Source organism: Pseudoalteromonas atlantica, assembly GCF_043641955.1.
In the GTDB taxonomy this organism is placed as follows: domain Bacteria; phylum Pseudomonadota; class Gammaproteobacteria; order Enterobacterales; family Alteromonadaceae; genus Pseudoalteromonas; species Pseudoalteromonas atlantica_A.
Genome location: NZ_JBHZRV010000010.1, coordinates 1 through 105,814, shown reverse-complemented (window position 1 = coordinate 105,814; position 105,814 = coordinate 1). Strand labels below are relative to the sequence as shown.

Here is a 105,814-nt window from a genome sequence, read left to right as displayed (position 1 = left end):
TCTATACATTTACAGAACGATGTAAGAAAGCTACAACCGACGAGAGTCGGTTTTTTTATGTCTAAAATTTGGTATTTCCATAAATAAGCCATACTAGCGGACAGGCAGTCGGAGGTTCACTCTTAGAAGATACGTCCTGCGCCCACCACTTTCTATACATTTACAGAACGATGTAAGAAAGCTACAACCGACGAGAGTCGGTTTTTTTATGTCTAAAATTTGGTATTTTCATAAATAAGCCATACTAGCGGACAGGCAGTCGGAGGTTCACTCTTACAAAATACGTCCTGCGCCCACCGCTTTCTATACAATCCAATATTTATAGAAAGTATCAGCCGACGAGAGTCGGTTTTTTATGTCTGAAATAAAGTGAATTGAAAAGAGTAGTATGCTACGAATCAGACTATCAGAGGTTCACTCTTACAAGATACGTCCTGCGCCCACCACTTTTTATATCATTTAGCTGTTATGGCTTATGTTTGGTGAAGTTAAAACAGCTGATAATGCTCTATGGCTCAATAGATTTGAGCCATATTAAGATTATCAATTAAAACAATAAACTCACATTAAGGCGTATGGTACGCGGTTCAATAGGGTGGAAATGGTTATCCTCAACTCCTTCGCTTGGCTCACCTGCTAACCGAGAGGCGTAGTAGTAATCAATGTCATGATCAGTGCTGTCAAACATGTTTAATAGCTCCAAGCCAACCTTCCAATGAGTTTGTTGATAGCTAACTAAACCGTTTACGACTGTAAGAGGTTCTGAGCGCTTACTGCCATCATCGTTAAGTGTACGTTTACCAATGTGACGAACGCGAATTGAACTCTGCCATTGCTCATCTAAATGCCAGTTAATACCTGCACTTGCTACCACTGGCACGGCGCCTTCAACACGATCGTTGTTACCACTAATATCTAATCTTGAATGTGTAAATGACGCCTCTGCATCAAGGCTAACAGCTTCGTCTAACCAATAATAAGCACTTACTTCAAGACCATAGCGGTTAGATGCATCACTGGCTTCTGTATTACCTGCATCGCCGACAAATAATAATTCGGAGTCTAATTGCAGCCACCACATAGCAGCCGAGATATTAAAACGTTTTTCATCAAAGTACCGAACACCCAGTTCGCCACCTTCACTTTGTACAAGAAGATCAACCTTATCGGTTGGTGCAAAGCTAACGGGATCTTGTGTAATAGTTGCGCCGCGAGCATCATTAGAGTGGAATGATTGGCCCCAATTTGCATAACCAGCGAGGTTGTCAGTGAATACATAGCTGAGGCTTGCTTTAAAACTAACTAAGTCGTCATCGGCATCACCTGAGTTTAAGCTGTTATCGCCACTTACTTGGGCATCAAGGTAATCGTAACGAGCACCTAAAGTAGCTTCTAAGCGTTCAGTTAAGCTCAATACGCTTTGCCAATAGGCTGAGTAGCTTGTTTCACTTATATCATCTTCTCTCACTGTCGATAGTAGCTCTCTTGCCTGAGTATTGTATAAACCTACTTTATCAATATTGTCATTGCGAAGGTCTACGCCCACAGTGTGAGCAACAGGTATTTGGCTAATCTTTTGGGCAAATTGGTAACTAATTGCAGCGCCTGAAATGGTACGGCTATCACGTTGTCTAAACTGATCACCGTTGATTGGGTCATTTAAAAAGTACGAGAAGTTTGAATATAAGCTCAGGTCGTAATCAATCACATAAGCGTTAGCTGAGAGGTTTTGCCCTTGCCAGTTGGCCGATAAGCTATAGCGACTAGAGCTGCCGCCGAGAGTTTTATCGAGTGAACCAAGCTGTGAAATAATGCCTTGATCAACAGCACGCTGCGGAATTTGATCTGCTGAGTTCCATTGATTATCGTAAGCCATGGCCGTGATTGATAAGTCGCCATTTGCCAGGCTACCAGCATAACGCAGAAGTGCATTTTTCTTATTTACATCTTCATCTATATCTTGCCAAGGGCCGTCATAACCTTGCCATTCTACCGCACCTATCAACTTTCCTTGCCCAGCGTTGGTGTGGCCCAGTGCCACGCCCCTGAGGTAATTGTCTTCACCAAGGGTAAAATCAAGTTGCTGGTGTTTAGGGTTATCGGCTAAATTAAAATACGCACTACCAGCTGCAGAAAAATCGCCTTGGGATGCATCGTAACTGCCTTTTTTATAGCTTACTGTTGCAATTGTTTCTGGAATAATAAAGTTTAAATCAGTGTAACCTTGGCCATGCCCGTGACTGCGCATGTTAATCGGCATGCCATCAATATTAGTAGCAAAGTCAGTACCGTGATCAAGGTTAAAACCGCGAATAAAATATTGATTCGCCTTACCAGAGCCGCTGTGCTGGGTAACAGCCATGCCGGGAATAAGTTCCAGCATTTCAGTGCTGCGCAGCATAGGGCGGTCTTCAATTTCACCTTGACCAATAATGCCACTTGATGCGCTTATTGACTCACCAATTAAGCCTGTACGATGACCATAAACAGTTATTTTTTCAATATTTGCCAACGCTTGCTCGTGACAAAAAATGCAGCTAGTTAATAAAAGCAGTTTTTTCATTTTATCAGTCCTTATGTAATTATAATCAAGTAACGATTGGCCAAGCCATTTGGATGCAATAAAATTTAATAAACTCAAGTTTGAATTAACTTTTTGTACCTGTGGGTAGAAAACTTAAACCCTAAGCAGCTCTTTAAACTGGGCTGTGTTATTTTAAACACCTTGTTTAAAAGGAACTTGCTGTATGTTTCAAGTTAAATTTTTTATCGTACTTTTTACTCTAAATGTCGTGATTACGCTTACCGCTCAGGCTAATGATGGCAAAAATGCTATTTCAGTAGGTGCGCAGCAGTTTGCTTTGTACTTACCGCAATTAAAAGATAAACGTGTTGGGTTGGTGGTTAATCAAACTTCTGTGGTGGGGCGCACACATTTAGTAGATAGTTTATTAGCTAAAAATGTAAGCATAACTAAAATTTTTGCACCTGAGCATGGCTTTCGCGGTGATTATGACGCCGGAGCGCATGTTAAAAATACCGTTGACAGTAAAACAGGTATCCCATTAATTTCTATTTACGGTAAAAACAAAAAGCCAAGCGCAGCCCAATTGAGCGGCCTAGATGTAATTATTTTTGATATTCAAGATGTTGGTGTACGGTTTTATACGTATATCAGCTCTATGCATTACATGATGGAGGCAGCAGCTGAGCATGGCATAGAGTTTATTGTGCTTGACCGCCCTAACCCAAATATCAGCCATATTGATGGGCCAATTTTAAAACCACAGTTTAAATCCTTTGTGGGTATGCACCCAATTCCTATCTTACACGGTATGACGGTCGGTGAGCTTGCTAAAATGATAAAAGGCGAGAAGTGGATCAGTAATGCTGCTGATCTAAAATTAAGTATCGTTCCCGTCGCTAATTATACGCGCACCAGCCGATATAGTTTACCAATTAAACCGAGTCCTAATTTACCAAACGATCAGGCTATTAGGTTGTATCCTTCGTTGTGTTTTTTTGAAGCGACGCCCATTTCAATTGGCCGCGGTACCGATTTCCCGTTTCAAGTCATTGGCTTTTCGCCGCTACCATTAGGTGAATTTAATTTTACGCCTCGTGCAATTAAAGGAGCAGCAATGCACCCTAAATTTAAAGGCGTTGAGGTATCTGGATTAGATTTACGCCAAAGTGATATTAAGGGGCTAGAGTTAGGGCTTTTTATCTCGGCTTATAAGCAATTAAAAGCTAAAAATATAACTTTTTTTGAACGAGAAAGTTTTATGGATAAGCTTGCAGGCACAGATAAATTACGTTTGGCTATTGCAGCAGGGCACTCAGAGGAGCGCATTAAGCAAAGTTGGCAGCCAGAACTTAGCCGTTTTAAGTTACAGCGTGCGCCGTATTTATTATATCGATAGGCCAGTTAACTGGCCTTAATACAAGTGCTTAGGTTGTTGAGTGCTTAGCGAACTGACTGGGTGAGTGACATAAATAACATATCAATCACAAAATCTTGTGCTGTGCGGGTCAAAATAGACTGAAGCCGATCCGATTTTTCTTCTGCAGCAGTATACAAGTTTACGTTCGCTGCATTTGCAACGGGGTTACTGCCATACTTAGTTAATGATATTACATTGCAGTTGTTTTGTTTTGCATGCTTGATGACATTCACAATGTCTGGCGTGCAGCCAGATTCAGTAATCGCAATAACTAAATCTTTGCTATCAAATGTTTTTACATAAGGAAGTTGCACTGCATAATCTAATTCTGCGATCGCAGGCATGCCAAGTTGTTGCAGTTTATGTGAAAACCCTTTTGCAATGAGTGCTGAACCATCTTCACCGCAAATTAAAATACGTTTAGACCCTTTAATTAACGCAACCGCGTGTTCAAATGCCGCTATTTCATTAAGGTTTTTAGTTTCGCTGAGTACAGCATGTTGGTTGCTAATTAGTTTTTCACTTAATTGTTCAATGGTATCACTACGCGTGATTTTGCCCTGAGGTTTAGGCTCAGACGATTCGCCATTTAACGCATCAATAACAGCTAACTTAAACGCTGGGAAACCTTTGTAACCAAGCTTTTGAGAAAACTTTACAACGCTTGATTGGCTAACACCTACCGTTTTAGCTAGCTCTATTGAGGAAAGGTTCCTAATGGTATTCGCTGAAGTTAATGTGAAGTCTGCTAGTTTTGCTTCACTGCTCGAAAGAGACTGACGTAACGCTTTGATTTTAACAAAAGTGGACATACTACTCACTTATTAAGGTATTTGTCGTATTTATAGCATTAAATAGAATGATTTTGTACTTGTTTTGGGTTCAAATGTTGCCACCTGTAAATTGAAAACACAACCCGATAAATAGATTATTCCTGTTTTATCTTAGTAATAAGCAGCATCTGTTCTCAGTTATTAGCATTTTACCTGATAAATGTTATTTGAATTAATAATCTTCAATAGTTTATTGAATAAAGTATTTTATTTTTACTCATGTTTAATCAGCTGTACTTATGATTAACTCCTTTTATAGCGTTCTTGATTGTTGTGTTAAACGCTGAATTAGCTCTCGGTTATAAAAATAGAAAACCACCTAAATTGGCGTTATGCTTAACGGGCTGTGTATATATAAAGTCGCCACATAAATTGGGTGGTAATTCGTTGTTTTTATAATGAGAAAGCTATGACGTTTGTCTCTTGGTTTAAGAAAATCAGTTTATTTATCATCGTACTTTTTTTGATGAGCTGCGCTTCTTCACTCTATGAGTATTCACAATCTGAAAATTACAGCCATCGCGTTAAGTTTTTGGTAATGCATTACACAGGAACAGATTTCAACTCATCATTGACTCGGTTAACGCAAAAGGGCGAGGAAAGTGCACATTACTTATTACCCGCTCTTAATGATCCAAGTTACCCCAACGACAAACTAAAAATAATTCAGTTAGTTGATGAGCAACATAGAGCCTTGCATGCTGGCCCGAGTTTTTGGCAAGGGCGAAATGAACTCAACGATCATGCCATTGGTATTGAGATTGTGAACACGCCAACATGTCATGCCCCAGAGTTAAATACAGCCCTTCAGCAGCATAACAGTGCCTCCAAGCTATGTATTTATCCTGATTATGATGCAGAACAAATTGCCCTATTAATTGAACTTAGTAAGGCAATTTTAGAACGCAACCCTGATATAGGGCCTACACAGGTTGTTGGCCATGCTGATATTGCGCCGAGCCGAGAAAATGACCCAGGCCCTCGCTTTCCATGGTATCAACTATACCAAGCAGGTATTGGCGCTTGGTATGACAACGAGACTGTTGAAAAATATTGGCAGCACTTTAGCGTAGTTAAGCCTTCAATTGTATTGATGCAAAAAGCGTTACGGGATTATGGCTATAATGTGCAGCCAAGTAACCAATTAACCCCTCAAACGCTCGATACCTTAAACGCGTTTCAAATGCATTTTTTACCTTGGCATGTCAGTGGCGATGCAGATGCGCGCACTGCATCAGTGTTGTTTGCTTTGCTTGAGAAGTACTTTCCTGAAAAAGTAGCGCAGTTAATGCAGCAATATCACCAAGCGCAAAAGCGCAGCACTAAGCCAATTAAGCCTCTAGTGAATGCGCAGGTTATTGCCAGAGTTCCCGCTGTAAACCCAAGCAGTCGAGCATTAGTGAATGACCGAGGGACATTTAGAGCGTATCGCGGGCACGGTGAATTAATCATTGAAAATGATGACGCAATCAGCGCTGATATTTATATCAACGGTGAAAAAATCAATATTGCGGACCCGCTTACTCATCAGCAGCTTTACCAATACAGTTTAGCTAAACGCACGCGCAATGGAGTGAATACCTTTAAAGTTGAAAACGTAATGCCAGAGGGCGCGGGTTTAACGTTGCGTTTTCCTTATCCAACTTTGAGTAATAGGCATAGCACACACATTAACTTTGATGCTGTTGATGAACTAATAAATGACGAGATAAACAATGGCTTTCCTGGTGCTGTACTAGCAGTGATGCAACATGGTCAAATAATTAAGTTGAGCCAGTATGGTGATGCTAAAAAGTACCACAGTGATGGCACTTTATTAGCTAAGCCACAAAAAATGCAAGCCGATACGCTATTTGATATTGCCTCTAACTCAAAAATGTTTGCCACTAATTTTGCACTTATGCGACTGGCAAGTGAAGGCAAGTTAGATGTTGAAAAACCGCTTACTAATTACTTACCTGAATTTAGAGGAAATGGGCGAGAGCAGCGGACCGTTAAAGACTTGTTGATTCATCGAGCTGGCTTTCCTGCTGTGGTCGATTTTCATCGTAAAGATAATAAGTTAGGTGAGCAGTTTTTTTCACAAAATAGCGTGCGCACTAAAAATTTATTGCTAACGGGTGTGCCGTTTATAGCTGGTCGCAACGTGGCTCATATTTACTCAGATATTGATTACATGTTATTAGGTATACTGGTTGAGCGTTTATCGGGGCAATCATTAGATAGCTACGTTGAAAGTCATATTTATCGACCCTTGGGTTTAACGCATACCGTATTTAATCCGATGCAAAAAGGGTTTGTTAAACAGCAAATTGCTGCCACTGAACTACAAGGCAATACCCGTGGTGGCCGTATTGAGTTTGATAATATACGCACGGATGTTCTTCAAGGCCAAGTACATGATGAAAAAGCTTACTACTCCTTTGATGGTGTAGCAGGGCACGCAGGTTTGTTTAGCACAGCGAATGATTTGAGCGTGCTTGCACAGGTGTTACTAAATGGTGGCGGTTACGCTAATGAGCAGCTATTTACCGCCCAAGTGCTTGAGCAGTTTATTGCCCCTCAGCCGACCAACCAAACCTATGGGTTAGGATGGCGCCGGGCAGGTCATCAAGCGCGTAAATGGCACTTTGGTCCTTATGCAAGCCCGCAAGCTTATGGGCACACAGGGTGGACTGGTACGGTTACGGTGATAGACCCGACTTATGATTTAGCCATTATTTTACTCACCAATGCTCGTCATACGCCTGTTGAAGGCGGTGATATACACTATGAATTTGCCGGGAAAAAGTTTGAAACCGGTAAATATGGTTCCGTGATCTCACTTATCTATGAAGCGATATTAAATCATTAGTCGAATTAAGTTGAGTTTATTACACAACCGATTAAGCTACTTGAGTCTGTTACCCTTTCAAGATTGAAGTTTGTTCAATTATGAGGCGTTTAAACTCGGCGAGAGGTTGATAGCCTGATGGGCTAAGTAAAAATTGAGCGACAAAGAGCTAATCGCCCTTAGGCTGAATAACCCTTTGGGCAGCGCATGTTTGGCATTGATGCTGCGTTATCGTCTATTTATGTGGCACAACCACACTACATAAACTCTGTCTTGTTTAAAAACCAAACATGTAACTGAAAATTTAACCTCAGAGATAAACAGGTCCTAGGTTTGTTCTACCCTTCATCATATAATTGAAGGCACATAACTATAAGAGTGGGCACGACTCACTAATTATTAAGGTTAACGTTTTATGCATTGGTATTCTATTTTACCGCCGCTGATCGCGATTGCTATCGTGTTTTGGCGAAAAGAAGTGATTATGGCATTGCTTGTTGCGGTGGCATCTTCAGAGTTCTTACTCGCTTTGCAAGGCGATGGGAATAGCGTATTTACGACATTTTTAAATACCATTGAGCGTATTATTTCAGTGGCAAGCTCGCCGGGTAACACCCGTATACTCATATTCAGTATTTTAATCGGGGCGTTACTTGCCTATATTCGCGAATCAGGTGGTGTTGCTGCCACAGTAAACATGTTGATGAATAAAGGCATCGCTAAAAACAAACGCCAAGTGGGCTTTTTAACCATGTTTACCGGTGTGGCGGTGTTTATCGAATCAAACTTAAGCGTACTTACCTCGGGTATTGTGTCACGTGGGTTGTTTGATAAATTTAAAATGAGCCGCGCGCGTTTGGCTTATATAATTGATAGTACTAGTGCGCCTGTATGTATTTTGATATTGCTTAATGGTTGGGGCGCATTTGTGCTTGGCTTATTAGGCAACTACGAACTGGGTGAGTCAGCCGTATCTGTGCTGTGGGGCAGTGTTGGGTTTAACTTTTATGCCATCATTACCTTGGTTATCGTATTTTATACCATTGCGTTTGACAAAGTTCACGGCCCAATGAAACAGGCTGAGGAAAAGCTAGAATTACAAAAAAACGAGCTTAAAGAAGACGTTAAAGGCTCTAAAGCGCGCTTTATGTTGGTGCCTTTGTTAACGCTGATTGTTAGCATGGTAGGCTTTATGTTGTATACGGGTAATGGAGTACTGGCAGAAGGCAGCGGCTCTAAATCGGTATTGTATGCCACGGTACTGGCTATTGTTGTAGCTTATTGCTTAATGATTAGCTCACGCCAATTTACCCACCACCAATTAGTCGATACCGGCTTTAAAGGCATGGGTGAACTGCTACCATTGGTGAGTATTGTTTTGCTGTCGTTAACACTAGGTGCAAGCCTAAAAGAGCTTGGTACAGGTGTTTTTGTGGCATCACTGGTTGGTGATTACTTGCCGATCTACTTAATTGTACCTGTGCTGTTTTTAACGGGAGCTGTGATGTCGTTTACCACAGGCACATCATGGGGCACGTTTGCGATTTTGATTCCTATCGGTGTACCGCTTATTCAAGCGCTTGGTTTACCGCCATCGCTAGTGGTGGGCGCTATTTTAGGTGGCGGCATTTTTGGTGATCATTGCTCGCCGATATCAGACACCAGTGCAGTATCAGCGCTGGCATCAGGGTGCGATTTACTGACGCACGTTAAAACACAAATGCCATACGCTTTGTTTGCAGGTGGCTTGACCTTTGTTGCTTACTTGGTGACGAGCATTATTATGCTGTAATGAGAGCGCTGTATTAACCGATAAAAGCCTGCATTGATGCAGGCTTTTTTGTAGTGTTCGACCAGCTAAGTGGTTAAATAGCCGTTTATTGATGGCTTGCTCCTTGTTAATAAATCAATAATTTTTTATCGCAAACAGTGAGCCTTAATCGGATTGTGAGTGTATAACCGTATTAAATCTAACTAGCTCAAGGAAATAAGAATGAAAAAAACAAAACTAATGTTGCCTCTGGCTTTACTTGTAAGCGCAGCAATGCCATTAAGTGCACTTGCTGATGGTCATGGCAAACACCATGTCGATAATAAACACCGCAGTGACGCAAACCAGCAGCGTGATGAATTTCGCAAACCATATCAAACACTCGCATTTTTTGGTGTTAAATCATCAGACAAAGTCATTGAAATCATGCCTGGTGGTGGGTGGTACACGGAAATTTTAGCGCCAATGCTAAAAGAAAAAGGCGAGTTAGTCGCTGCGCATTACCCTATGAGTACACCTTCAGAATACCGCAAGCGTTCACGCGTGAAGTTTGAAGAAAAGCTCGCTGATAATAAAGGCGTGTATGGCAACGTGACGATGGCAGATTTTGACCCTAAAGCAGCGGTTGATGCCAAAGCGATGAATGCAGACGTTGTGTTAACGTTCAGAGGGCTACACGGCCTGCAAAACGGTAATGATTTAGCGGCTTCATTTAGCCAGTTCAATCAAATGCTTAAAAAAGGCGGTACCTTGGGCGTGGTGCAACATCAGGCGCCAGAAGGGGTTGACGCTGTTGCAACGGCTAAAAAAGGGTATTTACCTAAATCACACGTGGTTGCTGTTGCAAAAGCGGCTGGTTTTGATTTAGACGCCGAAGCGTACTTTCACAATAATAGCTTAGACCGCATTATTGTAGATGGCGTTGAGCGTGGCGTATGGGCACTACCACCGTCATTAAATGTTGAATCAGACACAGATAAAGAAAAGTTTAAAAAAGTGGGTGAATCCAACCGCATGACGCTGCTATTTAAAAAGCGTTAATACATAAAGTAATTAAGAAAGCCGGGGCTTAAAACTAAGCCCCGGCTTTTTTGTTTATATCAGCAAAGTGATACGGGTGGTTAAATTAGCCTTTTGGCACAATTTTGAATATACCCATGCCATCAATGCCTAGGTATAAATCACCATTCGGGTGGGTTGAAATACTTCTTACTCGGCCAGCCCCTTCAAATAGTTTACTGTGGCCTGTTATTTTACTGCCATCGAGTTCAAGCAGCACTAAGTGAGCAAACTTCATCGAGCCAATAACGATGCTGCCTTGCCATTGTGGGTATTTATCACTGCTAACAAATTGCATACCCGATGGCGCAATAGACGGCACCCAAATCCAATCAGGCTGTTGCATGCCTTCGCGTGATGTTTCATCGGTAATGGTGCTGCCGTTGTAATTAATGCCGTAGGTTATTTCAGGCCAGCCATAGTTTGCACCCGGTTTAATAATATTCACTTCATCGCCCCCACGCGGGCCATGCTCATGAGTCCATATAGCACCTGTTTCTGGGTGCATCGCCATGCCTTGTGGGTTACGGTGGCCGTATGAATAAATACTTTGGCGTGCATCTTTTTTATTATAAAACGGGTTTGATGTTGGAATAGAACCATCTGCATTGATACGGTGAATTTTACCCGCGTCATGGGCTAGGTTTTGCGGGTGTACATCGCGGTTACCGCGATCGCCGATTGAAAAATAAAGATACCCGTCTTTATCAAACTCGATACGCGAACCATAATGATAGGTTGTTTTGGTGTTTGGGCCGCCATCGAACAATAATTGCTGATCTATGAGCGCCATGTCTTTTAATCGAGCACGCATAATCGAGGTGTTATAGCCTTCCTCATCGCCTTCATAGCCTGAGTAAGATAAGTAAATCCAGCCATTGTCTTTAAAATTTGGGTCAAGCTCTATATCCAGTAAACCACCTTGTCGCTCAGCATGTACTTTTGGCACACCACTAATAGGCTGTTCTACCAGTTTACCGTTGCGGATCAATCTTAGCTCACCGGCACGGTCTGTCACTAACAGGTCTTGTTCGTTAAGCCACACCATACCCCATGGAATTTGAACTCCCTTGGCAACTAATTCAAGTTCATACTTATCTGCGCTTTTAGCAACAGGAATCGGTTGCTCAGGCTGCGCGCTGACAAACATAGAACCCAGCCCCAGCAGGCTCAAAACCACACTAGTGCACAAAGACTTTTTCATATTAACTCCATCAATTAAATCGGCTGATACTACAATAGCGTGATACGCATCAAATTGTCACTAGGATTCAACAAAGTGCGATTAGCTGTATAAAAAATGAGATAGGTGGAGGTCTTGGTTACTCCTTATGCTGTGTCTTGTACTAGGGGTGTAATGACGTTAGAAATAGAATATATTAACTGTTTTTACAAGCGTATAGGGACTTACCGTGTCAGCTCAGGACAACTGTCAAAATAATGTACTAGAAAAAATAACAAAACAAAATGCATTGGCAGCCGCACTCGGCGCTGTCTTTTGGTGTATACCAATTTTAGTGTTATGGATGTTTGTTTATGAGTTAAAACCAGCAGCAGCGACTGTTATGTTATGGCTCAGTGGCGCGTTAATAGGTTTGGCTGTTCGGTTTCATGGCCGTGGCTATGAACGATTATTCTCTGTAATCGGTTTTGTGTCTCACGCGTGTATTGTTTTAATTGCCTGGGTTGTGCAAATAGTGATTGGTGGCAATGTGCTGTCAGTTATTTTGATTGGCGTTTATGTACTCGGCGCTTGGAGCGCGGCCTACCTTTCACGTATCAACATCTCAATGCATGACTACAAAGCATTTGATGCGTTTTTTGCGTGCCCCGATTACCTACAACAAAAAAAGTTAAAAAACAGGTGGTTTGTTGTTCTACCTTTGGTGCTGGTACTGACTTTTGTTGTTGGCTACCTTGTTGCCATTGCGATGCTGATTTTTCAAGAAGTTCAGTACATAGAACATGAAAATAACCAGCAAGCACAGCATGCAGCCGAATTTCGTGATAAACACATTGATACCAGTGATCAAGCGCTTGCTGCAATAAATGAGCATAAAGCACTTACTTATGCTTTTGCTTACTATTCAGGTAGGCAGTTTGATGTTCACGGGCGCTACTTAGGTAAATACCCGCAAGATAGTTACCAAGCACAGTTAATACTGCGTTATTTAGCAGAGCAAAAAAGTAACCCTCGCGCTCAATTTATACTAGGCAAAATACTCGATAGTAAAAAAGGCGCCGCACTGATCAAGCAAGCAGAAGAGGGCGGCGATAGCTTTGCAAGACTTTACAGCATTTACGAATTTGGCTGCTATTTCGATGCTAAAAAAGGTAGGCAGTTACTCAGCAGCTTTGCCAAAAATATTGAAGAGCAATCAATAAAAATTGATATCTATGGCATGCTCAGTGATGACTTTAACGACCACTGCCAAGTGTTAGACGACACCGAATTTGATTATCGTTATATAAAAGATTATCAGCTAAAGTAATAGGTTGCCCTTTAGGGCGAAAAGTGAATTTCACCACAGGGCACAGAGGTTAAACAGTGTTTGCAGGGCAAGGCTTTAGTAATAACGTTTTAACATCAATTTTAAGTGAGCCAACGTAGGCGCTAAGCTTGCTGGCGCGGGTGTTTTGTAGGTTGGGCTTTAGCCCAAAAATTGCAACACCTTGGCTGGTGGCTTTTGCCGTTAACTCTTGTCGGGATAAATCCGCGACCTACATTAGAAACCTTATTCAAGGTTTTGTCGCGCTGGCGACGGCAGCCAAAGAGGGGCTGCCGTTGACCCCTCTCTGGACTCTCCCAGCGCCACCCGAGCATCATGCTAATCCTTCAAAATATAATTGATGTGAACGTAAACGGCGAAAATATGACAACTTTCACATCCATGTACGCTCCCCAGTTCGATCACCCATGGTCGCTCGTTCAAAGCTGCGCTTTTCATCCATGGCGAAGTCACGGCTTAACGCGCATTCATGCGCGATATTACTCATCAATTACTTATTTTCAGGGCGTGATGACGGAGGAGGGTGTTCAATGTGAGATTGTACTTTCTCTTGGCAAGTTACAAGATCTAATAATCACATGGAAAGCCCCTAGATTTTTTTAAATACAATTGTGGTTGGCCAAAAAATAAATAGTATTTCTAATAAAGTTTTTTGTGGTAATAAAAAAACATACTAAACTAACTTAAAATAAAAAATGTTTTCGGTAAAGGTTTGAACATAATAAAGCTCAAAACTGTTTAAAAAGGAAAAGAAAATGAAAATAATAAGTATTGTTTTATTATTTACTTGTTTGGCAGTAAATGCATCATCAAAGCTATATGTCAAAGAAAGTTTTAGTATGGATAATTATGTAGAAGTTAGAGGTGATGTATTAATATTAAGTGCAGTACAAAAGACTTATTATGATGAAGTTAGTCCACCTAAAACGAAGGTGTATATGGTTGATGTCTTTCCTGTTTACTGGGAAAGTAAGAAAAGAGGAAAATATATTGCTTGCAAAGATGTATATGAGTTAACAGATTGCAAAGCAATAGATATAACTTTCAACAATCCATACAATCTAACACTAAATAAGAAGTCTAATTATAAGCTTACAGAGGATAGAGCTGCCCTAGACTTTAAGGAATATAATTTAAAGCAGTATCGATCAGCAGATGACCCAAAAGATATCTTGAAAAAATATGAACTTATAAGAAGTAAGTTAATTAAATAAATTACGTTCCATAGTACCAAAATTACATCAAACAAATGGCAGTAACACAGAACCTGTCCCTGGCTCGGAATAAACCTGAAGATACTTGTGATCTTCTTACAAAGACTTGGAAAATTTTATTCAGACTTTTCTCTGTGTAGCGTGAAGCGCCTCTGTGCCCTCTGTGGTAAAATCACCCCCTACAAACCTTAACCCCACCCCCTGCATGTTTAAGCGCTATGATCTGCCCTTGGCTGTTGTGTGCCATGGCGAGCATGTCACCCGTGGTGATGCCGCTTTCAATGGCGTGTTTGGTATTTAGGTCATTCAATAATGAGTTTTTTATTTGAATGAGTACTTCGTTGTGGCAGCTGGCGATAAACCAGTCGTCATCTACGTTGACCAACTTTCCGTATTCTATGTAGCGCTGTTGGTGCAGGCGCAGGTCGGCGGCGAGCTTGTCGTCGAGCCTTTGTTTTTGTGTTGTTATTTCACTTAAATAGCTGCCAGTGCTGTCGACTTGGTGAACTTCTATAAAATGATAGTTACTTTGCTGCACGGTATAGGTGTTAAGTGCCGCTTGCTGCTCGGTGGTTTTATCTATTGTGGTAAAAACGGTGAAACCGAGCACGACCAGCGCGCAGGCAAGGCCGGTCATTTGTAGCGGGAGTAAAAAACGGGTGGGCTTTTTGGTTACTGCATTATCTGAGCGTTGCGTTAATGTGGCGCGTTGCTCTGCGCTGAGCGTATGGCGTTTTTTGCGCTCGCTAAAGTGCTTATCAAGTTGTTGTTCAAATTGCTCGTTATGCTTGGTCATTGTCAGCTCCTAGTATGATTTTTAAGTTTTGTTTTGCATAACGTAGCCGTGTTTTTACGGTTTCATGATTGCTTTGCGTAATATGTTGTATGTCGTCAAGCGAAAAGCCTTCTTGTTGTAGGCTGAGGGCTTCGCGTTGGACAAAGCTTAATTGCATTAAAGCCGCATTAAACTTGTCGTAATCAAAAGATTGCTCTGTGCTTTTTGCTGCAATCACGGTGCTGTCTTCAAGCTCTACAAAGCGCTGTTGCTTGCGGTATTCATCAATTAATGCATTGCGGGCTAAACGAAATAGCCACGCTTTTGGGTTTGCCTGAGGTTGATAGTGATGGCGTTTTTCCATCACTTTTAACCACGTTTGCTGGCTTATATCAAAGGCGAGTTGCTCATTACTTTGCGTCACTAAATAATGATATAAGTCGTTACCAAACAGGGTGACGAGCTTGGTTAAGTGGCGGGTGTCGCCACTTTTTGCGTAGTCAGCTAAGTGATCGCTACTTGGCTGACTAATAAACCATGATTTTAAACTTGTAAGCATAGGCACCATCAATTTGTATTCGCGCTACTGGGTTTGGTCTAATTTAAAATCAAGCTGCACGCTTTGGCCTGTTTGCACCTGTGCTATGCCATCAATCACTTTAGGGCGATATTTCCACCGTTTGATTGCTCTTAATGCTTCTTGGTTGAAGATGCGTTTTGGCTCTGCATCAATCACCTGCGCATCAATTACTTCCCCTGTTGGAGATACATTAAAGCTTAATTGTACCCAACCTTCAATGCCTTCACGTGCCGCAATGGTGGGGTACTTAGGGTTTATACGCACAATGGGCGTGGCATCGCCCGTTGGGCGCGTTAGGTTTGTATTAAAGTCATTGCCTATTTTGTCAATGCTAATGTCAGGCGTAATCGCGGTGGTGACGATGTTCGTATCTGTGCTTGGCGGTGTACGCGGTGGCACTTTGGGTGGCGTTTGCATTTTTGGCGGCGGTGGCAATGTTTGCTTTTGTTGCACTTTAGTGTCTTCTGGTACTTTGAATATTTCAACAACGACAGTGTCGCCGTTAAAGTTTGTTGCCCGTTGCTCACCGGTTATTAAGTACTGCATAAAGGCAAAGGCGGCAAAGGTCATGGCTGCACCACCTACAATTGCGGTAGTGGTCTTTAAGGCGTTATTTGTTTGGGGGAAATCTACTGTTTGCATAAGCAAATCCTCGGTCATTAATGATGTATTTATCACTAAAACGTGCGGTAAATTAAAAAGGGGTGAAATATATTTTAAAATGTTTCGTTTTTGTGTGCGGGCTTTGGTTACAATGGCATCTAGTAGTTTTGTTTTTAAATTTATTGGGCAGTTATGAAACTAATTCAAATTGATAAAGCGCGTTATCGTAAGCATTTAAACCGCGTTATTATCGGCTGTGGCGTGGCGTTAGCTGCGGGCAGTTTAGCTATTTCGCAAACCTTAATTTTACTGTTTCCGGATGAGAGCGGCAGTCACTTTCATTGGAACTTGTTGGGTGTGGTGGTAACCAGTTTAGCCATTGCCTATTTACTCAATAAATACCGCACCCATGACTACATGACCGAAGTGGTATATGTGTGGGAGCTGAAACAAGCGCTTAATAAAATAACCCGTAAAATGCCAAAGCTTAAAGCCGCAGGGCGTGAAGGAAATGCGGATGCATTGCTGGCTATTCACTATAGTTATGCGGGGTCACGTTTATTGTGGCAGCTCGATGACAACACCCTTACGATGGATGAACTAGCCATTAAACAAGCAGAACTTGATAGCGTGGCTGAAAAATTTAACTTAACGTTAAACGCGGATGATTATGATGATGCTATTTTGAAGGCATTTTAATAATGTGAATAGGTAAACCATTACACAATAAAAAGCTCGGCAATTGCCGAGCTTTTTGTATTTACCCTTGGGTAATTAACTTTGTAGTTCACCCGTTGATGATTCAATGTGAGCTCTTACAAACCACTGAAACTGTTCTAGTTCAGCAAGCTGTGCAATGATCATATCTTCAGATACAGGGTCTAGTTCAGCAAGTTTATCAACTGCTTTACGGTGATCAGCGTTAACCCCGTTATATACTTTATCTAGGGCGACTAGGTGATCTTTCACCAGCCCTTTACCAATTGAATAATCTTCCCAAGAGCGGCGGTCAACAATTGATTTAGGAGTACCTACTGGTACGCCGCCTAATGTTGCGATTCGCTCAGCAATGGTGTCGGTCATTTCGCGAATAGTTTCAACTTGTGGGTCCAGCATTTCGTGAACACCAATAAAGTTGGGACCAACCACATTCCAATGAATGTGCTTTAAAGTAAGTTGTAAATCAATTAGCGCTACCATGCGATTGTCGAGTTGAGATATTGCTTGCTCTGCAGATTCGCTTGTCATACCGGGTGCTGTAAATTCTGCTACTTTTGAAGTGTTACTCATCACTACTCCTCGTTTTAGATAATTATCAAACCTGATTTACGGCTTGTATTTTGTGTTGTATAAAAAGGAGCAAGCACTATGCCGAATTGTTTTTATTGTTTAAGTGCCTGTTATTTAGGTTTTTTTGGTTTCTTTTTAGAGGGGCGAATAAAATCGTGCCCGACATCATATGAAAATTATGCACGACGAGTGTAAATTATTCAGTGTTTAAATTGGGGACTTGAATCTTTATATGAATTGTTTTTAGAAGTTGGTGAGGTCATGTATTGTCACTTAATACATAACTCTAAAAAGTATTAACTATACTTCTACTTTGTTTCGTCCGCTTTCTTTTGCAACGTATAAGCGGTCGTCTGCTTTTTGAATTAATAGCTCTAGGGAGTCATCGCTAAGTGAACTTGCTGACACACCAAAGCTGGCACTGATGGTGATGTGTTTATCTTTGACTGATAGCGGGGTTTCATTAATTTTCATACGAATTTTTTCGGCTAAAGTCACAGCGCCATTAGCATTTGTTTCAGGCAGCAAAATTACGAACTCTTCACCGCCAAACCTTGCTAACACGTCCGAGCTTCTAATATTTTCTTTTGTGATACGCGCAACATGCTGAATAGCAACATCGCCCGCAGCATGACCATAGTTATCGTTAACAGCTTTGAACTTATCAATATCAATCATGATGATACTGGATGGTTTTTTATTGCGTTTACTACTATGCAGTAGTTTTTCACCAATCATAAAAAAGGCACGTCTATTATAAATACCCGAAAGGTAATCATGGGTTGCTTCCCACTGCAATCTGCGCGCAAATGAGCTAATTTTTGAAACCATGGGCCTAAACACAAACACGGCTTCGATTAATATAGTAAAAATGGTGATTACCAGCACCACCTGTTGAGCTGAACGCAGGTTATCTACTTCATCTAGGCTTTCTTTTTCGTAAAGGCTAACTACATCATTAAGTGCAGTTAATAACGGCTCTTTTGCCATCTGTTTGAATTCTAAATTTTCAGAACTAAAAACGTCTATATTGCGAGGTGGCGACGCAAGGGGATCTGATATTAGGCTTACAAAGCGTGCAAGTTGAGTATCTACATTGTTATCTTTGTTGAAGTAGAGGTTGAGCATGTCGTTTGAAAGCGGTGAGGGCTGATTATTTGATAATGCTTTATAGTGCTCAGATAGTAATGCTTGATGATTTGAGATCATTTTATCTATGGCTTGCTGCGCTGTGCGTTTAGCATCGCTGGAGCCTGTTTCTAAATAGTCGAGTGTGAACAAGGTTGCACGCTGAGTTAGCATACGCTGTTGACCACTGACATTAATAATTTTGCCAGTTTGTAGTTGTTGCTCAATTACTGAGTTTAATAACATGTGAGCAGCAATAGCGAGTAGAGCAATAATAGACAAAGAGATAACGTAAATTCTAGTCATCATTCTTCGAGGATTATGAATAGTGTCGCTCGTTTGTTCGTTGTTCAATGTGGCTATGCCTTAAAACGTACTAAGTAAAATAAGCATGATGGTTGTGCTCAGCCATAATGTTGTTTTTCCGATCACTTTAAATATAGCGCAAGTATTTAAATTTGCACAATAAAGTAATCTGTTAGCCGCTAAGGCATCCCCAGCTTACATTAAACAATTATGATAATAGCGCAGCGGCTAAACGAACAAAATCAGACGATGTAAGAATGCCGACCAAGTTGTTATCTTTATCAACCACCGGCATGCAACCATGGCGATTTTCAACAAAAAAATTAGCCACTTCATGCAAAGGTTGCTCAGGTTCAATGCTGGTAAAATCTGTTGCCATGATGTCGAGCACCTTAGTTTGTTTTTCTTTTCTTTCAAGGGCTGTAGAGCTGTAGTTCGCCATAATTCCCATTACTTGAGCAATTAAAATCTTTTGTGTCAGCATGCCTACTAGCGCACCATTTTCATTGATTACAGGGATGTGGCGGATGTTTTTTTCTTTCATTAAATTGTGCGCGTCATGCAAAGTGTTATCCGCTTTAATAGCAAGTGGGGCTGGGGTCATTAAATCAGCGACAAGGTGAATCATTGTTAAGTCCTTCCTAAAATTAATATTAAGTAAGTCTAGCTTGAATATGGTTAATTACACCTTTGTGAGATCAATGTTTGGTCAAAAAAGCGAGGTTTTTATCACTGCCACGAACCCAGCCAATATCAGTGTAAACATTTATATTGAAATGAATTCTTTTAAAAGGCGGTCTATAAAGTTGGGTTTAATTATGACTAATAAAGGTTACTTGAGATGACAAAAACGATACGCAGTAGCAAGCCTGCAATTAGTGTTTTTCGTGTATGTGCGTTGGCAGCATCAATGGGGGTTTTTGCAACGGCTACATTATATTTTGCTGGTGCTTTTAATGGCGATAAAGTCACTGCAAAAGCATTTGTTGATTTACAGCAGGGCAGTACAGTACATGCCGGGTTTCGTAGGGCGCACGCTAAGGGGTTATGTGTTTCGGGCAACTTTGAATCAACGGGGTTGTTGTCAGCGTATTCAACCGCAAGAGTATTCAAACAAGGTAGCACTCCTTTTATAGGACGTTTTTCTATTGCAGGTAATAACCCAACTGCACCCGATTTAAAAGCACCTGTTCGCAGTTTAGCGTTTGTGGTCAATACAGCCACCGAAGATGAATGGCGGGTTGCAATGAATACTCCACCCGTAATGGCGGTAGCGACGCCTGATGCGTTTTACAAACAGCTGCAAGCACTTTCGCCCGACCCTGCTACAGGAAAGCGTGATCCGAAAAAAATTAGTGCCTTTTTTAAAGCTCACCCTGAGAGTAAAGCATTTAATCAGTGGAAAGCGGGTTATACGCCAGCTAACAGCTTTGCTACTGAACGGTACAACAGCATTAATGCATTTTATTTGCATAATGCACAAGGGGAAAAGCAAGCAGTGCGTTGGCAGGCTGTGCCCAGTATTAATGATCAAGAGGTCGCTGTACTTGATAAGCAATCTCCTGATGCCTTACAACAGCAACTTATTTCTCAGATAGAAAAGCAACCTGTTAGGTTTGATTTAATGTTTACGCTGGCTGATAGCAGTGATGATGAAAATAATCCAACTATTCCATGGCCGTCATCGCGCGAAGTGATTAACGCGGGCTCTTTAGTTATTACAGATTGGCGTTTTCAAAATGAAGGGGCGTGCGGCGCACAAAACTTTGATCCACTCGTTTTACCTAACGGGATGAGTGCAACCGCAGATCCTATTTTACGGGCTAGAGGCGCAGCATACGCACAATCATACCGTCGAAGAGCCACAGAGACATTACTTAACAAGAATAAAACTGGTCAAGAAGGAGCGGGTGATGCAAGCAACTAAACACTATTCAGCAACAAGCAGACTATTACACTGGACGATGGCAATACTGCTGATATCAATGCTTTTTCTGGGTTTATCAATGGTGCAAAGTTTAGCCGTGTGGCAAGTTGAAGCGGTCGCTTTACATAAATCGTTTGGTGTTGTCGCGCTTATATTGGTGGTTATCAGGCTTATCAATACCTGGCGCAGTGTGTCGCCCGCGCTTCCTAGTGATCTTAGCCCATTACAGCGTATTGCGGCCTCAGCAACGCATGTAGGGCTTTATATTGCAATGTTATTAATGCCGCTATCGGGTTGGTTGATGCAAAATGCGGATGGCCGGGTTGTGAATGTATTTGGATTATTTAGCTTACCAAATTTGATTGCAGTTGATATTCGTTATTTTGCGTTTTTTCGTGAAGTGCATGCGTTGGTAGCATGGGTATTTTTAATGCTGATATTTATGCATATAAGCGCCGCGCTTTATCATGGATTAATAAAAAACGATGGTGTTTTTTCATCTATGTTTAAAGGTAAGTAACGCGTTACAGCAAAAGAATCTAAACGTAAGGTGAGCTCGATTTTTGCGAAGCTCACTTCACACTTTATTCTGGTATAAGATTGCCTCAATATTGAGTACATCTCGAATCTGAAAACTCATCAGTTCCTCGCTAAGTATGACAATTATATGAAATTAATTGTTGAAGCTACTTTTATTACTTTTTTAATTTATGATGTTGCTAAGTTTTATCATTAATAATAAATCGAGCAAATATGATTAACAGAAGGCAGTTTTTATTTAGTGCAGGAACACTCGCGTTTGTTGGCCTATCGCGTAGTGCGTTTAGTAAAGTACCATTAAGCGATTTAGGGAGTAACTTACCTGCGTACGGGCCTTTAATTGCAGATAATAACAAGTTATTAGATTTACCTGCAGGCTTTAGTTACAAGGTTATTTCGCAGCTTGGTGATAAAATGTCTGATGGCTTTACGGTACCAGATAAAGCCGATGGTATGGGGTGTATTGCGCTTGATGACGAACGCGTTGCGCTAGTTCGCAATCATGAACTTAAGCCAACCGATTTAGTAAAAGCTGAATCAAGCCTACAAACTCATAAAACCCCGCTAGCGTATGATGTTGATACTCAGGGCGTTGCGCTACCTGGTGGCACCAGTCATATTGTTTATAACCTTAAAACGGGCACTAAAGAACAAGAATATTTGTCGCTCGTTGGTACTATTCGCAATTGCTCTGGCGGTATTACTCCTTGGGGAACATGGCTTACTTGTGAAGAAACAACGGCAACTAAAGCCGATGGCTTGGGGCAAGATCATGGATATATTTTTGAAATTCCGGCTAATGCGCAAGGTTTAGTAAAACCTGAACCGTTAACAGCCATGGGTCGCTTTAACCATGAAGCTGCAGCAGTAGACCCTAAAACAGGCATCGTTTATTTAACAGAAGATAAAGGCGATAGTGTGTTTTACCGCTTTATTCCCAATGAAGTCGGTAAACTTGCTAAAGGCGGCAAGCTGCAAGCTATGGTGATTAAAGCTAAGCCGCAATTTGATACTCGTAATTGGCGTACACCGGATATGCCACTTCATAAAGAATTTGCCGTAGAGTGGGTTGATTTAGATGATCCTAAAAGCCCGAAAGATGATTTACGAATACGTGGTTATCAACAAGGTGCAGCATTGTTTGCCCGAGGAGAGGGTATTCACTGGGGTGATAATGAGCTGTATTTTTGTTGCACCAATGGTGGTAAAAAGCAACTAGGGCAAGTGATAAAATACGTGCCATCTGCTTTTGAAGGCACAGATAAAGAAACGCAAAATCCAGGGAGTGTGTCGTTATTTGTTGAAAGTACAGATGGCTCACTGTTTAATTTTGGCGATAACCTAACTGTTGCGCCAAATGGCCATTTAATTGTATGTGAAGATCAATACACTGATATTGTTGATAACCACTTACGCGGCGTTACCCCTAAAGGCGAAGTGTATAACTTTGCAAAGCTACAAACCCAAACAGAGCTGGCTGGCGCGTGCTTTTCACCCGATGGCAGCACTTTATTTGTAAATGTTTATAAACCGACCAAAACACTTGCTATCACCGGCCCTTGGCATAGTTTTAAGCGCTAATAATGAGATAAAGTGAAGGTACTCACCTTCACTTTATTACATAAATATATACACCGCAGGAAGGGCGATACCGCTGAGTATCCACAGGGATTTTATACCCCAAGGGCTGTGTTTCCCTTTAATCATAAAAAGACCACTTAACGCTAAAAAAATTAGTAAAGCAGCAAAGGCATCTGAAAATATAACCCAAGATGCTTTTGTCTCGTTCAGATGCAAGCGGTTAAATGCCTGAAATACATGGCGAGGGGTTATTTTTTCATACACTATTTGCTGATCTTTTAAGTTTAATAGTAGGTTATTGCCATTTTTAAAGAACAGCTTAAATTGACTTGGTGATGCCCAATATGAGGCCTTAACTTTTTCATCTATTTTGCTTATTGCAAGTAATTGATTAGTGAGCTTAGTATCGTCATCAAGTGACCATTTTTCGGCAGATGCAGATATTACAGCTTGCTCAACACGGTAATTCGGGTTCCAGTCATCTTTGTGATTAACCGCTATACCCGATACTGAAAAAATAATTACTAAACCAATGCAAAAATACCCGATATCACGATGCAAACTACGGTTTAATTTATACCAGTTAATCTTTCTTGTGGTTTTACTCAAAAATCTCTACACCTGAAGGCACAAGTTGATAAATTGCCATTGGTTCTGTCACTGTGTTTTCGTCAAATTCATTCCCAGCTTGTTGGGCTCTGTGTGCTAGCAAGGCTTTAGTGCGGGTTAAGTTGAGTTGGATTTTATTTAGCTTTCCTGTTGCCATTGCTTTACTGCCTTTGGCAGTCATAGGGAATACCATATCACCGTCATTAACCTTGATTTTCAAATTTTGAAAACGCTTGTCAGAGGCAATTGTCATCCAGCACCCTCGTTTAGCACATACTCCGACAACAGTCCCTTCAATGGTTATTTGTTGATCTAAAAAGGTATCAGGCGCGGCCATTATAGTCGAAATTTTTAATAGGCTTGCACTATCAACAGGTTTGCCAAATTGTTCAGCTTTGGCAGTTGATAGCCCTATTGTTGCAATGATTAAAATTAAGAGTTTGCAAAAATTCATCCTCGATCCTTTATGTTCAGTGAAATTTAGTCAAATCATTTGAAAGATACGGATTAATAATCCTTTTTCAATATAATCATAAGTAATTAGGTATTGCAATTTCAAAGGGCAAACCCTAGAGTCTTCATGTACCCGTATGGGGTTTTAATGAGATTTGTAGAGGGAAGTTATGCGCCATTATCCATTGTATAAAATCGACGACGTGTGTTTACGCCGGCTAGGTGGTGGGATTCTTAAAACGTATAACCTCACAAGTATACTCAATCTAGATACTGAAAAAGCAATCGATAAAGAGTGTCAGGATTTACTCGCATTAAATGACGATTGCACAAGTGATGATTTTAGTGAATTACGCCAGCGGCGAAATATCAGTGATGATGTGCCTGACGACGACTTATTTGCTCAAGTAATTGAAGATAATAATGGTAACTTATTCGTAGCCAGTGTTTGTCGTAATGATGATGACGAAACCATGTTTGAAATCTTTAGCGAACATTCATTCACTGAATCAGCTTTAAAAAAACTTGTCGCTTACATTCGTAAGGTGTTTTGTTGGTGCAAACCTGAGCACATTTGTGTTTGGCCTGCGCCTGCGTCACTACAAGCACATCAATTACTGTCATTACCAGGTGCTCGCGCCGTTGACTCTTTATTAGGCTGTCAAACGCCATTACTTGATGTGAGTGCTGCTTTAAAAGCGGATATCTCTATGCAGCCTTTTGAGTTTGACACATATTGGCCTTGGTATGAGAAGGAGTACAACCAGTTTCTAACTGAAAACCCAGCAATGGCAAATATAGTGCCGATCAGTGATAAAGAAGAATTGAATGAGTCTATTGAATCTGGCTTATGCTGCATGGCATTTTATAAAGGTCAGCCTTTAGGGATGGTTATGGGCGAGGTAAGTGAAGAGTTGGGTTTTAATGGTTTATTGGTGAGTGATATTTTTATTGCTAAACAATTTAGAGGCCAAGGTTTAGCCTCACCGATGCAGCGATTATATTATCAAGAGCATGTTCAGGATTTTGAGCTTTTCTTTGGTTATATTGATGCGAGTAATATGCCCTCATATAAGAATGGACTCAAACAAGGGCGCAAGTTACTGCGCCAAGAGCTTTACCTCCCGGCGCAATTGTTTTTATAAGCCGTTATTCATATCCACGTGATTTTTTAGTTTTAATAATCGCAATGTAGCCATGCCAGCTGGCGTAACTAAGCAGTGGCATGAGCACAATAAATCCCGTGCCGCCAGTTACAAAACCTAAAGCAACAAACACAAATATACAGACCGCCCACACAATCATTGCTGCAAAGTTATGTTTTACCGCGTTCATTGATGACATAACAGCGGTCATAATATCAACGCGTCGTTCCATCATAATTTGTGGCGTAAAGGCTGAAATAGCAAATACAGTTACCAGTAGGATGCCACCTATAATGCTACCCAGTGTCAAAAATGCAGACAACTCTTCAAAAGTGGGATTGGCATGACTTGGGTATAGCGCATGAACTAACGCGGCTAGGCGCATCCAAATAATCATAATAACCATTAAAAGGATGGCAAATCCCCATTCACCAACCGGGTTTCTGAACATCGATTTTAACGAATGCATTAATGTGGGCTTATGCCCTTTTTCAAGTTCCCACGCCACATCGTACAAACCCACAGCAAACGCAGGGCCAATTAATGCAAATGCAACAGTGGCAGGTAAAATAACGAGATGAGTACCTGCATACAGTGCGCTGTAAATAATTGCTAGTGGAATAATTGTAAAAATTAATCCGTAGATAAGACTAAGCAAGGGAGCGCGAATCATATCTTTTACCGCTAGCGCAAGCCAGTGAAAGGCTGCAAATGTATCGACTTTATTGCACTCTAAACAACGTGCAAACTCTGCGTTTTTATCAATTGTATTCGTTGACGGCATAAATGAGTCTCCTATTGGGGCTACTCTTTAGGTTTAGAACACTCGGGTATTATTTACAAATTTTTAAGGATATTTTTATGTATAGCCTTTTTGTTAATTAAAACGTTGGCGGCTTTCGAGCAATGAATTTAGCTCGACTGTGTAACATCATTTTGCTGCTCTTTTATAAGTAAAAGCAACTCTGCGGTTGCCGTGGCATCGGCAAGGGCGCGGTGATGATTGGTCAGCGCTAACTCAAAATGCTTAGATAAATTACCTAAAGAGTATGATTTAAGACCTGGAAATGCTTTACGTGACTCTACGACCGTACACAGCTTTGGCATTTTAAAATAATGACCTGCCATTTCGCATTCTTTGCGGATAAAGCCGTAATCAAAGTTAACATTATGAGCGACAAAAATACTGCCTTGTAATTTATGCAGCAATGTATCGGCTATTTCACAAAAGCGGGGGGCTGTGGCTACCATGGTATCGGTAATTCCGGTTAGCGATACAATAAATTTTGGTATGCGCATTTGTGGGTTAACCAGTGTTGACCAAGTCTCGATAACCTTGCCATGTTGTACTTTAACCATGCCGATTTCAGTGATTCGATTGCCACCTTTTAAGCTGCCAGTCGTTTCAATATCGACCACGCTGTAAATGCGATTAGGATCATTGACCCAATTAACTGCTGCAATGTGTACATCGAACCCTGATTTCTTTAGGTTGTCGATGGTAGTTAGCTGGTTACGTCTGAGTTTATCACCGGGTGCTTTTACCTCTTCAAAATAAATAGAACCGTCTTTTAAAATCATTAAATCTGGGTAGCCATCTTTAAGTTCTAAAAAACGTTGGGCCATGTTTTTTAAGTGGCTTTTAAGTGCTGTAATAGAGCTATTTAAAATAAGTACTTCTAATGGTTTTAACAGCTCACTGTGCCAACGAAATAAGCCATTTGGTTGATCAAAATAGCGTGCTGCGTTTTTGCACACATGCTTTAGTAAATCATCAGTTTTTTGCCACTGCGCGAGTAGTGCATCAACCTGCTGCTGTTGTGTTTGGTAAAAGCTGTTAGTACGTAATACGTGTGGAAATAAATCAAATTCATTACATGGTGGGTGAGGAGTCTCAACGTAAAGTTCGTGCCAAAATACTAGGCCAAATAGGCTTTGCCAAAGCGTGTTCTCGGTGTTAAATGCTTGCAGGCCTTGGTTTTCGTAATACTGTGCCACTCCTTGCTCTACATCGCCGCGATATATTTCATCTATTTCAATTACACACTGCGTATCCGCGAGCATAGCGCTTAAGCGAGAGCGGGTTTGTTTATTAAATTTACGCATTAAGAAATCATCGGCAAAATAGAGTAGATCATCGGTCAGTGGATCTTCAATAATGGCTTCAAGCTGGGCTTTAACCCAGTCTTTATTGCCTTGGCGATATTGCTCGCGTATTTGTATTTCTTCGGCTTCAGGGCTGTCTTTACAGGCATTTAAAACATTAAAACTCAGCGCAGAATCTATTTTTTTTAGTTGCTGATAGAGCCTCAGTAACAGTTTGTTTTTAAGGCTTACTGCCAGTTTACCTTGTGCTTGTTGGGCAATAACCTTGTGAGCTAAACTTTGGTATTGCTCGTCAGTTGTTATATTTTTAAATACCAAGCGAGAGCGGTTTAACGCATAGTTCGACTTTGCCTCATCTAAAGTATCAAAGCGCGCCAAACTCTGTGCGTGGCTTTGTCTTGTTGCTCTAACGCCTAAATCACGCAGTACAAAACTATTTTGATGATTGATATCACTACCACTTAAGCGGCCAATGTACAGAAACTCAAAGTATTCATAAACTTCAGCGCGATCATTAATAATATATTGGCTATATAAAGGAGTCAGATGCTCAAGCTTACTCGCAAAAAGTTCGCAAGCTTGGCTTACTAATATCGCTTTGCTAGCACTTTTTTTTATGCTCACTATCGCCGTAAACGTTGCTAATAGCTCAAGCAACGCCGGTTTTGTTAAATGAGCGAGTAAATGCTGGTAGTCGTTATGGTTTGGGTGTGCAATCAGGCCTGCGTTTTTTAACTCTGCAATTGCCTGTGTTGGGCTGGGTATTTCATCATAATTCAGTGTATTGATGGCAACAAAGCGAGGCTTGCGTGAGTAAATACGCGCAAGCATGCATTGAGCTAGCTCACTTAGGTTGTTAATTTTATTTATAAAATTTAAATGTTTTTGCTCTAGTAAGTGGCTACATTGGGAGCTTATAAATGTTATTAACTCATTAAAATGGGCCAGATAATATTTTGCTGGTAGCTCTTTTTTCATCTGTTCTACTTACTTTTGCTGTATATATGAACAGTGTAATATAATCTATTCGGCTAGGCCATAATTGTTGGACTTATCTTTATAAAAGTAGTTAACCTGAGCTCTGGATAATAAATATATCTCCAGCGGCTACTTTCAACGCTAACTGCGTTGAATTTACTTGCAATAGGCCAGCTATTGACGCGTAAATTCGTCTTGTTATCGCTAAAAGTCTCCGGCTGGAGACTAAGGAAAAAATTTGTTATTTAATATCAATATATTAGTACATCTCTTAACCAGAGTTCAGGTTAGTTACTAATCTAGATTAATTGCCGATTATTTTATTGTCGCTTTAACTGCTTCAACAGTGTGGTCACCGCAGGAATACCTATACCTCTGTGGTGTTCTTTAAAATATATGTTTTAAGGTATGTAGCGTTGAATAATTGCTTGGTATTTACCAGTATCTTTTAAGTGCTTTAAGCCTTGATTAAAATCGTCACGTAATATTTTATCTTTAAAACTCACCTGGTAATGCGTTTCAACAGGAAAAATATCATGCAATTCGATTTGTTCAGTTGTGTCATATGTTGAGGCTAGTTTTTTTCTAAACCATTGGAATACGTATTTATCAACAATTAATATCTGAGCTCGGCCTAGCCAGAAAAAAGCATTTTGTCGCTCTTGATCTCCAAACTCAGAATATTTTTCAAGATGGGACTTGCTAGTGTTAGGGCCAAAAAATTTTTCATATTCAGGGCCTAAATTTAAATAGGCACTTTGCCATGCAACAGTTGTATACTTTGTCAGGTCTTCAGTGTTGTTAATAACAATGCCATCTTTTTTCTTCGATAACGCGATATTTTTGTAAGTAATGAAGCTATCAGAATAATAGGTTCCATCGTCACTTTCTTGAACTGATACAGCTGCATCAAACCCCATTGTAGTTACAGCTTTTTTTAAACGCTTATTAACAACATGAATTTCATTCTTAAAACTGTATCCTTGATAACGTAAGGACTCTCGAACAATATCAATTTCTATTCCTCGCCAAATACCAAGTTCATGATAAATATAAGGGGGGCGGCTTTGCCCAAAAGCAATATCTAATTCTTTACTTGTAGCAGGATGTGACAGGAAACTAAAAAAAGTACAGATTAAAACTCCATTAAAACTAAGTAAGTTAAGTCTCATTTTATCACTACCTGAATTTACATTTATGACTAATCTGATCTGAAGCATAGTATGCAATAACTAAGTAGGAAAGTTATGAATGCTAGCGAAATATAGATATGCCATCTAAGAATTCGATAATTTAAATGTTGTTCACTTTCTTCCTAAGTAGTGGTGACAGGACAATAATGAAACGAAATTTTTTAGATAGTTTGATAGCCGTTTTTTTTATGAAAAACCAATAGAGATTGTCACCATTTTGTCTATGCTTTGCCGATAAGAAAAATGAGAGGGATCTAAGGGTGATTAACAAGCGTATTAAATCTATAAATTATTAAAAAAGCACTTATTAGGTGAACTAAATTATGATTAAAACCTTTACTTCTATTTTACTCATTTTGTTTTTAGCTGGATGTTCAAGTCAATATCCTAATCAAAACCCCATGGGAAAGCAGTTCCCAAGTGTTAGTGGGGGAAGTTTATCTAAACAAGACGTTGTAATTCCAGATGATTTCAATGATGAACATTCGTTGTTGTTAATTGGCTACAAACAAGATAGCCAATTTGACATTGACCGTTGGCTTATTGGCTTAGATATGACCGGTGTAATGGTCCCAACATATGAGTTGCCAACAATTCAAGGAATGGCACCGCGCATGTTTAGTACATTGATTGATAATGGCATGCGTAAAGGCATACCCAAAGAGCTGTGGGCAGGTGTTATTACCATTTATGAAGACGGTGATAAAGTACAAGCATTTACAGGTAATGAAAATCCAAACAATTGCCGTGTTGTACTGATAAATAATGAGGGCAAAATTGTTTACTTTTATGATCGCGGGTTTTCGGTGGCTGCACTAAATGAATTAAAAGCTGTACTGAAAAAAAGTAAAAGTATGGCTGAGTAAGCGATACGATCACATTGTGAGTGCTCTTGTTCAACTAGAGCCTCATAGCTAGACTTAGTTTCTGCATTAATCCTTAATAAAGCCTCATTTTTGTATATAACTCTTCTGTACAACTTGTCCCAAAATCCACGAAAATATCAACATTTCATAGAAAAACGACACTTTTAATAATTTTTTTCATCTATTTTTCAGATCCGTTTTAGCCGCATTATTACAGGTACTTAGTGGCACTTTAGCCTGTTTGATTTAGGTTGTTCACAGATTGTCAACCTTGAATTATCAGTTCTATTACTCTAACCTTTATTTTTATTGAACGTTCAATTAATAAAAATTATGCCTAAAGTTGGAATGGAACCTGTCCGTCGTCAGCAGCTAATTGACGCCACTATTGAGTCGGTTGCTGAGCTTGGTTTGCAAGGTACCACCATTAACAGTATTAGCAAAAAAGCTGGTTTATCATCAGGCATTATCAGCCACTATTTTGGTGGTAAACAAGGTCTGATAGAAGCAACAGTACGCTATTTACTGTCTAACCTAAAACGCGAGTTAATTGATCGAGTTACCGCCACTACAACGCCTGAGCAAAGGTTGATGTTCATAGTTGAGGCAAACTTTGCGCGCTTACAATTGCAAAGCGATACCACTAAAACGTGGTTAAGTTTTTGGGCGCAATCAATGCATGATGCGCAGTTACACCGCTTGCAAAATGTTAATAGCCGCCGTCTTTTTAGCAATTTAATGAGCTCATTTAAGTTATTAATGAGCAAAGCCGACGCCAAGCTTGCAGCTGAACTATGTGCAGCGATGATCGACGGGCTCTGGCTTAGAGCGGTTTTGAGTAAGTCAGATGAAGATCAATTTGAACATTGCGAGCGCTTAGCCAAAGGCTATGTAAATTCACTTATCAAACAGTACGGAGCTTAATGTGACAACGCCTGTTTATCAAAATTTTATCAACGGTCATTTTTTAAAAAATCAAAGTGGTGAGAAATTCGCAGTTAAGAATCCTGCCACCGATGAAGTTATTTATCATGTAGAAGTCGCCGATGCGTTTGTTCAAAATGCAGCTATTGAAAGTGCTAAACAAGGGTTTGCAACGTGGTCAGCAATGGCACCTATCGAGCGTAGCCGTATTTTGTTAAAAGCCGTTGAATTACTACGCGCACGAAACGATGAATTAGCAAAAATTGAAGTGCTTGATACGGGCAAACCTTGGCAAGAAGCTGAGTGTGTTGATGTACAAACCGGCGCAGATGTTATCGAATACTTTGCAGGCCTAGCCCCTGCGCAAGTGGGCCAACAACAAATGGTTGGTGAAGACTTTTACTACACGCGCAAAGAACCATTAGGTATTTGTGCAGGTATTGGCGCTTGGAACTACCCGTTACAAATAGCGTGTTGGAAGTCAGGCCCTGCGCTTGCAGCAGGTAACGCACTTATTTTTAAACCTTCAGAAGAAACACCCCTTGGCGCAATTAAATTAGCACAAATATTTATTGAAGCTGGCGTACCTGCTGGTGTGTTTAATGTTGTGCAAGGCGCGGCTGAAGTTGGCCAGTGGTTAACACAAAGCACTGATATCGAGAAAGTATCGTTCACTGGTGAAGTAGGCACAGGTAAGAAAGTTGTAGCCAGTGCCGCAGGTTCGCTTAAAGATGTGACCATGGAGCTGGGTGGAAAATCGCCACTATTAGTATTTGATGATGCTGATATTTCCCAAGCGGTAAGCGCGGCGATGTTAGGTAACTTTTATACCCAAGGTGAAATTTGCACCAACTGTACCCGTATTTACGTGCATAAAAATGTTTATAAGCAGTTTATAGATGAGCTTAAAACGCGCACTGAGCAAAACATTATTGCCGGCGATCCGATGAACTCTGAGGTTAACTTAGGTGCGCTTATTTCAAAAAATCATCATGACTTAGTAATGGGCTACATCGACAAAGGCATTAGTGAAGGCGCAACGCTGCTTACTGGTGGTAAAGCACTAAAACCTGACTCTGCACCAAATGGTTACTTTGTCGCGCCTACGGTATTTACTGATTGCACCGACGACATGACTATCGTTAAAGAAGAGATTTTTGGTCCAGTGATGAGCGTGTTGGTATTTGATGATGAAGATGACGCAATTCGCCGTGCTAACGATACCCATTTAGGCTTAGCGGCAGGTGTATTTACTAAAGATATTAAACGCGCACACCGTGTTATTCATCAGTTACAAGCCGGTATTTGTTGGATCAACAGCTATGGTAATTCACCAGCCGAAATGCCAGTTGGCGGTTACAAGCAGTCGGGTATTGGTCGTGAAAACGGTATTGAAACACTTGATCACTATACTCAAACTAAATCAATTTATGTTGGTATGACTGATATAGAGAGCCCATTCTAATGACTGCACAAACATATGATTACATCATAGTTGGTGCAGGCTCAGCAGGGTGTGTACTGGCGAATCGATTATCAGAAGATAGCAGCAAACGCGTATTGCTATTAGAAACTGGCGGCAGTGATAAAAGCATTTTTATTAAAATGCCAACAGCGCTGTCTATTCCGATGAACACTGATAAATACGCATGGCAGTTTCATACCCAAGCAGAACCTTATTTAGATAACCGCGAAATGCATTGCCCACGAGGGAAAGTATTAGGTGGTTCGTCGTCAATTAATGGCATGGTGTATGTGCGAGGTCACGCTAAAGATTTTGACGAGTGGCAGCAACATGGTGCCGAGAATTGGGATTACCAATCATGCTTACCGTATTTTCAAAAAGCCGAAACCTTTTATTTAGGTAAAAATGAGTACCGTGGCGATAACGGCCCGCTGGGCGTTAATAATGGTAATGAAATGGCCAACCCACTGTATAAAGCCTTTATTAATGCCGGTCAACAGGCCGGTTATGCCGCTACTGATGATTACAATGCAGGGCAGCAGGAAGGGTTTGGGCCAATGCACATGACTGTTAAAGACGGTGTGCGCAGCTCGGCTAGTCGTGAATATTTAGACCCCGTAAAGTCACGCAGTAATTTAACGGTTGTAACTGGCGCTTTAGCTGAAAAGGTATTGCTTGAAGGCAAAAAAGCCACGGGCGTTGAGTACAGTATCAATGGTCAAACTAAGCAAGTATTTGCCGCTAAAGAAGTGGTATTGAGTGCCGGGCCTATTGGTTCACCGCATTTACTGCAGCTTTCAGGCATTGGTGATAGCGAAACACTTGCTGCCGCAGGCGTTGAAGTTAAACACCATTTACCGGGTGTCGGTCAAAACCTGCAAGATCACTTGGAATTTTATTTTCAATACAAGTGTAAGCAACCCATTACCTTAAACGGCAAGCTTGGCCTCATTTCTAAAGGACTTATTGGTGCACGTTGGTTATTAAATCGCAGTGGTCTTGGTGCTACAAACCACTTTGAATCATGTGCGTTTATTCGCTCAAAACCGGGTGTTGAATGGCCAGATCTACAATATCACTTTTTACCTGCGGCAATTCGCTATGACGGTAAAAGTGCCTTTGCTGGTCATGGCTTCCAAGTGCATGTTGGTCATAACAAGCCTAAAAGCCGCGGGGCGGTCACGATTCAATCGGCAGATCCTAAAGTTGCGCCAAAAATTCAGTTTAACTACTTACAGCATCAAGACGATATTGAAGGGTTTAGAGCGTGCGTACGTTTAACCCGTGAAATTATTGAGCAAAGCGCGTTTGATGACTACCGCGATGATGAAATTCAGCCGGGCAAAGATATTCAAACCGACGAGCAAATAGATGCGTTTGTACGCCAAGCGGTTGAGAGTGCTTACCATCCGTCATGTTCATGCAAGATGGGGGAAGATGAGCTGGCTGTGGTGAACTCAAATACCCAAGTGCATGGTATTGAAGGCTTAAGAGTAGTGGATTCGTCAATCTTTCCAACGATACCAAATGGTAATTTAAATGCGCCAACCATTATGGTGGCAGAAAAAGCGGCTGACTTAATTTTAGGTAAGCCACCACTTAGTAAATCGCATGCAGCGGTTGCCATCGATTCACAATGGCAAACAAAGCAGCGTAGCTCGGAGATCTAATAAAGTCACCTGAGACACATGTTGTGTCTTGGGGCTTGCAGTGGCGCGCACCATAAGTTGTTTGTGGTGCGTTAATGCGAGATAAAACACACGGAGAAAAAATGACATATTATCATTTATTTTGGGGGGCAAATTATGACCTTATGGCTTAGTGCTGGCATTATTTTTACCCTACTGGCAATTATCGCAATATTAGTAAAATGGGGAAATGTAAAGTGTGTAGGCGTCACACCTGTTAGAACATTTACCTTCATCGCAATCTTATTTACATCAGGCTTAGACGTTGGCTTGATTATGTTTCCACTGACTGAGTTTGCAGGTTATGCAGACATAAAAGCAAGCCCAGAGTATGCGTTTGCCAATCCACTAGCTATTGAGTTTGGTTATTGGGGCTTTCTTATCTGGGGATTTTACTTCCTTACGTGCTTTTATTTCTGTGTAATAGAACCCAAAGTGAAATTTTTCGAAATTCCATGGGTTAAATTAATCAATAATGTAGTAATTATTGGTACTTGTGCATTTACTGCTTTCTTATTGCTCTCAAACCTACCTTGGTATTTACCCGCGCTAGGTGATGGTGAGTCAATTATTCCTTCGTTTTATTTAATCGTATTTGCTGCTATATGCTTTGCTGTTTATTCAAGCACTGATATTAAATATGTACGCTTTTTAAGTATCTCAACAACATGGCTGTTTATCGCGTTAATTGGCTTTATGTGGTTTGGTGCGTTTATGGGTGAAAACGGGCAGGTTTCTGATTTCACTAATAATCTAGCGCTTATTGGCAACTATTTTGGCAATATTAATGAGTTTATTTTACCGCTTAATGACTATCATGAGTTTTACTTATTTTGGTGGTTTGCGTGGAGCATTATGATTGGTCAGTTCACATCGCGTTTTGTGGGTGGATTAAAGACCTATCAAGTACTTGGTGCAATGCTTATTTTCCCTTCAATTCCAATTGCGATCTGGTTTAGTGTGCTTTATCACTACCATGAAGCAGGCATACCAACGCAAGGTATTAAAAATATTGCGATGGTGTTTGTCGGGGTAGTATTTGTGATCAACTCGCTAGATTCACTCATTCGTTTGTATACCGACAACTTAAACATGACCGTTAAGCGATTGGGTAAGTTTAATTATATTGCACTAAATATTGTTGCTCTATCATTGTTAACCCTGCTATTTAAACTAAACTTTTTACAAATACAGTGGGTCGGGGCGCTAGTAATAGGCTTGTTTTTTGGTTGCGCTGCATTTATTGCATACAGCAAGTTTAAGACGGTGAGCAATATCGATAGCTCTCCAAAAGATAACAAAATTGACTATACAAAAATTGAATCAGTAAGCTAAGGAATAAACATGACAACACAAAAAACATTACTTGCAGTTGCACTACCATTCGCTCTTTTTTCAGCATCTGCACTAGCTGATTGGTCAACAACTATTACAGGCGTATCAGATTATACGTTTAATGGTGTAAGCCAAACGCAAAACGATCCTGCAATTCAAGGTAGCCTTGATTACTCATTTGGTGACTCAGGTATGTACGCAGGTACGTGGGCATCAAACGTTGATTTTGGTGATGATACCAACATTGAATGGGATGCTTATTTTGGTCGTTACGCACAGTTAAATGATGCGCTAAGCGTTGATTATGGTTTGGCTTACTACAGCTACCATGGACAAAGCAATTCAAGCGATGGTAACTACTTTGAAGCTTACACTAAGTTTGGTTATGCCAGCGATTTAGGCCAAACAGAACTTAACTTTTGGTACAGCTGGGACTACTTTGGTACTGGTGCTGGGCATGTGATTTCTATGGTTGCTCACACTATTGAACTTGCACCTAATCATGCACTGCGCGCTAGTTTTGATATTTCAAACTCGCTTGATGGCGATAAGTTTGCGTGGGATACAGATGGTAAATCTTATAACCATTATCGTTTAGCGTACCAAACAAGTTTTGCTGGCTTTGATATTGAAATAGCGGGTGAAAATACTAGCCTAGATATCGATACTGCTGATGAGCGTATTGTGCTTGCAATAGGTCGCACCTTCTCACTATAAACGTTTTAAATTATTTTGTTTAAGCACCAAAACGGCCATATTATATGGCCGTTTTTTTATCTTTCAGAGCGCTAATAACAGATTACATATACCTCACAGTAAAGCGGTTTAACCCAGCCATTGACACTGTATATAGGCTTATTAAAACAAGTACAAATAAGCTATCTCCATGGTCGAATATATAGTTCGCTAATCCCATATTAAAACCAAACGCCAAGCAAAGAAATACACTCAATACGTTTATATTTTTGCATACATTACTGATTGCAAAGCTAAACAAGACGCCACTAGCGCAGGCTAAAGCATAGCCTAAAGTGTTGAAAATCAATAACTCTTCATAAGGTATAACTAGCGCCAATACAGTGACAAAAAACAAGCTTGCGATCATAATGGCTAATTTAAATACGCTGTGGCTAAGCGCTACTTTTGCGTTGTGACTGGAGTTATAAATAGGTAGGGTAAATAATAGCTCCCACGAATTTTGCTTTTGAATTTTACTCCATAAACTTAATGTTACTATAGTGAATAAAAGCAAGGTTAATATGAATACGGCGTGCTCTATAATATTAACAAATAAGTTTGCAGTGACAGCGACTGCGCAAAAAAGAGCGATGAGTATCAAATACTGCGATAAACTTGCGCCAACAAAGTAGCTGAGCGGGAAGAGTTGTTTGTTTATTGTGTTACCGTAATTCGATAAAAAGCCACTAGGTATGGGTGACCAACCAGATTGAAGGCCTTGACGATAGTTAGCCAAAGAGCTTGAGTGCCAACGGTATGCATTGGTAAACGTTTTATGTGCCAAAACAATACCGATAAAACCAAGAGTGCTAACGGGTGCTAGCCAAAGCGGTAGCTGGTCGATTAATACACAGATAAGTATGCTAATTAGAAAGAAGATATAACAACTAGCTGTAAATAAATGGCTATTAGAGCGATTTAAAAACCAAATAATAATACCAAGTAGATTCGCTACACAAAGTGTTGTTAGCAGGGCTGCGTTACCTGCAATGGTGATACTCAATAAAGCGATTATGTTATTAAAGACAAGAAAAGCTTTTCCTTGAAACATTACATGTTTGCAATAATCAGGCACTAATACCTGCCATTCAGTGGCTTGCATTTTTATACTTTGCCAAGCAACAGCGCTGTACATACAAATAGTGGAGAACATGATCATTAATTCGAGTAGTTCTTCATCCATCTTGATAGCTACTAAGCATAATAAAGTAGATATAAGAGCTGCTATAAAATAACTGGCGCAGCCAGCTTCTTTTAACCATAGGCTGGTCATACCTTGATACCAAGGTCGATTACTAGCAGGGCTCATCCATGCAGCTCCACAAATAGCTGCTCAAGGGAGAGTGCATTTACCGCGACACTTCCTGCAATATCTTGGCCCGTGTAGCCATATATTATGGCGCTGTTTGGTTGTTTGTTGAGCACTTTATAGGTACTTAAATCGACACCTGAGTCAGAAAAACTAACTTTTCTAACCGTATCACGAATTAAATCGAGTTCATCCATGATCAATAGTTCGCCATCTTTTATTAATGCAATATGGCTGGCAACGCGCTCGATATCAGACGTTATATGTGATGAAAATAAAATTCCTGACTCAGAGTCGAGTGCTAAATCAAATAAATCGCCCATAAACTCACGACGTGCGATGGGATCTAAACTTGCGACCGGTTCATCTAGTATCAGTAACTTTGGGCGGTAGGCCATTGCCATGATAAGTGCGAGTGTTTGGCGTTGGCCGATTGATAAATTGTTTATAGCGCTATTTGGATTTAACTCAAAACGAGCAAGCCACTTAGTTTCGAGTTCGTTATCCCAACTCGGATAAAAACTACGATGAAGGGCAAGCGCATCCGCAATTTTAAACCCTTCGTAACCAAACGTTTGCTGCGCAACATAGCCAATTTGTTCTTTGGTTTTGATATCTAGTTCAGTATTAAGCGAGCCAAATACGTGTATTTCGCCTTGCTCCGGCGTCAACAAGCCTAATGCGCTTCGAAGTAAAGTGGTTTTGCCAGCGCCGTTCTTACCGAGTAAACCGACCACCATACCCGGTTTTATATCGAGGTTTATGTTGTTTAATATTTGACGTTGATCATAGCTTTTACAGACATTTGTATAGCTTAAAAGTGGTTGAGTCATTGTTATTGTTTCCACCGTTTATTTATGAGTTCGGCTAGGTTTTTTTGCGGTACATCTAATTGCTTTGCTTGTTGTATAAGTTGGTCAACAGCTTTGAATAATAACGCTTCTTGTTGGTCACTTTGTACTGTTGTTTGCTGTGCTACACGAGTTGCTTGGCCTCGACGGCGCTCGAGCCAGCCTTGATCAACTAATTGGCCGATTGCTCTTGAGACTGTCATGGGATTGACAGCGAAGTGATCTGCTATTTTTCTCACTGAAGGTAACTCGTCCCCAGTCGCTAATTGGCCGCCCACAATTAACCGCACAATTTGCTCATGCAACTGCTTATATATTGGATCGCCGCTATTGGGGTTGACATTAATAAATTCTAGCATTACTCTTTCTCTACTGTATTAATACATTAATACACCGATACACTACATACTAAGTTATCACATTAGGTGTAAAATGCAAATAAGGGAAAGAGTGATGAAAAGTACATTCAAATATCGTAATAGGCTGATAAAATTAGCAATTTTACCTTTTTTAATCGTCAATTCAGCAGTTTTACAGGGACAAGAAAACGACAATAACCCTGTAGATTTAACACCATGTTATATGGAAGGCCTTTCAGATAGATTAATGTGTGGCAGTATTGCTCGGCCTTTATCTGATAACCCAGCAGATGGTGAAATTGATATTCACTTTGCAGTTATACCTGCGATAAAACCAAGTAACCCTGATGAAGCTGTTCTGGGTTTTGCTGGTGGGCCTGGTCAAGGAGCTGTTGATTTAGCGCGAATCTTTAATCGTAACTTACGCTTTGCCCGTGAAACACGTGACATTGTACTTGTCGATCAGCGCGGCACTGGCTATTCAAATCAGCTGCAATGTGACAGCGATGATTTAAAAACACAGTTTGCATTTAATGATGCCATAACTGATTTGCAATCCATGAGTAAGCAAGACACCGAGCAATGTAAAGCAAAGCTCAACGTTGATTTAAGCCACTTTACTACCTCTGCTGCGGCAAAAGACTTTGAAGCTGTGCGTGTTGCACTGGGTTATAAAGGCTTTCATTTATATGGGGTGTCGTACGGTACACGTATAGCGCAAGAGTACACCCGTCAATTTCCTGCTTCTGTTATTACAAGCACCTTAGACGGTGTGGTCCCAATGCAGCAAAGCTTTGCTGCTATCGGCGAGGCCATAGACGATTCATTGCTTGCCTTGTTCGAACGTTGCAAAAATGACGTTGCCTGCAATGAGCAGTTTCCTCGTTTGGAAATTCGCTTTAATGAGTTTCTGGCTAAACTTGAGCAACAACCTATTGCAGCGCAAGTTAGGCACCCACGCACTTATGAAATGATCCCTTTTACTATCACCAAGATGAAGTTTTACAGTGCGATTCGTTTAGCGCTTTATAGCCACACAACGCGTTCGATTTTGCCACTAGTGATTACTAAAGCGGCTCAAGGTGATTTTTCGCCATTGGCAGGTTTAATGGCAAACGCAGATTTAACCCAATCGCTCGCAATGGGCATGCATAACGCTATTGTATGCTCAGAAGATTGGCCCCAATTGACACCTCAACTTCGCAGTAAATACAGTAATACATACATGGGTAAAACCATGATTGAAGGGCTTGATATTGTCTGTCCAATTTTAGAGGTTAAGCCTGCAGATAAAGCGTTTTATAAGCCATTACAAAGTGATAAACCAACCTTATTGTTATCTGGGGCGCGTGATCCGGCAACGCCACCAAGCTGGGCAGAACTTGCAATGGTTGATATGGCCGATGCAACACACTTAGTTGCTCCAACAGCTACACACGGTATTGGCTCGCAAACATGTGCACCAAAGATTATCGCCCAGTTTATAGAGCAAAAATCGATGCAAGATATTGATACCGATTGCATCAATGAAGCAAATGATAAGCAATTTTTTATGAACATTAATGGGGTTGCAAACACGTATTCAACACCTGTAGCGAACAAGGAGTAAGTTATGATAAACGTATCTAATTTGAGCAAAAAGATTGGCGATGTTAACGCACTAAACGGATTAAGCTTTAGCGCTGAAAATGGCAAAATCACTGGCTTGCTAGGCCCTAATGGTGCTGGTAAAACAACCTGTTTACGCACCGTTTTTGGCTTATTAAAAGCAGACAGCGGATTTGCTGAAATTGACGGTATTGATGTTGCAAAGCAGCCTATGCAAGCAAAACAAAACTTGGGACTATTTCCTGACCCATGTGGCTTGTATGAGCGACTTACGCCGCGGGAATATATTAGTTTTTTTGCTCAGCTGAGTGGCCTAAGCGCTGCGCAAGCAAAGGAAGCCACTACGCAAGTAATTGATAAATTAAGTATGAGTGATATTGCCGATCGCCGTTGCCAAGGTTTTTCACAAGGCCAACGAATGAAAACGGCATTAGCACAAGCGGTTGTTCATAACCCAACAAACGTTATTTTGGATGAGCCAACGCGCGGCCTCGATGTAATGAGTACACGTATTTTAAGAGAGCTGTTATTGCTACTTAAAGCGCAAGGACATTGTGTTTTGTTCTCATCGCATGTGATGCAAGAAGTAGCGGCTTTATGTGACCACGTTGTCATTATGGCAAAAGGGCAGGTGATTGCTCAGGGGTCTATAGAGCAGCTGTGCGAGCAAGCAGGTAAAGATACATTAGAAGAAGCATTTATTGCGTTAATAGGTAGCGATGAGGGGATTGCAGCATGATCAATATAATAAAAGTACTGTTTAAAAAAGAAGTCACTGATGCAAGCCGAGACAAACGCTCAGTTATGGCGGGGCTTTATTATGCAATTGGTGCGCCGATTGGTATGTGTTTGCTGATGAGCATTTTACTACAGCAATTAGCTTCTCCTGATGCGCTTAAAATTACTATTGAAAACGCCAATAATGCACCGGGTTTAGTTGCTCATTTAGCAAGTAGTGATATTAAAGTAGCCGATGATAAAAATGACCCTCTGCTTAAACCGATTACGCTGTCTATTAGTGAAGATTATAAGCAAAACTTGAGTGAGGGTCGCCCAGCAACAGTGACGCTTATTGCTGATAAGTCAGATGATAAACTGGGTAAACATATAAACCGTATAGAAAAAGCGATGGCCGTTTATAGCTCAGAGATTGCCAGTTTACGTTTAGTATCTCGCGGTATTGACCCTAACTTAATGCGCGCGCTTGCCATTGAAGTTAATGATCAAGCAACTCCTGATTCTAAAGGTGGTATGATCTTAGGGCTAGTGACATTTTCTATTATTCTAACGTTATTTTATGCGGCAATGAGCCTAGCTATCGATACCAGTGCGGGAGAACGAGAGCGTAATTCCTTAAGTTTATTGCTGAGCCATCCGTTAAGTAGCTTGCACATTGTGCTTGCCAAAGTGGGCGCAATTACGGCGTTTTCAATGTTAGGCTTGGTTATTATTTTGGTTGTGTCTAAAGTTGTTTACCCTATGGTTGCATGGGAACAATTAGGATTTAGCATAACTATTACACCAGAGTTTATGTTGTTTTGTATCGCTATATGTTTCCCAATTGCGTTGATGTCATCAAGCTTACAAGTGTTTGTCTCTTTTATGGCTAAGTCATTTAAAGAAGCGCAATCTTACGTCACCATGGTGTTATTTATCCCAATGGCTTTAAGTATGGTTACAACTTATGATATTGCGACCGATGTTGTGCAATGGCTTCCTATAGCCGCGCAGCAATTTGCTCTGATGGAATTTATCAAAGGTAATCCAATCCCTGTTCCTCAGTTACTGTTGTCAACAGGGGTAACGGTTGTACTATTTGCTCTGTTTAGCTTTTTAAGTGCACGAATGCTTAAAAGTGAAAAGGTGGTATTTGGCTTATAAAAGTAGTGATTAAAAAAGCGGCCAGTTGGCCGCTTTTTTGTGATTTTGAAGATGTTTAATTACACCTCGGTCTGTTTAGAAGTAAGCAGTTACGCCAACCCAGAAGTTACGACCTTTGTCTTTTACATTGTAGTCATCAGTAAAGCTCACCTCGCTAACAACTCCACGACCTGTTAAGTATTCGTACTCACCATCACCGTTAAGATCTGTATAGGTTGTGCTGTACGAGGTAAAATCTTCATCAAGCAAGTTGTTAACGCGGGCATTGATTTGCACGTATTCATTTACGTAAAACTGAGCACCTAAATTAAATAGGTTATAGTTTTTGTAATAAAGCGCCTGATCATGAACATTGTCCCAACCACGGTAACGATCAGAGCGGTATACACCTTGAAGATATATCTCCATGAAGTCTGTGGCTTCCCAGTTTAGGGTGATATTAGCCATGTGTTCAGCGCTGTTTGTTAGCGGTTGGCCTTTTTGTGAGCCACTTTGTTGCTCGCTATCAGTGAAAGTGTAGTTACCATTTAATGAAATGGTCTCTGTGAGTGTATATTGGCCGGCAACTTCAATACCTTGTAAATCAACTTCGTCAATATTGATTTTTTGGCTGTAGCTTTGATAACCAAGTTGGTCGTATTGACCTAAGTTAACACAAGGGCGAACATCGTTGGTTTGCTCACAGCTGAAAATGGTATCGCCACGGGCAATTTTATCTTCAAACTTGGTGTTGTAGTAGGTGATGTTAAAGTTATGCTCGCCACCTAACGAGTTCCAATAGAGTGCAACTTCAGAGTTTACACTGGTTTCTGGCTCAAGTTCAGGGTTACCGGCAAATGGGCTAGTCCCTTGGCCACCAAAGCCTGTGATGCCATCGTACAAGTCAGTCGTTTTTGGTGTTTTGTAGCCTGTGCTGATCCCACCTTTTACTGTCCACGTGTCATTAACGTTATACACACCGTATAAGCGTGGCGACACTTGGCTACCAAACACGTCATGATCATCAAAACGAGCACCCGCTGTAAGCGTAAAGTTGTCTGTCATCATCCAGTTGTCTTCAGCAAAAATAGAGTACATGTTTTGTTCTTGTACTTTACCTGCTTCATTGCTTTCTAAACCAAACACGCCGTCTTTTAGCTCGCCATCAATTAATTGACCACCCACTACAAAGTTGTGATCGCCTAATGCGCCACTCATTGGAATATCAAAACGAAGATCGTAAGTATATTGGCTACTTTCTAATGGACGTTTTGGACGTGGTAAAAACGTTTCTTCAGCAAGGTCTTTGCGTGCTTGCTCATCCATATTTGCATACTCGCCAGTACCGTCATACATTTGTTGTAACTGTAGGCGCTCTGCAACACTTAAAGGGAGTGTACGGCCATTATTTTGCGTATCTACATAAGAAACAGACGCTTTAACTTTGGCCCATTCAAGTTCTCCATCATAGCTAAGTGACCACCATTGACGGTCAAACTTTTGATTTGCTGCATAACCTGCACGAGGGTTTACTTTTCCTCTTCTGCTTGCCCAAATAGATTCAATATTATCTTTGGTACCAAGTGGGTAGGTTATGCTACCGGATTCAAGATCATAGCTTGGGCTATTATCGTAAACTTGGCTTGAATTATCATAGTCGAAACTTAAATGATGATCTTCAAATGGTGAATAGTTAATAGTAAAACCATATTGCTCATTGGTGTTATCAACAGTACGGCCACCTCTGCCAAAGCCTAAAGAGCGAGCATGAACAACTCCATTTGGATCTGTCGCAGCTTCAAAGGTAGGTGATGACGCTTGTTGCTCATAAACACTACCGCGAAAACCAAGACTTAATACATTTTCAATAAGTGGACCAGAAACGCTAATGTCTGTTGTTATGTCATCGCCAAAGCTATCGTCTTGTTGCAATGAGCGGCTAAATGAGACTGCGCCACCCCAATTAGCAGTGTGTTTTTTTGTGATGATGTTAATAACCCCACCCAGTGCATCTGCACCATAAAGGGTTGATGCTGGGCCACGTATTACTTCAACTCGTTCAATGGCATCAACAGGTGGTATATGGTTAAAGGCATTACCACCGAAATTATTAGGGTAGATGTCGCCATGGTTATTTTGGCGTTTGCCATTAATCAGTAATAGTGTGTATTCACCCGTTAGACCACGCATGCTTACACTACCTTGGCCTGTTTTGTCTCGTGTAGTTCCTACATCAATGCCTTCTAAATATTGCACTGCATCTAATACTGAAGTGAAAGCATGAGACTTAATATCTTCATTGGTGATGATGGAGATACTGGCTGGTGCTTCAGTGACTTTTTGTTCAAAGCCGGTTGCTGTAACAACCATACGTTCCATGTTTTTTTCAGGGATTTTTTCATCGGCGTGAACACAAAAGTTAGCTGCCACAGCGAGTGCGATTAAGCTAGGTTTGACTAAGTATGACATTGATTTCATCTCTTTATTATTTTACAACAATTAGGTACAACGGCGGGTATGATACAGAAAGTATAAATCTAATCAATAACTATTTTCATTTGTGTTTATGGGTATGTGTTGAAATAGAACAGCTTTTTATTTTTGGACTTCAAAACTATTGAGGTAAAGGGCAGTTTGCAGGAGGTAGATTGTTGACGCGTAATTTAGAGTCAATGTTAAGCGACCGCAAAGGCCGCTCAGGTGGTTTTAAAGTGAGGAAATAGCATTAGTACCGTCAAATAGCTCAAAGACTGTATTTTTTTGATGTGGCTTATTCGCGATATAAGTTAATACATTTGCCACATTTTCACGACTAACTTTTGCATCATCCTGGCTGTCAGGTCGCACAGTCGATATATGCATTGAGGCATTTTCGTCAGTGAGTGTGCCTGGCCTAACCACAGTGTAATGTAGTTCACTTTGTAGCAAGTGTTGATCAGCCATATGCTTGGCCACCAAATACGGTTTCAGTTCGGTGTCGATGGCCTCTGGGTTATCCGCGCCAATAGAGCTTACCATCATAAAATGCTTTATATTTTGGCGCTCTGCATAATCGACAGCTTTCTTTGCTGCCCATAAGTCAATCAATATTGTTTTATCTGCGCCTGTATTACCGCCTGAGCCTGCGGCAAAGATTACCTGATCACATCCTTCAAAAGCGTGGCTAAAATCGGCTTCAAGATCTTGCTCTACGATGGTCAAAAGGGAGCTATCTAAGTCATTTAATTTACGCTTATCTCTAACAAGGGCTACAACTTGCTGTTGTTTTGACAATAATAATTTTGATGTCATTTTACCTATTTGCCCGCTGGCACCAATGATTAACGTTTTACTCATGCTTAATTCCTTCTGATAATGTTTCTAAGTACCAATAGACCTTGGGGGAAAAATTACTTTTTAAAGGTGAGTAGAGCAATTTAAATATCCCTAACACTAAATTTGCTTTTTTAGTGTTAAAAACTGAATTTTCTTACGTTTTTAATGGCGTGCAAATAATATACTTTCAGTACGCTAATTGATGAATCTATATGTATGTCTTCGAACGAGTACCACTTAAGTTATGAGTGCTTTTTAGAACACCCGCTTTACGAGCAGGTAAGTTTGCCTAATCGTTTTATTAATGAACTTAATCAAGCTCATAAACGCTTAGCTATATTGCATGTATTGACGCATTGGTCACCCTTTTTGTTTAACTGGGACAGGGCGAGTGTGGTGTTAGCGCAACATGAAGGTTACCTTAATTTAGTGTCTGCGTTTGGGAGCGAAGCAATAGCAAATGAAATCCCATTACCGATAGATTACACCTTGGTAGGACGTGTGTTTAAAACAAAAAGATTGATCATTTGCAAGCAACTTAGCTTAAGTAAAGAGCAAGACTGTCGTATGCTCGCACAGGCTGGTTTAGTTACCTGTATGGATGCCCCTATTATTTATCAAAAACAATGCGTTGGTACACTAAATGTGGCGCGTTTTAGTGGTGAATTTACTAAACAGGAGGCGATTAAGCTATTTTACATTGCTGACTTATTGGGTTCAGCGTTGCACTTGTGTAAAGACTAGCGTTGCTTGTTTTATGAGGACTTTTTGACTACTTTTTGTTAACAGTCGATATTATAAAATGGTGTACAACATGTCTGTTTCATTTATTCCTAAAGGGTTTCATGCAATAACGCCCTACTTAATTGTCGACGGTGCGACAAAGGCGATTGAATTTTATAAAAAAGCGTTTTCAGCAAAGCTTGTTATGCAAATGCCCTTGCCTGATGGAGGTGTTGCACATGCTGAAATAAAAATTGCAGACTCTCACTTGATGCTCTCAGACATGTGTCCAGAGGCACATTTTAAAAGCCCTAGTCAGCTAGGTGGAACGCCTGTGAGTTTGATGCTTTATGTTGATGACGTCGATACGGTTTTTAATAATGCGATTAAGTTAGGTGCAAAAGAGGTGCGCCCGGTACATGATCAGTTTTATGGTGACAGAGCGGGTACATTAGAAGATCCATTTGGTCATGTTTGGACTATTGGTACTCACCAAGAAGACTTGTCCAATGAAGAGGTTAATCAACGAATGGCTGATTTTATGAGTAAAGATCAGGATGCTTAATTGCAAACTGTAGCCTTTGATTCTTGCAGTGTGTTAATAAAGAAGCCACTTAGTGTAAGTGGCTTCCATTAGAGGTAATTTCTCTAACTTATTTTATTTCGATCCATGCCATGTTCCAGTATAAACCGACTCCTGGTTCATATTGATTCGACCCTTGTGACCATTGCACGCAGTAGCCGTTGTAAGGCCAAGGCTTACATTGATACACCTTGTTATTTTTAGGCTGCAAAACCACAGTGCCAGCTTTATAACTTGCTAAACTTTCAGGAAAAATAAACTCTACGTCTGCAATTGGTTCAACAACGGGTGGAGTTGGCTCTACAGGAAGTTCAGAGTTTACAATGTTTAAATGAAACACTTTTTCATCTGTAACTCCCTCATTAGTAATATAGCTAATTGCTAAATTATAATGGCCAGTTTGTGCACTTGGGTAGTTAAGTGAAAGTTGAGATTGACCTTTAACCACTTCGTAAGCTTTAGTAACAATACTGTTATACGATTTATTTAATGTAGCTTGGATTTGTGCATCCGCATCTAAATTAACAGTAAAGTCAAAATTGACAGCGTCGTCCTCTATCGAATAGTTGTGCGATACACCTGTAACAGAAAAATCAGGCTTGGGTAACGGCGCCATTTCAAACTCAAGCTCCACAGAGCTTATTCCTGCGTTGCTCTGAGCGAAAATTTCATTTCGGCCAACAGTGATTTCTACTTCATTGTTCTCGTTAAGTTGGCCTGCTTGGATCCAAGATTGAGATGCATTAATTTTCTCAGCGAGCGCGATGGTCCAGTTTTTATTTAACCCTTCGTTCTCATTGTTAATTGTTAACACAGTTTGAAGAGATGGAATTTCTTTAGAGTCACCAAATACACGAGTTTTTACTTTATCGCCCACTTTTAAATCGCGACCTGTGACGATATCACCCACATCTTGCCAAATTGCTTTTTGTGTATCGTTGTTATCAATCATGACATCAACCACATTATAAAAGCTCATAGGAGTATCGGCGACATCCCATACACCGAGTACAACATGGTAACCAGTTCGTTCAGGTACATTGCACAGGTGGGTTAAAGTTTTTGGCGGTTGTCGGTTATACCCTTGGTACTCACAAAATGGTACTGTTTCAAACTGGTCTCTTGTTAATGGGCTATTTGGATCCCATGATGTTTTGGTTATAAAATAGCGCCAGTCTCGTGATGAGTGCGCAGCTGTAAAGCGCCAGCTAAATTCGTTTGGACCAGTTTTTATATGGCGTTTAGTCCAGCGGTTGATGGATTGATCGTCCAAAGCACCAAATGCTCTTAAGCCCGCGCTGGCGATATGACCATCAATCGGGCCTGATTGTGGGAAGCGATCGCGCCCTTCTAAACTTTGTGGCTCATACACTACATTGCCACAGTGTGTATTTTCTCTTAGGCGACATAAGTAACCGCGAGCTTCTGGTTTTGAAATATAGCCATGGGCTGATGCTTGCTGTGACACAGGTAGTAAGAGTGCTAACCCAATAGGGGTTAGGGTAAGTAGTGTTTTAGTCATTATTTTCATTGTTTTCCAAGGTAATGTTATCGTGTATCATTGTTTGTACCAATAAATGGTAATTTAGATGTGGCAATGAAACAATCACCCTTTATTATCAAAAAGCATTACCTTTAAATTATTAATTAGTTATTTAGAGTTGATTTTGGTTGGCGATAAAAAGTGGATTTTAAGCTTATTTTTTTCTAGATTGGCTTCTCGGTGCGCCGAGTTGAATAGCTAAGTGGCATACACACACGGATAGAAAAGCACTTAACCCCAGCGCACCGCCATAGCTATTAAGTAGTGGTACAAGATAATGAAATAAAAAAGAAAAAAGTATACTTGCCGAACATAAAGTGTAAAAACCGAAGCGCTTGGGTGCGCTCATCCCAATGAAAGTACCGCCAAAGAATAGCATCGAATAGAGTTCAGCATTGAGGTCTAAAAATAAAAATAAGGTGTAAGCGACAATAGATAAAGTAGCAGATGCTCTAATGGCCCCAATACGGTCATACTTGGCTAAAAAAAATGTTAAAAAAGCCCCTAATAGCGATACTAAAATTGACAGTAAGCTCATATAACAATACCTCGAGCAATGACAAAAAGTGCAATACTGACAAAGGCTATACTGCCAAGCTTTCCACCAAAACCGGTAAATAATTTTGTGCTTGTTGCGTATAACACAGCGCCAATCAAAGAAATAACGGCTAACTCCCAATACCCAGTGATCAGGCCTTCAGAGCACATTCCGGCAAAACTACCGGCATAAATTGCAGAGTGGGGATGTTGCCCATATGACTTTGGTACAGGGATAAAGCTGCCGACCAAGCCAACTAAACATGAGGAAATTAGCGGTGGAATTGCAAATTGGGTGTGAAAAATGAAGCAAAGGCTACACCCTAAATAAAAAGCAACGTATTTTAAAATAAAGAATTTAGTCATTAGAATAGAGTAAATGACGCGCCGTAATTAATCTATAAAGAGTTCATAGGTAACTGCCATTTAGCCAATATTTCCTGATATTCACCGGTCTCTTTAACCGTTTGCAGGGCATGTCTAAGCTTAAGGCTGGTTTGTTTATCAAGTTTTTTATTGGCTGCAAAATACAGTGTTGCGGGGTAGTCGTTTAAATGTACTTGTTTTTTAACTTGGCTTACATCGAACCCAGCAAGTTTTAATTCGTTTTTTAAAGTAAGCGTATTTGTTAATACAAAATCTAAACGTTGTTTAAATAGCATCTGCCATAACTGGGTATAGTGGCTAACAAGCACTAAGTTTTCGTTATCTGAAAAGCCAGCATCACGAAGGTATTGCTCGCTAGAATAACCATTAATTGTGCCTACTCTATACTCTTTGGCTTGCTCTAAATTGCCGACTTTTCCTTTAAAAGTGTTTAAGCTTATTAAATAAGCGTCTGCAAAGTATACCGCACCAATCCAATCAAATAGTTCTGAGCGCTTTGGGTTTTTTAACAATGACATCATAATAATGTCAGAATGTGTTTCGAATCGGTGATATGCCCGTGCCATTGGCATAATTTCGAATGTTCCATCAAGCTTTGCTTTATCCAACACCGCTTTTGATAAATCAACCAATGCGCCAACAACCTCGCCTTGCTCATTTGTATAATGGTAAGGGGGAAGATCTTCGGCCACAAATGTCAGTGCTAGCGCAGGGTTTTTAAAACAATTTACGATAACGAAAACAGTGGCTATGAAGTGCAAAACTTTAATCATATAGTGGTATTTACCTTAAACGAGCGTGTGCGTAAAAAAGGCTAATGTTCGTTGCCAAGCAAGCTCTGCACTGTCTTTATTGTATCGGCTAGTAGAGTCGTTATGAAAACCATGATGGGCCCCTTGGTACATATGCATTTGATAGGGTACAGTATGTGCTTTTAAGTCCATTTCATATTCAGGCCAACTGGCATTTACACGCTTATCTAGTTCGCCAAGTTGGATCAATAATGGGGCTTTGATATTTTTTCGTAGTTCTTTAGTTGCAGGAGTGCCATAAAATGGTACTCCTGCGTCAAGTAATGTTGCATCAATAGCTGCTAGGTAATTAACGATATAGCCACCAAAGCAAAAGCCAACAGCGCCAAGTTTGTTATTGCTGCGTGGGTGTGATTTTAAAAACTCTGCGGCAGCTACAAAATCATTTTGAATTTTTGCTCTGTCCATAGAGCGTTGCATTGCACGGCCTTCGTCATCATTGCCGGGGTAACCACCAAGCGGGTAGAGTGCATCAGGCGCAAATGCGATAAACCCAGCTTTTGCTAAGCGCCGAGCGACATCTTTAATATAAGGGTTTAAACCACGGTTTTCATGAATAACCAGGACGACAGGGCGCTTGCCAGCTATATTGGCCGGTTCAACGAAATAACCTTGGCCTTTATTATAACCTTTCGGTGAACTGAAAGTTTGATAGGTTGCTTTTATATCATCATCGTTAAATGAAACTTGCTCAGCTAGCACATAATTAGGCAATAAGGCTGTGGTAAGTGTCGCCATTGAATAGCCTAAAACTGCTAGCGTACCTAGCTTTTTCATAAAGGTGCGTCTATCCATCATGCCGTGAGCATATTCATCATACCAATCGAATGCTTCTTGAGGGATACGATCAGAGGCTGACTTATTCATAGAGAACTCTATAATTAACAGTGTTTACACTAATTTAACGTAGCTGTACGCAAATGTATATCAATCTATTGTCAATAACTGAATAGGTCTAATTTAATTCACTTCTACACCTTGATGCTGGGAGGCTAAATCATCTAACTCTGAACAGGTATAATCAAACCCCGTGCCATCAAATTGATAGCTTACTTTGACATCAAAGCCACCGTTAAGTAGCCTTGTTTTTACTTTCGCAATAGGCCAATCTTTGAGTTCATTTAAAAAGCGATTGGCAATTTGTGCCGATTGAAAACGATAGCGTATTTCTGAGTTCATATTGGACCTCTTGTTAGAAAAATTTTATTTGCAGTTTGTGTATTTAACTAAATTAGTCAAGTTTTTTGTAATTTTATCAATAGGGGATTACATATACGCACTAAGTGCGGTATAAGAGCGGTATGAAAACACCTAAACAAATTTTACCGCTTATTGAAGACGGTATTGTTGATGAAGTCATCAGCCAATTAATGAGTGGTAAAGAAGCCTCAGTCTATGTTGTACGCTGTGGGGAGGCTATACGCTGCGCCAAAGTTTATAAAGATGTTCAACATAGAAGCTTTAAGCAGGCTGCTAAATACCAAGAAGGTCGAAAGGTACGCAATAGTCGACGTGGCCGTGCCATGGAAAAAGGATCTAAATTTGGCCGCAAAGAGCAAGAGAGTGTGTGGCAAAATGCAGAAGTCGATGCGCTATTCACATTATCTAAAGCGGGTGTCAAAGTGCCTCAGCCTTACGGCTGTTACGATGGCGTATTGATCATGGATTTAGTTACAGATGACGACGGCGATGTAGCACCACGATTAAACGATGTCAGCATGACCGCAGAGCAAGCCATTGAAGATCATGCCACTATGGTTCATTACATTAGATTGATGTTATGTGCAGGTATTGTGCATGGTGATTTGTCTGAATTTAATGTGCTGGTGGACAGCTTCGGTCCGGTGATCATTGACTTGCCTCAAGCGGTCAATGCATCAGCGAATAATAACGCACAAGAAATGTTTTTACGCGATGTGCGTAATATGCGCCAATATTATGGTCAGTTTGCTCCTGAGATTCTTGCAACACGGTTTGGTGAAGAAATGTGGGGATTATATCAAGCGGGTGAACTCACACCTGAGACAACGCTTTATGGCGATTTAGAAGAAGATAACAGCACTGCTGATGTGGGCTCTGTGCTTGATGAAATTAAAGCGGCATTTGAACAAATGCAAGAGAACCAAGAGAGAATTAAAGCTGCTGAACAAGCTGACGACGATTAAATTCCTTATGTTCAATCCATACAAAAAAGGGGCCGACCAGCCCCTTTTTTAATTTCACCCATAAATCAGTTTATTTAGCTTGTGTAATAACAGTGTCTATTAGATGTACCACGCCATTGCTGGTGTAAATATCGGTAGTCACCACATTGCTACCAGCTACTTGTAATGAAGTTGCAGGTAAACTTACTTGCCACCAATTATCACCTACACCTTGTCCATTCGCTTGGCCCGGTGCTTCATCACCTGAATAGGTATAAAGTGGGCGACCTAAATAAGCCACTTGCATTGTGCTGTCTTGACGTTCAATAAGTGAAAGACCTGGAATATTCTCAATGCTTTGCTCTGTGCCAATAACCGGTGGCCATGTTTGAGCACAGGTATCATTACATACACTCATTGATTGCTCTAAATCAGCATTAAATACATATATGGTGGCACCAGAGTTACTTGAGCCCATGCCAGTAACAAGACGGCTGTTAGTGCTGTCATATGCAATAGTGTCTGTTTGGGTGTTAGCTGTACTGGTAAAATCAACAATACTTACAGATAAATTGTTGCCCGCAAGAGTTTCAACCATCTTACCATTTGCAGCAAATGCATTTGTTGAGCTTACTTGTGCATCTAAAACATGCTGAGTTAGTACTTGGGTTAGAGCATCGTTATCAGCTAACAGCGCATTTAATGTGTCTGCTGGAATTTTTTTGAATGCGTCGTTAGTTGGTGCAAATACAGTGAACATTTTTGTTGTATCGTTAAAAGTATCTACTAGGTTGGCTGCTTGCAACGCAGTTACTAATGTTGAAAGTGATTCAGTTTCAGTTGCAACTGTAGCGATGGTTTTAGTTGGCGTGCCCATGTCTTTTGGTGGCATTAATACTTTATTTAGAACGTGAATAACACCATTGTCAGCTGTAACGTTTGCTGCAGTAACTGCGGCATCATTAATAAACAAGGCACTATCAACATAGGACAAAGCAGCCATGTCGCCGTTCGCCATTGTTGTTTTGTTATTTTCACTTGTAGCTACGCTTACTGCCGAATCTTGAAGTACTTTCGCGTCCGCAATTAAGTGGTATTGTAAAATATTTTTAAGTGTATCTGTATCTGCTAGTAGCGCGTCGATAGTGTCTTGTCCGAGGGCTGCAAATGCTGCATCTGTGGGTGCAAATACAGTAAACGTGTTTGTTGGATCTGCTACTAGCGAATCTAAGCCTGTAGCATTAAGAGCTGCAAGCAATGTAGTGAAATTGCCGTTACTCGTAGCAACATCTGCAAGTGTGCCGTAACTTTGAGGAAGCTCAATATCACCTACAACTACAGCATCAATGACATGAATGAAACCATTAGTAGTATTGATGTCAGTCATCGTTATATTAGCACCACCAAATGTCAGAGTGTTCGTCTCGCTGTTAATAGCAATTGCTTGTTGATTACCTTGAACCGTTTCTGCGCTCTTTCCATTGAGTGACATGGCTGTTACTGAATCTACTTTAGCGGCCAAAACATGTTGTTTTAAAATGCTGGCCAGTACGTCTGGGTTGGCTAGTAATGTATTAAGCATTTTTTCACCAATGGCTTCAAATGCCGCATCTGTAGGTGCAAATACTGTAAACTCAGAAGATGAATCTGAAAGTACAGATGTAAGGTTTGTCGCTTCAAGAGCGGCTAGCAAAGTTGTAAAGTTACCAGCTTGCTGAGCAGTTTCAATAATGTTGCTAGTCGGTGCTGGTTGGTTTTCTTCGCTTGGCATTAACACAGCGTCAACGATATGTATGATGCCATTGTCAGCTGCTACATCAGCATTAGTAACAGAGCTTGTGTTGACAAGTAATGTTTCACCACTTAATGATAACGCGATTTTTTGGCCATTCACCGTTGTTACGGTTGTGCCAGCTAAACCAATAGCCGCTTCTGCATCGACAGAACCTTCTACAACGTGATAAGTCAATATCTTGCTCAATTTGTCAGTATCAGCAAGTAATGCGTTAATAGTGTCTTCGCCAAGTAAAGCAAACGCGTCATCAGTAGGTGCAAATACTGTGTATGACTTGCTTGTGTCTGCAAGTGTGTCGTCCAAGCCTGTGGCTTGCAATGCTGCAACAAGGGTAGTGAAGTTACCTGCGTTCACTGCAACATCAACAATTGTTGACTGAGATACTGTTGGGGGGGCTACTACAATTTTTTTGTCATCATCGTCATCATTACACCCTTGTAAAAACGCAAGAGTTAAAACAATAAGTAAAAGCTTTACGAACCTATCCATCTTGTGATCCTTTTAACAATTTAATTAACAATCGAATAACCTTTACGCAGTAATTGTTTAAAGTGATCATGTAGAGTTTAATTTATAATCAAAAAATATTTCTTGGTTGTATAACTTTCCTCTTTTTAGGCGTTTCATCCATTATGCATATTTACATCACACTCTAAAAAATTTACCGATTTAGATTAAAGTGGTTTATTTAAAATGTTCTTAAAATAATTAATAGTTATGTATTCTAGTTGGTTATAATAAATTTTTATTTGGCACCAGTGTTGCATCTAACTTCATGAAGTGAGCTAAACATACAAGGAAAGGCAATGTCCCTGGTTAAGAAAGCTAAACAAAAAACACGTAAATTTATAGATTCTAAACATATGCTAACGGGGATCACGGTTGCATCATTTTTAGAATCTACCATCGTACCAATTCCACTTGAAGCGGTTATGGTGCCGCTTATGCAAGCTCGCCGCGAAAAACTGTGGCTAATCGCTTTAATGGCGACGATTGGTTGTATTGTTGGTGCCTTAGTGGGTTATGCGCTGGGCTATTACTTGTTTGATTTGATTGGTGATTGGGTTATTGATACATTTTCAAGCCCCGAACAGTTTGAAAATGTTAAACAAAAAATGCAAGAGCAAGGCTTTTGGTTTGTACTGACCTTAGGGATTGTGCCAATCCCATTTCAAATTGCCATGCTGGCAGCTGGGGCTACCAAGTACTCGGTGTTGCTGTTTTTGCTGGCGACCACTATAGCTCGTTCAATTCGTTACTTTGCCCTTGCGCTGGTGGTTTACTATGCTGGCGATCAAGCAGAAAAAGTGATCAAAAAGCACAAGACTAAAGCATTGATCTTGCTATCTGCGTTAGTGTTATCCGGTTGGTGGTTGAGCACATTGTAAAGTTTATTCTTAAATATACCTGTTATGCTCTTGAGCGTGTATTAGCGTTTGCTCGATGGAGCGTTGCCAAATCGCTTTAAATGCTTTGTTGAAAAGGTATAAAAACAACAAGGGCATCAATAATAATTTTAATACCAGCAGCGAAAGTAAATTTAAGAAGTCAGTAAATAGCTCTTCTACACTAGCGAGCATGGTTTCTATGCCATTTGTTACGGCTTCGATTACTTGACTAATTTGGCCGCTTTTATCACCGGCGAGTTGCTCATTAATAGACTCTAATTGATCTTCAAAGCTATACTTTTGCTTATTAAGGCTGCGCTGTTGATGTTGTAGGTTGTCGATTTTATTTTGCTTTAACGCAATCTGATTTTGTAGTGGCTGAGCCTGCTCTAATTCAGTAAATGTGAGCTTTTCTGTCAGGCTACGTTGTTGCTGAATGGCATCAACTTGCTGTTCTAGTTGTGATATTTGTAGCCTAAGCGTGGTGACTTGTTGATGAATTTGTACTTGCTGTGAACCAAGTAATGCGAGGTTATCCAGCGTGGTTTGCTTTTCACTGTTAAGTTTGGCTGTAAGCTCATTTGATAAATCAGAAGTGGCTGTTGCAGTGTTACTGATAGAAGCAACTTTATCACTGACCTCTAGATTTTGTTGATTGATTTGGGCATCTAAAAATACCTGACTTACGACTCCAGTAGATAAAACAATGGCTGGGATCAAAAAGCGAATGAGGATGAATGTATAGATAATCTTATCGCGGAGTATCGGTAAATAATCGCGCCATAAACAAATAAAATAACCAATAATGACTGCTGTAAACACCCCACTAAAAACAATGCCAGAAGAGATTGTATATAATATTCGCTGAATGAATAGTGAGCCAATGGCTATACGCATAGCATCAGATGTGTATTCTGCTAAATCATTTATAGGATCAAGTAATTGCGCGGGTTCAATGCTGGCAATGCCAATACCCACTTCGGCTGATTGTAACAATGAAATAGCGGCATTGACGGTGCGGGCAGATGCATACACTATGCTCGATTGGAGCAACGCGTCATCTAAAAATTGCAAAATAAAATGGTTATAATGTTCAACCCAACACAGCAGCATAAGCAAAACAAAGACAGCATATTTTATATGGAATGTTTGTTTAGATTGCATAGCGCGCCTTTATGATGGGGTATGAGTTTACGCTACACTATTATTGGGTGAATAAGCAATTGTTAGGAATATTTAGGTTAGGTTAATTTTGTGCGATAAAAGCGCGAATATTCGCGCTTAGACCAGGGAAATATTGAGTTAAAATCTAGGCCAGTCGCTGCTATCCCAGTTTAACGTGCTAATAAGTAATTTAGGTACGCCATTATCACTAGCGTCATAAGCATGACGTACCATAACATCGGTGTTTAAGATATCTTGTCCGCCTGGACCTACCCATTGACTATTTCCTGTATCTAAAATGCTACCACCGCCAGAGAGCATGTCGTTACCGTTTTTATCTAAGTATGGGCCGCGAATATCGCTAGCACGCCCGTATGCAATACGGTATGTGCTATCAGTGCCATCACAGCATTTTCCTACTGAGACAAATAAATAGTAGTATCCTTGGCGATAAACAATGGTTGGTGCTTCAATACCCCCTGAGCGACTCGCTAATGAGTACATTTGACCTAGCGGTTTCATGGTCATTGGATTGACCCGCATCAGCTTAATACCCGAGTTCCAAGAGCCAAAAGCAAGCCAAGGCGCGCCATCTTCAGCAATCACAAGATCAGGGTCAATAGCATTGTAATTGTTGCTATTTGTTGTGTTGACCACCAGGCCGTCATCGCGCCAATTGCCAGTTGCAACATTACTTGCAGATGTTAAGCCGATAGCTGAAACTCGTGAACCAAACGTGGATATAGAATAATAAAGCCAGCTGCGGCCATTATAAGTTTTTAGCTCAGGTGCCCACACATCGATGCCATCATGATCAGGTACATAATTAGACCACCAGTTTAAGCCATTTGGAAAAATAGCGGCTGCATCATTCCAGTTAACACCATCATTTGACCACTTACCAGCAATACCAGGACCTGTTTGGAAAACCCACCAGTTACCATTTTCATAATTTAAAGTGGGATCGTGGCTCACTAGGCTGCCAGTTAAAGGCCAGTGATCTGCAGCACCATTGGTAGTTGATGGATCATATGGGGATGATTCAACATTCGCTAATTTATTCAGTTGCCATAACTGGGCATCACTACCGTTGTATGCCCATTGGCTTATGTTAGCGCCGTCATTTCCATTAAATTCAAATAAATCGAGGGCTTTACCGCTATTAGCATTAATAAAGCTTACGTGTCCACTGCCATTTTCATTAATTTGCCAGTGCTGTGTGGCTACACCAGAGTATTCATATTGTGCAACATTAGCACCATCTGCAGTAGACCAGTCATATACTTCCATGGCTTTGCCACTGTTTAAGTTGATCACTGAGTAGTTGTTGCCACCGACATTGGTAATGATCCAACGTTGCGTGTCATGTTGATTAGCACTCCATTGGCTCACATTTGCGCCATCACTGGTTTGCGCATTACTTACTTCGATAAGTTTGGCACTGTATTTAGACTCTATAGTGTAAACACCGTTATCAATCGCGTACGCCGCATTAGCGTAAAAGCCCGCGACGATACACGCACCTACAACTCCTTTACTGGAAAATCTCATTATGTCTCCAAATTATTGTGTGTGGATTTGGTAGCGAAGAAAGTAATTTATCATCTCGCTATTTGTAATACTTTATTATATTAATACATTTGTAAAGTTTTTGTTTTTATTTTGTTCAGCAAAAGTTAAAAAATAATGATTTAAAGTTGTTTTTGAATGGCGTTATTTGAGTAGGAAGGGGAAGTGCTTAGGGCTAGAGTACCCTAAGCAGGTTTTTATTACTGTGTAAGTTGGCCTGGGATTGGCCATTGTTGAACAAGCTCTTCGCCTTGCCATGTCTCAATGGTGACCCATAGTTTATCACCTGCAGTGATCGTTGCAGATGCAATAGCATGGGCGTGCTGGCCATGATTGGTGCCATGCATAATACCCTCATCGCCTTTTACAAACTCGCTCAATGGTAAGGGTTCAGGGCCTATATTTAGATAAGCTTGGCGGATATTGCTAATTTCACCTTGGTTAAACGCTAAATAAAAGTCTTTTACATACTCGTTGTGGTGTGAATAGGGCTGTTCCATATTTAGAGGCATTGGAGCTATTTTAAACTCACCAATGGTTTGTTCTTGCCATAAGTCAGGAAACGTTGGATTTAAAGCCTGATAAATATAAATACACGGCAAAATTAAAATGAATGCATTAAGTAGATATTTTTTGCGTTGCCACCAAGTGCTTTGTAAGCGAGCCATTAATTTGCCTCCACAGTATCGTTAATTGTTACAGTGCTTTGTTTTTTAGCTTTGACGAGTTTTTTTGAGTACATCATAAAGCCTGTAATTGACATACCACTTAAAATTAAGCCAAAAATAAACCAAATTATCTTGGTCCAAATACCGCCAATTGTGCCGTAATGTAATGGGTCGGCAATGTGTGACAGAGTTTGCAGCGTGGTCATGGTTTCAGGGCTTTTGCTTGCACCTATTGCACCTGTCCAAGGGTTTATAGAGGTAGAATATGAGTAGCCATCATAAAAAATAGTATCCCCAGCACCCATAATGCTATACATACCACGATTATGCTCAGGCAGCATGATATAGGTTGGGGTAAAGTCACTGAATTGGTTTTTGGTAATGGCAATCGCACTGTCTAAATTAATCGCTTCGGCGCTGTTAGAGCTAGGTAATTGGGCTTCACTGACTATTGGAGCATGCTCTTCTATATCAATTTCGTTATGCCACATAATAGCCTGCGCTAAATACCAAAGCCCTGTTAGGCTCATAATCGCCATAAACCAAATCGACCATACACCACTGACGGTGTGTAAGTCTTTAAGTAAGGTTTTACTGCCTTGGTTAAAACGTATTTTAGGCTGTGTAAAAGCGCGCCAGAAATTCTTATAAATAATCAAACCTGTGACTAAGGCGCCCAGTATTACTAAAGCCATTAGGCTGACTAGGTAATAACCTAAACTATAACCTTCTTGCCAAGGGAAAAATAACCAGCCATGTAAGGTACGCATAAATTCAACGAAGGAAATGGTTTGATTGATAGCCTGAACTTCACCAGTATATTGATTTACATAAGCAACAGCATAAGGTTTATCAGTGTCGGTAAAAATTATCGCGTTAACCAGGTAAGGTTCATAGCTAAGAATGCTCATGACATCGGCGCTAGGATGCTGACTTTTTAAGCTTGCAATGAGTGTGTCTTTTGATTTTTCTGGTAAATTATCTGGATTTGTAGCTCTTGCAGCTGAATTTGTTAACCACGTTAATTCGTGACTGATCACCGATACTGTTCCAGTGACACAAATAAAACAAAATAAAACCCAGATTGGTAGCGAACACCAACCATGCAACTGAAACCAAAACCGTTGGCTTACCTTCGCCATGCTAACCCCTGTATTGTAAATAGTAAGTATTATCAATTCCTTTTCGATTGTACTACTAAAGTAACAAGGAACTCAATTAGCTTTGCTAAAAGTTCCTTATACAGGAAGGTAGGGCTATTCTAAATACAGCTATTCTTTATTAAAAGTAACCACTCGCTGAGGAAACGGAATTTCAATATCAGCGCCTTGAATAGCACTATAAACACCGCCGTTAACAGCAAGTTTTGTTTCAATAATTTTCGTCGTTGGAACCCAATAACGGTAACTGATAGTAACGCCACTTTCGGCAAAGGCTTCTATGCCAACCTGTGAATGTGGGTTATCAGCCACTAAATCATGTTGAGTTAGCACGTTTTCTATCAGACTAATCGCTTGGTCAGCACTTGCATCATAGGCAATATCAATTTCACCTTTGACAAGTGAATAGTTAAATGAGTTATGAAGAATTTCACCGACAATATGTTTATTAGGAATAGTGATCTCTACTTTTTCTTCATTAATAAGCACTGTGTGACCCAATTCAATGGTTTTAACTTGCCCACTAACATTTTTGACTTCGATTGTGTCGCCAACAATAAAAGGTCGTGTAGCAATAATTGCAAGACCTGCTCCATAATTTGACAGCATGCCTTGCAGTGCTAAACCTGCACCAAGCGATGCAGCACCAATAGCTGCAACAAAAGGGGTAACACTAATACCTATTTTGCCAAGCGCTATAATGATAAACATAATTATCAATAATACTTTAACCACATTACTGACAAAGTTAGTTAAGGTGATATCAATATTGTTACGAGCCATAATACCCGCAACTACTTTAGACAGTTTTTGCGCTACCCATAATCCAAAAATGAGTATGAGTACTGCACCTACTAGTTGCATGCTGTATTTGACCAAATATTCACTGATCATTGTGTAGTATTTTTCAACTTGCTCTATTTCTGTACTGATCATGAAATGCCTATAAATAAGTAATTAAAGTTCAACTAAAGAAGGTGGGTTTATCATAGCAGAAGTTAACTGAGATAAGGATAAAGCCATGGCACAATGAGTGCGGTGAGTAGAGCACTCAACGCCATAGCAACCGATGAAAAAGCACCAATTTGCGGATGCTTATTTAACGCTGCAGCTGTTCCAATTGCATGGCACGCAGTTCCGATTGCTACCCCTTGTGCTTGGCGATTTAAAATACCGGTCCATTGTAAAATAATAAATCCAAAAAGCGCGCCTAGCAAACCAATAAAAATAACCATTGCAGCAGCCAAGGAGGCAATTCCCCCAAGCGAGTCAGTAACCATCAAGGTGATCGGTGTTGTTACTGACAAAGCGGCAACAGAGTGGGCCAGTTCCTCAGGGACCGCAAAAACGATGCTTAATAAAAAACCCACAAGTGTTGCGTTAACGATTCCGATAATACTGCTGATGAAAATAAGCAATGCACTTTTTCGAACATGTAAAAATTGTTTATACAAAGGGAGCGCGAGGGCGACAATGGCGGGTTCTAACAACCAGCTCAAAAACTGGGTGTGATAACTAAACGTTTCATAAGGTATATTAAATGTGATCAGTATTAAGGCTGAAAAAACAATTGCTAAAAATACAGGATTGGTTAGTGCAATGAAGGTTGTAGACTGACTCAGTTTATTTAAATGTTTGAGTAGAATAAACCCAGTCACAATAGCGGGTATGCATAACCACCATAAACTAATCATGCTGCGCACGTCCCTTGAACACAGCTATTATGTGGCTTATTAAGAGCAGGCTAGTTAAAGGAATTAAAATTAGGCAGGCAACTATAAACTGCCAGTGTAATGAAATTAAATTTAAATGTTCAATAAAGCCAACCCCTGCAGGAATAAAAAATAAAGGCATATAGTTCAACAAGGGAGATGCGCTATGAGTAACATGGTGTTCTTTAACAAGACCTGTTAGCAAAAGCCCTAATAATAAAAGCATACCGAGCAAAGGTGCTGGGAAGCTGCCTTGAGTGAAGTGCATAATTACTTTTGCAGCTGCGAGGCAGCCTAAAATGATTGCTATACTGAGCAAAAGTTGGGTAACTGATTTGAGTAAAAGAGTAAATGCAGACATATCAATGCTCTGAATTATTGGTTTTGCTTAAGGAAACAAAACTTAATCATGTTTTGAATTTTTTCACTATGCGACTTATAGGTAAACATAGTGAAAAGTGTTACCAGCGTTTGCTGTTTTGATACTCAATGTTATCGTCGCCTTTTGCTTTGGCGATTGCACGCTTTGTGTTTTTATTGACCAGCAATCTAATTTGACTAAATGTTTCTTTGGCGAGTATATGTCGCCTCGGAGTTGCATAGCTTTGCTGAGTAACCCGTTTTATCGCTGCCAGCGTATCGGGTGAACGGCTGGATAAAGTAGTGATCATATTTAAGCACTCTTGCAAAGGGTCATCACTAACTTCAGTGACTAAACCAAGTTGATGTGCTTTTTCTGCATCGATTGGGTTTGCATGGCTGGCTAACCAAAGGGCTTGGTCACGTTGTAACAAACTTGGCAAAATAACGTTGGCACCCATGTCTGGGCAAAGTCCCCAGCGGGCTTCCATAATCGCCAATTTAGCATTGCTATGAACTATTCGATAATCAGCGCCTAAGGCTATTTGTAAGCCGCCACCAAAGCAATTACCCTGAATAACAGCAAACACGGGTACACTTAATGACTGCCAGCCTAGCACTACTTTTTGCGCTAAATTACAATTTCCAGGCAACCATTTAAATAGTAATTTGAGAATATTCATTGGGTTTTTCATCACAGAGCTTACATCAAGCCCTGCGCAAAAGTGCTCACCTTCACCTTGGATAATTACAGCGCGAACTGATTTATCTTTCTTAATTTTTTTAATAATTTCGTTGAGCTGTTTAAACATAATGAAACTAAGTGCATTTTGTTTTTGCTCTCTGGCAAGTGTTACAAAAGCGGTGTGCTGTTGTATTTCTAATTTAACCATGTCAACTCCTCTGACCTGTTTGGTTAGCTTACGAGTTAATCAGGATGATGTAAAGTCTGAGATATTTGTTGAAAAATAAAGCGTATTTAGTGCTTAAATTGTTAACCTGACCTACAAAAGGTAACAAAGTGGTGTATATTTTTAACTGAACAAATTGCTACCTTATCGATCTATATTAGCCGACAAACGTGTAAAGCGTTTACCTGTATTTAAAATAATCATAAACCGTAGTTTAGCTTTAAACTACAAGGAGAATAAAGATATGTTGAAACGCTTAATGCCGAGTATGTTGAGCACATATACGCTGTTGGCTATTAAAGGTACTTTAGCAGCTACATTTATAGCGTTGCTAGCTGGTTGCTCTGATGATAATTCCGTTAAACAGGCTGCTCCAGCACCTGCTGTATCTGTGTTTCATGTAATCACACAAGAAGTGGGTAATTATCGTGAATTTGTCGCGCGCACAGAGGCACATCAAGAAGTTAAAATTCGAGCTCGCGTTGAAGGTGAGTTAATCGAACGCCATTTCGATGAGGGGTCATATGTTGATAAAAACCAATTATTATTAAAAATAGATCCATCAGAGTATCAATCGAATGTGGCACAAATTGAGGCTGACTTAAAAAGTAAGCTTGCAGGTGCTAATGGTGCTGAACGTGACTTAAAGCGGGGTAAAGAGGTTGCAGCGCAAGGTTTTATTTCTCAATCGGACTTAGATAAACTCACCACAAACTTTGATCAAGCAACAGCAGCCGTAAAGTCAGCTGAGGCAAGCTTGGAAAAAGCAAAACTTAATTTAAGTTACACTGAAATCAGAGCACCGTTTGCTGGGCGCATTGGCAAGGTAAATTATGATGTGGGCAACGTTGTTGGGCCTGGCTCGAACGAGCTTGCTGAACTGACCGATGTAGATCCTATTTATGTTAATTTTCAAGTAGAAGAAGCTGATTATATTAGCTATCGTCAAAAGCATCAAAACACAAATGATAATCCCAAAAATGTAGCAATAGATTTAGCACTTCGTTTACCGAACAACACTAATTTTGAATCTAAAGGTCAACTCGATTTTGCTGACACAAAGATTGATCGCAGTACGGGGACGGTTGAGTTACGTGCCACATTTGCTAATGAAAAAGCAATTGTTATGCCGGGTTTATTTGTTACTTTAATTGTTGAAAGCAAAGATAAACAGGCTCATTCACTTATACCGCAAGCAGCAGTGCAAGAAAACCAACAAGGCAAGTTTGTATTAGTGGTAGGTGATGATAATAAGGTGGCAACGCGCATAGTAACACTTGGCAGACGTATTAATGCCATGTGGGTTGTTGAGTCTGGCCTTGAAGAAGGTGAAAAAGTCATTGTTGAGGGACTTCAAAAAGTGCGCCAAGGCGTTGAAGTTAAAGCTGTTGAGAAAGAAGTCGATCATACAACAGGCACTATTTCAAATAAATCAAACTCAGCGAGTTAAAGGGAGCGCTCATGATAAGTAAAACGTTTATCGCGCGGCCCAAATTTGCCTTAGTGATATCGATAGTGATCACACTGGCTGGTTTGATTTCTGTTGGTTTATTGCCAGTTAATATGTACCCAGAAATTACGCCACCGCAAGTGCAGATCACCGCCGTTTATCCAGGTGCTAGCGCACAAATAGTTGAAGAGTCAGTTATTAGACCCATTGAAGAGCAGGTTAACGGTGTTGAGGACATGATGTATGTCGAGTCCAGCTCAAGTAATAATGGCACGGCGATTATTACTGTGTACTTTAAAGTTGGCACCGATACTGATATTGCTCAAGTTAATGTGCAAAATAGGGTGGCATTGGCCGAGCCAGGTTTACCTAGTGAGGTGACACGTCAAGGTGTTTCCGTGAAGAAAAAGTCGAGCGCAATGTTGCTTGGTATTAACCTTTATTCTGATAAAGATAATATTGACGCTATATTCCTAAGTAATTACGCCACGAATTATTTAACCGAGCCCTTAGGGCGCATTAATGGTGTTGCATCAGCGGAAGTAATGGGTGAGCAAACTTACTCTATGCGCTTGTGGTTACGCCCAGACAAGATGGCTTCTCTAGGATTAACAGTAACAGAGGTCAAAGCTGCACTACAGGAGCAAAACACCATTGTAGCAGCCGGTAAGCTTGGCGCTGCGCCATCACTGCCAAGTCAGCAATTTGAATATTCAATTCAAGCAAGAGGTCGTTTAAAAACGCCTGAGGAATTTGGTCAAACGATTATACGAGCAAATCAAAACGGTAACTTTGTTCGATTAAATGATATTGCCCGCATTGAGCTTGGTTCTGCCAGTTACGGTACAACGGCAAAGTTGAATCAGCAAGACACCGCTTTTTTAGTTATTTATCAACTATCCGATGCCAATGCTACACAAGTAGCTAAAGATGTTAAGGCAACAATGGCTGAACTGGCTAAACAGTTACCTGATGGCGTTAAGTACTCAATTCCTTATGATACAACAGAGTTTATTAATCGCTCTATTGAAGAAGTGGTTGTGACTTTATTTCAAGCCGTTGGCTTGGTTGTGCTTGTGGTATTTTTGTTTTTACAAAATTGGCGCGCGACATTAATTCCAACAATTGCCATTCCAGTGTCATTAGTGGGTACTTTCGCATTTATGATGGCAATGGGTTACTCAATCAATTTAATTACTTTATTTGGCTTAGTTTTAGCGATTGGTATTGTGGTAGACGATGCCATTATTGTTATTGAAAACGTAGAGCGAATTTTAAAGGAAGAAAAGCTGCCGATTAAAGAAGCAGTTACAAAGGCAATGGGGCAAGTTACAGGGCCTATCATAGCTACTACCTTAGTGTTGCTTGCTGTGTTTGTTCCTGTGGGGTTTATGCCAGGGATAACAGGTGAGCTATATAAGCAGTTCTCAGTGACAATCTCATTTGCGGTCATTATTTCTTCTGTGAATGCACTGACCTTGAGTCCGGCATTATGTACCTTATTGTTGAATGAGAAAGCGATGCAGCCAATAAAATGGCTGGCACCTGTTGAGCATAGCATCACTAAATCGACTTCTGTGTACAGCAAGGTTATTCACTTTATTCTCAAGCGCGTAGGGCGTATGAGTTTGTTTGCTATTGTTATATTTGTTGCCGCTGCATGGCTTGCTAAAAGTGTGCCGACGGGTTTTGTACCAGCAGAAGATCAAGGCTTTGTATTTGTTGATGTTCAGCTACCTGATGCTGCAGCTTCTGGGCGTACAGAAGAGGTGATGAAAAAGATTGGTAATGTTATTAAAAATGAACCCACTGCAACCGATTTTATTGCTGTATCAGGCTTTTCATTAATTGGTGGAGCTGGCTCTAACAACGCACTTGGTATCGTGATTTTAAAAGATTGGGAGGAGAGAACGACACCTGAACTTGGCTTAAAAGCAACGATAGGTCGTTTGACGGGGCAATTATGGGCGATGCCAGATGCGCAAATAATGGTGTTTAATCCGCCACCAATCCCAGGTCTTGGCAGTAGCTCAGGTTTCGAATTCCGTCTACAAGACAGTGAAGGGCGTGATCCTAACGAATTAGCACAAGTGCTTAATGGGCTAATTTATGAGGCTAATCAGGACCCTAGCTTATCAAATGTATACAGTACGTTCCGTGCAAATGTACCGCAATATTTCTTAGAGGTTGATAGAAATAAAGCGAAAGCACAGGGCGTTGCATTGAGTGATATATTTATTACCTTACAAGCTCAGTTAGGGTCACTGTATATTAATGATTTTAATCAGTTTAGCCGTACTTACAAAGTAATCATGCAAGCTGAAAGTGAGTTTAGGAAAAACCCCAGTGACCTACAACATTACTTCGTTCGCAACGACCAAGGGGATATGGTTCCGCTTACTACATTGGCTAAATTAGAGCCTATCCTTGGCCCTACTACATTGAACCATTTTAACTTGTATCGTAGTGCAAGCATTAGTGGCCAAGCAGCTGCCGGTTTTTCAAGCGGTGATGCAATCGCCGCAATGCAAGAGCTTGCAGGTCAGTTGCCAAATGGTTATACGTTCGAATGGGCTGGTCAATCAAAGCAAGAGATTGAAGCGGGGAATATGGCGCCTATTTTATTTGGTTTAGCTGTTATTTTTGTGTATTTGTTTCTCGTGGCACAGTATGAAAGTTGGACTATTCCATTTTCAGTTATCGCTGCTATACCGTTGGCTATGTTTGGTGCAATGCTTGCGTTATATGTACTGGGGATGGAAAACAATATTTATGCTCAAGTTGGCTTAGTGCTCTTAATTGGTATGTCGACCAAGACAGCCATTTTAATTGTTGAGTTTGCGATGGAAGAGCGCCTTGCTGGCAAGAGTATTTTTGAGGCTGCGCTGAGTGCGGCAACAATGCGATTTAGAGCGGTATTGATGACGGCATTTTCATTTGTATTAGGTGTATTGCCACTGGTTTTCGCAACGGGTGCTGGTGCAGGTAGTCGGGTATCGTTGGGTATTACTGTTTTAGCAGGTATGTTAGCCGCCACGATATTTGGTACATTATTAGTCCCGCTGTTTTATAGTTTGGTGCAAACCATGCGAGAGAAAGTCAAAGGTACTGCTAATACTTAAAACTGACGCAGAAGCCATTTAAAAAAGTCAGGGAAACCTGGCTTTTTTTTGGCAAAAATTTGTTTAGGTTTGATACTATAAGACAATTGATAATGTTGAAGGGTCCACTGTAATGACTGGTCCACGTTTATACAGCGAAGAAGAAGTAACACATCAAGCATATGATATCTTTTTAGAGTTAGCGCCTGATAACTTAAGCGAACAAGATATTGAAGATTTTAATATGCATCGTGAAGAGCTTGGCTTTATTGAAGAAGGTGAGCCTGATGAACAATGGCAAGATTTTGTTGCGCTTGAGATTGAACCTGAGCACTTTTTACAAGTATTAGTAGGGCTTGAGTTTGAGAACCAAGATATTTTATTTGCCAAGATTTTAATTAGTCGTGATAAAGATGCCCCATTTTGCCATATTCTATGGAAGGACAGCGAATAATCAAATGATCAATTTAGTACACCAAACAATTAATTTTCTTAGCGTATTTGTGGGTAAATAGTGAATCGTTTTATATTTTTACTCATCGTATTCGTCAGCTTAAAAAGCTGGGCAGTCGATCCTTTTGAAGACTTCCATGAGTACGGACAGCTATCAGAAGAGGAAATACATAAAATTCATCAAGGTGAATTACTTTATGGTGATACTGAATTTGGTTTTATTGTCAGCAGCGGTAATACTAATTCGACCAGCTTTAAACTTAAAGGCAACTTATATCAAGACCTCGAAAATTGGCGCAATCAATTTAAAATAGACACGCTTTATAAGCGTGACGAAAATGAGACAACAGGTGAGAATGAAGTTTCAGCTAATCGTATTTTTATATCCGCTCAGGGAAACTACAAGGTAGGTGTTAAAAATGCATCATTCTTTATTTATGGCGATTATGAAAACGATGAGTTTAGTGGCCTTGCATTTAAAAGCACATTAGCAACAGGTTACGGTAATCGTTTATATGAGGGTGAAAAAAACCAAATTGATTTTGATATCGGTCCGGGCTTATATCGCTCAGTTGCTGATAGCGATATTGAGCTTGAAGAGGGGGAAGATGCTACGAAAACAGGTTACCTTTTACGTCTTGCCCTTCAGTGGGAGCGCAATGTATCAAAGCGAACACGCTTTAATCAGGATGTAAGTATTGAGCAGTCTTTATCTGGGCTCAATTCACGTTTAAAATCAGAAACATCATTGATCAGTCAGGTTATGGGTGACATGTCTTTAAAGTTTACTTACTTATATCGCTATAACTCAAAACCTGAAGACGATAAACTCAAATACGATTCAGAACTTAGCGCGACTTTGGTTTATAGTTTTTAACCCCTATTGAGATTTTTATGTATAAAAATAAGCAGTATGCATTATTTATTTTTGTGGTCCTTGCTTGGATTGGCAGCTTTGTTGGACTCGCTTGGTATTTAATTGGCGCAGATATGCCTTTAATGGTGTTTGCTGGCATATTAATACTGGTTGGCTTTGTATTCCATGGCCTAACCATTAAAGTAGATAACACATCGATTAGCTGGGGTTTTGGTCCTGGTCTATTTGGAGATACTTTATTGTTGCAGGATATTGTTGAAGCGAAAGCTGTAGAAAATTCATTTCGCCATGGTATAGGCTTGCGAATAACTCATGACGGTTGGATTTATACTGTTTCAGGGTTTAGTGCGGTGCAACTGACTATGAAAGATGGCAGTCAGTATCGGTTAGGTACTAATGATCAAGCGGGGCTTCTTGCTGCATTAGATGGTAAGATTAGTCCAAGTGAGGCTGTTGAGGCCGCTTAGCTTGGTAAATAAAAAAAGCGCCGAGGCGCTTTCTTTTATGCACTTTCTATATCTAATTAGTGCTCGTGGCCACAGCCATCTTCACCATGTACGTGGCCGTGAGCAAGCTCATCAGCACTAGCATCACGTACCTCAAGAACTTCTACATCAAATTTCAACGTAACACCAGCAAGCGGGTTGTTGCCATCAACAATCACTTCATCTTCTTGGATATCGATGATCATAACTGATTGATCACCGTCATCAGTTGTTGCTCTAAACTGCATGCCAACTTCGATTTCCATGCCTTCAAACATAGACTTAGGCACAGCTTGCATTAATTCATCATGGCGCTCACCATAGCCATTTTCAGGTTCCACAGTTACGCTTAATGTATCACCAGCCTGCTTGCCTTGCAGCGCATCTTCTAGACCTGGAATTAAATAACCAGTTCCAATGATAAACACGAGTGGCTCGCCATCAAAAGAATTATCGATAGAGTTATTGTCATTATCCGTTACAGAGTAATGCATTTTAACCACTTTATTTTCTGCAATGATCATAGTCATTCCTATTTATTCGTCTTCAAGAGAGTAAGGCAGGGCTTGAATGCTCAGCCCTACTTGCGGGGCATGTTTTACACGAAGTGATTGACTAGGTTCACTGTCGTTTGGCAACACAACAAGGCCATAAAAAGTATGTGATTCTTTATTGTATGCTTGCGCTATGATTTTTCCAGCTCGGCGCCAGTTTTCGCCGACTTGGGTTTCTACATCTAATTCTTCAAATGTGCCATCGCTTTTACCTGATACGATAAACATAGCGCGTTTATTTTTGCCTAAATACTTCATGCGAGCGACAGTTTCTTGACCTGTGTAGCAGCCTTTACGAAAGCTGATACCGCCAATAGCTTGTAAATTAACCATTTGTGGTACATATTCACCAATAGCTTCACTGTTTAGCTGCGGCTCGCCAGCTAAGATTGAGTGCTGTTGCCATAATGCATCATCCTCTAAACGGGTAACCGTCTCAGGTAATTTATAGTCATCATTGAGTATGAGTAACAAGCGGTTATTTGCTAGCTTGAGAGCTTTTCCTCCATCAAAGTCACACGCAGTGATTTGCTCAGAAAACGCCAGGCCTAATTGCTCCTCTACTGAGCTTAAATCTTCGGCTATTAAACCGATCAGTTGCTGTGAAGATAACTCAATATCTACCTTTGAAAATACAGCGTACTTCTTAAGTTCACCTAAAGACTGTTCAATTTCTGGTTCAGAGGCAACAAGAAAATAACTATCTTTAAATGCAAATAATTTCGCGACACTCCACAGTTTGCCTTTTGCATTACAGTGGCCGGCCCACAAGAAGTTATCTTGCTTAAGTGTATTTATATCTTGAGTGATTTGGCCATGAAGATAGGCGAGTTTATCAACACCACTTATACTGATCAGCTTATGTGATAAAGGACATGCATATACAGTTGACATAAAAACCTTCTTTGCGAGAAATTGAGGTGCTTATAATAACGTAGATGATGCTATGGGTATAGATGAAACCAAATGATAAGTTAGTACATTGGAAATATTTAGTTCGTGTTATTTAAAGCTGTTTATTCAGAGGCAATTTGGTAAACTCAATAACAACTAAGTACGAGGTAAAAAATGACTGAAATTCATAGTAAAGCACGTATTCGCTGGGCTTGTCGTCGCGGAATGTTAGAGCTTGATGTATTGTTTATGCCATTTGTTGAAGAAGCGTTTGATTCATTGTCAGCACAGCAACAAGCAGTGTTTCAACGTTTGTTAGAAGCGGATGACCCCGACTTATTTGCTTGGTTTATGGGCCATCAACAGTGCAAAGACGCTGAACTAAACGAGATGGTGCAACTTATTTTAAATCGAGTTCGTGTATAGATTTTGCATTACAAATAATAAAGCAGATCATAAACCGTTTGTGGTCTGTTTTGGCTTATTTGCGTTTTGTTTCTGTGCCTTTTTAACGACACTGTTTGCTCAAGCTTTGACTTTATTATTGAGTCTGCTAATTGGATTATCTTGTTGGCGATGGTACAAACATCAACATCCTATAAAAGGTACGTTGATCATTGATTCTCCACACTGCCACTTTGTGAATCCTGAAAAAGAAATTACGGGTAAAATAGGCCGCAAAAGTCGAGCTTATCAGCATTGTGTGTGGTTGAATATTATTGGGCTAAGCCGCACCCATTGGCTAATTATTAATGCTAATGGATGCGATGAGCAAAGTTTTATTCGCCTTAAGCGCGCTGTACTGGCTAGTTCAGCTGATGTGTTGGCGTCAAAATAGTGGGCGTTGGGTTGTTATTTTTATCTGGATAATCAATGGTGTAGTGGAGGCCGCGGCTTTCTTTTCGTTGCATTGCACTGCGAATAATGAGTTCTGCAACTTGCACTAAATTACGCAGTTCCAGTAAGTTGTTTGAGACTCTGAAGTTTGCATAATACTCAAGGATTTCTTGTTGTAATAATTCAACACGATGAAGAGCACGCTCTAAACGTTTTGTTGATCGAACAATACCAACATAATCCCACATAAAAAGTCGTAACTCATGCCAGTTATGTGTAATTACAACCTCTTCATCCGAGTTAGAGACTCTGCTTTCATCCCATACTGGTAGTGTTTGTTGTTCAGGACTTTGATTAATTTTTGCCAGTATATCTTTGGCTGCTGCATGGGCAAAAACAATACATTCAAGCAGTGAGTTACTTGCCATGCGGTTGGCACCATGCAAACCCGTATAAGCGACTTCGCCAATAGCGTATAAATTGTCGAGATCTGTTTTGCCATTAAAGTCAGTCATCACCCCACCGCATGTGTAATGCGCTGCAGGTACAACTGGGATTGGCTCTTTAGTAATATCTAAACCAACACTTAAGCATTTAGCATAGATAGTGGGGAAGTGCTCAATGATAAAGTCTTTCTCTTTATGGCTAATGTCTAAATAGACACAGTTAGCACCTAAGCGTTTCATCTCAAAATCTATTGCTCGGGCAACAATATCTCGTGGCGCTAACTCTTCTCTTTCATCAAAATCTTTCATAAAGCGGGTACCGTCGGGGCGCTTCAAATAAGCTCCTTCTCCACGCATCGCTTCAGTGATTAAGAAATTTTGTAGTTCTGGATGATATAGGCTGGTTGGGTGAAATTGGTTAAATTCCATATTTGCTACACGGCATCCAGCGCGCCAAGCCATCGCAATACCATCGCCACTTGATACATCTGGGTTTGACGTATAAAGATATACCTTACTTGCACCACCAGTTGCTAAAGCAACAAATTTTGCTGCAACGGTTTCTACACGTTTTGCTTGGCGGTTCCACATATAAATGCCGTGGATATGTTGGCCTTGTCGGCCTAACTTTTTATCACCAATTAAATCTATAGCATTGTATTGTTCTAAAATAGTTATATTTGGGTGAGCTTGGACTTGGCTAATGAGAGTTGTTTGTACAGCACGGCCTGTAGCATCTGCGGCATGTAAAATACGTCGATGGCTATGTCCACCCTCACGAGTTAAGTGGAAACGTTCTTTGCCTTGACTGTCGAACTCCATATCAAATGGAACACCTTGTTCGATTAACCATTGTAGGCAATCTTGCGCATTACTTGCTGTGTAATGCACTACTTCGCGGTCACACAAGCCACCACCTGCATCTAGTGTATCTTGAACATGTGATTCAATACTGTCATTTTTTTTATCAAAAACAGCGGCAATACCTCCTTGAGCATAAAGGGTTGAACCTTCCTTTAACTCACCCTTACTTATAACGATAACGTTGCAGTGATTAGCTAGCGATAAAGCTAATGAAAGTCCAGCCGCGCCGCTTCCAATAATAGCAACATCTGTGGTGTGGTGTTTATTTTGGTTCATGTCCGTGGTCTTTGCGGTTACAATGCCCGAGATACTAATTTATGAAATTGGTACGAGCAATCAATATTATTGTATATGCGTATATGTATCATATTTTGGGGCGACACAATTAGTCATTTTAAGCCCTCATCTACATATTTATGAGCTATTTTATAAAAAAATAATATTAAATGAACTTTTTATTCACCCCTCAGTCAGAGTATTTGTGAACAATGGCTAAGATATGAATAACAAGTAATAATTAGATATAGGAGTACCGGCTCGAATGAGCGAGCAGGATTTGGATTTAGCGCTGGTAAAAAGAGTTCAGCAAGGCGATAAGAATGCCTTCAACTTATTAGTAAAGAAGTATCAGAATAAAATAGCCGGATTGATATCGCGTTATGTATCTAATCATGGTGATATTGCTGATGTTGCACAAGAAGCGTTTATTAAAGCTTATCGTGCACTTCCTAACTTTCGTGGAGACAGTGCTTTTTATACTTGGTTATACCGTATCGCAGTTAATTGTGCTAAAAATTACTTAGTGGCTCAAGGCCGCAAACCGCCAGCAAATGATGTTGATGCTGAGGATGCAGAATTTTATGAAGGTGCTGATGCACTGCGTTCAAATGCATCTCCAGAAAATTTGTTACTCAGTGACGAAGTCCGCGCTGTAATTTTTAACACAATTGATAGTTTGCCTGAAGATCTTAAAACCGCGATCACCTTACGAGAAATCGAAGGGATGAGCTATGAAGAAATAGCCGTGGTTATGGATTGCCCTGTTGGTACAGTGCGTTCGCGCATATTTCGTGCCCGAGAAGCAATTGATAACAAAATAAACCCATTAATAGGCGAGTCTTAAATATGACAAAAGCACACGTTAACAAGTTGGATGATCAAAACTTATCCGCGTTACTTGACGGCGAAGAGTTTTTAACCGATCAGGAAATTGCTGCTAAAGAGTCTGCAACATTAGGCCGTTATGCTTTGATTGGCGATGTGATGCGTGCTGAGTCTGAAAATGACTTTGTTTTAGATATTAGCGATAGCGTTGCCAAAGCACTTGAAAGCGAACCTGTATACGCTGATTTCAGTCAAAAACAAGACACTGAGAGTCCAGCTGTGGCTAGTGATAATGTGGTTGCCTTCAACTGGCGTAAGCCGCTTGCACAATTAGCAATTGCAGCCAGTGTTGCCATGTTTGCTATTGTTGGGGTGCAAACATTACCACAAGATGATAACTCACCCATGAATGAAATTCCTATGCTACAGAGCACACCACTTACAGGTGTTGCATCGCCAGTAAGTTACTCGTCAGAGCCTGCGCTTGAAAATGCAGAAAAAGGGTTTCGTGAGTTACAGCAACAGCGTATCGGAGCGCTTGTATTAGAACATCAACGCCAAGCACGCGTTGCATATTCTCTTGAAAAAGCTCAGACTAAGGCGCAAGCCGAAGAGGAAAAAAAATAAGTAAATGAAATTCATTACCCTTATTTTGTCACTGGCATTAATGGCTCCTGCCTATTCTAGTGATGAAAAATCAGCAAAAGAGCTTTTGCTCAACATGGCTGAAGCCGTTCATAACCGCAACTTTGATGCATCGTTTGTTGTTGTTAAAGGCAAATCTATGGAGCCCTATCGCTGGCTCCATGCAAAACAAGGTGAAACCGAATTAGAGCACTTAAGTTTACTTAATGGCGCCGGCCTTGAAATAATTAGAATCGATAATCAAGTGACCTACTTCGAGCCTCAATCAGCTCCTTATTCTATTGCCACAGATTCAATCGCAGGCCCAATACCTGAAGTTCTTTTTAAAAACATAGAGCGTTTAAATCAAGAATATGACTTTGTATTAGGTGGGAAGGGACGTATTGCAGGTCGGCCTGCACAACTTGTGCGTATTGAGTCAAAAGATGAGTATAAATTTAACTATTGGCTATGGATTGACGCAGAGTCATCGCTGATTTTAAAATCAGCCTATGTAAATCACAATGGTGACATGCTAGAGCAACTACAATTAACACATATAAGTGTGACAGAAGAACCCGCTCCTTTGTTACTTGAAATGCTTAATAAAGAGTTTCCTACACCTCTGCCTAGTGATGCAATAGCAAAAAACACTGATAATTTAGCAAGTAACAATTGGCAAATAGGCTGGTTGCCAGATGGTTTTAGTTTATTGAAATCAGATAGGCATAAGCTAGACTTGAATAATGAGCTAACTGATTACTATCTTTATTCTGATGGTTTTGTAGAAGTATCTGTATTTGTTCAGCGTCCATTACCCGGACGTAGACCAAGTGGTGCGTTATCATCAGGTGCTACAACTATTTATGTTCACAATGCTGGCAGTTTTGATGTGTCGGTGGTGGGTAATATCCCAGCGGCAACCGCTAAAACTATCGCAGAATCTGTGGCAAGGCCTCTATAATTCAACATGATTGAACAAACCCTTACAGTGGTGTCTATTAAAGGCACCATTGCTAATTTAGAAGCTCAACAAAAAAAAGCATGTGAAGGATGCAATGGTCGGTGTGGCTCACAAGTGTTTGGCAAGCTTTTTGGCACGGCTAAAAAAACATTCCCATATCAGTTTGAAACGCCCGTTGAGGTCGGTCAAAAAGTTACCTTAGCATTAGACGATAGCCATATGGTCAAACATGCTTTTGCTGTTTACATGCTACCTTTATTTTTGAGCCTTATATTTGCACTTGTTGCTAGTGAAATATTTGATGCTGCCGAGTGGATACAGATTTTAGCCGCTGTTGTAGGTGGTTTTACAGGCTTTGGAATAGCTAAAAGTCGTGTTAAAAGTCTTACGCACGATATAAAAGTAATAAAAATTCACCCAATTAGCCTTCCTTTAACTCAAATAGATGGTGATTGAAGCCAATTAAATGTAAAATTGCGCTTTTATACACTTATTCCATTAAAATAGAAGTTTAGAATCCAGTTTATGAAGCATATCCGTAACTTTTCGATCATCGCCCATATTGACCACGGTAAATCGACCCTTTCTGATCGTTTAATCCAAGTTTGTGGCGGTTTAACCGACCGTGAAATGCAAAAGCAAGTATTGGATTCGATGGACATTGAGCGTGAGCGTGGTATTACCATTAAAGCGCAAAGTGTAACGCTAAATTATACAGCCAATGATGGCGAAACATACCAATTAAACTTTATCGATACCCCAGGACACGTTGACTTTACTTATGAAGTATCACGCTCATTAGCAGCATGTGAAGGTGCTTTGTTAGTTGTTGATGCTGGTCAAGGTGTAGAAGCGCAAACACTGGCGAACTGTTACACCGCAATTGAAATGGATTTAGAAGTAATTCCAGTTTTAAATAAAATCGACTTACCGCAAGCTGATCCGTTACGTGTCGCTGAGGAAATCGAAGATATTATCGGTATTGACGCCTTAGATGCAGTGCAATGTAGTGCTAAAACCGGCGTAGGTATTGCCGAAGTATTAGAAATGATCGTGAAAGATGTTCCGCCACCGGTTGGCGATAAGGATGCACCTTTACAAGCACTGATCATCGATTCATGGTTTGACCCATATCAAGGCGTTGTATCACTTGTTCGTATCAAGCATGGTGAGCTGCGCGCTGGCGACAAAATAAAAATCATGTCGAATGAGCAAGTTCATATTGCTGATCACGTGGGTATATTTACGCCAAAACAAACCAATACTGGCGTTTTAAGAACCGGCGAAGTTGGCTTTGTAATTGCGGGTATTAAAGAGATTCATGGTGCGCCAGTAGGTGACACAATTACGCATCAAAAAAACGCGGCACCTCAGCGTTTACCTGGTTTTCAAAAAATAAAACCTCAGGTTTATGCGGGGATGTTCCCAATTGCATCTGATGAGTATGAATCTTTCCGTGATGCACTTAACAAATTAAGTCTAAATGACGCTTCGTTATTCTTTGAACCAGAAAACTCAACTGCACTTGGCTTTGGTTTTCGCTGTGGCTTCTTAGGGATGCTACACATGGAAATCATTCAAGAGCGCTTAGAGCGTGAATACGACATTGATTTGATCACCACTGCACCAACGGTAATTTATGAAGTAGTGACTAAAGAAGGCACTACGCAAATAGATAATCCATCAGATTTACCGCCAGTGAATGATATCTTAGAGATACGTGAGCCTGTAGTTGAAGCCAATATACTTGTACCACAAGAATATTTAGGTAGTGTTATTACTTTGTGTGTCGACAAGCGTGGCATGCAAACTAAAATGAGCTATCACGGTAAACAAGTTGCAGTTACGTATGAATTACCAATGGCTGAAGTGGTGATGGACTTTTTCGATAAGTTAAAATCTACCAGTCGCGGTTTCGCATCTCTTGATTATAACTTTAAGCATTTCCAAGTTTCAGACATGGTTCGCGTTGACATTTTAATCAACGGTGACAGAGTTGATGCACTTGCTATTATTGTTCACAGAGAAAGTGCACAATCACGCGGCCGCCAATTAGCTGATGCTTTGAAAGAGCTTATTCCTCGTCAGATGTTTGATATTGCAATTCAGGCTGCAATTGGTCAGCATGTTATTGCCCGAACAACGGTTAAGCAATTACGTAAAAATGTAATCGCGAAATGTTACGGTGGTGATGTAAGCCGTAAGAAGAAACTTCTTCAGAAACAAAAAGACGGTAAAAAGCGAATGAAGCAGCTAGGTAATGTTGAAGTACCGCAAGATGCTTTCTTAGCTATTCTTAAAGTTGGTAAATAAGTTTCGTAGATAAAGGGATTAATGCATGGCTGGTTACTTTTCAATATTTTTAGTGCTTTTAACTTTAGGTTCAGGCTTAATTTGGTTAATTGACCACTTTATTTTTGCACCAAAAAGACAAGTGCGTATCGCCTTAGCGAGTAACTCTGCGGGTGGGGAATTAGATGAAGAAACTGTTGCATTAATCGCTCCAGAACCGGCAATAATCGAAACGGCAAAATCAATCTTCCCGATGATTGCAGCAATCACGATATTTAGATCGTTTTTGTTTGAACCGTTTCAAATTCCATCGGGTTCAATGATGCCAACATTGCTTGTTGGCGATTTTATTCTAGTGCAAAAGTATTCATACGGGGTAAAAGATCCTGTTTGGCGTACTCAACTAGTTGATGTTAGTGAGCCTGAGCGTGGTGATATCGTGGTATTTAAATACCCCCTCGATGAACGGGTTGATTACATTAAACGCGCCATCGGTTTGCCGGGTGATAAAATTGTATATCGAAATAAACGTTTATACATTCAGCCTAATTGTGAACAAGGACAAGCACAAAAAGGTGATTTAATGTGTAATGAGTTTAATAAAATCGATATGGAAATCATCAACCGCGATGAGTTTAAGCAAGGCTCTATGGATTTAGTGCGTATAAATGAAAATTTAACCACATTAGAGCATGATATTTTAATAAACCCAGAAGCGCTTGAAATGAAAGGGCGTTACTATCAACAACCGGGTACACGTTCAGATGAATGGGTAGTACCGGCAGATCATTATTTTATGATGGGTGATAATCGCGACAATAGCCAAGATAGTCGTGTATGGGGCTTTGTACCAAAAGAAAACTTGGTGGGTAAAGCTGTCTTTATATGGATGAGTTTTGAATTTGATAATGGCCCAGATGACATTTTACCAGGCTGGGTTCCAACTGGAGTTCGTTTTGAACGCCTAGGTAACATTCAGTAACAATGAAAAAAAACGTAACAGAGTTATATAACAAAATAGGGTATACATTTACTGATCAAGGACTACTTGAACAGGCGATGACCCATCGCAGTCACAAAGGGCAGCACAATGAACGCTTAGAGTTTTTAGGAGACTCTATCCTAAGCTTTGTCATTGCCAATGCACTTTATGGTAAGTTTCCAAAAGCCCGTGAAGGTGATTTAAGCCGTATGCGCTCTACTTTAGTGCGTGGTCAAACTCTCGCTGAGTTTGGTCTTGAATTTGGTTTAGGTGACTATTTACGTTTAGGCCCAGGTGAACTTAAAAGTGGTGGTTTTAGACGAGAGTCTACACTTGCTGATGCCGTTGAAGCGATTATTGGTGCTGTATTTTTAGATTCAGGCATTGATGTGTGTGGTGATTTAATTTTGCAGTGGTATGAGCCAAGACTCGATGCGATATCACCTGGATTAAATCAAAAAGATCCAAAAACATTACTGCAAGAATACTTGCAAGCACGCAAATTGTCTTTGCCAGGTTACACGGTCGTTGATACAAAAGGCCAAGCTCACAATCAAACATTCACGGTTGAATGTATTGTTGAAGGTATGGATAGCATAATCTCAGTAGGTAGCTCTCGTCGTAAGGCTGAGCAAAAAGCTGCTGAAAAAGCATTGAAGATACTCAAAAATGAATCTTGATACACTGATCCAACCTCATGAAGGTGAGCTAGACACTTTTTGTGGCATGATAGCCATTGTTGGCCGACCTAACGTCGGTAAATCAACCTTACTTAATGAAATTATTGAGCAAAAGGTAAGTATTACCTCGCGTAAACCACAAACTACACGCCACCGTATTATGGGTATTCATACTGAAGGTAAACATCAAGCTGTTTATGTAGATACACCTGGGTTGCACGTTGAGGAAAAACGCGCCATTAACCGTTTAATGAACCGCGCAGCATCAAGCTCAATTGGTGATGTTGAGCTAATTATTTTTGTTGTCGAAGGCACTCATTGGAATGCTGATGATGAAATGGTACTCAATAAGGTAAGCCAAAGTGGCAAACCAGTTTTATTAGTTATTAATAAAATTGACCAAGTTAAAGATCGTGACCTTGTATTGCCACATATGAAATTTTTAGGCGACAAGTTTGACTTTATCGGTATTATGCCTGTGTCAGCGACTCAAGGTAAAAATATTAACTTGATCAAAGATGAAGTAACGAAACGCCTTCCACCGTGTGAATTTTACTTCCCGGATGACTATGTAACTGACCGCTCAATGCGCTTTATGGCTGCCGAAGTTATTCGTGAAAAGCTTATGCGATTCATGGGTGAAGAGCTTCCTTACTCTGTTACAGTTGAGATTGAGCAGTTTAAGTGGCAGGAAAATGGTGTTTGGCATATCAATGGTCTGATTTTGGTTGAGCGTGAAACACAAAAGCGCATGGTTATAGGTAACAAAGGCGAAAAGCTAAAAGTTATTGGCCGTGAAGCACGTAAAGACCTTGAAGAAATGCTTGATAACAAAGTGTTCTTAGAGCTTTGGGTAAAAGTAAAATCAGGTTGGGCTGATGATGAACGAGCCCTGCGTAGTTTAGGCTATGGTGAAGATTAACTTCTGCCTAAATTAACTTATGGATAGCGACTTCTACACAGCATATTTATTACATAGACGTCCATTTAGTGACTCACAAGTAATGCTTGATATGTTGGTAGAGGGCGTTGGCCAATTGCGAATGTTAGCCCGAATTAGTGGCCGACAAGCAACAAAGCATAAAGCACAGTTACAACCCTTCCAAACCTTACTAGTAAACTACACTGGTAAACATGATCTAAAATATATTCAACGCTTTGAATTACATGGTGTGCAGTCACCTCTTGTAGGCGACCAGCTTTATTGTGGTTTTTATTTAAATGAACTCACTAACCGTATTGTGCCAATTAATGAGCCCATTGATCATGCTTATCAGTTATATAAAACTCATCTTAGACAACTAAATCAGCATCCAAACTTACAAGCCGTGTTGCGCTCTTATGAGTTTCAGTTACTAGAGTTGCTCGGCTATGGTGTTGATTTTACTTTCGATGCGGCGGGCGATCCAATTGATGCGGCGCACACGTATAGTTACTTTGCCGAATACGGTTTTGTTGCCCAGGATTTAAAAGGGGATGGGTTTACAGGAGCTCAGTTAAATGCGATTGCAGATCATGACTTTAGCGCGCCTGATGTGCTATACATGGCTAAACAATTAAGCCGTCATTTAATGAAGCCATTACTTGGTAAAAAACCATTAAAAAGCCGCGAGCTTTTTATTAAATAATTTATATAGGTAAAAAATGAAAGACATTCTGTTAGGTATCAACGTTGATCATATCGCAACTTTACGCCAAGCACGCGGAACAAACTACCCAGATCCAGCCCATGCTGCAAGCGTAGCTGAACATGCAGGCGCTGATGGTATAACTATCCACCTGCGTGAAGACCGCCGCCATATTCAAGACCGTGATGTTTATGTGATGGCCAAAACTATTCAAACACGCATGAATCTAGAGATTGCAGTAACAGATGAAATGCTGGATATCGCATTAGATGTTAAGCCTGAGTATGTTTGCCTAGTGCCAGAGAAACGTGAAGAACTGACTACTGAAGGTGGTTTAGATGTTGTGGGTAACTTTGAAAAGATTAAATTAGCTACAGCAAAATTGGCTGCTGCGGGGATCAAAGTATCACTATTCATAGATGCTGATAAAGCACAGCTGGATGCCGCTAAAGCATGTAATGCCCCATTTGTTGAAATTCATACCGGCGCATATGCAGATGCTGAAAATGACATTGATATGAATAAAGAACTTGAGCACATTCGCCAAGGTGTCGAATATGCAGCTAGTTTAGGTATGACGGTAAACGCAGGACATGGTTTGCATTACCATAACGTTAAACCCATTGCTGCAATGAAAGATATTTATGAACTAAATATTGGACATGCAATCATTGCCCGTGCAGCCATTGATGGTTTAGATAAAGCGGTTCGCGATATGAAGCGCTTAATGTTAGAGGCTAGGAGCTAAAAGTATAGAAGCTGCAATTAAGTTTATTTTGAACACAAAAAACGACTCAATTGAGTCGTTTTTTTGATCACATGCCTGAATTAGCAGTTAGTTTCTTCGGCTTTTACGCCTTCTTTAACTTCTTCACATGCATCTTCGATTTTGTTACCGACATCTGTTACCGCTTCATCAATGCGCTCACCGGCTTCTTCGGCATGATTGTCTTCACAGCCCATGATAAAAGCACTTGCGAAAAGGGCGATAACGGCAGTCTTTACTGTTGTAGATTTCATAATGTAATTCCTTCTAAAATAATAAATTAAGTAGTTTTTGTTAAATTCTTACCCCTTGGGGACGTTTCCGCGTAGTGCTCCAGAAACAAGTGAAATAACTAATAATACTAAAAAGATAAAAAATATAATTTTGGCAATTCCTGCTGCGGCACCTGCGATGCCACCAAAACCTAACACTGCAGCAATAAGTGCAATAACTAAAAATGTAATTGTCCAGCGTAACATTGTCGTCTCCTTGGTTTGTTAATTTGTACGAATTAATTAATGCTAGTAATGTGCCATAAATTTAGTTGTTTATTTTCAATGGGTTGAGTTTAATTGATGAGCGTGTAAAAAAATGTGTAAGTAATATTTACTTTATTACGTGTAACTTATGCTTGATGTCGTATATTCCTTTATTAAACTCTTTTTTTGGTAAGACCAATTTAACTTTCTTTATATTTGAATTTTAAATTAGTTGGTTTTATGAGTTAAAAATGAAAAATACTCATGCTAAGGAAGTTAGCTCATAACTTTTAGCTATATTGACTATTTTTGTAATCTATATCACAGCAAATAATACCAATATTGAGAGTGTTAACTTAAGTGTGGGTATGTTATTTTAATATTAATTGGTTTTACCAATTTACAAAGGTTGGATAGGGTTCCTATCTTTGTTATGATTGTTGAATATTTATTTATATAAACTGGTTTATTACCCATTTTTAGCGGGTGGGTTGCAAATTTTGTATTTAGGGGGGGTCTGCATGGATATTGGTCAATCACTTGCAACAGCAGCAAATTTAATGGTTACTGGTATGGTGGGTGTTTTCATTTTTTTATCATTGCTAATTTCAGCAATTACACTCATGTCTAAACTTATGAGCCGATTTGAAGAGCCTGTGGCTGAAGCTACTCGCACTCCATCGCTCAAATCTCAAGGTGTGCCTAGTGGCCACATCGCTGCAATCAGTGCCGCGATTGCTCAATACAAAAATAATCAAAAACAATAAGGGGTGTCCTATGGCTAGATTAAAACTTACTGAGTTGGTACTCAGAGATGCACATCAATCTTTGTTAGCAACACGCATGCGCTTAGATGACATGCTGCCAATTGCTGAAAAATTAGATAACGCAGGCTATTGGTCTATAGAATCTTGGGGTGGGGCAACATTTGATTCCTGTATTCGTTACTTAGGCGAAGATCCGTGGGAGCGCATCCGTGCACTTAAAAAAGCAATGCCAAATACTAAGCAACAAATGCTACTGCGTGGTCAGAACCTTTTAGGTTATCGTCATTACGCTGATGATGTGGTCGAAAAGTTTGTTGAGCGAGCCCATAAAAATGGTGTTGACGTTTTTCGTATTTTTGATGCGATGAATGATGTGCGTAACCTTGAAACAGCTATCAAAGCTGCAATAAAAGTGGGTGCACACGCGCAAGGTACTATCTCATATACAGTTAGCCCAGTGCATACACTTGATATGTGGTTAACCTTAGCTAAGCAGTTAGAAGATTTAGGTTGTCACTCAATTTGTATTAAGGATATGGCAGGTTTACTTAAGCCTTATGACTGTGAGCAGTTGATTAAAGGGTTAAAAGAGACTGTTTCTATTCCTATCGCAATGCAGTGTCATGCAACTACTGGTTTGAGCACCGCGACTTATCAAAAAGCAATAGATGCCGGTATTGATATGCTCGATACAGCAATTTCGTCTATGAGTATGACTTACGGCCACAGCGCAACAGAGACCATTGTTTCAATTGTTGAAGGTACTGAGCGCGATACCGAACTGGATCTAAATCAGTTAGAAGAAATTGCAGCCTATTTCCGTGATGTTCGTAAAAAGTATGCGGCATTTGAAGGTAGTTTAAAAGGTGTTGATGGCCGTATTTTATTAGCGCAAGTGCCTGGCGGTATGTTAACAAACATGGAGAACCAATTAAAAGAGCAGGGCGCAGCTGATAAGCTTGATCAGGTTTTACTTGAGATCCCGCGCGTACGTGAAGACTTAGGTTTCTTACCATTAGTTACACCTACCTCACAAATTGTTGGTACTCAGGCTGTATTGAATGTACTCACAGGTGAACGTTATAAAACCATCACCAAAGAAACGGCAGGTGTGCTTAAAGGTGAATATGGTTCAACGCCAGCACCGATGAACAAAGAGCTGCAAGAGCGAGTACTGGATGGCAGCGAAGCTATTACATGTCGCCCAGCTGATGTTTTACAACCAGAGCTTGAAACGCTACACACAGAGTTGTTAAAAGAAGCGCAAGAACAAGGACTAGATCTTGCAGATGAGCAAATTGATGATGTATTAACGTATGCATTATTTCCACAAATTGGCTTAAAGTTCCTGAAAAACCGCAATAACCCAGATGCATTTGAAGCAGTACCAAGTGCTGAATCAGCTAAGCAAGACAAGCCTTCTAGCAACAAGCCTAGTAACAATACCGTTAAAGCAGAGCAATACAGCGTTAAAGTTGACGGTAAGGTGTATGACGTCGTTGTTGCACAAGGCGGCGAATTAAAAGAAGTAACGCTTAAAGACAGTGAGTTAATTCCTCAGTCTGCATCAGTTGCATCTGGTGAAACATTGAATGCTCCACTTGCGGGTAACATTTTTAAAATCAAGGTTAAAGCGGGTCAAGCAGTGAATGCGGGTGACGTTGTGATGATCATGGAAGCGATGAAAATGGAAACTGAGATCCGTGCAACACACAGTGGAACAATTGCAGAAGTACTCGTCGCTGAGGGTGACTCTGTTACAACTGGTGACGCTATGATTGCAATGGCTTAGGAGTGTAGAGGATGGAAGCATTACTAAATCTTTGGCAAGCAACTGGTATAGCGAATTTCACGTTTCCTGCATTAATCATGATCGCAGTAGGGTGTTTATTATTGTACCTCGCGATTTCGCGTAACTTTGAGCCATTATTGTTGGTGCCAATTGGTTTTGGCGCCATATTAACTAATATCCCCGTTGCGGGCTTATCTGACCCCGGTGGCTTGTTGTATTATGTTTATCATATTGGTATTGATACCGGCGTGTTTCCGTTATTGATCTTTATGGGGGTTGGGGCATTAACTGATTTTAGTGCCCTGATAGCAAACCCTCGTATGATGTTACTTGGTGCTGCTGCTCAGTTTGGTATTTTTGCTACGTTATTCGGTGCTATCTTACTTAACTATGTACCTGGTTTTGAGTTTTCATTACAAGATGCATCTGCGATTGCAATTATCGGTGGTGCTGATGGTCCAACAGCTATTTTCTTAGCATCAAAATTAGCGCCTGACTTGCTCGGTGCTATTGCTGTAGCTGCGTATTCTTATATGGCACTTGTGCCTATTATTCAGCCACCTATAATGCGCGCTTTAACAACACCAGAAGAACGCAAAATACAAATGCCACAGTTACGTACAGTGTCTAAGAAGGAAAAAATCATTTTTCCTCTAATGGTCTTGGGTTTAACTATGTTGTTTTTACCTGCGGCAACACCACTTGTAGGCATGTTTTGTTTAGGTAACTTAATGCGTGAATCGGGTGTGGTTGATCGCCTAAGTAACAGTGCACAAAATGAGATTATCAATATCACAACGATTTTCTTAGGTTTAGCTGTAGGGTCTAAATTAGCCGCAGACAAGTTTTTAACTGTCGAAACACTGGGTATTTTAGCGTTAGGCGCATTGGCGTTTTCTATAGGTACGGCCTCAGGTGTGTTTATGGCAAAAGGTTTGAACAAGTTATCTAAATCACCGATAAATCCATTAGTGGGTGCTGCGGGTGTTTCTGCAGTACCAATGGCTGCGCGAGTGGTGAACAAAGTAGGCCTTGAAAATAACCCGCATAACTTCTTATTGATGCATGCAATGGGGCCAAACGTAGCAGGTGTACTAGGTAGTGCCGTTGCTGCGGGTATTTTGTTAGCACTTGTAGGTTAAAGAGCAACTCGCAGTGCTCAATCATGTTGAGCACTGCATAACTTTTACTTCCAACCGACTGGCGCAGTTTAAACTGCGCTTTTTTTTGGGCGCTTTTTGGGTATACTGAACTAGTTATACTAATTAATTGGATTTAAAAGGCAGTAGTATGAATATTTTTGTGATTTTAATATCCTTGGTTGTTGCTCTTGTCATTCTTGTGCCATTACTTGAAAAATACCAATCAAAAATGGGTTTAGATGGCGCAACTAAATATGCGAAGTATATTTGGCCATTGGTCATGATTTCATTGGTTGTACAATTAATTTATATGTTGGTGCGGTAGAACACCGCGAAACCCAACAAAAAATACCCTTTCAGTCTGCATCAAAGCACTGCATTATCATGATCTTTTATATAGACAAAGCTTTAGTTTTTTATTCAAAAAGGGCATGAGGACAGCTAGGGAATTGCAATTTTAAAATAATAAACCGCTTAGTCTGACATAAAAAAGCCGTTACTATTTATATAGTAACGGCTTTGATGTTTGTTTACAGCTTCGCTCTTATTTTAGCGCTAACTGTAGTTCTCTATTACGCTCTAGTTGCGCTAAGAACGTATCTGCAATTGGCTTAAACTTAGCAAGCTCTTCGCGAGGTAATGGCTCAGATTTAGGTAGTTTAACTGTTTTAGGGTTGCGGTGAACGCCGTTAACCAAAAACTCATAGTGTAAGTGAGCGCCAGTTACGCGGCCTGTGGCACCTACGGTTCCAATTTTTTGACCCTGCTTAACTTTTTGGCCTTTTTTAACTGCGCGCTTGTTTAAGTGCAAATATTTAGTAACGTACTGTGTGCCGTGGCTTATAAATACATAGTTACCGTTATACTTGCTGTAACCTGATTTAATTACTTTACCGTTACCTGAGGCAACAACTGGAGTACCTGTACGAGCGGCGTAATCAATACCACGGTGTGCTTTTACTCGCCCTGTAACAGGGTGTAAGCGGCGCGGGTTGAAGCTCGAGCTAATATACTTAAAGTTGACCGGCGCACGTAGAAACGCTTTTTTCATACTGCGGCCTTCCGGCGTATAAAAGTTATCATCGCTGTGGCGAATCGCTGAGTAACGTTCGCCTTGATTTATAAATTCAGCAGCAATAATTTTACCAGTACCAATAAATTCACCATCTACGTAATGTGATTCGTAGATTAAGCCAAACTGATCACCTTTACGAATGTCATTAGCAAAATCAACGTCCCAGCCGAAAATATCAGCAAAGTTCATAATTTGGCGTTCGCTTAAACCGGCTGCAATACCAGAGGTCCAAAAGCTGTTGCTGATTTCACCGCCAGTCGATTTAGTTAAGGTCTCAATTTCTTTACTATCGATTGAGGTATCGTAGTTACCTTCTTCATTTAACGTTACAAATAAAGTGTCTGTTTTTGAAATAACATAACGTAGTTGCGCTAAAGAGCCATTTTCGGCTGTGGCAAAACTTAAAATCTCACCTGGGTGAATTTTAGTTAGTTTACGTGTTTCTGCATTAGTGTTTAGTAATTTATGAACGGTCTGGGCGTTAAAACCAGCACGTTTGAAGATAAGTGCTAAATTGTCACCGTTCTTTACTTCAAAATCAACTAGGTCATATTCTGGCAATTTTGCTGCGTCTTCTTGCGAATTTAATTCAGTTAATTGTTCAGCGTCATCAACTTTAATTTGTAATTCGTAGCGTTTGCCGATTTCAAGTGCACCAGCACTGTTATCTTTTGAGGCGGTTGCTTTTTCAGAAGGAATAAGTGTAAGGGCAGCAATAGCAGAAACAAAACCTAGAATAAGCAATTTGTGTTTTTTTGGGAGTTTGTGCACAACGTGAACCATAACGTGCCTTTTTCTGCTGTCAAGATAATTAATCATTAATATTGCAGGATATACTTAATAAAGCGTTAATACCAGTGTTTTGTAGATTTAAACTGTGGCTATTTTACGCTAGAATCCCTAGGTTGACTGAATTTTTTGGAGTAATACAAGTGGATTTACAAACCGCTCTAGCAGAGATTAAACGCGGTGCAGAAGAAATATTAATTGAAGACGATTTAGTTGAGAAGCTAAAGTCTGGTAAAAAGCTAAAGATTAAGGCGGGTTTTGATCCAACTGCACCTGACTTACACTTAGGCCATACAGTGTTAATTAATAAAATGAAAACCTTCCAAGACTTAGGTCATGAAGTGATTTTCTTAATTGGCGATTTCACTGGTATGATTGGTGATCCAACAGGCAAAAATGTAACACGTAAGCCACTTACTCGTGATGACGTGTTAGCAAACGCTGAAACTTACAAAGAACAAGTATTTAAAATTCTAGATCCAGCTAAAACCACTGTTGCGTTTAACTCATCTTGGATGGAAAACTTAGGCGCTGCAGGCATGATCAAATTAGCAGCACGCCAAACTGTTGCCCGCATGCTTGAGCGTGATGACTTTAAAAAGCGTTATGCAAGTGGCCAATCGATTGCAATTCACGAATTTTTATACCCATTAGTACAAGGCTGGGATTCAGTTGCGTTAGAAGCAGATGTTGAATTAGGTGGTACCGATCAACGTTTTAATTTGCTTATGGGCCGAGAGCTACAAAAAGATGAAGGTCAAAAACCGCAAACGGTACTAATGATGCCTTTATTAGAAGGTACCGACGGCGTGCAAAAAATGTCTAAGTCGCTAGGTAACTACATTGGTATTACTGACGCGCCGAATGACATGTTTGGTAAAGTGATGTCAATCAGCGATGAATTAATGTGGCGCTATTATGATTTGCTAAGTAGCTTATCAATTGAAGAAATTGCTGCGTTAAAAGAAAAAGTAGCCCAGGGTACTAACCCACGGGATATCAAAATTGATTTAGCAAAAGAGCTGATCGCTCGTTTTCATAGTGACGATGCTGCACAAGGCGCACATGAAGATTTCATCAAACGCTTTCAAAAGAACGCATTACCTGATGATATCCCAGATGTAACTGTGACCATTGACGAAGATACTGTATTTGTAACGAACATGCTTAAAGAAGCAGGGCTCGTTGCTAGTACGTCAGAAGCAATGCGTATGATCAAGCAAGGTGCAGTAAAAATTAACGGTGAAGAGAAAGTGACAGACTCTAAGCTGGAAATCGCAAAAGGCAGTACTGCTATTTACCAAGTTGGTAAACGTAAATTTGCCAATATTACGGTTGCTTAATTAGCTCTATAAGCTAAGTATGAAAATTCAGTAATAATATAGCCGAACCATCTAAGTTGTTTGGCTATCCACAAACCAGCTTCGGCTGGTTTTTTATATCGTTTTTATAATTTCAATTCCAAAGATCACTAACAACCAAAAACCGCGGGCCTGATTTAAACGACTAACCAGCACTGCTATATCTTCAGCTTTTGGTAGTCTGTCTGTACCTATACGCATTTTGTTAAAGCGCTGCGTTTGATACATTGCAGGTCCGCCAAGCTGTACAGCCACTGAAGCTGAGCATGCACTAAGTAGCCAACCAGAATTGCTTTGATAAAAGTGTCGGCCATAATGCTTTATGTAATGAATACTCTGCTTTGTCGCTTTGCTCATAGCAATTGTAACAGTGAGCATACGCATTGGTAGCCATTCGATAATAAATAGAAGCCATGAAATAGGCCTTAAAAAAGCATTATTAGGGGCAAGGTCGCTGCGCCAAGCTTGATGCATTAGGCTCAATAAATGATAACTTAACGTCGCCATGGCACCAAAAGCTAGATATATAAAAATAACTGTAAAATAATGGCGGGCAACTCTTAGCGCGAAAGTTTCCATGGTCGCTTTACAAATACCAGCACTTGAAAGCTTATCAACTTCACGAGCAACTAATAGCTTTAGTAATTCGCGCGCGGTTGCTTTTTGGTTTTGCTTTATGAGACGAGCTATACGAAGTGCTTTTCTTTGTGGTGTTTGCCATTGCAGGCATATATATAAAATTAATCCTGCGAGTAATTCAGGGTAATAAGCGAACTCTAATAGCAGTACTGTAATGGTTATTATTACTAGTATGACTAAGCTAAAACATAATGTTGATGATAAGTAGTGATAGCTTTTAGGTTCTTTTTCACGATAAATCCGTTTACCTAACGGGCGAAACACCGCCGTGAAAAATGTATTTGGGTGATACCAACTGCTTAAAGGCAAAAAGCGCTCGACGAGAAGCGCTAACAAAAACACAATAAAGTCCAAATGTTGTTGAACTAGATTGGGTAACACCTTATAAACTAACCGTTGTTAGTTTTTCAAGCAAAGCAACAACCATCTTAGAAGAGTTGATTGATGCTGTTTCTAAGTATTCTTCAAACGATTGCGGCGATTCTTTACCAGCAATGTCAGACATAGAGCGAATAACCACAAAAGGGGTTTCTAGGCTATGACATACTTGAGCAATCGCAGCACCTTCCATTTCTACTGCAAGCATAGTTGGAAAATCAGCACGGGCTTTATCGATACGTACAGGGTCACACATAAATGAATCGCCAGTACAAATTAAACCAATTAGCGTTTTAACGTCACTGATTTGAGCAATACTTTGCTCAGCCGCTTCAATTAATTTCGGGTGTGCAGCAAAGCCAGCAGGCATTTGCGGAACTTGGCCAATTTCATAACCAAACGCGGTTACATCAACATCATGATGGCGTACTTGTGACGAAATAACCACATCGCCAACGCTAAGTGATGGATCAAAACCACCGGCAGAACCTGTGTTGATCACGCAATCAGGGTTAAAGTTATCAATCAATAATGTTGTTGCTATGGCTGATGCTACTTTACCAATACCTGATTGAACCAAAGTAACAGTGTTGCCAGCTAATTCACCCGTATAAAAAGTAAAGCCTGCTTTAGTTAAAATTTGTGGGTTTTGCATTGCCTCACGTAAAATTTTAACTTCTGGCTCCATTGCGCCAATAATACCAACATTCATAATTTTTGATTCCTCGAATTAGATGGCGTGATTATACTGCAAAAATGAGAGTAGGGTAAAACCAAACAAAAAAATGCGAGATTAATCTCGCATTTTTATAATTTTCAACTTTAAATTTCGGCCAATGCTGTTGAATGCGCTTTTGCCTGAGAAGGTGAAAGCACTGCTGGCTTGGTAACTCTGTTTCTACTTGGCCTAACGCTAGGAGCTGCTGGCTTGCCAAGCTTAAACATAATGGCATTTCGAACTTCGCTTGGTCGATAGCCTGATTTTACTTTCATACGAATGTGGGGGATCCCTGCGGATTCTAATGCACCATTAACAAACCAGTCACGCTGCGCTTTGTGGCCATCTTTGTTAGCGTTATTAACTAAATCTACAGCGGCAACAATCGTCATTTTTTCTTTGTCGATCAAGACAAAATCTAGCTGTTTATTCTTTGCTTTGGCAATTGCCGCGCGTTTAGCCTTAGGCGATAAGCCTTTTTTACAATCAATAACATCAATGAGTTTAACCCGACTGACAATCTTATATTGATCGCCTACAGCACGCTCGAGTAAATTTAAAAAAGCACTTTCTACTTGCGTGAATACACTTTCTTTGCGGGTGAAAGGGTAAGGATTGCCGCCATCATCGGTAAATTTTGATGCAACAACAGATGCCCCTACAACTAATACTAATATTGATAATAAAGCGAATTCCATATGGTAACTCCACAACAACAAATTGACACTGTAATTTATTAGCAATTTACGTGCCTAGTTGTAGTGGAGTCGTTTTATTAAGGCTGATAGCCGCCTTCTATACCTTTAACCGCTATAGCAACAGCATCATGTGCGTGCAAAGATTCATAATGATTTATTCTTAACCAATAATCAGTGTACTGCGCGTCTTCTAATCGCGATTTTATTTTTCGTGCGGCATCTTCACAGAACATTAAATTTTGACCATTAAGGCGGGCAAATTCTTGTTCATCTTCGCGTTTTACAGCCGCTTGTACAGGGGTCTTGAGCTCATTTTCTAGCGTATCTATTAAATTAACAACATCAAACTCTGTGATCTGTTCATCCAGCTTAACTTTCACATTAGCAATAGAGCGTTGAGAATGAGGAGTAGCAACAATTCCCTCGGTACTGCCTAACCAATTTACGACTTCTTCATGGTTGAGAGATTGCTTATCAAACTTTTCAACAAATGCATTTTGTATAAGTTGGCGTGCTAAAGCAGCTGAGCAAGGGCACGTTGAAGAATAAGTGACATCGACACTCAATTCAAAGCTTAGCTGGCCGCGGTCAATTTTTGCCTCTAACACTAGTGGGTAGCTTTTCCAGCCAGCTTTGCCACTGAGCAATGACTTTCTTCGCAGTGGAAGCTCAAATTTAAACTCTACTTTAGCTTGATTGCTCAAACCTTCATGGCTAGATATAAATTTATCAAGCGCTTGAGCGATTGTTTTAGGATTAACTTGCTGCTCGGTAGATAAGGTATCTAGTGCTAAAAACAAGCGCGACATGTGGATACCCTTAGCATCTTCTTTATGAAGATTTACAAAAGCGCTCGCTTTAGAATTAACGTTTACAGGTGTGAGGCCACGAGATTCAAAAATAAATGGCAGTTCAATTTCTGACATACCTACCCAGTTTAATTTACCAGTTTGAAGGGCTGGAGCCGTATCCGCTATATCGGGCATAGTGCTTTGCATGAAAAATCTCGTTATTGGCAAGTGTAAAAGGCGGTATTTTACACGAAATAATTAAAAAAAACGTGGTAGATGAAAATTTTATGCTTTCGTCGCGGAACATGAAAATTGTTAAAGTAAAAATGCTAAAATAATTCAATAGAGAGATAAGTTTTAGCACATGCAGCCTAGTTATTATTGTTCGGTTTTAGTGACATGGCATTTAAGTTATGGCTGAGGTACGTTTCAAAGTTGTTCTATCAACTCAAGTCATTAAGTTACTTTTGTATCAATTTGAATTTGCGAATACTTATTTTCAACCATAGTGATGGTATATACTCTCTATCTTTATAGCTTTACTTAAATTGTAGGCCTTCGGATAGTATAATTAGCAATCTATCTGCGTATTGAGCCACTTATTCAACGCTATCACAGCGCTAATTGCTTTTATTTTGCTATTAAACACTTAGCCACGAGACAGATTTAAATATGATAGATTCTCCTTTGAGCCCTTGGGTTCGAATGCTTTCCAGTTTGATTACACGTTTTGGTGAATTTAAAGCCGCCGCTATTTGCTATGCCTTGTTATTAGTTGTTTCGCTGATATTGGCCTGTATGTTCTATTACGTTGCTGTTGGGCAAGTTGTTATCGTTGATGTACTCGCGATGCTGTTTTTTACTGCGGTTGTATCGCCCATCATAATCAGTGTGTTGATTAACTCAATTCGCCAACTAGATGCAACATATGCCTACCTCGATAGTGCAACTAAGCAAGAAAAACTTCTTAACCAAACACTTAAAGATAACATCAAGCGTTTAAATGTTGAGATTGATGAGCGTAAAATGGCTTTTCAAGCCAAGCATAGCGCGATTGAAGAGCTACGTAGAGAGATTGCTGAGCGTAAGAAAACACAACAAGAACTTGCACAGCAGGGCATGCTACTTCGGTCTATTGTCGACTCATCCCCTGATTTATTTTATTACCGTGATAACAATGGTGTATTTGCTGGCTGTAATAAAATGTTTGAAAAGGTGATAGGTAAACCAGTTAGCGAGCTAATTGGAAAAACGGCGGAACAAATATACCCTGAATCTTACTTACCTGAAGTACTTACAACAGATAATAAAGTAGAAGAAACACATCAAGCTCTCACGCTTGATGTTGAGTACCCTGTTGATAATGAAAATCGTTGGTTTGAAATGCGTAAGTTACCTTTTATTAATGATGAGGGTGAATATATCGGCTTATTGGCGTTTGGCCGTGACATAACAAGCCGAAAAGAAGCAGCGCAAGCACTTGAAACGGCCTATAAGGACAAAGGGAAATTTATTGCCACACTCAGCCATGAGTTGAGAACACCATTGAATGGTATTGTTGGTTTAACTCGTATGCTGTTGGATACCGAGCTCGATAAGCAACAACGTAGTTGGTGTAATACCGTATTCTCAAGTGCTGAAACCTTGGGTAATATTTTCAATGACATTATCGATTTAGATAAAATAGATCGTGAACAGTTAGATATCGTTACTGCGCCAATTAACGTATCAGATTTTATTAACGATGTGGTTAACTTTGCAGGCTTAATAGCCGAACAAAAAGGGCTCCAATTCGATATAGAACGAAAAGGTATGCTTGATGTATATGCTGCTTTAGATCCTACACGGTTGCGCCAAGTGGTATGGAACCTGATAAATAATGCAGTTAAATTTACACAAAAAGGCAAGGTGCAATTATCCTGTTTACGCGAAAACCGCGCCGATGGTACATGGTTAGTTATATATGTTACCGATACTGGGCAGGGCATACCTCAAGAACAACTCCAACGTATCTTTGATATGTACTATAAAGCTCCAGATATAAACGGCACAAATGCAATTGGATCAGGTATTGGACTTGCAGTAACAAGAGCTCTAGTGACCGCAATGAGTGGCCATATCCGTGTCAGCAGCACAGAAGGTGAAGGGAGTAGTTTTGTGGTAGAAATACCGCTTTCACTGTGTGTTGCTCCCGCTGAACAGAATTATGTCGGTAGAAGCTTAAATATTTTACTTGTGGAAGATGTACCATTAAACGCAGAGATCGCTACAAACTTGCTTGAGCAGCGAGGGCATGAGGTGATTTGGGCTGAAACAGGTGAAGATGCACTTTCATTTGTAGAAACAGAGGATGACTTAGATCTTGTCTTACTTGATATGCAATTACCTGATATTAATGGTGATGAAGTTGCCAGACAAATTCGCTCAGACAGTTTCTTTGATAAATTACCTATTGTTGCCTTAACTGCGAATGTAAGAAGTGCGGAAGAGGAGCTAGAAGGTATTTCTATTCAAGGGGCATTGGCAAAGCCTATCAATACAACAAAACTTGATAGAATGTTGGCGGATTTATTTGACATAAAACTAGCGCAATCATGTGATGAAAACCGCCTTACGGTAGCCTCTGAAGACTGCACTGATATAAAAGTTGAGTTGTTAGATGTGGAAACAATAGAAGACTTTGTGAACTCAATGGGAATTGAAATATTTAAGCGAAGCAGCAGCTTATTTGAAAAGCTAAACCCACAATATCAACAAGAGTTAGCTACGTCATTAAAGCAAGGTGATAGAGAAGAATATAAATCAGTTGCACACAAGCTAAAAGGGGCAGCAGGCTCTGTAGGTTTAAACGACGTACAGTTACATGCTAAAAAGATGGAGCATGGGGCGCTTGATGAGGATGTTGACCTGTTACAGGTGTGGTTGGTAGAACTTGCAGATAAAATAAATGAAGGACAACATGCCCTTCATTTATTCTTACAGCAACTAGAGAAATAGTTGCTGTGAGGTAATTAACGTAATTTAGGCGTCAATTTTACCGATAAAGCGATAGCCTTCACCATGGATGGTGCTAATCAATTCTGACGTACTGTTATCGCTTTCAAAGTGCTTACGAATACGGCGGATTGTTACATCAACAGTACGGTCATTTGCACGTAGCTCACGACCAGTCATATGTTTGATCAGTTGTTCACGGCTGAAAATACGACCTGGTGAATCAAGCATTAAACGTAGCGCTCTGTACTCACCTTTAGGAAGGCGTTTAGCGTCACCATTTGGTGATGTTAAACAGCGACTATTTTCATCAAGTTCCCAGCCATTAAACGTAATAACACCATTTGTTTCGAGACTAGACTCTTCACCACCAAGGGCTGTGCGAGAAATTAAGTTACGAGCACGAATAGTTAATTCACGTGGATTAAATGGCTTAGTGATATAGTCGTCTGCACCAATTTCAAGGCCTAAGATACGGTCAACATCATTGTCGCGACCGGTTAGGAAAATAAGTCCAACGTTACGCTTTTGACGTAATTCACGTGCTAAAATTAGCCCGTTTTTACCTGGTAGGTTGATATCCATAACTACTAGATTCACATCATCATTATTCGTAAGCTTGTCATGCATGTCATCGCCATCAATGGCTTCAATAACTTTGTAACCTTCAGCTTCAAATAAACTAACGAGGTTTAGTCGAGTTACGTCTTCATCCTCTACAATCAGAATGACTGGCGTTTGCATTATTAATTAACCTTTTCGGAATATTTTATTTACAATTAATTCGGCATTGTATTATAAAACCGAATACAGAGATTATAGGAGTATATCCATTTGTTAACAAGTAAAATCAATTTGGATGAAACTTAGAAACAGCTAATAACCGAGACTGAACTTTAAAGTTACTGCTCAACAGTTGCTGCTTATTGATATACAGTCGGATTCTATTCCCTTCTTGGACCAAAGCGGCGATACCACCTTTTTCTAAAAAACTGATACTCTCACCCACTGTTAAGGTGTCTGATGAAGTGGTATCGATCCAAAGTGGAATTATATCATCTTCCAACGTTTCATCAATGTATGTGATATCACAAAAGCTATAAAGTTCCGAAGTTTGTTGGTTTTTATTAATTAAAACCACTTCAATTGGCTTTTCATTTATTTTTAGTGAAGAATTACCCTTTAAAACCTTGCCTATACCCAGTTCTAAGTTATAAAAACAAAATGTAATAGCTTGACTCTTTGTCTTAGGGTTAAACTCAACAAACTTACTCATTTGAAATAAAAATGCTGCTTTGACTTGCTCAGGCGATTTCGCCCATACAGAGTTGGATAATATACATATTAATAAAATTAATAATGCTCTCGTCCTCATTTTATTTTCGCTTCATCAGTTGGAAGAGTAATAATAAAGCTGGTTCCGCGCTCGTCTTTTTCGTCGTAAAAAACGTTTCCACCAAGGGCTTGTGTAACTAGGTTGTAAACTAAATGCATTCCTAAGCCACTGCCACCTTCACCCCGTTTTGTAGTAACAAACGGGTCGAAAATACGCTTCTTGATTGTTTTGTCGACACCAACACCATTATCTCGGTAATTGATGATTAAACTGCTCTCATTACGTTCAATAGTAAATTCAATTTCATTACCAATATTGTCCTTAAAGCCATGAATAACCGAATTGCTGATTAATTGCTGTAAGACTTGTTGTAATGGGCCTACTTTTGTTTCGAAGATTAGTTCGCTTGGACAATGAATCTTAACTTCAGGTGCTTTGGATTGCGTTTCTGCGCGCATTGATAAAAGCACATCTGAAATTAGGCTGTAAACATTAACCGCAGACTTAATTTCACCGTCTTGAGTTACCGCAACCTTCTTAAAACTCGAGACCAATTCAGCCGCTCGATTCAAATTTCGATAGATAAGATCTAAGTTCTCAATACCATCATTAATAAAGCGTTTTAATTGATTCGAGGTGAGGGTTTTCTTTTCGAACCCGTCGTTGATTTCGGTAAGTTTGTCTCTAAGTAGAGTAGAGCCTGTGATACCTAGCCCTATAGGCGTATTCACTTCGTGAGCAACACCAGCAACCATTTGACCTAAAGAAGCCATCTTTTCGCTTTCAACGATTTGATTTTGATACTGATGCATTCTTTCTAATGTGTTTAATAACTCTTGGTTCGCTTCACGTAAGGCAATTGTGCGTTGATTAACTTTTTCTTCAAGGCTTTGGTTTAATTGTTTAATCTCTAGCTTATCATTTTTGTGGCGCTCAATTTGGTTTTGAGTTCGGGTAAGCATTATGTTGAGGCTGCTAGCGAGCATATTTATCTCGCTGATATTTGTTTTTGGCGCGCGGACGTTATAATTATGATTCTTTGACACGTCTTGCAATAGTAAGCTGAGATCATCAATCGGGTTAGCGATCCGTTTTTGAATACGTTTTGCGACAAAGAACACCAGCACCAAAACAAATAACGTAAGAAGAATATCAATGATAATCTTTTTGTTTATATAATCATTTAACCTTTCTAAGCCACCCCGTATATATACATAACCTCTAACTTCGCCTTCATACATTATTGGCTTAATTAGCTCAACTTGGTTGTCCGTTATCCTTGCTTCTTTAAGTTCATCAATACTATCTACACGCAGTGGAACAGGCGGGGTTTTTTTTGCATTAAAGCTAGTAAAAAACTCAGCTTTGTTTGAAATCTCATTTATTGAGTAGATATGGATATTTTTAATAAGTGGGATACTTTCAAATGATTTAAGTCGTTCCTGTTCAGTTTTATCATCATCAAATAAAACCGTGATTTGTGCGTTAAAAGAAATTATTTCAGCAAGAATATTAAGTTTACTAATAATTAATTGTTTTTGCTCTTTAACATCAAGATAGGTAGATATTGAAATCGATAACGATAAGCATAATGCTGTAACAAGCATAACAGCGCTGATAAGAGCTTTTCGTATACTGGTTTGAGGTAAAGGTTTAGGCATTTTTTGGATGAAGCCCGAATACTGTTGTTATTGTAAGTTTTTTAAGTCTAGCAAAAGCAAAGGAAAGAGACTAAAAAATATCAAAATAATTATTGAGTTGTTCACGTTTAAGTCTTTATCGTTGCATTAAGCAGCGATAATATACCCAAGCCACCTCAAGATGCGAGCGTCGTTAGAATTAAAAGTGATTTGGGCAAGGCATTGATTGCAAGGAATAGTGGCTCTATTGTTAAAATCAATAACGCAGTATAAATCACTTTTAAACCAAGCCTTTGGGTGCTTTACAGGCACTTAGTCTCATCGTTGTTTGTTCTTAAAAGGGACTGCCATTCATGCAAAGTAACGCCTTGATATTAAGCCCCTGTGAAACGCTGAATTCTGCACCTTGAGGTGGCTTGGGTATAAATATTTACAGTGTACTTAAACTAGCTTGAATACACGGCAAACTTGTTATTTTTATGAACAGTTTGATATTCACCAAATTGAGTTTCTAAAATAGGCGGGTATTTTAAAAAGCAGTTTGCAACTATCGTAAGTTTACCAGAGCGGTTTAAATGCTGTTTGGCATTACTTAAAAATTGCTCAGCAATAGTGTAATCAGTTGCAATACCTGTGTGAAATGGCGGATTTGAAATGATTAAATCAAACTTACCTTTAATATTAGCAAGGCCATCACTAAGAATGGCTTCACCATTAATGTTATTCAGGGCTAAAGTTTGTGTTGTGGCATAAGCGGCGAGTGCACTTACATCAGAGCAAACAAATGATAATGCCGGGTTTTTAAGGCCTAAAAAGGTTGCGATTAAACCCGCACCACAGCCAAAATCGAGCACTTGGCCATTTTTAATGTTTGGTGCGTTTTCTAATAACATCTTAGTGCCGGCATCAAGTTCGCCGTGATTAAATACCCCAGGGATACTTATTGCAGCAAATTGTGCCCCAGCTACATCAACAGTAAACTGTTTATGGTAACGACTAATGTTAAATTCAGCTGAGAGTGTAATGCCTGAAAATAAATATAAAGCACAATGACGAGCGCTATCAATTTTACGCCCGAACTCACAGTTAGCGCTAAATTGTTTTTCTATCGATTTAACGCCGCTTTTATTTTCGCCAACAACAAGTAAATCCGCATCTGCATTAATTACTGCTCGAATGTTATCCAGAGTCATCAATGCTTCAGGCTTGGCTTTAGGGTAATAGTAAATCACTAAATCAAATTGCTTATTAGCAACCTCATGACTCACGCATACATCTATACCACTAATATTTTTAGCAAACTCACCATTTGCATGGTTATAGCTAAAGGCTGTGATATTACTATTAGGGTTTAAACTTTTAAGTTGAGATAAAAAGCCATCTTGCACAAAATTAACCACCAAAATAGACTCAGCATTGAGTGACTCGCTATTTCGCAGTAATAGTGAACTTGGGTTGGTTAATGCGCTCATAAATGGCTTTACCTTAAGTTTATTTAATTAAATTGGTTGTTGCTTAGCTAATGCGCTCGAACATTAAATCCCACACACCATGACCTAAACGGTGACCACGTTGTTCAAACTTAGTAAGTGGACGTAAATCAGGACGAGGTACATAATCATTGGTATCTGATTGATTTTTATAGTGCTCAGCAGCTTGCATTACTTCAAGCATATGCTCAGCGTAGTTTTCCCAATCTGTTGCCATGTGAAAAACACCACCAAGCTTTAATTTACTGCGTAAGCTTTCAACAAATGCAGGTTGTACAATACGACGTTTATGGTGACGTTTTTTATGCCATGGATCAGGGAAAAACAGCTGCAGTTTACTTAGAGCACCATCAGCGATACAGTCTTTGAGGACCTCAACGGCATCATGTTCAAATACGCGTAAGTTAGTTACACCAGCTTCATCAGCATCCATTAAACATGCACCAACACCAGGGCGATGTACTTCGATGCCAATAAAGTTAAGATGCGGTGCGTTTTTAGCCATTTCGACTAATGACTTACCCATACCAAAACCAATCTCTAAAACGACATCGTTATCATTACCAAACACTTGACCTAAATCAAGTAAGCCGTTTTGGTGCTCAAGGCCCATCGTTGGCCAGCACTTTTCAATTGCAGCAGCTTGCCCTTTTGTTAAACGACCTTCACGTTTAACAAAGCTACGAATCGTACGGATATATTTACCTTCTTGCTTTGCTTGCTCAAGGTTATCGTTACTTGAATCACTCATATATTTTGGCCTGATGAAAACAACATGTTTAAAATGGTGGCGTATTATCCCTGACCGTGGGCTTGATCACAAGGCTTTATCCTTTGTGTATGTTTATAACTTGATATTTTAACTCACTGCAATAGACTGCCCGCTATTAAGGGGCGAGTTAAAAAGTAGTTATTTTGAAGTTAAACACGAGCGATGCAAATTGGTTTTCAACACAGGTTGTTGATTGGTATCAATTACATGGGCGCAAAACCTTACCGTGGCAGCTAAATAAAACACCCTATAAAGTATGGGTGTCTGAGGTAATGCTGCAACAAACGCAGGTTGCGACCGTAATACCGTATTTTGAAAAATTTATGGCAAGTTTCCCCGATATTATTGCATTGGCAAATGCAGATGAGGACCGTGTATTACATCACTGGACTGGATTAGGTTACTACGCAAGAGCACGTAATTTACATAAAACCGCCAAAATAGTGCGCGACCAATACCATGGTGTATTTCCAACCAGCATAGACGAAGTGATAGCCTTACCAGGGATAGGCCGCTCAACAGCTGGTGCCGTTTTATCATTATCCCTTGGCCAACATCATCCTATCTTAGATGGTAATGTAAAGCGTGTTTTAGCGCGTTATTTTATGGTTGAAGGTTGGTATGGAGTTAAAAAGGTAGAAAACCAACTTTGGCAATTAACAGAGCAACTGACCCCAAAAGATAACGTCACTGAGTTTAACCAAGCAATGATGGATTTAGGCGCAAGCTTATGTTCACGCAGTAAGTTTGAATGTGAACAGTGCCCACTTAACAGTCGGTGCAAAGCATTTAATGGCGGGGTAGTTAAACAGTTTCCGCATTCAAAACCTAAAAAGTCAGTGCCAAAAAAAATCTGTCATCAATTGATTATTCAATGTGATGACAAAGTGTTGATGGAAAAAAGGCCTAGCACAGGTATTTGGGGTGGCTTATTTAGCTTTTTTGAATTTGAACAAAAAAATCAGCTGGATGCTTTTTTAGCTCAACAGGGGCTTGAGCTAACTACCAAAAAAGTTGATCCGTTTACGCATGTGTTTTCGCATTTTGAATTAACGATTAACCCCCATGTGCTTAACGTTAATAAAATGCCTGATGTAGTTAATGAACGTCAACTCGTTTGGTATCCACTTGATCAATCAATTGAGGTCGGTTTAGCTGCGCCAACTAAAAAGCTAGTTAAACAAATCGCTACAATAGTTTAAACTAGCTGTAATTAAATTTAAGCGTATAAGAGGTCTATCATGGCACGCACAGTATTTTGTCAAAAGTTACAAAAAGAAGCGGATGGTCTTGGCTACCAGCTTTACCCTGGTGAGTTGGGTGAAAAGATTTTTAATAATATTTCAAAAGAAGCGTGGGGACAGTGGCAACACAAGCAAACTATGCTAATTAATGAAAAGCACCTAAACATGATGGACCCTGAGCATCGTACATTTTTAGAAGAGCAAATGGTTGGCTTTTTGTTTGAGGATAAAGATGTTGAAATAGAAGGCTATCGTCCTCCGGAAAAGTAACTTGTAGTAATAAAAAAGGGCGTAAAGCCCTTTTTTAATGTAAATAACGTGGCTAACAAAGCAAGAGCTCTACTCGCTTTCTTGTTCAGATTGCCTTATTTGCTCTTTTAAAAACTGAGCAACCCGTGAATATTCAATTTCTAAATTATCCCTAAGCTCAATTAGTTCATCACTCGATAAATCTTGTTGATTACAATGTGCTTCAAAGTCTATGGCTAGTTTTGCAATACTTTCTGCCCCAATAGTTGTCGAGATTGATTTTAATTGATGGCATGCTTGAGCAATACTTTGCGTGTCATTAATAATCACTGCACTATTAATGTCCTTAACTAGCACGCTACTTTGCTCAATGTACATTTTGAAAAAGCGAATCTGTTTTGCTTCGTCGTTATTAACGTATTTAGAAAGCTTGTCCATATCAATTGGTGCTGAAGGACTTTTCACTTCCTCGGCGGCCGACAAAGCCGAGCCTTCGTGGTTTTTATCTCGCCAATTATTAAGTAGTTTTTCCAGAGCATTCAGTTCAACGGGTTTAGTTATATAATCGTTCATACCCGCATTTAAACAGCGCTCTTTTTCGCCTTTGAGTGCATTTGCCGTTATTGCAATAATATACGGTTGTGCGTTTATGTCGTCTAACTGTGATGCCTCATCTCGGATCTTTTCAACCATATCGTAGCCAGACATTTTTGGCATATGTAAGTCAGTTAAAATAAGCATATGGCGCTCTTTGCGCCAAATATTCAGCCCTTCCTCACCGTTGTCAGCAACTTCTACACCGAACCCTAACAAGTGAAGTTGGTCTGTTAAAACTTGCTGGTTCAAAAGGTTATCTTCCACTAATAAAACCAGATTATTTTCGCTTCTTGCTTGCTCTATATTCAAGAAATTATTGAGGGTTTTTACCTGTTTTATTTTTTTTGGGGTATGCAGTCCGGCCGCTACAAGCACTGAAACCATAAAGCTGGATTTACATAATGGGGTGGCATTGAGGTAAAAGATATTTTTATGATTAATCGCAGCTTCATCAAGCTTACTTAAAACCACAACTTGCTGGTTATAATCTTCTAGCGTATACACTAATCGACGTAATAGTGAATTTGTTTTATCAATAGACTCGATACCATCAAGAACCCATATCATTTCACTGTGCTCTTGAATTTCTTCAATTTCAGAAATTGATTGTGCGTAATATGTATTGGCGCCCATAAATGACAAGTAGCGGCTTAATGTTTGTCTTCTTGATGAGTCGTTGGTTACAAGAGCTACATGCTTGCCTTTTAATGCGTTCTTATGGGCATAATTAATGGTGCTTTCGGTACTAAAGGGTAGTTCAACGATAAACTCACTGCCAATACCAACATCACTAGACACAGATATAGTGCCCAGCATTAACTCAGTAAGGCTTTTACAAATAGATAATCCTAACCCTGTTCCACCGTACTCACGCGTAATAGAGTTTTCAGCTTGAATGAACGGGCTAAATATTTCTCTTAACTGAGTTTGGCTCATACCTTTACCATTGTCACTCACGGTAAACCTTAGGGTAAAATGGTCTGTCGTATTTTGCGCAACCTCAACACCAATGCGAACATGGCCGCGACGCGACTCATCAGTACTCGTGAACTTTATGGCATTGCTACATAAATTATAAAGTACCTGACGCACTCGAATGGTATCACCTATTAAATTTGTAGGGATATCCGGTGCAATAGATAGTTCAAGATCTAGTTGGCGTTTTTTAGCAATAGAAGAAAGAACACGAGCAACTTCTTCTATTGTATCTGTAACAGAGAAGGGGGTTGTATCGATGTTTAATTTACCCGCCTCAATTTTAGAGAAATCTAAAATATCATCTAAAATGCCAAGCAAAGAGAACGCTGAGTCACGGATTATTGTGCTCAATCTATGCTGAGCGCCGTCAAGCTCGGTCTGCCTTAATAAATCAATGGTACCAATAACACCATTCATAGGAGTGCGAATCTCATGGCTCATGGTTGCTAAGAAAGTTGTTTTTGCTTCACTAGCTTGTTCAGCACTGTGTGTCGCTTTTTCAAGTGCTAGCGTTCTATTATGAACTTCGGTCTCTAGGCTACTTTGTAATTTCTCTAGATCTGATTGAGCTACTCGGTTATTACTAATGGCTGTTTGTACCTGGCCTAGCAACAAATTAACGTTTTGAGCAACATTGTCTAAACCAACGTCGAGACCTTCATCTACGGTTTTATTGTAGTCTGATGATTCTGTAATTGATTTTAATTCAAAAGCCAACGTATTGGTTGATTTACGAATTTTTACGTTAATATAAGCATTAATTAATAGAGAAAGAACAATTAAACACACAAGTGCAGACAGAGCTAGAATTAACCATAGTGAGGAAGACTCTGAAGTAATTTCAGGGCCTTGGGGTGTTACTCTTTTGATAATCAACTCACCAACAGGCTGGTCATTTAACTTTAATTGCCTGTAAACCGTATTTTTATTTGGTGTGTGTAAATCAAGCATCAATGGCTCAATCGCTGGTTTAGTGGTTGAGTAAACTAACTCTGTTGGTGAATTTGCACCATATCTATATAAGTGATATTCAAACTCAGAATCAAACGCAGTGCTTACATTAAGTAATTTAGCAGCTCTATTTTGCCCAGGTTCTGTCAATGCTGTAACGAGAGGTGCGGCAAGTTTTTCAGATAGATCAACTAAGTTAACAGGATCTTTAGTAGTAAGCTTACTCGTTTGCTCAGAGGGGTAGAAAGCGAAAGCAGCTAGTGCGATTGCAGTTACAACAAGGTTTATGACTATTATGAGTGGCAACAAGCCTTTCACCGGAGAAGAAAATTTACTTTGCATTTATTTTCCAATTATTATCATTATTAACTGCGGCCGAATAGCAGCTTTGTGCTGAAAATTAATCCTATCATTTACCAGAAATAATTCACTGGTTAATATATATTAAAATGCATTTTACATTAGATTTCGTTAAAAAAGCGCATTAATACTGTTAAACCTATAAAAGCGCTCTAAAAAGCAGCATTTCCTGTGTTAATTAATCACATTGGTGCAAAACTGTTCAAACAGTTTGGCTCTACAAAAAAAAAGTTGACTTGCAGGGGCAAAACCAGTTTAATACGCCGCACGCCCAAACAGCTCAGTCAGAAGAGTGCTTGGGAAGTGTGTTAAAAATCTATGTAGTTTTTAGTTAAATCTGAAACTGCCTCGATAGCTCAGTTGGTAGAGCAGAGGATTGAAAATCCTCGTGTCCCTGGTTCGATTCCGGGTCGAGGCACCA

General features: G+C 40.1%; 98 protein-coding genes and 1 tRNA gene. 49 read left to right on the top strand and 50 right to left on the bottom strand.

The window, feature by feature from the left end:
* Positions 1 to 547 precede the first annotated feature (547 nt).
* Positions 548 to 2,563: a TonB-dependent receptor gene (locus ACHUE3_RS17275; protein ID WP_394193580.1), complete on the bottom strand. Its 2,016-nt coding sequence runs from the start codon at positions 2,561 to 2,563 to the stop codon at positions 548 to 550.
* A 184-nt stretch (positions 2,564 to 2,747) separates the two neighbouring features.
* On the opposite strand from ACHUE3_RS17275, the gene ACHUE3_RS17270 reads away from it, so the two are divergent.
* On the top strand, positions 2,748 to 3,923 hold the full coding sequence (locus tag ACHUE3_RS17270) for an exo-beta-N-acetylmuramidase NamZ family protein (RefSeq protein ID WP_394193579.1): 1,176 nt from the start codon (positions 2,748 to 2,750) through the stop codon (positions 3,921 to 3,923).
* 44 nt (positions 3,924 to 3,967) lie between these two features.
* Here the strand turns inward: ACHUE3_RS17270 and ACHUE3_RS17265 are convergent, their stop codons facing one another.
* A complete protein-coding gene (locus ACHUE3_RS17265) occupies positions 3,968 to 4,756 on the bottom strand; it encodes a MurR/RpiR family transcriptional regulator (protein ID WP_394193578.1) in 789 nt (262 codons plus the stop codon).
* Positions 4,757 to 5,186: 430 nt separating this feature from the next.
* On the opposite strand from ACHUE3_RS17265, the gene pbp4b reads away from it, so the two are divergent.
* From pbp4b to ACHUE3_RS17250, 3 genes are all read left to right on the top strand, one after another.
* On the top strand, positions 5,187 to 7,631 hold the full coding sequence (gene pbp4b, locus ACHUE3_RS17260; protein ID WP_394193577.1) for a penicillin binding protein PBP4B: 2,445 nt from the start codon (positions 5,187 to 5,189) through the stop codon (positions 7,629 to 7,631).
* A 394-nt stretch (positions 7,632 to 8,025) separates the two neighbouring features.
* On the top strand, positions 8,026 to 9,402 hold the full coding sequence (locus tag ACHUE3_RS17255) for a Na+/H+ antiporter NhaC family protein (RefSeq protein WP_394193576.1): 1,377 nt from the start codon (positions 8,026 to 8,028) through the stop codon (positions 9,400 to 9,402).
* Positions 9,403 to 9,603: 201 nt separating this feature from the next.
* A complete protein-coding gene (locus ACHUE3_RS17250; RefSeq protein WP_394193575.1) occupies positions 9,604 to 10,422 on the top strand; it encodes a class I SAM-dependent methyltransferase in 819 nt (272 codons plus the stop codon).
* Between the two features lie 85 nt (positions 10,423 to 10,507).
* Here the strand turns inward: ACHUE3_RS17250 and ACHUE3_RS17245 are convergent, their stop codons facing one another.
* Positions 10,508 to 11,644 (bottom strand): PQQ-dependent sugar dehydrogenase, encoded by a 1,137-nt coding sequence (locus tag ACHUE3_RS17245; protein WP_394193574.1) that lies wholly within the window; start codon positions 11,642 to 11,644, stop codon positions 10,508 to 10,510.
* Positions 11,645 to 11,852: 208 nt separating this feature from the next.
* On the opposite strand from ACHUE3_RS17245, the gene ACHUE3_RS17240 reads away from it, so the two are divergent.
* Positions 11,853 to 12,932: a hypothetical protein gene (locus ACHUE3_RS17240; RefSeq protein WP_394193573.1), complete on the top strand. Its 1,080-nt coding sequence runs from the start codon at positions 11,853 to 11,855 to the stop codon at positions 12,930 to 12,932.
* A 773-nt stretch (positions 12,933 to 13,705) separates the two neighbouring features.
* Positions 13,706 to 14,164, top strand: coding sequence for a hypothetical protein (locus tag ACHUE3_RS17235; RefSeq protein WP_394193572.1), 459 nt, complete (start codon positions 13,706 to 13,708; stop codon positions 14,162 to 14,164).
* A 172-nt stretch (positions 14,165 to 14,336) separates the two neighbouring features.
* Here the strand turns inward: ACHUE3_RS17235 and ACHUE3_RS17230 are convergent, their stop codons facing one another.
* From ACHUE3_RS17230 to ACHUE3_RS17220, 3 genes are read right to left on the bottom strand one after another with little or no spacing between them, the layout of a single operon-like run.
* A complete protein-coding gene (locus tag ACHUE3_RS17230) occupies positions 14,337 to 14,960 on the bottom strand; it encodes a hypothetical protein (protein ID WP_394193571.1) in 624 nt (207 codons plus the stop codon).
* A complete protein-coding gene (locus ACHUE3_RS17225; RefSeq protein ID WP_394193570.1) occupies positions 14,947 to 15,498 on the bottom strand; it encodes an RNA polymerase sigma factor in 552 nt (183 codons plus the stop codon). The genes ACHUE3_RS17230 and ACHUE3_RS17225 overlap by 14 nt, the downstream gene beginning before the upstream one ends.
* A 24-nt stretch (positions 15,499 to 15,522) precedes the next feature.
* Positions 15,523 to 16,161 carry an energy transducer TonB gene (locus tag ACHUE3_RS17220; protein ID WP_394193569.1) on the bottom strand — a complete coding sequence of 213 codons (639 nt, stop codon included), beginning with the start codon at positions 16,159 to 16,161 and terminating at the stop codon, positions 15,523 to 15,525.
* Between the two features lie 153 nt (positions 16,162 to 16,314).
* Between ACHUE3_RS17220 and ACHUE3_RS17215 the strand changes: the two genes are divergently transcribed.
* Positions 16,315 to 16,821 (top strand): DUF3087 domain-containing protein, encoded by a 507-nt coding sequence (locus ACHUE3_RS17215; RefSeq protein WP_058560100.1) that lies wholly within the window; start codon positions 16,315 to 16,317, stop codon positions 16,819 to 16,821.
* A gap of 75 nt (positions 16,822 to 16,896) precedes the next feature.
* Here ACHUE3_RS17215 and dps read toward each other — a convergent pair whose 3' ends face one another.
* The 3 genes from dps to ACHUE3_RS17200 form a co-directional block, all read right to left on the bottom strand.
* Complete coding sequence (dps, locus tag ACHUE3_RS17210; RefSeq protein ID WP_099296544.1) at positions 16,897 to 17,412, bottom strand: DNA starvation/stationary phase protection protein Dps; 516 nt, start codon at positions 17,410 to 17,412, stop codon at positions 16,897 to 16,899.
* A 300-nt stretch (positions 17,413 to 17,712) separates the two neighbouring features.
* Positions 17,713 to 18,894: a diguanylate cyclase gene (locus tag ACHUE3_RS17205; protein WP_394193568.1), complete on the bottom strand. Its 1,182-nt coding sequence runs from the start codon at positions 18,892 to 18,894 to the stop codon at positions 17,713 to 17,715.
* A 160-nt stretch (positions 18,895 to 19,054) separates the two neighbouring features.
* Entirely contained in the window at positions 19,055 to 19,474 is a 420-nt protein-coding gene (locus ACHUE3_RS17200) for a CBS domain-containing protein (protein WP_394193567.1), read from the bottom strand.
* A gap of 213 nt (positions 19,475 to 19,687) precedes the next feature.
* On the opposite strand from ACHUE3_RS17200, the gene ACHUE3_RS17195 reads away from it, so the two are divergent.
* The 3 genes from ACHUE3_RS17195 to ACHUE3_RS17185 all read left to right on the top strand — a co-directional run bounded on the left by ACHUE3_RS17195 (position 19,688) and on the right by ACHUE3_RS17185 (position 22,894).
* Complete coding sequence (locus ACHUE3_RS17195; RefSeq protein WP_394193566.1) at positions 19,688 to 20,773, top strand: catalase family peroxidase; 1,086 nt, start codon at positions 19,688 to 19,690, stop codon at positions 20,771 to 20,773.
* Positions 20,760 to 21,293, top strand: a complete 534-nt coding sequence (locus tag ACHUE3_RS17190; RefSeq protein ID WP_394193565.1) for a cytochrome b — start codon at positions 20,760 to 20,762, stop codon at positions 21,291 to 21,293. Before ACHUE3_RS17195 ends, ACHUE3_RS17190 begins: the two co-directional genes overlap by 14 nt.
* A gap of 233 nt (positions 21,294 to 21,526) precedes the next feature.
* Positions 21,527 to 22,894: an alkaline phosphatase PhoX gene (locus tag ACHUE3_RS17185; protein WP_394193564.1), complete on the top strand. Its 1,368-nt coding sequence runs from the start codon at positions 21,527 to 21,529 to the stop codon at positions 22,892 to 22,894.
* Between the two features lie 36 nt (positions 22,895 to 22,930).
* Here the strand turns inward: ACHUE3_RS17185 and ACHUE3_RS17180 are convergent, their stop codons facing one another.
* Positions 22,931 to 23,503, bottom strand: coding sequence for a PepSY-associated TM helix domain-containing protein (locus tag ACHUE3_RS17180; protein ID WP_394193563.1), 573 nt, complete (start codon positions 23,501 to 23,503; stop codon positions 22,931 to 22,933).
* Positions 23,496 to 23,957 carry a DUF4920 domain-containing protein gene (locus ACHUE3_RS17175; RefSeq protein ID WP_394193562.1) on the bottom strand — a complete coding sequence of 154 codons (462 nt, stop codon included), beginning with the start codon at positions 23,955 to 23,957 and terminating at the stop codon, positions 23,496 to 23,498. The genes ACHUE3_RS17180 and ACHUE3_RS17175 overlap by 8 nt, the downstream gene beginning before the upstream one ends.
* A gap of 169 nt (positions 23,958 to 24,126) precedes the next feature.
* Here ACHUE3_RS17175 and ACHUE3_RS17170 point away from each other — a divergent pair, with 169 nt between their 5' ends.
* Complete coding sequence (locus ACHUE3_RS17170; protein WP_394193561.1) at positions 24,127 to 25,101, top strand: GNAT family N-acetyltransferase; 975 nt, start codon at positions 24,127 to 24,129, stop codon at positions 25,099 to 25,101.
* 4 nt (positions 25,102 to 25,105) lie between these two features.
* Here the strand turns inward: ACHUE3_RS17170 and ACHUE3_RS17165 are convergent, their stop codons facing one another.
* The 3 genes from ACHUE3_RS17165 to ACHUE3_RS17155 all read right to left on the bottom strand — a co-directional run bounded on the left by ACHUE3_RS17165 (position 25,106) and on the right by ACHUE3_RS17155 (position 29,357).
* Positions 25,106 to 25,885, bottom strand: a complete 780-nt coding sequence (locus ACHUE3_RS17165) for a DUF2189 domain-containing protein (protein ID WP_394193560.1) — start codon at positions 25,883 to 25,885, stop codon at positions 25,106 to 25,108.
* 128 nt (positions 25,886 to 26,013) lie between these two features.
* A complete protein-coding gene (locus ACHUE3_RS17160) occupies positions 26,014 to 28,185 on the bottom strand; it encodes an exonuclease domain-containing protein (RefSeq protein ID WP_394193559.1) in 2,172 nt (723 codons plus the stop codon).
* 401 nt (positions 28,186 to 28,586) lie between these two features.
* A complete protein-coding gene (locus ACHUE3_RS17155) occupies positions 28,587 to 29,357 on the bottom strand; it encodes a substrate-binding periplasmic protein (RefSeq protein ID WP_394193558.1) in 771 nt (256 codons plus the stop codon).
* A gap of 344 nt (positions 29,358 to 29,701) precedes the next feature.
* Here ACHUE3_RS17155 and ACHUE3_RS17150 point away from each other — a divergent pair, with 344 nt between their 5' ends.
* From ACHUE3_RS17150 to ACHUE3_RS17125, 6 genes are all read left to right on the top strand, one after another.
* On the top strand, positions 29,702 to 30,244 hold the full coding sequence (locus ACHUE3_RS17150; RefSeq protein ID WP_394193557.1) for a hypothetical protein: 543 nt from the start codon (positions 29,702 to 29,704) through the stop codon (positions 30,242 to 30,244).
* 333 nt (positions 30,245 to 30,577) lie between these two features.
* Positions 30,578 to 31,168 carry a transcriptional regulator BetI gene (gene betI, locus ACHUE3_RS17145; RefSeq protein ID WP_394193556.1) on the top strand — a complete coding sequence of 197 codons (591 nt, stop codon included), beginning with the start codon at positions 30,578 to 30,580 and terminating at the stop codon, positions 31,166 to 31,168.
* A 1-nt stretch (position 31,169) separates the two neighbouring features.
* Positions 31,170 to 32,633: a betaine-aldehyde dehydrogenase gene (gene betB / locus ACHUE3_RS17140; RefSeq protein WP_394193555.1), complete on the top strand. Its 1,464-nt coding sequence runs from the start codon at positions 31,170 to 31,172 to the stop codon at positions 32,631 to 32,633.
* Positions 32,633 to 34,303, top strand: a complete 1,671-nt coding sequence (gene betA, locus ACHUE3_RS17135; protein WP_394193554.1) for a choline dehydrogenase — start codon at positions 32,633 to 32,635, stop codon at positions 34,301 to 34,303. Before betB ends, betA begins: the two co-directional genes overlap by 1 nt.
* Before the next feature lie 135 nt (positions 34,304 to 34,438).
* Positions 34,439 to 35,656, top strand: a complete 1,218-nt coding sequence (locus ACHUE3_RS17130; protein ID WP_394193553.1) for a BCCT family transporter — start codon at positions 34,439 to 34,441, stop codon at positions 35,654 to 35,656.
* A 9-nt stretch (positions 35,657 to 35,665) separates the two neighbouring features.
* The gene (locus ACHUE3_RS17125) at positions 35,666 to 36,373 is read left to right on the top strand and encodes a TorF family putative porin (protein WP_394193552.1); all 708 of its coding nucleotides are present in this window, start codon (positions 35,666 to 35,668) and stop codon (positions 36,371 to 36,373) included.
* Between the two features lie 82 nt (positions 36,374 to 36,455).
* On the opposite strand, the gene ACHUE3_RS17120 is transcribed toward ACHUE3_RS17125, so the two are convergent.
* From ACHUE3_RS17120 to ACHUE3_RS17110, 3 genes are read right to left on the bottom strand one after another with little or no spacing between them, the layout of a single operon-like run.
* Complete coding sequence (locus ACHUE3_RS17120) at positions 36,456 to 37,703, bottom strand: hypothetical protein (protein WP_394193551.1); 1,248 nt, start codon at positions 37,701 to 37,703, stop codon at positions 36,456 to 36,458.
* Positions 37,700 to 38,536, bottom strand: coding sequence for an ABC transporter ATP-binding protein (locus ACHUE3_RS17115; RefSeq protein ID WP_394193550.1), 837 nt, complete (start codon positions 38,534 to 38,536; stop codon positions 37,700 to 37,702). Before ACHUE3_RS17115 ends, ACHUE3_RS17120 begins: the two co-directional genes overlap by 4 nt.
* Before the next feature lie 2 nt (positions 38,537 to 38,538).
* Positions 38,539 to 38,913: a GntR family transcriptional regulator gene (locus ACHUE3_RS17110; protein WP_394193549.1), complete on the bottom strand. Its 375-nt coding sequence runs from the start codon at positions 38,911 to 38,913 to the stop codon at positions 38,539 to 38,541.
* 94 nt (positions 38,914 to 39,007) lie between these two features.
* Between ACHUE3_RS17110 and ACHUE3_RS17105 the strand changes: the two genes are divergently transcribed.
* Genes ACHUE3_RS17105 through ACHUE3_RS17095 form a run of 3 tightly spaced genes read left to right on the top strand, consistent with a single transcriptional unit; the run spans position 39,008 to position 42,402 of the window.
* Positions 39,008 to 40,522 carry an alpha/beta hydrolase gene (locus ACHUE3_RS17105; RefSeq protein ID WP_394193548.1) on the top strand — a complete coding sequence of 505 codons (1,515 nt, stop codon included), beginning with the start codon at positions 39,008 to 39,010 and terminating at the stop codon, positions 40,520 to 40,522.
* Positions 40,523 to 40,525: 3 nt separating this feature from the next.
* On the top strand, positions 40,526 to 41,260 hold the full coding sequence (locus ACHUE3_RS17100) for an ABC transporter ATP-binding protein (RefSeq protein WP_394193547.1): 735 nt from the start codon (positions 40,526 to 40,528) through the stop codon (positions 41,258 to 41,260).
* Positions 41,257 to 42,402, top strand: a complete 1,146-nt coding sequence (locus ACHUE3_RS17095; RefSeq protein WP_394193546.1) for an ABC transporter permease — start codon at positions 41,257 to 41,259, stop codon at positions 42,400 to 42,402. Before ACHUE3_RS17100 ends, ACHUE3_RS17095 begins: the two co-directional genes overlap by 4 nt.
* 75 nt (positions 42,403 to 42,477) lie before the next feature.
* Here ACHUE3_RS17095 and ACHUE3_RS17090 read toward each other — a convergent pair whose 3' ends face one another.
* Both ACHUE3_RS17090 and ACHUE3_RS17085 read right to left on the bottom strand, forming a co-directional pair.
* Positions 42,478 to 44,850, bottom strand: a complete 2,373-nt coding sequence (locus ACHUE3_RS17090) for a TonB-dependent receptor domain-containing protein (protein ID WP_394193545.1) — start codon at positions 44,848 to 44,850, stop codon at positions 42,478 to 42,480.
* A 237-nt stretch (positions 44,851 to 45,087) separates the two neighbouring features.
* Positions 45,088 to 45,717 carry an SDR family oxidoreductase gene (locus ACHUE3_RS17085; RefSeq protein ID WP_394193544.1) on the bottom strand — a complete coding sequence of 210 codons (630 nt, stop codon included), beginning with the start codon at positions 45,715 to 45,717 and terminating at the stop codon, positions 45,088 to 45,090.
* 195 nt (positions 45,718 to 45,912) lie between these two features.
* On the opposite strand from ACHUE3_RS17085, the gene ACHUE3_RS17080 reads away from it, so the two are divergent.
* A complete protein-coding gene (locus ACHUE3_RS17080) occupies positions 45,913 to 46,440 on the top strand; it encodes a GAF domain-containing protein (RefSeq protein WP_394193543.1) in 528 nt (175 codons plus the stop codon).
* 70 nt (positions 46,441 to 46,510) lie between these two features.
* The gene (locus ACHUE3_RS17075) at positions 46,511 to 46,984 is read left to right on the top strand and encodes a VOC family protein (protein ID WP_394193542.1); all 474 of its coding nucleotides are present in this window, start codon (positions 46,511 to 46,513) and stop codon (positions 46,982 to 46,984) included.
* Between the two features lie 88 nt (positions 46,985 to 47,072).
* Here the strand turns inward: ACHUE3_RS17075 and gbpA are convergent, their stop codons facing one another.
* The 6 genes from gbpA to ACHUE3_RS17045 form a co-directional block, all read right to left on the bottom strand.
* Positions 47,073 to 48,533: an N-acetylglucosamine-binding protein GbpA gene (gene gbpA / locus ACHUE3_RS17070; RefSeq protein WP_394193541.1), complete on the bottom strand. Its 1,461-nt coding sequence runs from the start codon at positions 48,531 to 48,533 to the stop codon at positions 47,073 to 47,075.
* A 166-nt stretch (positions 48,534 to 48,699) separates the two neighbouring features.
* Positions 48,700 to 49,083, bottom strand: coding sequence for a hypothetical protein (locus tag ACHUE3_RS17065; RefSeq protein WP_394193540.1), 384 nt, complete (start codon positions 49,081 to 49,083; stop codon positions 48,700 to 48,702).
* Entirely contained in the window at positions 49,080 to 49,448 is a 369-nt protein-coding gene (locus ACHUE3_RS17060) for a hypothetical protein (protein WP_210114650.1), read from the bottom strand. The genes ACHUE3_RS17065 and ACHUE3_RS17060 overlap by 4 nt, the downstream gene beginning before the upstream one ends.
* A gap of 32 nt (positions 49,449 to 49,480) precedes the next feature.
* Positions 49,481 to 50,242, bottom strand: coding sequence for a substrate-binding periplasmic protein (locus ACHUE3_RS17055; RefSeq protein WP_394193539.1), 762 nt, complete (start codon positions 50,240 to 50,242; stop codon positions 49,481 to 49,483).
* A gap of 15 nt (positions 50,243 to 50,257) precedes the next feature.
* Entirely contained in the window at positions 50,258 to 51,148 is an 891-nt protein-coding gene (locus ACHUE3_RS17050; RefSeq protein WP_394193538.1) for a dienelactone hydrolase family protein, read from the bottom strand.
* A gap of 93 nt (positions 51,149 to 51,241) precedes the next feature.
* Entirely contained in the window at positions 51,242 to 51,460 is a 219-nt protein-coding gene (locus ACHUE3_RS17045; RefSeq protein WP_099296575.1) for a hypothetical protein, read from the bottom strand.
* 122 nt (positions 51,461 to 51,582) lie between these two features.
* On the opposite strand from ACHUE3_RS17045, the gene ACHUE3_RS17040 reads away from it, so the two are divergent.
* Complete coding sequence (locus tag ACHUE3_RS17040; RefSeq protein ID WP_394193537.1) at positions 51,583 to 52,446, top strand: PA4780 family RIO1-like protein kinase; 864 nt, start codon at positions 51,583 to 51,585, stop codon at positions 52,444 to 52,446.
* A gap of 70 nt (positions 52,447 to 52,516) precedes the next feature.
* Here ACHUE3_RS17040 and ACHUE3_RS17035 read toward each other — a convergent pair whose 3' ends face one another.
* Positions 52,517 to 54,709 carry a fasciclin domain-containing protein gene (locus ACHUE3_RS17035; RefSeq protein ID WP_394193536.1) on the bottom strand — a complete coding sequence of 731 codons (2,193 nt, stop codon included), beginning with the start codon at positions 54,707 to 54,709 and terminating at the stop codon, positions 52,517 to 52,519.
* A gap of 317 nt (positions 54,710 to 55,026) precedes the next feature.
* Here ACHUE3_RS17035 and ACHUE3_RS17030 point away from each other — a divergent pair, with 317 nt between their 5' ends.
* The gene (locus ACHUE3_RS17030) at positions 55,027 to 55,608 is read left to right on the top strand and encodes a YqaA family protein (RefSeq protein ID WP_394193535.1); all 582 of its coding nucleotides are present in this window, start codon (positions 55,027 to 55,029) and stop codon (positions 55,606 to 55,608) included.
* Between the two features lie 9 nt (positions 55,609 to 55,617).
* Here ACHUE3_RS17030 and ACHUE3_RS17025 read toward each other — a convergent pair whose 3' ends face one another.
* The 8 genes from ACHUE3_RS17025 to ACHUE3_RS16990 form a co-directional block, all read right to left on the bottom strand.
* On the bottom strand, positions 55,618 to 56,772 hold the full coding sequence (locus tag ACHUE3_RS17025; protein WP_394193534.1) for a hypothetical protein: 1,155 nt from the start codon (positions 56,770 to 56,772) through the stop codon (positions 55,618 to 55,620).
* A gap of 138 nt (positions 56,773 to 56,910) precedes the next feature.
* Positions 56,911 to 58,323 (bottom strand): family 43 glycosylhydrolase, encoded by a 1,413-nt coding sequence (locus tag ACHUE3_RS17020; protein WP_394193533.1) that lies wholly within the window; start codon positions 58,321 to 58,323, stop codon positions 56,911 to 56,913.
* Between the two features lie 218 nt (positions 58,324 to 58,541).
* Positions 58,542 to 59,009, bottom strand: coding sequence for a hypothetical protein (locus ACHUE3_RS17015; RefSeq protein ID WP_394193532.1), 468 nt, complete (start codon positions 59,007 to 59,009; stop codon positions 58,542 to 58,544).
* The gene (locus tag ACHUE3_RS17010; RefSeq protein WP_394193531.1) at positions 59,009 to 60,151 is read right to left on the bottom strand and encodes a PepSY-associated TM helix domain-containing protein; all 1,143 of its coding nucleotides are present in this window, start codon (positions 60,149 to 60,151) and stop codon (positions 59,009 to 59,011) included. Before ACHUE3_RS17010 ends, ACHUE3_RS17015 begins: the two co-directional genes overlap by 1 nt.
* Before the next feature lie 129 nt (positions 60,152 to 60,280).
* Positions 60,281 to 61,105, bottom strand: coding sequence for a mechanosensitive ion channel family protein (locus ACHUE3_RS17005; protein ID WP_394193530.1), 825 nt, complete (start codon positions 61,103 to 61,105; stop codon positions 60,281 to 60,283).
* Positions 61,106 to 61,167: 62 nt separating this feature from the next.
* Positions 61,168 to 61,863 carry an LrgB family protein gene (locus tag ACHUE3_RS17000; protein WP_394193529.1) on the bottom strand — a complete coding sequence of 232 codons (696 nt, stop codon included), beginning with the start codon at positions 61,861 to 61,863 and terminating at the stop codon, positions 61,168 to 61,170.
* Positions 61,856 to 62,242, bottom strand: coding sequence for a CidA/LrgA family protein (locus ACHUE3_RS16995; RefSeq protein WP_394193528.1), 387 nt, complete (start codon positions 62,240 to 62,242; stop codon positions 61,856 to 61,858). Before ACHUE3_RS16995 ends, ACHUE3_RS17000 begins: the two co-directional genes overlap by 8 nt.
* A gap of 100 nt (positions 62,243 to 62,342) precedes the next feature.
* Positions 62,343 to 63,134 carry a crotonase/enoyl-CoA hydratase family protein gene (locus tag ACHUE3_RS16990; RefSeq protein WP_394193527.1) on the bottom strand — a complete coding sequence of 264 codons (792 nt, stop codon included), beginning with the start codon at positions 63,132 to 63,134 and terminating at the stop codon, positions 62,343 to 62,345.
* A gap of 262 nt (positions 63,135 to 63,396) precedes the next feature.
* Here ACHUE3_RS16990 and ACHUE3_RS16985 point away from each other — a divergent pair, with 262 nt between their 5' ends.
* From ACHUE3_RS16985 to ACHUE3_RS16965, 5 genes are all read left to right on the top strand, one after another.
* Complete coding sequence (locus ACHUE3_RS16985) at positions 63,397 to 64,602, top strand: efflux RND transporter periplasmic adaptor subunit (RefSeq protein ID WP_394193526.1); 1,206 nt, start codon at positions 63,397 to 63,399, stop codon at positions 64,600 to 64,602.
* Positions 64,603 to 64,613: 11 nt separating this feature from the next.
* Positions 64,614 to 67,724, top strand: coding sequence for an efflux RND transporter permease subunit (locus ACHUE3_RS16980; RefSeq protein ID WP_394193525.1), 3,111 nt, complete (start codon positions 64,614 to 64,616; stop codon positions 67,722 to 67,724).
* A 112-nt stretch (positions 67,725 to 67,836) separates the two neighbouring features.
* Positions 67,837 to 68,157 carry an HI1450 family dsDNA-mimic protein gene (locus ACHUE3_RS16975; RefSeq protein ID WP_099296589.1) on the top strand — a complete coding sequence of 107 codons (321 nt, stop codon included), beginning with the start codon at positions 67,837 to 67,839 and terminating at the stop codon, positions 68,155 to 68,157.
* Positions 68,158 to 68,217: 60 nt separating this feature from the next.
* The gene (locus ACHUE3_RS16970; protein ID WP_394193524.1) at positions 68,218 to 69,033 is read left to right on the top strand and encodes a DUF481 domain-containing protein; all 816 of its coding nucleotides are present in this window, start codon (positions 68,218 to 68,220) and stop codon (positions 69,031 to 69,033) included.
* A 17-nt stretch (positions 69,034 to 69,050) separates the two neighbouring features.
* On the top strand, positions 69,051 to 69,500 hold the full coding sequence (locus ACHUE3_RS16965) for a hypothetical protein (RefSeq protein WP_394193523.1): 450 nt from the start codon (positions 69,051 to 69,053) through the stop codon (positions 69,498 to 69,500).
* A 56-nt stretch (positions 69,501 to 69,556) separates the two neighbouring features.
* Here ACHUE3_RS16965 and ACHUE3_RS16960 read toward each other — a convergent pair whose 3' ends face one another.
* Both ACHUE3_RS16960 and ygfZ read right to left on the bottom strand, forming a co-directional pair.
* The gene (locus ACHUE3_RS16960; protein WP_394193522.1) at positions 69,557 to 70,042 is read right to left on the bottom strand and encodes an FKBP-type peptidyl-prolyl cis-trans isomerase; all 486 of its coding nucleotides are present in this window, start codon (positions 70,040 to 70,042) and stop codon (positions 69,557 to 69,559) included.
* A gap of 12 nt (positions 70,043 to 70,054) precedes the next feature.
* A complete protein-coding gene (gene ygfZ / locus ACHUE3_RS16955; protein ID WP_394193521.1) occupies positions 70,055 to 70,966 on the bottom strand; it encodes a CAF17-like 4Fe-4S cluster assembly/insertion protein YgfZ in 912 nt (303 codons plus the stop codon).
* 174 nt (positions 70,967 to 71,140) lie between these two features.
* Between ygfZ and ACHUE3_RS16950 the strand changes: the two genes are divergently transcribed.
* A complete protein-coding gene (locus tag ACHUE3_RS16950; protein WP_394193520.1) occupies positions 71,141 to 71,392 on the top strand; it encodes an FAD assembly factor SdhE in 252 nt (83 codons plus the stop codon).
* A 380-nt stretch (positions 71,393 to 71,772) separates the two neighbouring features.
* Here the strand turns inward: ACHUE3_RS16950 and nadB are convergent, their stop codons facing one another.
* On the bottom strand, positions 71,773 to 73,389 hold the full coding sequence (nadB, locus tag ACHUE3_RS16945; RefSeq protein ID WP_394193519.1) for an L-aspartate oxidase: 1,617 nt from the start codon (positions 73,387 to 73,389) through the stop codon (positions 71,773 to 71,775).
* A 265-nt stretch (positions 73,390 to 73,654) separates the two neighbouring features.
* Between nadB and rpoE the strand changes: the two genes are divergently transcribed.
* The 10 genes from rpoE to pdxJ all read left to right on the top strand — a co-directional run bounded on the left by rpoE (position 73,655) and on the right by pdxJ (position 82,135).
* Positions 73,655 to 74,236: an RNA polymerase sigma factor RpoE gene (gene rpoE, locus ACHUE3_RS16940; protein ID WP_058560042.1), complete on the top strand. Its 582-nt coding sequence runs from the start codon at positions 73,655 to 73,657 to the stop codon at positions 74,234 to 74,236.
* A 2-nt stretch (positions 74,237 to 74,238) separates the two neighbouring features.
* On the top strand, positions 74,239 to 74,844 hold the full coding sequence (locus ACHUE3_RS16935) for a sigma-E factor negative regulatory protein (RefSeq protein WP_394193518.1): 606 nt from the start codon (positions 74,239 to 74,241) through the stop codon (positions 74,842 to 74,844).
* Between the two features lie 4 nt (positions 74,845 to 74,848).
* Positions 74,849 to 75,805, top strand: coding sequence for a MucB/RseB C-terminal domain-containing protein (locus ACHUE3_RS16930; RefSeq protein ID WP_394193517.1), 957 nt, complete (start codon positions 74,849 to 74,851; stop codon positions 75,803 to 75,805).
* 6 nt (positions 75,806 to 75,811) lie between these two features.
* Positions 75,812 to 76,261, top strand: a complete 450-nt coding sequence (locus ACHUE3_RS16925) for a SoxR reducing system RseC family protein (protein WP_394193516.1) — start codon at positions 75,812 to 75,814, stop codon at positions 76,259 to 76,261.
* A 69-nt stretch (positions 76,262 to 76,330) separates the two neighbouring features.
* Complete coding sequence (gene lepA, locus ACHUE3_RS16920; RefSeq protein ID WP_394193515.1) at positions 76,331 to 78,118, top strand: translation elongation factor 4; 1,788 nt, start codon at positions 76,331 to 76,333, stop codon at positions 78,116 to 78,118.
* A 25-nt stretch (positions 78,119 to 78,143) separates the two neighbouring features.
* On the top strand, positions 78,144 to 79,079 hold the full coding sequence (gene lepB / locus ACHUE3_RS16915) for a signal peptidase I (protein WP_394193514.1): 936 nt from the start codon (positions 78,144 to 78,146) through the stop codon (positions 79,077 to 79,079).
* Between the two features lie 2 nt (positions 79,080 to 79,081).
* Positions 79,082 to 79,759 carry a ribonuclease III gene (gene rnc, locus ACHUE3_RS16910; RefSeq protein ID WP_099296602.1) on the top strand — a complete coding sequence of 226 codons (678 nt, stop codon included), beginning with the start codon at positions 79,082 to 79,084 and terminating at the stop codon, positions 79,757 to 79,759.
* On the top strand, positions 79,749 to 80,681 hold the full coding sequence (gene era, locus ACHUE3_RS16905; RefSeq protein WP_394193513.1) for a GTPase Era: 933 nt from the start codon (positions 79,749 to 79,751) through the stop codon (positions 80,679 to 80,681). Before rnc ends, era begins: the two co-directional genes overlap by 11 nt.
* 19 nt (positions 80,682 to 80,700) lie before the next feature.
* Positions 80,701 to 81,387, top strand: a complete 687-nt coding sequence (recO, locus tag ACHUE3_RS16900) for a DNA repair protein RecO (RefSeq protein WP_394193512.1) — start codon at positions 80,701 to 80,703, stop codon at positions 81,385 to 81,387.
* 16 nt (positions 81,388 to 81,403) lie between these two features.
* Positions 81,404 to 82,135, top strand: coding sequence for a pyridoxine 5'-phosphate synthase (gene pdxJ, locus ACHUE3_RS16895; RefSeq protein WP_394193511.1), 732 nt, complete (start codon positions 81,404 to 81,406; stop codon positions 82,133 to 82,135).
* An 80-nt stretch (positions 82,136 to 82,215) separates the two neighbouring features.
* On the opposite strand, the gene ACHUE3_RS16890 is transcribed toward pdxJ, so the two are convergent.
* The gene (locus ACHUE3_RS16890) at positions 82,216 to 82,407 is read right to left on the bottom strand and encodes a hypothetical protein (protein ID WP_394193510.1); all 192 of its coding nucleotides are present in this window, start codon (positions 82,405 to 82,407) and stop codon (positions 82,216 to 82,218) included.
* 48 nt (positions 82,408 to 82,455) lie between these two features.
* The gene (locus ACHUE3_RS16885; RefSeq protein ID WP_394193509.1) at positions 82,456 to 82,632 is read right to left on the bottom strand and encodes a DUF1328 domain-containing protein; all 177 of its coding nucleotides are present in this window, start codon (positions 82,630 to 82,632) and stop codon (positions 82,456 to 82,458) included.
* A gap of 521 nt (positions 82,633 to 83,153) precedes the next feature.
* On the opposite strand from ACHUE3_RS16885, the gene ACHUE3_RS16880 reads away from it, so the two are divergent.
* The 4 genes from ACHUE3_RS16880 to ACHUE3_RS16865 all read left to right on the top strand — a co-directional run bounded on the left by ACHUE3_RS16880 (position 83,154) and on the right by ACHUE3_RS16865 (position 86,658).
* Positions 83,154 to 83,399 carry an OadG family protein gene (locus tag ACHUE3_RS16880; protein ID WP_394193508.1) on the top strand — a complete coding sequence of 82 codons (246 nt, stop codon included), beginning with the start codon at positions 83,154 to 83,156 and terminating at the stop codon, positions 83,397 to 83,399.
* Between the two features lie 10 nt (positions 83,400 to 83,409).
* Positions 83,410 to 85,191, top strand: a complete 1,782-nt coding sequence (gene oadA, locus ACHUE3_RS16875) for a sodium-extruding oxaloacetate decarboxylase subunit alpha (protein WP_394193507.1) — start codon at positions 83,410 to 83,412, stop codon at positions 85,189 to 85,191.
* An 11-nt stretch (positions 85,192 to 85,202) separates the two neighbouring features.
* Entirely contained in the window at positions 85,203 to 86,333 is a 1,131-nt protein-coding gene (locus ACHUE3_RS16870) for a sodium ion-translocating decarboxylase subunit beta (protein ID WP_099296608.1), read from the top strand.
* A gap of 148 nt (positions 86,334 to 86,481) precedes the next feature.
* Positions 86,482 to 86,658, top strand: coding sequence for a hypothetical protein (locus ACHUE3_RS16865; RefSeq protein WP_394193506.1), 177 nt, complete (start codon positions 86,482 to 86,484; stop codon positions 86,656 to 86,658).
* 219 nt (positions 86,659 to 86,877) lie between these two features.
* On the opposite strand, the gene ACHUE3_RS16860 is transcribed toward ACHUE3_RS16865, so the two are convergent.
* A complete protein-coding gene (locus tag ACHUE3_RS16860) occupies positions 86,878 to 88,191 on the bottom strand; it encodes a peptidoglycan DD-metalloendopeptidase family protein (protein WP_394193505.1) in 1,314 nt (437 codons plus the stop codon).
* Between the two features lie 149 nt (positions 88,192 to 88,340).
* On the opposite strand from ACHUE3_RS16860, the gene tyrS reads away from it, so the two are divergent.
* Positions 88,341 to 89,540, top strand: coding sequence for a tyrosine--tRNA ligase (gene tyrS / locus ACHUE3_RS16855; RefSeq protein ID WP_394193504.1), 1,200 nt, complete (start codon positions 88,341 to 88,343; stop codon positions 89,538 to 89,540).
* Positions 89,541 to 89,633: 93 nt separating this feature from the next.
* Here tyrS and ACHUE3_RS16850 read toward each other — a convergent pair whose 3' ends face one another.
* From ACHUE3_RS16850 to folE2, 4 genes are all read right to left on the bottom strand, one after another.
* Positions 89,634 to 90,578, bottom strand: a complete 945-nt coding sequence (locus ACHUE3_RS16850) for a cobalamin biosynthesis protein CobD/CbiB (protein WP_394193503.1) — start codon at positions 90,576 to 90,578, stop codon at positions 89,634 to 89,636.
* A gap of 1 nt (position 90,579) precedes the next feature.
* Positions 90,580 to 91,287, bottom strand: coding sequence for a 5'-methylthioadenosine/S-adenosylhomocysteine nucleosidase (mtnN, locus tag ACHUE3_RS16845; RefSeq protein WP_394193502.1), 708 nt, complete (start codon positions 91,285 to 91,287; stop codon positions 90,580 to 90,582).
* A gap of 110 nt (positions 91,288 to 91,397) precedes the next feature.
* Entirely contained in the window at positions 91,398 to 91,991 is a 594-nt protein-coding gene (locus tag ACHUE3_RS16840; protein ID WP_394193501.1) for a DUF2726 domain-containing protein, read from the bottom strand.
* Between the two features lie 77 nt (positions 91,992 to 92,068).
* On the bottom strand, positions 92,069 to 92,989 hold the full coding sequence (gene folE2 / locus ACHUE3_RS16835) for a GTP cyclohydrolase FolE2 (protein ID WP_394193500.1): 921 nt from the start codon (positions 92,987 to 92,989) through the stop codon (positions 92,069 to 92,071).
* 465 nt (positions 92,990 to 93,454) lie between these two features.
* Here folE2 and arcB point away from each other — a divergent pair, with 465 nt between their 5' ends.
* The gene (arcB, locus tag ACHUE3_RS16830; RefSeq protein WP_394193499.1) at positions 93,455 to 95,779 is read left to right on the top strand and encodes an aerobic respiration two-component sensor histidine kinase ArcB; all 2,325 of its coding nucleotides are present in this window, start codon (positions 93,455 to 93,457) and stop codon (positions 95,777 to 95,779) included.
* A 24-nt stretch (positions 95,780 to 95,803) separates the two neighbouring features.
* On the opposite strand, the gene arcA is transcribed toward arcB, so the two are convergent.
* From arcA to trmB, 5 genes are all read right to left on the bottom strand, one after another.
* Positions 95,804 to 96,520, bottom strand: coding sequence for a two-component system response regulator ArcA (gene arcA / locus ACHUE3_RS16825; RefSeq protein WP_099296622.1), 717 nt, complete (start codon positions 96,518 to 96,520; stop codon positions 95,804 to 95,806).
* 106 nt (positions 96,521 to 96,626) lie between these two features.
* A complete protein-coding gene (locus tag ACHUE3_RS16820) occupies positions 96,627 to 97,151 on the bottom strand; it encodes a YfiR family protein (protein ID WP_394193498.1) in 525 nt (174 codons plus the stop codon).
* A complete protein-coding gene (locus ACHUE3_RS16815) occupies positions 97,148 to 98,773 on the bottom strand; it encodes an ATP-binding protein (protein ID WP_394193497.1) in 1,626 nt (541 codons plus the stop codon). The genes ACHUE3_RS16820 and ACHUE3_RS16815 overlap by 4 nt, the downstream gene beginning before the upstream one ends.
* A 425-nt stretch (positions 98,774 to 99,198) precedes the next feature.
* Positions 99,199 to 100,224, bottom strand: coding sequence for a 16S rRNA (guanine(1207)-N(2))-methyltransferase RsmC (gene rsmC, locus ACHUE3_RS16810; protein WP_394193496.1), 1,026 nt, complete (start codon positions 100,222 to 100,224; stop codon positions 99,199 to 99,201).
* A 43-nt stretch (positions 100,225 to 100,267) separates the two neighbouring features.
* Positions 100,268 to 100,993, bottom strand: coding sequence for a tRNA (guanosine(46)-N7)-methyltransferase TrmB (gene trmB / locus ACHUE3_RS16805; RefSeq protein ID WP_394193495.1), 726 nt, complete (start codon positions 100,991 to 100,993; stop codon positions 100,268 to 100,270).
* A gap of 164 nt (positions 100,994 to 101,157) precedes the next feature.
* Between trmB and mutY the strand changes: the two genes are divergently transcribed.
* Both mutY and ACHUE3_RS16795 read left to right on the top strand, forming a co-directional pair.
* Complete coding sequence (mutY, locus tag ACHUE3_RS16800; protein ID WP_394193494.1) at positions 101,158 to 102,216, top strand: A/G-specific adenine glycosylase; 1,059 nt, start codon at positions 101,158 to 101,160, stop codon at positions 102,214 to 102,216.
* A gap of 39 nt (positions 102,217 to 102,255) precedes the next feature.
* Complete coding sequence (locus ACHUE3_RS16795; RefSeq protein ID WP_394193493.1) at positions 102,256 to 102,528, top strand: oxidative damage protection protein; 273 nt, start codon at positions 102,256 to 102,258, stop codon at positions 102,526 to 102,528.
* Positions 102,529 to 102,597: 69 nt separating this feature from the next.
* Here ACHUE3_RS16795 and ACHUE3_RS16790 read toward each other — a convergent pair whose 3' ends face one another.
* The gene (locus ACHUE3_RS16790; RefSeq protein ID WP_394193492.1) at positions 102,598 to 105,375 is read right to left on the bottom strand and encodes an ATP-binding protein; all 2,778 of its coding nucleotides are present in this window, start codon (positions 105,373 to 105,375) and stop codon (positions 102,598 to 102,600) included.
* Positions 105,376 to 105,738: 363 nt separating this feature from the next.
* On the opposite strand from ACHUE3_RS16790, the gene ACHUE3_RS16785 reads away from it, so the two are divergent.
* Positions 105,739 to 105,814: transfer RNA gene (locus ACHUE3_RS16785), tRNA-Phe, on the top strand.

Excerpts from the sequence above, each read along its gene's own strand:
- ACHUE3_RS16995 (WP_394193528.1), bottom strand. The coding sequence starts at position 62,242 with ATGTCTGCATTTACTCTTTTACTCAAATCAGTTACCCAACTTTTGCTC.
- ACHUE3_RS16795 (WP_394193493.1), top strand. The coding sequence starts at position 102,256 with ATGGCACGCACAGTATTTTGTCAAAAGTTACAAAAAGAAGCGGATGGT.
- ACHUE3_RS17045 (WP_099296575.1), bottom strand. The coding sequence starts at position 51,460 with ATGAACTCAGAAATACGCTATCGTTTTCAATCGGCACAAATTGCCAAT.
- ACHUE3_RS17025 (WP_394193534.1), bottom strand. The coding sequence starts at position 56,772 with ATGCAATCTAAACAAACATTCCATATAAAATATGCTGTCTTTGTTTTG.
- ACHUE3_RS17095 (WP_394193546.1), top strand. The coding sequence starts at position 41,257 with ATGATCAATATAATAAAAGTACTGTTTAAAAAAGAAGTCACTGATGCA.
- ACHUE3_RS17060 (WP_210114650.1), bottom strand. The coding sequence starts at position 49,448 with ATGACTAAATTCTTTATTTTAAAATACGTTGCTTTTTATTTAGGGTGT.
- ACHUE3_RS17270 (WP_394193579.1), top strand. The coding sequence starts at position 2,748 with ATGTTTCAAGTTAAATTTTTTATCGTACTTTTTACTCTAAATGTCGTG.
- rsmC (WP_394193496.1), bottom strand. The coding sequence starts at position 100,224 with ATGAGCGCATTAACCAACCCAAGTTCACTATTACTGCGAAATAGCGAG.
- ACHUE3_RS17120 (WP_394193551.1), bottom strand. The coding sequence starts at position 37,703 with ATGAGCCCTGCTAGTAATCGACCTTGGTATCAAGGTATGACCAGCCTA.
- ACHUE3_RS16840 (WP_394193501.1), bottom strand. The coding sequence starts at position 91,991 with ATGGAATTCGCTTTATTATCAATATTAGTATTAGTTGTAGGGGCATCT.
- ACHUE3_RS16865 (WP_394193506.1), top strand. The coding sequence starts at position 86,482 with ATGAATATTTTTGTGATTTTAATATCCTTGGTTGTTGCTCTTGTCATT.
- ACHUE3_RS17020 (WP_394193533.1), bottom strand. The coding sequence starts at position 58,323 with ATGAGATTTTCCAGTAAAGGAGTTGTAGGTGCGTGTATCGTCGCGGGC.
- ACHUE3_RS17030 (WP_394193535.1), top strand. The coding sequence starts at position 55,027 with ATGTCCCTGGTTAAGAAAGCTAAACAAAAAACACGTAAATTTATAGAT.
- ACHUE3_RS17080 (WP_394193543.1), top strand. The coding sequence starts at position 45,913 with ATGTCTTCGAACGAGTACCACTTAAGTTATGAGTGCTTTTTAGAACAC.
- ACHUE3_RS17040 (WP_394193537.1), top strand. The coding sequence starts at position 51,583 with ATGAAAACACCTAAACAAATTTTACCGCTTATTGAAGACGGTATTGTT.
- ACHUE3_RS16815 (WP_394193497.1), bottom strand. The coding sequence starts at position 98,773 with ATGCCTAAACCTTTACCTCAAACCAGTATACGAAAAGCTCTTATCAGC.
- ACHUE3_RS17250 (WP_394193575.1), top strand. The coding sequence starts at position 9,604 with ATGAAAAAAACAAAACTAATGTTGCCTCTGGCTTTACTTGTAAGCGCA.
- ACHUE3_RS17035 (WP_394193536.1), bottom strand. The coding sequence starts at position 54,709 with ATGGATAGGTTCGTAAAGCTTTTACTTATTGTTTTAACTCTTGCGTTT.
- ACHUE3_RS17235 (WP_394193572.1), top strand. The coding sequence starts at position 13,706 with ATGAAAATAATAAGTATTGTTTTATTATTTACTTGTTTGGCAGTAAAT.
- ACHUE3_RS16965 (WP_394193523.1), top strand. The coding sequence starts at position 69,051 with ATGTATAAAAATAAGCAGTATGCATTATTTATTTTTGTGGTCCTTGCT.
- ACHUE3_RS17225 (WP_394193570.1), bottom strand. The coding sequence starts at position 15,498 with ATGCTTACAAGTTTAAAATCATGGTTTATTAGTCAGCCAAGTAGCGAT.
- ACHUE3_RS16960 (WP_394193522.1), bottom strand. The coding sequence starts at position 70,042 with ATGATCATTGCAGAAAATAAAGTGGTTAAAATGCATTACTCTGTAACG.
- ACHUE3_RS17110 (WP_394193549.1), bottom strand. The coding sequence starts at position 38,913 with ATGCTAGAATTTATTAATGTCAACCCCAATAGCGGCGATCCAATATAT.
- ACHUE3_RS17055 (WP_394193539.1), bottom strand. The coding sequence starts at position 50,242 with ATGATTAAAGTTTTGCACTTCATAGCCACTGTTTTCGTTATCGTAAAT.
- folE2 (WP_394193500.1), bottom strand. The coding sequence starts at position 92,989 with ATGCAAAGCACTATGCCCGATATAGCGGATACGGCTCCAGCCCTTCAA.
- ACHUE3_RS16880 (WP_394193508.1), top strand. The coding sequence starts at position 83,154 with ATGGATATTGGTCAATCACTTGCAACAGCAGCAAATTTAATGGTTACT.
- ACHUE3_RS17150 (WP_394193557.1), top strand. The coding sequence starts at position 29,702 with ATGATTAAAACCTTTACTTCTATTTTACTCATTTTGTTTTTAGCTGGA.
- ACHUE3_RS17000 (WP_394193529.1), bottom strand. The coding sequence starts at position 61,863 with ATGATTAGTTTATGGTGGTTATGCATACCCGCTATTGTGACTGGGTTT.
- ACHUE3_RS16950 (WP_394193520.1), top strand. The coding sequence starts at position 71,141 with ATGACTGAAATTCATAGTAAAGCACGTATTCGCTGGGCTTGTCGTCGC.
- rpoE (WP_058560042.1), top strand. The coding sequence starts at position 73,655 with ATGAGCGAGCAGGATTTGGATTTAGCGCTGGTAAAAAGAGTTCAGCAA.
- ACHUE3_RS17255 (WP_394193576.1), top strand. The coding sequence starts at position 8,026 with ATGCATTGGTATTCTATTTTACCGCCGCTGATCGCGATTGCTATCGTG.
- ACHUE3_RS17065 (WP_394193540.1), bottom strand. The coding sequence starts at position 49,083 with ATGAGCTTACTGTCAATTTTAGTATCGCTATTAGGGGCTTTTTTAACA.
- ACHUE3_RS16935 (WP_394193518.1), top strand. The coding sequence starts at position 74,239 with ATGACAAAAGCACACGTTAACAAGTTGGATGATCAAAACTTATCCGCG.
- ACHUE3_RS16980 (WP_394193525.1), top strand. The coding sequence starts at position 64,614 with ATGATAAGTAAAACGTTTATCGCGCGGCCCAAATTTGCCTTAGTGATA.
- ACHUE3_RS17165 (WP_394193560.1), bottom strand. The coding sequence starts at position 25,885 with ATGCCGTCAACGAATACAATTGATAAAAACGCAGAGTTTGCACGTTGT.
- recO (WP_394193512.1), top strand. The coding sequence starts at position 80,701 with ATGGATAGCGACTTCTACACAGCATATTTATTACATAGACGTCCATTT.
- oadA (WP_394193507.1), top strand. The coding sequence starts at position 83,410 with ATGGCTAGATTAAAACTTACTGAGTTGGTACTCAGAGATGCACATCAA.
- ACHUE3_RS17085 (WP_394193544.1), bottom strand. The coding sequence starts at position 45,717 with ATGAGTAAAACGTTAATCATTGGTGCCAGCGGGCAAATAGGTAAAATG.
- betI (WP_394193556.1), top strand. The coding sequence starts at position 30,578 with ATGCCTAAAGTTGGAATGGAACCTGTCCGTCGTCAGCAGCTAATTGAC.
- ACHUE3_RS17200 (WP_394193567.1), bottom strand. The coding sequence starts at position 19,474 with ATGATTCACCTTGTCGCTGATTTAATGACCCCAGCCCCACTTGCTATT.
- ACHUE3_RS17125 (WP_394193552.1), top strand. The coding sequence starts at position 35,666 with ATGACAACACAAAAAACATTACTTGCAGTTGCACTACCATTCGCTCTT.
- ACHUE3_RS16975 (WP_099296589.1), top strand. The coding sequence starts at position 67,837 with ATGACTGGTCCACGTTTATACAGCGAAGAAGAAGTAACACATCAAGCA.
- ACHUE3_RS17220 (WP_394193569.1), bottom strand. The coding sequence starts at position 16,161 with ATGCAAACAGTAGATTTCCCCCAAACAAATAACGCCTTAAAGACCACT.
- ACHUE3_RS17115 (WP_394193550.1), bottom strand. The coding sequence starts at position 38,536 with ATGACTCAACCACTTTTAAGCTATACAAATGTCTGTAAAAGCTATGAT.
- trmB (WP_394193495.1), bottom strand. The coding sequence starts at position 100,993 with ATGAGTGATTCAAGTAACGATAACCTTGAGCAAGCAAAGCAAGAAGGT.
- ACHUE3_RS17005 (WP_394193530.1), bottom strand. The coding sequence starts at position 61,105 with ATGATCAGTACAGAAATAGAGCAAGTTGAAAAATACTACACAATGATC.
- ACHUE3_RS17010 (WP_394193531.1), bottom strand. The coding sequence starts at position 60,151 with ATGGCGAAGGTAAGCCAACGGTTTTGGTTTCAGTTGCATGGTTGGTGT.
- pbp4b (WP_394193577.1), top strand. The coding sequence starts at position 5,187 with ATGACGTTTGTCTCTTGGTTTAAGAAAATCAGTTTATTTATCATCGTA.
- ACHUE3_RS17195 (WP_394193566.1), top strand. The coding sequence starts at position 19,688 with ATGACAAAAACGATACGCAGTAGCAAGCCTGCAATTAGTGTTTTTCGT.
- ACHUE3_RS16985 (WP_394193526.1), top strand. The coding sequence starts at position 63,397 with ATGTTGAAACGCTTAATGCCGAGTATGTTGAGCACATATACGCTGTTG.
- ACHUE3_RS17105 (WP_394193548.1), top strand. The coding sequence starts at position 39,008 with ATGAAAAGTACATTCAAATATCGTAATAGGCTGATAAAATTAGCAATT.
- ACHUE3_RS17215 (WP_058560100.1), top strand. The coding sequence starts at position 16,315 with ATGAAACTAATTCAAATTGATAAAGCGCGTTATCGTAAGCATTTAAAC.
- nadB (WP_394193519.1), bottom strand. The coding sequence starts at position 73,389 with ATGAACCAAAATAAACACCACACCACAGATGTTGCTATTATTGGAAGC.
- era (WP_394193513.1), top strand. The coding sequence starts at position 79,749 with ATGAATCTTGATACACTGATCCAACCTCATGAAGGTGAGCTAGACACT.
- ACHUE3_RS16860 (WP_394193505.1), bottom strand. The coding sequence starts at position 88,191 with ATGGTTCACGTTGTGCACAAACTCCCAAAAAAACACAAATTGCTTATT.
- ACHUE3_RS16925 (WP_394193516.1), top strand. The coding sequence starts at position 75,812 with ATGATTGAACAAACCCTTACAGTGGTGTCTATTAAAGGCACCATTGCT.
- ACHUE3_RS16890 (WP_394193510.1), bottom strand. The coding sequence starts at position 82,407 with ATGAAATCTACAACAGTAAAGACTGCCGTTATCGCCCTTTTCGCAAGT.
- rnc (WP_099296602.1), top strand. The coding sequence starts at position 79,082 with ATGAAAAAAAACGTAACAGAGTTATATAACAAAATAGGGTATACATTT.
- ACHUE3_RS17130 (WP_394193553.1), top strand. The coding sequence starts at position 34,439 with ATGACCTTATGGCTTAGTGCTGGCATTATTTTTACCCTACTGGCAATT.
- arcA (WP_099296622.1), bottom strand. The coding sequence starts at position 96,520 with ATGCAAACGCCAGTCATTCTGATTGTAGAGGATGAAGACGTAACTCGA.
- ACHUE3_RS17190 (WP_394193565.1), top strand. The coding sequence starts at position 20,760 with ATGCAAGCAACTAAACACTATTCAGCAACAAGCAGACTATTACACTGG.
- pdxJ (WP_394193511.1), top strand. The coding sequence starts at position 81,404 with ATGAAAGACATTCTGTTAGGTATCAACGTTGATCATATCGCAACTTTA.
- ACHUE3_RS17265 (WP_394193578.1), bottom strand. The coding sequence starts at position 4,756 with ATGTCCACTTTTGTTAAAATCAAAGCGTTACGTCAGTCTCTTTCGAGC.
- ACHUE3_RS17090 (WP_394193545.1), bottom strand. The coding sequence starts at position 44,850 with ATGTCATACTTAGTCAAACCTAGCTTAATCGCACTCGCTGTGGCAGCT.
- ACHUE3_RS16885 (WP_394193509.1), bottom strand. The coding sequence starts at position 82,632 with ATGTTACGCTGGACAATTACATTTTTAGTTATTGCACTTATTGCTGCA.
- ACHUE3_RS17245 (WP_394193574.1), bottom strand. The coding sequence starts at position 11,644 with ATGAAAAAGTCTTTGTGCACTAGTGTGGTTTTGAGCCTGCTGGGGCTG.
- lepB (WP_394193514.1), top strand. The coding sequence starts at position 78,144 with ATGGCTGGTTACTTTTCAATATTTTTAGTGCTTTTAACTTTAGGTTCA.
- mtnN (WP_394193502.1), bottom strand. The coding sequence starts at position 91,287 with ATGAATGTTGGTATTATTGGCGCAATGGAGCCAGAAGTTAAAATTTTA.
- ACHUE3_RS17170 (WP_394193561.1), top strand. The coding sequence starts at position 24,127 with ATGCGCCATTATCCATTGTATAAAATCGACGACGTGTGTTTACGCCGG.
- ACHUE3_RS17175 (WP_394193562.1), bottom strand. The coding sequence starts at position 23,957 with ATGAATTTTTGCAAACTCTTAATTTTAATCATTGCAACAATAGGGCTA.
- dps (WP_099296544.1), bottom strand. The coding sequence starts at position 17,412 with ATGAGTAACACTTCAAAAGTAGCAGAATTTACAGCACCCGGTATGACA.
- ACHUE3_RS17050 (WP_394193538.1), bottom strand. The coding sequence starts at position 51,148 with ATGAATAAGTCAGCCTCTGATCGTATCCCTCAAGAAGCATTCGATTGG.
- ACHUE3_RS16990 (WP_394193527.1), bottom strand. The coding sequence starts at position 63,134 with ATGGTTAAATTAGAAATACAACAGCACACCGCTTTTGTAACACTTGCC.
- ACHUE3_RS17275 (WP_394193580.1), bottom strand. The coding sequence starts at position 2,563 with ATGAAAAAACTGCTTTTATTAACTAGCTGCATTTTTTGTCACGAGCAA.
- ACHUE3_RS17100 (WP_394193547.1), top strand. The coding sequence starts at position 40,526 with ATGATAAACGTATCTAATTTGAGCAAAAAGATTGGCGATGTTAACGCA.
- ACHUE3_RS17155 (WP_394193558.1), bottom strand. The coding sequence starts at position 29,357 with ATGAGACTTAACTTACTTAGTTTTAATGGAGTTTTAATCTGTACTTTT.
- ACHUE3_RS17075 (WP_394193542.1), top strand. The coding sequence starts at position 46,511 with ATGTCTGTTTCATTTATTCCTAAAGGGTTTCATGCAATAACGCCCTAC.
- ACHUE3_RS17185 (WP_394193564.1), top strand. The coding sequence starts at position 21,527 with ATGATTAACAGAAGGCAGTTTTTATTTAGTGCAGGAACACTCGCGTTT.
- ACHUE3_RS16790 (WP_394193492.1), bottom strand. The coding sequence starts at position 105,375 with ATGCAAAGTAAATTTTCTTCTCCGGTGAAAGGCTTGTTGCCACTCATA.
- ACHUE3_RS17160 (WP_394193559.1), bottom strand. The coding sequence starts at position 28,185 with ATGAAAAAAGAGCTACCAGCAAAATATTATCTGGCCCATTTTAATGAG.
- betA (WP_394193554.1), top strand. The coding sequence starts at position 32,633 with ATGACTGCACAAACATATGATTACATCATAGTTGGTGCAGGCTCAGCA.
- gbpA (WP_394193541.1), bottom strand. The coding sequence starts at position 48,533 with ATGAAAATAATGACTAAAACACTACTTACCCTAACCCCTATTGGGTTA.
- lepA (WP_394193515.1), top strand. The coding sequence starts at position 76,331 with ATGAAGCATATCCGTAACTTTTCGATCATCGCCCATATTGACCACGGT.
- ACHUE3_RS17015 (WP_394193532.1), bottom strand. The coding sequence starts at position 59,009 with ATGGCTCGCTTACAAAGCACTTGGTGGCAACGCAAAAAATATCTACTT.
- ACHUE3_RS16870 (WP_099296608.1), top strand. The coding sequence starts at position 85,203 with ATGGAAGCATTACTAAATCTTTGGCAAGCAACTGGTATAGCGAATTTC.
- arcB (WP_394193499.1), top strand. The coding sequence starts at position 93,455 with ATGATAGATTCTCCTTTGAGCCCTTGGGTTCGAATGCTTTCCAGTTTG.
- ygfZ (WP_394193521.1), bottom strand. The coding sequence starts at position 70,966 with ATGTCAACTGTATATGCATGTCCTTTATCACATAAGCTGATCAGTATA.
- ACHUE3_RS17230 (WP_394193571.1), bottom strand. The coding sequence starts at position 14,960 with ATGACCAAGCATAACGAGCAATTTGAACAACAACTTGATAAGCACTTT.
- ACHUE3_RS16930 (WP_394193517.1), top strand. The coding sequence starts at position 74,849 with ATGAAATTCATTACCCTTATTTTGTCACTGGCATTAATGGCTCCTGCC.
- ACHUE3_RS16820 (WP_394193498.1), bottom strand. The coding sequence starts at position 97,151 with ATGAGGACGAGAGCATTATTAATTTTATTAATATGTATATTATCCAAC.